The sequence below is a fragment of the Conyzicola nivalis genome, from assembly GCF_040548875.1.
GTDB classification, from domain to species: Bacteria; Actinomycetota; Actinomycetes; order Actinomycetales; family Microbacteriaceae; genus Conyzicola; species Conyzicola nivalis_A.
In genome coordinates this window covers 54,800-167,010 of record NZ_JBEPSJ010000005.1, presented here as the reverse complement: position 1 = coordinate 167,010, position 112,211 = coordinate 54,800, and the positions used below count along the sequence as shown (strand labels likewise).

Here is a 112,211-nt window from a genome sequence, read left to right as displayed (position 1 = left end):
TCACCTCGAACCCGGTGAGGTGCTGGCCGGAGGGTGCTGCGGGCGCGGTCGGGGTGGATCCGTTCGCGACGGGCGCGGGCGCTGCGGTGGACCCGCTGAAGAACCAGGTGACGGATGCGCCCGTGGCACCGGCGGGATAGGCCACGGGGGCGAGGAAGCCGCCGAACGCCACGTCTGCGGTGAAGAAGCCGGTGTCGCCGACGGTGAGGCTGGAGAGCGGCCCGTTGGAGTCGTTCTTGCCGGTGATCAGCGCGCGGGCGTCGGTGCCGGCCGGGATGCGTGCCGGGGTGATGGTCTTGCCCGCGGTCACGTCGACGGTGAGTCCGGCGATCGCGTACGGGGCGCTCGCGTCGCGGGACACCGGCGCCTGCGCCGGCACGACGACGGTCGCCGCGACCTGGTTGGTGGCGGTGGTGCCGAGGGCGAGGGTGGCGCCGGTCTCGCGGTGTGCCGAGCGCTGGGCGACCGTGAGCTGCACCGCGCCCGCCGTGCCGTTCTCGGTGATGGTGGCGTCGCCGGCCGAGTCGGTGAACGAGAAGCGCAGGCCGGCCACGTCGGCGGCCGCGACTCCGCCGGGCAGGCCGATCCCCGCGATGGTCGACGGGGTTCCCGCCACCCAGTTCCATGCCGAGCCGGAGAAGACGTACGCGTCGACGGTGACGCGGTCTGCGCCCTGCGGCGCGGTCACGGACCCGAACGAGACGAAGTCGACGATCGAGAACGGGTTGGAGGCCGCGAGGGCCGCGGCCGCGGCATCCGCGATCTTCGGGTCCTGCAGGGTGAGCGACTCGGCGGGCACGTTCGACGTGTTGCGCAGCGACAGCGCGACCGTGCTCTGCACGCCGGGAGAGAACTGCTGGGTCGCGGGCGTCCAGGTCTTGGCGGGGGCGACGTCGACGGTCACCGGGATGGCGATCGTTACGGTGGCGCCGTCGTTCACGGTGGGGGCGGTGGAGGAGGTGACCACGGCGGTGTTCGGCACGGCCGCGCCGTTGAACTCCCACGAGGGGCTGAGGGTGAGCGGTGCGCGCAGGCGCACCGTGAGGATGTGGGTGTCGCCGGCGCGGATGCCCGTCGTGACGGTGTCGAGCACGGTGTCGAAGTCGACGACGACTGAGCAGGAGGCGGTGACGACGGTCGAGCAGCCCTGCAGCGTCGTGGTGGTCGGCTGGGTCGGCGGGGTGACCGACGTGGAGAGGATCGGGAATCCGACGAACGCCGCCGGCAGCTCGTCGACGAGCTGCGCGCCCACGCAGTCGGCGTCGTCGCAGCCGACCGTGATGGCGTAGGTGAACTCGTCACCCGGGTCGACGGTGGCCGACTCGAGGCCGTCGACGGTCTTCGACACGGTCAACGCCGCGTCGGCGGCGTAGGCGGCGGGGGCCGAGAGCATTCCGAGGCCGAGAGCGAGCGTCAGCACGGCTGCTGTGCGGGCGAACCAACGGGCCGAGGCGGTGGAGCGGCGGGCGGGCGTGACAGTGCTCAAGAGACGGTGCTTTCCGATTGCGGGCACGACGAAGAGCACCTCGCGGGCGGGCCGCCTCTACGCCGCGGCGGGCGTCGAGCGGAACCGGATCGGGTGCGGTCGCGGGGATCCGCAGGAGCGAATCACTTCGTCCATGCTGGGTGTCCGGCGGCGGCGACCGTCGCGAAAGCGCCGTTTTTCACCCTCGGTTTCACCCTCGCACCTCCCGTTGGGGGGTGGGTTTCGGGGGCGGCCGAGCCGAGGGGCAAGGTTTCGACCTCCAGGGCGGGCGGGAACGTCGAAAGTTTGCCCCTCGGTTCTAGAAGGACACGTGCTGCGTGACCCAGGCGTGCATCGCGACGGCGGCCGCGGCCGAGGCGTTGAGGCTGCGGGTCGAGCCGAACTGGCTGATCTCCACCTGCACGTCCGATGCGGCGAGCGCCTCGTCGGTGAGCCCTGGGCCCTCCTGCCCGAACAGCAGCACGCACCTCTCGGGGAAGTCGAAGGTCTCGATCAGCACGGCGCCCGGCATGTTGTCGATGGCGACGATCGGGAGGCCGGCGTCGCGCGTCCACTCGACGAACGACGCGACATCCGGATGATTCATAACGTGCTGATAGCGGTCGGTGACCATCGCGCCGCGTTTGTTCCAGCGGCGGCGGCCGATGATGTGCACGGTGTCGGCGGCGAACGCGTTGGCGCTGCGCACGATCGACCCGATGTTCATGTCGTGCTGCCAGTTCTCGATCGCGACGTGGAAGCCGTGCCGGTGCTGGTCGAGGTCGGCGACGATGGCGGCCATCGTCCAGTAGCGGTAGCGGTCGATCACGTTGCGCGAGTCGCCGCGTTCGAGCAGCTCGCGGTCCCAGTGGTCGCCCTCTGGCAGCTCGCCGCGCCAGGGCCCGACTCCGTGGGTCGTCAGCTCGACAGTGGGGTTCGGGGTCTGGTCGCTCACTCTCCCGAGGCTAGCCGCTCCCCCACCTGTTAACCTTCGAGGGTGACCGAACCGCTGTGGAGCCCCGACGGCGAGAACCTCGTCATCCACGGCGACAACGTGGCCGCCCTCTCCCGGCTGCCCGACGCTTCGTTCCAGCTGATCTACATCGACCCGCCGTTCAACACCGGGCGGGTGCAGGCGCGGCAGACGATGACCACGGTGCGCACCGCGGGCGGCGCCCGGAAGGGATTCCAGGGCCGCAGCTACGAGACGGTCAAGGGGCTGCTCTACAGCTACGACGACTCGTTCGCCGACTACTGGGAGTTTCTCGAGCCGCGGCTCGAGGAGGCCTGGCGGCTGCTCGACGACACCGGCACCCTGTACCTGCACCTCGACTTCCGCGAGGTGCATTACGCCAAGGTCGTGCTCGACGCTCTCTTCGGCCGCGAGCACTTCCTCAACGAGATCATCTGGGCCTACGACTACGGCGCCCGCGCGAAGAACAAGTGGCCGGCGAAGCACGACACCATCCTCGTCTACGTGAAGAACCCGAAGACCTACTTCTTCGACAACGCCGAGGTCGACCGCGAGCCGTACATGGCGCCCGGCCTCGTCACTCCCGAGAAGGTCGCGCTCGGAAAACTGCCGACCGACGTGTGGTGGCACACGATCGTCTCGCCGACCGGCAAGGAGAAGACCGGGTACGCCACGCAGAAGCCGGAGGGGATCCTGCGCCGCATCATCCACGCCTCCAGCGCACCCGGCGACTGGGTGCTCGACTTCTTCGCAGGCAGCGGCACGACGGGAGCCGTCGCCCACAAGCTCGGCCGCCGTTTTGTCCTCATGGAGCAGAACTCGCAGGCGCTCGAGATCATCCGCGCCCGAGTGCCGGGGGCCACGCACATCGAGTAGCGCCCGCTCGGTACTATGGCCCCATGAAGAACCGCGGCGAAATCGAGTGCTGGCTCACCGACATGGACGGCGTGCTGGTGCACGAGAACCACCCGGTTCCGGGCGCGGCCGAGCTGCTTCAGCAGTGGCGCGACGAGGGCAAGCCCTACCTCGTGCTCACGAACAACTCGATCTTCACCCCGCGCGACCTCAGCGCCCGTCTCAAGGCCTCGGGTCTCGACGTTCCCGAGGAGCGCATCTGGACGAGCGCCCTCGCGACCGCCGACTTCCTCAAGGGCCAGATGCCGGGCGGCAGCGCCTTCATCATCGGCGAGGCCGGGCTCACGACCGCCATGCACGAGGCGGGGTTCATCATCTCCGAGTCGAGCCCCGACTATGTCGTCGTCGGCGAGACCCGCAACTACTCGTTCGAGGCGATCACCAAGGCGATCCGCCTCATCGGCGCCGGTTCGCGCTTTATCGTGACGAACCCGGATGCCACGGGGCCGAGTGCCGACGGACCCCTCCCGGCGACGGGCGCGGTCGCGGCCCTCATCACCAAGGCCACCGGCAAGGAGCCCTACGTCGTCGGCAAGCCGAACCCGATGATGTTCCGTTCGGCGATGAACAAGATCGGTGCGCACTCCGAGAACACCGGCATGATCGGCGACCGCATGGACACCGACATCGTCGCCGGCATCGAGGCGGGGCTGCACACCATCCTCGTGCTCACCGGCATCAGCGACGAGGCGGAGATCGCGAAGTACCCGTTCCGTCCCGACGAGATCCTCGGCAGCGTGGCCGACCTCGTCAACCCCGAGCCCGTCGAGTCCGACGAGCTGTAGCCCCACGAGGTGACATCGACCCCGCCGCAGCCGCTGAGCTCCTGGCGGGAGCGTGCCCGCGTGCTCTACGACCGTCTGCCGACCAAGTGGCTCATCACGGGCATCAGCGCCGTGCTGCTCGGCCTCTCCGCCGTGCTCGGCGGCCTCGACGACGTTGCGCCGACGCCGATTCCGCAGGTCGAGGCGGGGCAGCCGTTTGCGGGCGAGCGGCTCACGGTCACCGCCGAGCGGGCGGCCCTCATCGACGGCTTCCCCGAGCAGGGGGTGATGCCGGCCGACGGCAACCGCCTGCTGGTAGTGGTCGCGACCGTCGAGAACACGTCGAACGATCCGCTGCGCCTCGCGACGCTGACAGGGGACGCCGACACGATGCTGCCCGTCGACGTCGACCTCGCGGCCGAGTCGAGCGCACCGACCGCGGTCCTCGTCTTCGACGACGGCAGCACCGTCTCCACCGTGCAGCCCGGGGTGCCAGTCGAGGTCGCATTCGTCTGGGAGGTGGCGGCGGACGAGCTCTCCGGCGGCGACGAGCTGCGGGTCGACCTGCTCGACCGCACCTACCAGGGCGAGGCCACCGTCTACTTCGGCGACAGGTTCTCCGACGATTTCGTCGCCGGATACCTCGACTTCACGATCGACGACCTGGGAGCGGGGAGCGACGGATGACCCGGACGACGATGAACTGGCGCCACGTCGCCAACGGGGCGGGTCTCGTGGTGATCCTCGTGATCGCGGGCTTCGTCGCGCACTCCACCCCGAGCATCGCCGATAAGCAGGCCCCGATCGCGGTACGCGGCGAGCTCGGCGAACCCGTCGCGGGCCGAAACATCCTCGCCACGGTCGACGCGGTACGCGTGGCCCGCTCCGTCGAGGCATCGAACGGCTGGGCGGGCGGCACCGCGGGAGTGTGGGTCGTGGTCGACGCGAGCGTCGAGGCGCGGGTCGACGGGCTCGACCCGACACTCGGGTACGCGCGGTTGCGTGTGGGAGAGACGACCTTCAGCGCATCCACCCGGCCCGGCGACGGCTCGATCGCCGAGCGAGGCATGACCGTCGGCATCGCCTGGACCGGGCCGCTCATGTTCGAGCTGCCGCTCGACGTGGTCTCGAGCCCGGCCGCCGCGAACGCCGAACTGCAGCTGGCCCTCGACCCCGACCCGCGCGTCGACTCGCTGCTCGTGATCCCCGTCGACCTGAGGGCGCTCGACGTCGACGAGGTTGTCGAGACCGACCGTCCCGTCTGGGGTGCGCGATGAAGGCGTGGCTGCGCAGCAACCGGGTCGGCCTCGTCGCCGTCGCGATCCTGCTGCCCGCCACGGTGGGGATCACCTTCGCGAACGAGTGGACGGCCTATTTCGGACAGCGGCCGAGCATTCCCGTCGACGTCGCGCCCGGAGACGAGGGAGCTTTCGCTGCGACGGGCTGGGCGGTCGAGAAGACCGAGCGCATCCCGGCGACCAGCACGGAGGGCGATGAGATCGGACTGCCCGCGGGCAGCGAGCTCGTCGTCGTGTCCGTGCGCGTGACCCCCGGCGAGCTCGACTCGAACGGCGAGTCGCCCCGCTGCCTGCTCGACCTCGAGGAGCTCGACGGCGGCACGGTGACCCGCGGCTGGGGCGACGCCCTGTCTGAGCCGATCTCGTTCGACACCGCCGACGGGGCCGAGAGCATCTGCACGGCGTCGAACACCGAGCCGTACCTGCTCGAGACGATTTTCGTCGTGCCGGCCGACGCCGGCGACGAGCTGGCGCTCGCGGTCACGGTCGTCGGCGAGCTGCCCGAGTACCTGAGGCTCAGGCTGTAGCGGTCTCGTCGGCGACCACCGCGGCAGCCGACTCGCGCCGCTCCTCGAGTTTGCGCAGGCAGAAGTCGTACCCGGCGGCGATGAGGCAGATGCGCAGCGGCTCGATCAGCGCGTCGATGCCGAAGCCGAGCACCTTGTCGACGTTCATCCACCAGGACTGCAGGTCGTGGGCGCCGATGAGCTGCACGGCGGCGATGAAGCCCCAGTCGGTGGCTGCCTCGAGCAGCGTGTAGGCCAGCACGAAGACGCCCATCGGCACGACGCCGGCGCGCCAGATCAGCACGAGGGCGTTGCCGAGCGGCCGGAACCGCCCCAGGAAGTCGCTGCCGATGTCGGTGAAGCGCCGGGTCACCGCAGTGGGCAGAGCGGCGTAACGCGACCGCGCGGAGTCGTAGTAGCGCCCGCGCGGTCGTAGCGCCACCGGTTCGGCGGCGAGCGCGCGACCGTAGACGATGCCGGCGAGCGCGAGCCAGGCAAGCGGCAGCAGCAGCAGGCCGCCCGCCTCGGCGACGATCCACTCGATGCCGCTCCAGGCCCAGCCGATCGGGGCCACCGCCGAGGCGATGTCCGCCCGCAGGCCGGAGTACCACTCGACGGCGGCACGCGACGAGATCCAGCCCTCGACCTCGGCGCGCGAGCTGCTGATGAGGAACACGGTGAGGTAGACCCACACGGCCTCGAGGTACACGGCGACGATCGGCGCCCACTTCGGCAGTCGCGCCTGGTATTTCTTGATCAGATACCGGCCGGTGAAGGCGAGCACGATGACGGTGCCGGAGACCCAGTCGAATCGTAGGTCGAAGACCGCCCCTCCCGGCTCGTAGTCCTCCGCGAAGGGGTTGATCTTGCCGAGCGCCGACGTCGCGTAGGCGATCGTGTCCTGCCCGAGAAACTGCCAGGCGGCGTAGAAGGCGAAGAAAGGGAGGATGCTGACGAGGAAGATGTCGTACACGCGCGACGCCCGGCCGCGCGGGTCTGTCGTGCGGTCGACGTCGTCGAGACCGCGTTCCTTCAGGTCGCTGAACGAGGGCATCGCGCTGCGCAGCACGAGGAACATACCGATGAAGCTCGCGAGCCGCGCCAGCACGGCGAGCGGCATGATCAGAAGGCCGACGAGGGCGTTGGTCGCGCCGAAGGTCGCGGCCACCTCGATCAGCAGGTAACGCCCGAGCCAGCCGGCCAGATACCACGCCAGAAGCACCGGCCAGCGGGCGGCGACGAGCCGCAGGGTCTGGGTGACGATGGAGAACACTGCGGCCCGCCTTCTACGGCTCGGGGGCTGGGACGACGGGGATCACGACGGGCGCCCTGGCGGGCATCGCGACGCTCACCGTGAGGGGTTCGCCGGACGACCGGCTGACGAAGCAGTAGTAGTTGCGGTTCCCGCTCTTCCAGTCGTCTTCGGTGCCGGCGTAGCTCGCCGCGATCTGGATGTCGGCGAACTGGCTGGCGGCGGCATAGTCGATGTTCTCCTGGCTGGCGCAGAGCAGGTTCATGCGGGCCTGCAGCGCCTCGACGCCGGGAAACGGGTCGAGGGCGGAGTCGTCGAACCGGCCGCGGTAGGCCAGCTGTCCGCCGTGCGGCGAGAGACAGTCGACGACCGTGTACTCCTTCTCCCACGCAGACACGTAGGGGTCGACGCACTCGGTGCCGAGCAGGTCCTTCCACTCGTAGACGCCGGGGGCGACGGGGCCGATCGCGACGACCGGCGCGACCGGCGCCTCCGGGGTCGCCGTCGGGGTCGTCGTGGGCGTCGGAGTGACGACCGCGGCGGGCATGGAGTCGCCGATGCGGGTGCCGACGAAGAACAGTCCGGCGAGGGCGAGGGCGGCGACCAGGCCGCCGGCGACCCACATCAGGACCTTCTGGCTCTTCGGCAGCGGACCACGGGGCGGTGTGTCACCGCTCGCCGCGTCTGGGCCGGGCACGGGAAACAGCTCGCGCGACACGAACGGCACGAGCGCCGACGCCGCGACCGGCTGGTACTCCTGGAACTTCTCGTCGCCGAACAGGCTGTCGATGGCCGAGGTCGGCGCCGACTCGTCGGCCGGGCTCTCGAGGCCGACGAACTCGGCTCCGAGCGCCTCCGTCGCACCGTCGAGGGAGGCGTCGACCGCGGGCGGCTGCTCCCACGGCAGCGCGCGGCCCTCGTGGTAGACGGGCGCCTGGATGGGGTCGACCGGGGGCGGGGGTGGCGCCCGGAAGTCGAAGGCGGCCGTCGGCTCCCCTTCGTCGTCGAAGGAGGAGGCGGATGCCTCGGCGGCAGGCGTCGGCTCGGCGGGAGGTGCCTGCTCGGCGGGAGCGGTCTGCTCGGTGGCCGCCGCGATCATCTCGTCCTGGTTGAGCGCGAGGAAGTGCCCGAGGTCGAGGGGCGGCTTCGGCTGGTCGCCCTCGGCCGGCTGCGACTCCGCCGGTTCCGGCTCGGCGGGGGTCTTCGGCTCCTCCGGCTCTCCGCCGGGGGTCAGCCCCCAGGTGAAACCGCCACCCGGAGGGGTCTTGTCGTCGCTCATTCGAGTCCGAGGTCGCCGAGGCCGATGGCGTAGAAGTACGGGTATCCGGCGGCCTCGATGATCTCGCGCGCGCCGGTGTTGCGGTCGACGACCACTGCCACGCCGGCGATGATCGCGCCGACCTTCAGCAGTGCCTCGATCGCCTTGAGCGGCGAGCCGCCCGTAGTGGAGGTGTCTTCGAGCACGACGACGCGCTTGCCCTCGAGGTCCGGACCCTCGACCTGGCGGCCGCGGCCGTGGTCCTTCGGCTCCTTGCGCACCACGAAGGAGTCATAGCTGTGCCCCATGGCGATTCCCTGGTGCATGACGGCGGATGCGATGGGGTCGGCTCCCATGGTGAGGCCCCCGACGGCCGAGACATCCGGAATCTCTGAAATCAAGTCGACCATCACCTGGCCGATGAGCGGAGCGACGCGGTGGTCGAGGCTCACGCGCCGCATGTCGACGTAGTACGTCGCCTTCTTGCCGCTGGTGAGCGTGAAGTCGCCGTGGAAAACGGCGTCGGCCTTGATGAACTCGATCAGTTGGGTACGCGCGTCAGTCACACGGTAAAGACTACTGAGCCTGTCGGCCGCGGGCGAACGGTAGCGTTGAAGCATGCGCGTAGCCACCTGGAATGTGAACTCGATCCGTGCCCGCGTCGACCGGACGGTCGACTGGCTCGTCCGCGAAGACGTCGACGTGCTGGCGATGCAGGAGATCAAGTGCAAGCCCGAGCAGTTTCCGTACGAGAAGTTCGCCGAGGCCGGCTACGACGTGCAGCTCACCGGACTCAGTCAGTGGAACGGAGTGGCCTTCGCGTCGCGGCTGCCGATGACCGACGTAGCCACCCACTTCGACGGTCAGCCCGGCTTCCTCAAGGGCGCCGAGGGGCCGGACCAGCCGATCGAGGCGCGGGCGATCGGCGTGACGGTGGCGGGTATGCGCCTGTGGAGCCTCTACGTGCCGAACGGACGCTCGCTCGACGACCCCCACCTCGTCTACAAGCTCGACTGGCTGGCCCGTCTGCGCGACGAGACGCAGCGCTGGATCGCGGCCAATGACGGCGCTCCGATCGCGCTGATGGGAGACTTCAACATCATCCCGACCGACGAGGACAACGGCGACCCGACCATCGTCGTCGGGGTGTCGACGCACGTCTCCCCCGAGGAGCGAGCGGCCTTCGCGGCGTTCGGCGACATCGGGCTCGTCGACACCGTGCGTCCGTTCGTTCCGACGGGCTACACCTACTGGGACTACAAGCAGCTGCGCTTCCCGCGCAACGAGGGCCTGCGCATCGACTTCATCCTCGGGTCGCAGTCGTTCGCAGACCTTGTGACCGCGGCGAGCATCCACCGCGACGAGCGCAAGGGCGAGGCGCCGAGCGACCACGTGCCGGTGCTCGTCGAGCTCGACGACGTCGACGGCGAGGACGACGACCGCCCGATGATCTTCTGACGCCCCCCTACTCGAGCAGCAGGTGCTCGTACCGGTAGGCGAGCAGCTCCCGCAGCACGATCGACGTCGCCGTGCGGTTGATCCCCCGGCAGCCCTTGATGCGCTTGGTGATGTCGTAGACATGGTCGGCGTCGCGCGCGACGATCTGGATCATGAGGTCGTTCTCCCCCGCCAGCCCGACACACTCCACCACCTCGGCGATCCCCGCCATGTCGGTCATCATCTCCTCGAACTGGTCCTGGTCGACCTCGGCGGTCACGAAGGCGCGCATCGGGTAGCCGAGGGACGGCGCCGAGAGGCGGATCGAGTTCTTCCGCATCACTTCGTCGCGCGCCATCCGCTCCAGTCGGGCGTGCACCGTGCCGCGCGCCAAGCCGAGGCGCAGGGCGAGCAGCTGCACGGTCGCCCTCGGGTCGTCGTCGAGGGCGAGGAGTATGCGTCGATCGGTCGCGTCGAGAGCGGTCATGCTGGTCAGTGTATGCCGGTAAACGCGCCCGGAGTTGATCGATTTGACCAGTATTTCTCACTGTTGTTGTCATCGAGCGCGTCGGGTGGTGCAATTGCTCCCATCACGGCCTTTCGCCCTGCACAGAAACGGTACAACGATGACCGCAGTACTCCCCGTCCGAACCCTGTCAGAAGGCGCGCTCGCGTTCGACCACGAGAAGGTGATCGCGGCCACGGGAGAGCGCTCCGGTCTCTCCATCATCGTCGCCGTGCACAGCACGATCCTCGGCCCGGCCCTCGGCGGCTGCCGCCTCTGGTCGTACCCGACCTGGGCCGACGGTCTCGCCGACGCCCTGCGCCTCTCCCGCGGCATGACGAGCAAGAACGCTCTCGCCGGGCTCGACGCGGGCGGCGGCAAGGCGGTCATCATGTTGCCGGAGGGCACCGTGCTCGACGGGCAGGCCCGCCGCGACGCCTTCCTCGACCTCGGTGACATCGTCGAGTCGCTCGGCGGCAGCTACCGCACGGCCGAGGACGTCGCCACGAACTCCCTCGACATGGCCGTCATCGCCGAGCGCACGGCGCACGTCGTCGGCCTGCCGACAGAGGCGGGCGGCCAGGGCGACCCCGCCGAGTACACGGCGCGCGGCGTCTACGCGGGGCTGCGCGAGACCCTGCGGCGCTCGACCGGCAGCGCGCAGGTCTCCGGCCGCCGCATCACAGTCGCCGGGCTCGGTCAGGTCGGGTCTCGCCTCGCCGCGCGGCTGGCCGACGAGGGCGCGGTTCTCACCGTCACCGACTTCAACCCGGCCAAGGCGCAGTTCGCGGCCGAGCTCGGCGCGACGTGGGTCGCCCCCGACGAGGCGCACCGGGTCGCGGCAGACGTCTTTATGCCAGCCGGCGTCGGCGGCATGCTCTCCGACGACGTGATCGCGGAGCTCGCGGCGGTCGCCATCTGCGGACCCGCCAACAACCAGCTCGCCGAGCAGGGCGCCGAGATGCGGTTGCGCGCCCGAGGCATCCTCTACGCCCCCGACTATCTGGTGAACGCGGGCGGCGTCATCCGTCTCGGCGACGAGGAGTCGGGCGACGAGGCGGTGCTCGCCCGTATCGACGCTATCGAGCAGACGCTCGCTCTCGTCTTCGACGAGGCGGAGGCCAGCGGCGTCACGACCGTCGAGGCCGCCGACCGGCTCGTGGCCGAGCGTCTCCGCTCGGCCTGACCCGCCCCCGCCTCGCCCCCGCCCCGCCCCAGCCCCAACCCCAGCCCCAGCCCAGCCCGAGCCCGAGCCGAGGGGCAAGCTTTCGACGTTCAGCCGCGCGTTCAACGTCGATTCTTTGCCCCTTGGCCGCTGGCGCGCACGCCCGTCGGCCCAAGGGGCGAACTTCTGCTGCTCAAGCGGCCGCTCAAGGTCGAAAGCTTGCCCCTCTTCACCTGCCCCATCTTCTCTCGCCCGGCGGAGCAGCGGCGATACTGGGAGGATGACCACTCCCCCGTTCTCCCCGCTCATCACGCTCTCCGACGGCAACGAGATCCAGCAGCTGGGCCTCGGCGTGTACAAGGTCGACGACGTGACGGCGGCCGGGCTCGTCGAGGGCGCAATCGCGGCGGGCTACCGTCGCGTCGACACGGCGAAGCTGTACTACAACGAGGCGGGCGTCGGCGCGGGTGTTCGGGCGTCCGGCATCCCGCGAGAAGAGATCTTCGTGACCACGAAGGTCTGGAACGACGACCAGGGCTACGACGAGACCCTGCGTGCGTTCGACACGAGCCTCGGACTGCTGGGCATGGACTACGTCGACCTGTATCTGATCCACTGGCCGGCACCCGCGCAAGACCGGTACCGCGATACCTGGCGGGCCCTGGAGGCGCTGCACAGCGACGGCAGGGTGCGCTCCATCGGCGTCAGCAACTTCACCGAGGCCCACCTCGAGCGCCTCCTCGACTCGGCGACCGAGACGCCCGTCGTCAACCAGGTGGAGGTTCAGCCCTGGTTGCAGCAGGACGCCCTCATCGCTTTCAACGCGGCCAACGGCATCCAGACCGAGGCGTGGTCGCCCCTCGGCCGCGGGCGGGTGCTCGACGACCCCACGATCGCTCGGATCGCCGCCAAGCACGAGCGGTCGAGCGCCCAGATCGTGCTCCGCTGGCATGTGCAGCGCGGCCTCCTGGTCATCCCCAAGTCGAACTCGCTCGAGCGCATCCGCGAGAACTCGCGGGTCTTCGACTTCGAGCTGGATGCGGCCGACCTCTCCGAGATCGCCGGTCTCGAGACCGGCGAGCGAACCGGATCCCACCCCGACGCCGTCGGCTGACGCGTCGCGTAGCCTACGCGCCGCCCACGGTCATCGCGATCGCCACCGCGACGAGCACCGCGAAGGCACCGACGGCGAGCACCTGCACGCCGACGAATATCGGCGCGACACGTCGAGACGCGAACGCGTCGGGATGCACCTCGACCGGAGGGGCCTCCCTCGTGACGATCGTCTCGTGCACGTGCCCCACCACCCGTTCCACGCGCTCGAGCGCCTCGGCCGGCAGGAAGCCGTCGGCACGCACGTAGATGAACATCCATTCGTCCACGATCTCGACGTCTGACGCCGGGGCAGAGTCGAGGAAGAGCTGCATCATGGCCGGGGTGAACACGGCGAGCGCCTGGGCGTCGTGGCCGAGTGGGCAGTAGAGCGTGAACGCCCGGTCGAAGTCGCCCTCGAGCGACAGCATCTGACGGCTGCCCATGCCGATCTGCGCCTCGCGCAGCGCGCCCCGTCGGGCGTTGACGAGCACGATGCTCGGCATCGACCGGGCGAGCGGGATCGCCACGAACGCCGTCGTCACCTCGACGCCCGCCGCGCCGTAGCGGCCGCTGACGCTGCCGGCGAGGTAGGGACTCGAGGAGTTCGAGGCGTCGATCACCGCGTTCACGGTGACGCCCTCGCCCTCGCGGAACATCAGCCCGGAGAAGAACGTCGGCGCGCATTCGTTCCAGAACGAGTATCCGCGCCCGAGAGCGACCGACCGCCACTCCGCGAGCCGCTCGGTCATCGGCGGGGCCTCGGGCGGTCGGCCGACCGCGGGAATCTCGGAGGTGGTCATTTCTGAACACTATCCTCTTTGTCACCCGAATGGGGGGCATCGACCCGCGAGGGAAGACCTTCCGCGCCTAGGCGGTGGAGCAGCGAGCGGGCCTAGAGGGTCGGCAGCAGGTCGGTGATGAACCACCAGCCGGCTGCGCCTACGACGATCCCGCCGATGGCGACCGACACGAGCCGGCCGATCTCGCGGTTGCGGGCGTCGAGGCTGCGGCGGCCGGTGGCGATGGCTCCCGCCCTCGCCTCGCGTTCCTCGCGTGCTGCCAGCAGTGCGGCGGTGTCGAGCTCGACCGCGGTCGGCTCCGACGGCGCGACGGGCGCGCTCACGGGGCTGGTCGGCTCGATGTAGGCAAGCACGTTAGCCTTCACGTGCTTGGTGATGCGCTCGATGCCGTCGAGAGCCTCTTCGGAGCCGTAGCGGCCCGCGCGACTGTAGACGAACATCCACGAGTCGATGAGCTCGACGTCGGCGCCGTCGGTCGTCTCGGTGAGCAGGCTGAGGAACTCGGGCGTGAAGATCTCGAGCGCCTCGCGCTCGGAGCCGCCGTGGCTGTGTAGCGTGAAGGGGCCGTCGAAGTGGTCGTCGGCGTGCAGCTTCTGGCGCGGCTGCAGCACGATGCCGGCGTTGCGCAGAACGTTGACCCCGTCGCCGAGCAGTGCCACGTTGGGCACCTTGCGGGCGAGGGGGATCGCGAGGAACGACGCTGCGACGCTCAGCGGGTCGCCGCCGTCGGTCGGGTAGCGGCCGTTGACGCTGCCCGCGAAGAAGGGGGTGCGCGCCTGGAGTGCGCTGACGAGCGACGTCGCGACGACGCTGTCACCGGTGCGGAACAGAAGTCCACGCAGCAGGGGACCGCGGATGTGCGACTGGTACGAGTAGCCTCGGGCGACGGCGGCGGCCTTCCAGGCCGCTAGCTCTTCCGTCGCGCTAGTCGCCACGCGTCGCCTGCACTACTGGGGGACGAGAGTTTTCAGACACATCGCAACTTTAGCTAAGACTCGGGCCGTTTCTCGCGCATACCGGGGTACAGATGGCGAAAAATCCTTGAAAAACGTCCATGAGACGCGTCGTCACCCGAGAAACTGCCGGTCAGAGGGTGGATGCCTCGCTGCCGCCATAGTCTGCGTCGCGCGAAAAGGGCACGACTTCCGTGGGCCGGGCGGCCCCGGCACCGGCGCGGCTTCGCTCAGGCCAGCAGGGCCGCCACCGCCACGAGCACGGGAACGGAGCCCACGGTGGTGATCAGCACCGTGTCGCGGGCCAGCGAAACACCCCGCTCGTAGCGCTGCGCGAAGACGAAGACGTTCTGCGCGGTGGGCAGTCCCGCCAGCACGACGACGGCGAACAGGTGCTCCTGGTCGAGGCCGAACACGAATCGGCCGAACACCCAGGCGATCACCGGCATGACGGCGAGCTTGATCGCGCTCGCCGCCACGATGCCGCGGCGGTCGGAACCCGGCGCGAGCAGACGGTCGCCGTGCAGCGACATCCCGAACGCGATGAGCACGAGCGGCACCGCCGCGGCTCCGACGATGCGGAAGGGCTCCATCACCGCCATCGGGATCTCGAGCTCGGTGACCGAGACGACCACGCCGAGCGCCGAGGCGATGATGAGCGGGTTGCGGATCGGCTGCATGAGGACCCGGCCGATCGAGACGGACCCGCTCGTCGAGATGTCGAGGATCGTGAGCGAGATCGGCGCGAGGACGAGCAGCTGCAGCAGGATGACCGGGGCCGAGTACGCGGTGTTGCCGAGCACGTAGACGGCGACCGGGATGCCGATGTTGTTCGCATTCACGTAGCCCGCCGATATCGACCCGATGACCGTCTCGGGGACGCCGCGCCGGAAGACCAGCAGGGCGATCCCGGCGAAGAGCAGGCACGACAGTACGGCGGCGATCGCCGACACGGCGAGCATCGACGAGAACAGGGTGTGCACGTCGGCGTCGGCGAGCACGGTGAACAGCAGCGCGGGGGAGAGCACGAAGAAGACCAGCCGGCTCATGACCTTCGGGGCGTGTTCGCCGAGCACGCCGACCCGACCGACGACGTATCCGATCAGGATCACGACGCCGATGATGGCGAACCCGATCAACACCCCCGACACCTGTCAAGTATCGCGCACGGAACTCGACTGGCTCGATCAGGAGGTCAGAGCGAGCGGTAGTACACCCGCTCCGAGTTCTCGAAGTGCTCCGTCGCATAGTTCAGGGTCACCCGCGACATCACCTTCGCGTGGGTGGTGATGAACTCGACCAGCAGATCGCGGTCCACTCTCTTGCCGACCTCGCGGAGCATCCACCCCACGGCCTTCTGGATCAGGTCGTGCTGGTCGGGCAGCAGGATCTCGGCGACCTCGAGTGTCGTGGAGGCGTCGCCGCGCTTGATGAACGCGAAGGTCGCGATGATGGCGATGCGGCGCTGCCAGATCACGCCGCTCTTCGCGAGCCGGGGAAGCTGGTCGCGCGGCTTGTCGAAGAGGTACTCCCCGAGGATGTACTCGGCCGACGAGTCGACGAGGTCCCAGTTGTTGATGCGTCCACGGCGCATGGCCGAGAGATAGAACTGCACGAGTCGCTCGCGCTCCCCCTCGTCGCCCGCCTTGCTGGCGGCCGCGAACTGGCCGACCATGATGGCCAGGGCGGCGAACCGGTGCTCGTGCACAGAGCTGTCGAGCAGGTCGTTGAGGTCGGCCGGCGAGAGATCGGCGAAGCCCTGCGCGATGCGCCGGATCTCGGGCACCTTCACGCCGATGAACACGTCGCCGGCCCCGTACTGCCCCTTGCCGGTCTTGAAGAACCGCTGCAGATCGCGGGCGTCGTCGCGGTTCGCCACCGCGGCGAGCGCGTCCTGTACTTCTCGCGCCGTAGACATGCTTGAAGTGTAGGCGCGCCACCCGCTCGCGCAGAACGGCGGTTTCGTGCGTCTGGCGCGCCCGGGAGCGCAACTTTCCCGCGTCGGACACAACCAACCGCGAATGCGTGCTGGATAGGCTGGATCCGGGCGCCGAATCCGTGCGCCCCGGCACACTCACGCGGATCGGAGGTTCACCCATGTCCCACACCATGATGCCCACATCCATCGTCGGAGAACCCGAGGTCGTGGAGGACGACCGGCTCGCCGAGAACCCCGCCTGGACGAGCATCCGTGACGCGGCATCCGCGATCCAGCCCTTGCAGCTGCAGGACGGCAGCATCCCCGACGAGGCGCACCACGCGGAGGCGCGCGAGCTCGTCGCCGCCATCGCCCGCGGGGTTCTGAGCTTCCGCACGGTGCTGCCGCACGACGCGGCCTACCTCGAGGCGGTCGCCGTCGACTTCGAGCGGTGGGCGGCCGACGGGTTCGGGGTGCCCGACTTCCTCGACTCGCTGCAGGCGTTCCAACCACAGCTCGACCGGATCGACGGGCTGCAGCACCTCGTCGTGTTCCCCATGTACACACAGAACGGCTCGACGAGCCGACTGGTCGAGGCCGTGCTGATCGAGGTGATCTGGCCCGAGTTCGTGTCGGAGCTCGAGGCGGGGGAGTACTCCAACAAGCTGTTCGTGCCGGTGCGTTTTCTCGACTTCACACCCGGCTACGACACCAACTCGGCTGTGCTGTTTCCCGAGAGCGTCGCGATGCGCGAGGTGCCCACCTTCACCTGGGGCGCGATTTTCGCCGACCGGGAGGCCGCGCGCTTCCGCCGGGTCGTGGAGGCCGCATCCGAGATCACGAAGCTCGAGCTGCCCGCCGACGCCCAGCGCCTGCTCGACGACCAGCAGCTGACCGAGCAGACCTTCGTGATGTGGGACCTCATCCACGACCGCACCCACATGCGGGGCGACCTGCCGTTCGATCCGTTCATGATCAAGCAGCGCATGCCGTTCTTCCTCTACTCGCTCGAGGAGCTGCGCTGCGACCTGACGGCCTACCGCGAGGCGGTGCGCATCTCGCGTTCGGACGACGCCACCGACACCGCGCGGGACCGCGCCCGGCTCGTGCAGTACGCGGTGATCTTCGATCGCATCTTCCGATTCGCGATCACCGGCAGCCGCGTGCGCAACTACGACGGGCTGGGCGGGCAGCTGCTGTTCGCGTGGATGCACCAGCACCACGTGCTGCACTGGACGGACACCGCGCTCACCATCGACTGGGACGACGTGCCCGAGGTCGTGATCGCCCTCTCCGACGCGATCAACGACCTGTACTGGAAGTCGATCGACCGCCCGAAGGCCGCGCACTGGCTCGCGGCATACGACCTGGTCGCCTCGACGCTCACGCCACACCCCGCCTCCCGCTGGGCGGTTCGCGACCTGCCGCTCGACGGTCCGCCGCGTGGGCTCACCGACGCCGTGCTCGACGACGAGTTCCCTCTCTCGATGTTCTACGAGGCGCTGTCGAAGAAGATGACGGGCGTCATCGAGTCGACGGCGGGCATCACCGCCTGAGCACCGCTCAGTAGTGCGCGCCGCACCTCCGGGCAGCGAGCACCACCAGCGAGCGCGTCACCGCGAGCAGCTCGGCGATGTCGACCTGCTCGCGGGGCGCGTGCGCGAACCGCACGTCTCCGGGACCGTAGTGCAGCGCCGGGATGCCTCCGAGCCCCGAGTACAGCCTGAGGTCGCTGCCGTACGGGGCGGCGCTCAGGCGCGGGGCGGCGCCGGCAGACAGGTCGGTCACCGATGCGCTGACCTCGGCGATGAGCGGATGGCCGTCTCGGATGCGTCCGCTGGCGAACTGACCTCCGGGCCAGCTCACGGTGGCGGGGTTGTCGCGCAGCCACGGGTCGGCGGCGCAGGCCTCTGCGACGGCCCGCTCGAGTGCGGCGCGCGCCGCCTCCGGCTCCTCGCCGAGCTGCACGCCCAGGCGTCCCTCGGCGGTGAGCAGGTCGGGAACGCTCGACGCCCAGTCGCCGGCCGTGACGCGCCCGACGGAGATCGGGTACGGCAGCGCCGTGTCGAGGAAGAGCGGTACGCGCTCGGCGTTGCGTTCCCGCTCGAGCTCGTGGAGGCTCGCATAGACGGGCAGGAAGGCGTCGAGCGCACTGACCCCCTCCAGCCTGGTCGACCCGTGCGCCGCCCGTCCCGGCACCGAGATGCAGAAGGTGAGCGCGCCGGCGTTCGCGACCATGATGCGCCCGCTCGTCGGCTCGGTGAGAACCGCGGCGTCGGCCGTGTGCCCGCGCAGCATCGTGGCGAACGCGCCGAGCCCGCCGTCCTCCTCGCTCACGACGGAGTGCACGCCGAACGCGCGCTCGAGCGTGACGCCCGAGGCGGCCAGGGTGCGGGCGACCGCGAGATTGGCAGCCAGGCCCGCTTTCATGTCGCATGCGCCACGCCCGTGCAGCGCGCCGTCGACGATGGAGCCGCTGAAGGGATCCCGGTCGACCCACTTGCCGAGATCGCCGACCGGCACGACGTCGACGTGCGCCTGGAGCACGAGCGCGGGCGTGCCCTCACCCAGCGTCGCGACGAGACCGTAGCCCTCCTCGCGCGGCGCCTCCTCGCCCGGATGGTCCGGGTGGGCGCGGAGCCCGTCGAGGTCGAACATCCACGAGTCGACGTCGAAGCCGAGCTGACCGAGGGCGTCCGCCTGATCGTGCTGCAGCTGCGACTCCGCCGCGGTTCCCGTGATGCTCGGTACCTGGACGAGGGCGACGAGACTGTCGACGAGGGTCTGCTCGTCGAGGGAATCGAGGATTCTCGATTCGAGATCGGAAATGGGCATGGCTGAGTCTAGTGACGCCGATTCACGCCTGCCGAGACCGGCTCCGTCGTGCGACGGATGTCGGAGGCGCACCCTCTCGGTAGCGTTGACCCCATGACCGACGACTGGCTGCGGCCCCGACCCGGCCGCGAGGGCTATCGCCGCGACGCCATCGGCGCTGCACTGCTCGCCGTCGGCGCCACGGTGAGCGCGATGCTCTACACGCGCGTGGGCTATTTCCTCGACCTCGACGCCGAGCCGACGCTGCACCCCGCGCCCGCCTGGGTCAGCGCCATCATGATCATCGCGATCGCCGCGCCGCTCGCGTGGCGTCGCCGGTACCCCGAGGTCGTCGCGGTCGTCGTGTCGGTCGCCTTCTTCCTGACGCCCACGCTGCGCGTCCCGGAGGCGCTCTTCGGCAGCATCAGCCTGTTCATCGCCATCTACTCGGTCGGCGCCTGGAGCCGCAACCGCCTCGCCGCCACCGTCACCGTCACCCGCATCCTGATCATCATCGGCATGTTCGTCTGGATAGGCGTGCAGCTGGTGCTCACCGTCGACGATCCGAACAGTATGCCCGGCTACTCCCGGTCGGGCGTCTTCAGCGCCTTCGCGTCGTTCGCCGTGATCAACGTGCTCACCAACCTGCTCTACTTCGGCGGCGCCTACTACTTCGGGTCGACCGCCTACCGCAGTGCCCGCGAGCGCGCCGAGCTCGAGGACCGCACGGCCGAGCTCGCCGCCGAACGCGAGCGCAGCGCCCAGCAGGCCGTCGCCCTCGACCGCGTACGCATCGCCCGGGAGCTGCACGACGTCGTCGCCCACCACGTCTCGGTCATGGGCGTCCAGGCGGGCGCTGCACGGCGGGTCATCCAGACCGACCCGGCCCAGGCATCCGCCTCTCTCTCGACCATCGAGGAGAGCGCCCGCACCGCCGTCGACGAACTGCACCGCCTTCTGACCACGCTTCGCGACAGCGATTCGGATGACGCGTCGACCAGCTCCTCGACGCGCGGCCTCGACCAGCTGGACGACCTCGTCGAGGAGAGCACCGCCGCCGGCGTCCCGGCGACCCTGCAGATCGTCGGCGAGCCGCGACCGGTGACCGCCCTCGTCGGCTTCACCGTCTACCGCGTCACGCAGGAGGCCCTCACCAACGTGCGCAAGCACGCGGGCGCGCGGGCCACCGTCGACGTGCGGCTGCGCTACCTCCCCGACGGCATCGAGCTCGAGGTCGCCGACACCGGCGTGGGCCGCGGCCTGAACCTCGCGGGCACCGGCCACGGACACGTCGGCATGCGCGAGCGGCTCGCGGCGGTCGGCGGCAAGCTCGAGGTCGGGCCCCAGCAGCGCGGCGGCTACCTCGTTCGCGCGCGGATCGTGCAGGAGACACTGTGACCACGGTGCTGCTCGTCGACGACCAGGAGCTCGTGCGGGCGGGGTTCCGCATCATCCTGAACAGCGAGCCGGGAATCGAGGTGGTGGGCGAGGCGGCGAACGGGGCAGACGGCGTACGTCTCGCTCGTGAGCTTAACCCCGACGTCGTCTGCATGGACGTGCAGATGCCCGGCATGGACGGCCTCCAGGCCACTCGCGTGATCGCCGCGGACGATGCCGTCGCCAGCCAGGTGCTCATCCTCACCACGTTCGACCGCGACGACTACCTGTTCGAAGCGTTGAGCGCGGGAGCGAGCGGCTTCCTGCTCAAGACCGCCTCGCCGGAGAACCTGGTCGAGGCGGTGCAGATCCTCGCCCGCGGAGACGCGCTGCTCTCCCCGGCAGTCACCCGCCGGGTCATCGAGCGCTTCGGCCGCACGGCGGCACCGCCAGCGGCTCCCGCGCGGGCGACGCTGCCCGAGTTGACCGACCGCGAGACCGAGGTGCTCGCGCAGATCGCCCTGGGCCGGTCGAACGCCGAGATCGCGATCGAGCTCTACGTGGGGGAGGCGACGGTGAAGACCCACGTCTCGAACGTGCTCACCAAGCTGGGCGTGCGCGACCGCATCCAGGCCGTCGTCTTCGCCTACGAGAACGGTTTCGCCGTTCGCGGAGGCACGGTTCCCCCGAGCGGATGAGGCGCTAAACCCGTCGGCAGACGGATACCTCGGCGGAGTCCCGCCCGTAACGTGAGTTATGAACAAGGAGGTACACATGCTCGAACTGCACTCGATCAACCGGTCGTTCGGCGAGCGCCGCGTACTGCGCGACGTGTCATTCACCGTGGCCGGCGGCCGCATGACCGGCTTCGTCGGCGGCAACGGCGCGGGCAAGACGACGACCATGCGCGTCATTCTCGGTGTGCTCGCCGCGGATTCCGGATCGGTGACGCTCGACGGCGCACCCGTCACCGCCGACCAGCGCACCCGGTTCGGGTACATGCCCGAAGAACGCGGTCTCTACCCCAAGATGAAGATCGCCGAGCAGATCGTCTACCTCGGACGCCTGCACGGCATGAGCCAGACGCAAGCCAAGCGCAACACCGAGAGCCTGCTCGAACGTCTCGGCCTCGGCGAGCGCATGGACGACACTGTCGAGACCCTCTCGCTTGGCAACCAGCAGCGCGCGCAGATCGCCGCCGCCCTCGTGCACGACCCCGAGGTGCTCGTGCTCGACGAGCCGTTCTCGGGCCTCGACCCGATCGCGGTCGAGGTGGTGCTGAACGTGCTCAAGGACTTCGCCGCCACCGGTGCGCCCGTGATCTTCTCGTCCCACCAGCTCGACATCGTCGAGCGGCTCTGCGACGACCTCGTCGTCATCGCCGACGGCGAGATCCGGGCGAGCGGGTCGCGTGAGGGCCTCCGGGCCCAGCACACCCTGCCGCGGTTCGAACTGCAGGTCGGCGGCGACGTCGGCTGGTTGCGCGACGAGCCCGGTGTCACCGTGCTCGACTTCGTCGGCGGCTACGCGGTGTTCGACGTCGACTCCGAGGCGACCGCGCAGCGCGTGCTGCAGCACGCCGTCGCCACCTCCACCGTGGAACGCTTCGCCCCCCAGGTTCCCTCGCTCTCCCAGATCTTCAAGGAGGTCATCCAGTGACCAGATACACCACCCCGACGCTGCTGCCGGCCACCTGGCTGGTGGCGGAGCGCGAGATCCGGATGCGGCTGCGCAGCAAGTCGTTCCTGGTCTCCACCGGCATCCTGCTCCTGCTCGTCGTCGGCTCGATCGTGGCCATGAGCATCTTCGGCGCCAACCAGTCCCTGCCGAAGATCGCGGCCGTCGGCTCGGCCGTCACCGCGGTGGAGGCGACCGACGCGTTCGATGTGACCGAGGCCGCCACCGTCGAGGAGGCGGAGGAGCTGGTGCGCGACGAGTCGGTCGAGGCGGCGGTCGTCCCCTCCGAGGGTGCGGTGGGCCTGACCGTGATCGGGCTCGACGAGGAGCCGAGCTCGGTGGTCTCGCTCCTCAGCGTCGCCCCGCAGATCGAGATCCTCGAGCCCTCCGACCAGAATCCCGGCATCGTCTACCTGGTCGCCATCGCGTTCGGAGCGCTGTTCCTCTCGTCCGCCCTCACCTTCGGGATGATGATCGCCCAGAGCGTCGTCGAGGAGAAGCAGACCCGCATCGTCGAGATCCTCATGGCCACCATCCCCGTGCGCGCGCTGCTCGCCGGCAAGATCGTGGGCAGCAGCCTCCTCGCCTTCGGCCAGATCGTGCTGATCGCCCTGTTCGCCGGCATCGGGCTGCTCGCCACGGGCCAGAACATCCTGCTCGGCGAGATCGGACCGTCGATCGTCTGGTTCATCGTGTTCTTCGCGGCGGGGTTCGTGATGCTGGCGGCGATGTTCGCGGCCGCGGGGGCGCTCGTCTCCCGGCAGGAGGACATGAACGTCACCATCACCCCGATCACCACGCTGCTGATGGTGCCGTACTTCCTGGTGATCTTCTTCTACGACAACCCGCTCGTGCTCGCGATCATGTCGTACGTGCCGTTCTCCGCACCGGTCGGCATGCCGCTGCGGGTGTTCCTCGGGCTCGCCGAGTGGTGGGAGCCGCTGCTCTCGCTCGTGATCCTGCTCGCGTCGACCGTCGCGATCATCCTCGTCGGCTCGCGCATCTACGAGAACGGGCTGCTGCGCATGGGTGCGCCCGTGAAGCTGAAGGACGCGCTGAAGGCATAGCCACCGCCGGTCGAGCTTGTCGAGAACTGGATCTCGGCAAGCTCGATCGCCGTTTCGGTACTGCGACAATGGAACCGTGACCCAACTCCACGACACGTCCTCCCGCGGCTTCGCTTCCGACAACTACGCGGGGGTGCATCCCGAGGTTCTCGCGGCAATCGCCGACGCGAACGGCGGCCATCAGATCGCCTACGGCGAAGACGTCTACACCGCCCGGCTGCAGGAGGTCATGAAGTCCCACTTCGGCGACCAGGCCGAGGCGTTCCCCGTCTTCAACGGCACCGGCGCCAACGTGATCGCCCTCACCTCGATGCTGCCGCGCTGGGGCGCCGTCGTCTCGGCCAAGACCGCGCACATCAACACCGACGAGGGCGGGGCGCCCGAACGGGTGAGCGGCCTCAAACTGCTGTCTGTGGATGCACCGGAGGGAAAACTCACCCCGGAGCTCATCGACCTCGAGGCCTGGGGCTGGGGCGACGAGCACCGCGCCCAGCCGCTCGCGGTGAGCATCACGAACACCACCGAGCTCGGCACGCTCTACTCGGTCGACGAGATCCGCGCGATCACCGATCACGCGCACTCCCTCGGCATGAAGGTGCACCTCGACGGCGCGCGTATCTCCAACGCGGCCGCCGCGCTCGGGGTTCCGCTGCGCGAGTTCACGACCGACGCAGGCGTCGACATCCTGAGCTTCGGTGGAACCAAGAACGGACTGCTCTACGGCGAAGCCGTGGTGGTGCTCGACCCCGAGGCATCCGACGGTCTCGTCTATCTGCGCAAGCTGTCGATGCAGCTAGCGTCGAAGATGCGCTTCGTGTCGGCGCAGCTGATAGCGCTGCTCGACGACGACCTGTACCTGCGGTCGGCCGGGCACGCCAACGCCATGGCGGCGCGTTTGCGCGCCTCGCTCGAGGCGTCGATCGCGGCTGGGACCATCAGCGGCCTGTCGTTCAGCCAGCCGACCGACGCCAACGCGGTGTTCGCGGTGCTGCCCGACGGCGTGGCCGACACGCTGCGGGAGTCCTTCCGGTTCTACGACTGGGACGCGGCCGCGAACGAGGTGCGCTGGATGGCGTCGTTCGACACCACCGAAGACGACATCGACGCGTTCGTCGCGGCGATCACGGCCGAGCTGTCAGCGTAGTCGCGTCTCCGCTACATCCCGGTACACGCGCGCCATCTCGACGTGGCGCGCGCGTACCAAACTGGCGCGCAACCCGCCGGCGTCGCACGAGGGCTACAGTTCGGGCGCACGGCTACTGCGCGCGCTGTAGCCGGACGCCCGAACTGGCGCCGTCCCGAGCCGGGCGCCCGAACTGGCGCCGTCCAGGACTCCGAACTGGCGCCGTCCAGGACGACCGCAGCCCGGGCCAGAGCGCTACTGCCCGAGCCGCGCCGCTACTGCTCGACCTTCGAGACCGCCAGGCCGTCGCCGCCCGCGGCGACCTCGACCAGCACGGTGTCGCCGTCGCGGATCTCTCCGCCGAGCAGCGCCCGCGCCAGCTGGTCGTCGATCTGATGCTGCATCAGGCGGCGCAGCGGGCGCGCGCCGTAGATCGGGTCGTAGCCGCGCTCCGCGAGCCACAGCCGCGCGCCGGGGGTGACCGCGAGCTCGAGGCGGCGGTCGGCGAGACGGTTGCCGAGGCGGTCGACGTAGAGCTCGACGATCTGGCCGAGGTCGAGCTCCGACAGCGGCGAGAAGATCACGATGTCGTCGAGCCGGTTGAGGAACTCGGGCTTGAACGACTGCCGCACGAGCGCCTGCACGGCAGCCTCCTTGGCGTCCCAGTCGAGCGTCTGGTCGACGAGGTACTGGCTGCCGAGGTTGCTCGTCAGGATCAGGATCACGTTGCGGAAGTCGACCGTGCGGCCCTGGCCGTCGGTCAGCCGGCCGTCGTCGAGCACCTGCAGGAGCAGGTCGAAGACCTCGGGGTGCGCCTTCTCGACCTCGTCGAGCAGGATCACCGAGTACGGGCGGCGGCGCACGGCCTCCGTCAGCTGCCCGCCCTGCTCGTAGCCGATGTAGCCGGGAGGGGCGCCGACGAGCCGGGACACGGAGAACTTCTCGCCGTACTCGCTCATGTCGATGCGCACGAGCGCCTTCTCGTCGTCGAACAGGTAGGCGGCGAGGGCCTTGGCGAGCTCGGTCTTGCCGACGCCCGTCGGGCCGAGGAACATGAACGTGCCGGTCGGACGGTCGGGGTCAGAGACGCCCGCGCGCGTGCGCCGCACGGCCTCGCTGACCGCTCGCACGGCGTCCTTCTGCCCGATCAGGCGCTTGCCGAGCTCGCCCTCGAGCCCCAGCAGCCGCTCGGTCTCGCCCTGCAGCAGCTTGCCGACGGGCACGCCCGTCCAGGCGGCGATGACCTCGGCGATGTCCTCCGCCGTGACCTGCTCGCTCACCATGCGGGGGCCGCCCTCGTCGGCGCGTTCCGCCTCTTCGAGCGCGCGCTTGACCTCGGGGATCTCGCCGTAGAGCAGCCGTGACGCGCGCTCGAGGTTGCCCTCGCGCTGTGCCCGGTCGGACTCCGTCTCGAGGTTGTCGAGGCGCTTCTTCAGCTCGCCGACGCGGTTGATCGACGCGCGCTCGGTCTCCCAGCGCGCCTGCAGCCCCTTGAGCGTGCCCTCGCGTTCGCGCAGGTCGGTGCGCAGCTTCTCGAGGCGGGCTTTGGATGCATCGTCCTTCTCACGCTTCAGCGCGAGCTCCTCGAGCTTCAGCCGGTCGACGTTGCGACGCAGCTCGTCGATCTCGACGGGGGAGGAGTCGATCTCCATGCGCAGCCGCGACGCCGCCTCGTCGATGAGGTCGATGGCCTTGTCGGGCAGTTTGCGCCCCGAGATGTAGCGGTTCGAGAGCGCGGCGGCGGCGACGAGCGCGCCGTCCTCGATGGTGATCTGGTGGTGCGCCTCGTAGCGCCCGCGCAGTCCGCGCAGGATCGCGATGGTGTCTTCGACGCTCGGCTCGCCGACGAACACCTGCTGGAAGCGGCGCTCGAGCGCGGCGTCCTTCTCGATGTACTGGCGGTACTCGTCGAGCGTGGTCGCGCCGATGAGGCGCAGCTCTCCGCGGGCGAGCATGGGCTTGAGCATGTTCGATGCCGCGACCGATCCCTCGCCGCCGCCCGCGCCCATCAGCGTGTGCAGCTCGTCGATGAAGGTGATGATCTCGCCGTCGGCCTGGTTGATCTCGGTGAGCACGGCCTTGAGGCGTTCCTCGAACTCGCCGCGGTACTTCGCGCCGGCGATGAGGGCAGCGAGGTCGAGCGTGACCAGCCGCTTGCCCTTGAGCGAGTCGGCCACGTCACCGGCGACGATGCGCTGCGCGAGCCCCTCGACGACGGCGGTCTTTCCGACGCCGGGCTCGCCGATGAGCACGGGGTTGTTCTTCGTGCGGCGGGTGAGCACCTGGCTGACGCGGCGGATCTCCGCGTCGCGCCCGATCACGGGGTCGAGCTTGCCGCTGCGTGCGATCGCGGTGAGGTCGACGCCGTAGCGCTCGAGGGCGGTCTTCTGGTCTTCGTCGGTGCCGGGTGCACCTTGGAGGTTTGCCATGAGTCCTGCACTTTCATTCAGGTAGTGGCGAGCGGCTTCTCGGCTAGGGTCACCGTGAACTTGTCGTTGCGGCTGATCGGGGTGGTCGGCCCGACCATGCGGCCCATCTCCGCGCGGTAGGCGAGGTGTGTGTTGTAGACGGCCCAGAGCTGGCCGCCGGGCTTGAGAACGCGGGAGACGTCGGCGAGCAGATTGATCGCGGCACCGGCGTGCACGGCGCCCCCGATGTGGAACGGAGGGTTCACCACGATCACGTCGACGCTCTCGTCGGGCTGGCTCGACAGTCCGTCGTCGCGAACCACGGTCACCTGGTCTTGAAGACCGTTGGCCTTCATGGTGGCGGTAGCGGATGCCACGGCCGCGGCCGACTGGTCCGTCGCGATCACGCGCAGGCCGGGTCGTTTTTTCGCGAGGGCCGCGGCGAGGATGCCGGTGCCCGCGCCCAGGTCGATCGCGGTCTCGGCGGAGGGGTCGACCTGGTCGAGCACGGCCAGCAGAGCGCGCGTGCCGATGTCGACCTTGGTTCCGGCGAAGACGGATCCGGTCGCCACCACGTGCAGTCCGAGGTCGGCGTGGTACTGGGTTCGGGGGGCCGGCGGCGAGGTGACGGCGCGTGGCCCGCGGGCGATGAGCCCGCGCGACTTCTGCTGCGCGCGGGTGACGTCGACAGTCTCGAAGTACTTGGCCAGCACCTCGTTCATGCTGAGCGACATGTGCTTGATGCGCCCGGCAGAGTAGACGACGACCGAGGGGTCGGCGTAGCGGGCGATGGCGCCGGCGATGTCGTCAAGCTCCTCGAGCGAGCGGGGGAGCTGCAGCAGCACGACGGTCGTCCCGGCGAGCAGTGCCTCGTCGAGCGCGCCGTTGGAGTAGACGTCGCCGAGGTTCTCTGCCCGCGCGTTGAAGCCGAGGGCGAGCTCGCCCGACAGCGCATCCTGATGCACCCGGATACCGGTGAGCCCGTGGGCGTGCGCCGCACCGAGGGTGAGGGCGCCGTAGTCGTCGCCGATGACCGTGACCTGTCCGGGAGCGGTCGCCGCGAGCGCCTCTGCTGCCTCGGCGAGGATCAGCTTGTCGCTCGGGTCGAACGCGAAGAGATTGGGCGCCTCGACGTCGGGGTACCGACGGAGGTCGTCGAAGTTGAATTCCGCGGTCACGGTCGCCATACCACCAGTTCGTTTGCGCGATGGGTGCGCGTGCCGGGCCTGAGCGACACGACGTCACCCGCCGAGCCGGCCGCGAAGACGCGCCGGCCCGAGCGATTGAGCAGTTCTTCCGCGAGCGCGTGCTCGAGTTCCTGCACGCGACTCGACAGGGCCACCACCTGGTTCTCCAGTTCGAGAATTCTCCGGATGCCCTCGAGGTTGAGCCCCTCGGCACTCAGCGCCGCGATCTCGCGCAGCTGCACGACATCCCTCATCGAGTAGCGGCGGGACTTACCCGCCGTGCGCCGGGGACTCACGAGCCCGAGGCGGTCGTACTGTCGGAGCGTCTGCGGATGCATCGCGGCCAGTTCGGCCGCGACGGCGATCGCGAAGACGGGAGAATTCTCGTCCATCATCAGCCCTTGGCCTTTTCCAGGAGCTCGGTGCGCGGGTTCTCGGCCGGCATCGCCTTGGCGAATGCCTCGAGGGCGTCGCGCGCGTCTGAGGTGAGATGGCTCGGCACCGCGACCTGGATGGTCGCGAGCAGGTCGCCGCTGCCCTTCGGCGTGGTGACTCCCCGGCCCTTGACGCGCAGCACTCGGCCGCTCGGCGTGCCGGGGGCGACCTTCAGCCGCACCGGGTCGCCGCCCAGTGTCGGAACCTCGATCGTCGCGCCGAGTGTCGCCTCCACGAAGGTGACGGGCACGTCGACGCGCAGGTTGAGGCCGTCGCGTTCGAACACGGGGTGGGTGCGCACCGTCACGGTGAGCACGAGGTCGCCGGGAGCTCCGCCGTCGGGGCTGGGCTCGCCCTTTCCCTTGAGCCGGATCTTCTGGCCGTCGCTGACGCCCGCGGGCACCTTGACGTTGATCGGCGAGCCGTTCGCCGGCTGCAGCTTGATCGTCTCGCCGCGGATCGCGGTGAGGAAGTCGAGCGTCGTCGTCGCGCTGAAGTCGCGGCCGCGGGTCGGGCCGCCGGCGCCGCGGAAGCCGCCCGTCGACGAGCCGAACCCCGTGTCGGCGCCACCGAACATGCCGCCGAGCAGGTCTTCGAAGCTCGTGCCCTGCGTGCTCGAGCGGCGACCGCCCTGCTGCTGGCCGAACATGCCGCCGAAGACGTCTTCGAAGCCGCCGTTCGCGCCGGGCTGGCGGGGCGCCGTGAAGCGCGCCCCGCCACCCATGGCACGGATCTGGTCGTACTCCTTGCGTGTCTCGGGATCGGAGAGGACCGAGTTGGCCTCGCTGATCTCCTTGAACTTCGCCTCTGCCTTGGCATCGCCCGGATTGGAGTCCGGATGATACTGACGGGCCAGCTTGCGATAGTGCTTCTTCAGATCGGCTTCGGAGATGTCTTTCGACACCCCGAGCACTTTGTAGAAGTCCTTATCGAACCAGTCCTGACTTGCCACGTGGTCCGCCTACTCTGGGACGGATACCGCGACCTTGGCGGCGCGGATGAGGCGCTCGCCCAGGGCATAGCCGGGATCGATGACGTCGGCGACGGTCTGCTCGGTGGCACCCGGTGTCGGCAGCTGGACGACGGCCTCGTGGAAGTGCGGGTCGAAGACCTCGCCCTTCTCGCCGACCGAACGCAGTCCGTAGCGCTCGAACGTCGAGCGGATCTTCGCGGCCACGAGCTCGAGGGGGCTGCCCTCGAGGTCGCCGTGCTTCTCGGCCCGCGTCAGGTCGTCGATCGCCGGGAGCAGCGAACGGATGACCTCGGCGATGACCGACTCGCGGTTGGCGACGCGGTCGCGCTCCACCCGGGTGCGGAAGTTCACGAGCTCGGCCTGGGCGCGCAGCATGTCGCTGCGCATCTCGGCGACGAGGTCGACGGCGGCGAGATCGAGCAGGGCGGCGTCTTCTTCGCTCAGGGTCTCGGTCTCGACGGCGACGTCGTCGATGTCGGGCTCGGGCGTGGCCTCGATGGTCTCGTCCGTGGCATCCGCGGTCTCTGTGGACTGCTCAGCCGACTCCGGGGAGCCGGAGGCCTCGGTGGCCTCCGGCTTCTCGTCGTCGCGGTCTCGTCCTGAGCCCGTCGAAGGGTTCTTCTTGTCGGAAGACATAGGCCGTCTTACTTCTTGGTCTCGGGCTCGTCTTCGACAACCTCAGCGTCGACGATGTCCTCGTCGTTGTTGGGGGTCGAAGCGGGCTCGTCCTGGGCGTCGTCTGCGGCGCCGGGCGTCGCGTTCGCCGTCTCGCTCTGCGCGTAGAGGGCCTCGCCGATCTTGGTCTGGCTCTCGGCGAGCGTGTCGAACGCGGTCTTCACGGCTGCCTCGTCGTCTCCGGCGAGCGCCGTCTTGAGCGCGTCGACGTCTGCCTGAACGCTCGACTTGACGTCGTCGGGCAGCTTGTCGGCGTTGTCGACGAGCAGCTTGTCGGTCGAGTAGGCGAGCTGCTCGGCAGTGTTGCGGATCTCGGCTGCCTCGCGGCGGGCCTTGTCCTCTGCCGCGTGCTCTTCACCCTCGCGCACCATGCGCTCGATGTCGTCCTTCGAGAGCGACGAGCCACCGGTGATGGTGATCGACTGCTCCTTGCCGGTTCCCTTGTCCTTCGCGTGTACCTGCACGATGCCGTTGGCGTCGATGTCGAAGGTGACCTCGACCTGGGGGATTCCGCGCGGCGCGGGCGCAATGCCCTGCAGCTCGAAGGTTCCGAGGTTCTTGTTGTCGCGCGTGAAATCACGCTCGCCCTGGAAGACCTGGATCGCGACGGACGGCTGGTTGTCGTCGGCCGTCGTGAACGTCTCGCTGCGCTTGGTCGGGATGGCCGTGTTGCGCTCGATGAGCTTCGTCATGATGCCGCCCTTGGTCTCGATGCCGAGGCTCAGGGGGGTGACGTCGATGAGGAGGACGTCCTTGCGCTCGCCCTTCAGCACGCCGGCCTGGAGTGCGGCGCCGACGGCGACGACCTCGTCAGGGTTGACGCCCTTGTTGGGCTCCTTGCCGCCGGTCAGGCTCTTCACGAGGTCGACCACCGCGGGCATACGCGTCGATCCACCGACGAGCACGACGTGCGAGACGTCGGCGACCGAGACACCGGCCTCCTTGATGACGTCCTGGAACGGCTTGCGCGTGCGCTCGAGAAGGTCCTTGGTGAGCTCTTCGAACTTGGCGCGCGTGAGCGACTCGTCGAGGTTGGCTGGACCGTTCTCGGTGAGCGACAGGTATGGCAGCTGGATCGACGTGCTGGTCGAGGAGGAGAGTTCCTTCTTGGCCTGCTCGGCGGCCTCCTTGAGACGCTGCTTGGCGATCTTGTCGTTGGAGACGTCGACGCCAGTGGTCTCCTTGAACTTGGTGATCAGGTAGTCGACGACGCGCTGGTCCCAGTCGTCGCCGCCGAGGCGGTTGTCGCCGGCGGTCGAGCGAACCTGGATGGTCGAGAAGTCGTCGTCCTTGCCCACTTCGAGGAGCGAGACGTCGAAGGTTCCGCCACCGAGGTCGAAGACCAGGATGAGCTCGTCTTCCTTGCCCTTGTCGAGTCCGTAGGCGAGGGCGGCCGCGGTGGGCTCGTTGATGATGCGCAGCACGTTGAGGCCGGCGATCTCGCCGGCGTCCTTGGTGGCCTGGCGCTCGGCGTCGTTGAAGTAGGCGGGAACGGTGACGACGGCGTCGGTCACGGGCTCTCCGAGGTACTGCTCGGCGTCGCGCTTGAGCTTGGCGAGGATACGGGCCGAGATCTCCTGCGGCGTGTACTTCTTGCCGTCGATGTCGACGGTCCAGGTGGTGCCCATGTGGCGCTTGACGCTGGAGATGGTGCGGTCGACGTTGGTGACGTTCTGGCGCTTGGCGGTCTCGCCGACCAGCACGTCGTTGTCCTTCGTGAACGCCACGACCGACGGGGTGGTGCGGAAGCCTTCCGCGTTGGCGATGACGGTGGGTTCTCCACCTTCGAGAACGGCGACGACGGAGTTCGTCGTTCCGAGGTCAATTCCTACTGCTCGAGCCATGTGCTCTATCTCCTCAAAGTAAAAAGTACTTACGCTTACTGCCCAGTCCAGAGTTGAGCCGCGCAGTGTCAAGTTTGTGAGAGCCGGAAAACTTTGTCAAGTTCGTTTGCGCGAACTTGAGTCACTCTGGCTCAACTCTCAGGTAATACAACGCGACACCGGATGTTTCATTCCGGGCGTTACGCTCTGAGCATGAACGCGCAGACCCCGGATGAACCGCCCGCCAGCACCAAGTCGGTCCCGACCATGGCCAACACCGGCGCCATCGCGGCCGTGGGGCTGGATCTGCAGGAGGGCAAGGTCATCCCGCGCAAGCAGGTGTGGTCGTGGGCCCTGTGGGACTGGTCGAACCAGCCCTACAACACGGTCATCCTGACCTTCATCTTCACCGCGCTCTATCTGCTCTCCGACGCGTTCCTCCCCGCCGACGTCGCGGCGCTGGCCGACGACGACCCGGTCAAAGAACGTGCGCTGGGCGTTCTCTCGAGCGGCCTCGGCTACGCCATCGGAGCGGCGGGCCTCATCATCGCCCTGGTGGCCCCCGTCATCGGGCAACGCAGCGACACCTCCGGCAACCGCAAGGGATGGCTCGCCGCGGCGACGCTCGTCGTCGCGCTCTCGATGCTCGCGCTGTTCTTCGTCGAGGCCGACCCCCGCTTCTTCCTGCTCGGCATCTCCCTGGTCGCGATCGGCAGCGTGTTCAGCGAGTTCGGCGGGGTCAACTACAACGCCATGCTCGTGCAGATCTCCACGCCGAAGACCGTCGGCAAGATCAGCGGCCTCGGGTGGGGCCTCGGCTATATCGGCGGCATCCTCGCTCTCGTCATCGTCGTCGTGGCGTACTCGCTCGACTGGTTCGGAATACCGACCGAGGACGGTCTGCCCTTCCGGCTCGTCGCGGTCGGCTGCGCGATCTGGTCGATCGTGTTCGCCATCCCGATCTTCGTCAATGTGCCCTCCGTGCCTCCGACCGCCGCCCGCGAGAAGGTCAACTTCTTCCGCAGCTACGTGGTGCTGGTCCAGGACATCCGCCGGCTCTTCCGCGACTCGCGCGACACGTTCTGGTTCCTGATCGCGAGCGCGGTGTACCGCGACGGCCTCGCCGGGGTCTTCGCCTTCGGCGCTGCGATCGCCGCGGTCACTTTCGGGTTCGGGTTTCTCGAGGTGGTCGCATTCGGAATCGCCGCGAACCTGATCGCCGGAGTGAGCACGATCATCTCGGGCCGCTTCGACGACCGCTTCGGCCCCCGGTCCGTCATCCTCACCGCCCTCGTCGGCCTCGTCGTCTCGGGTACGGCTGTGTTCCTGCTGCACGACGCCGGGAAGGTCGTCTTCTGGATCGGCGGGCTTCTGCTGTGCGCGTTCGTCGGGCCGGCCCAGTCGGCCAGCCGCTCCCTCCTCGCCCGGGTCACTCCGGCCGGCCGAGAGGGCGAGATCTTCGGCCTCTACGCCACCACCGGTCGTGCGGCGAGCTTCATCTCGCCATTGCTCTGGGGCGTCTTCATCTCGATCTTCGGCTTCCAGTACTGGGGCATCCTGGGCATAGTCCTCGTGCTCGCAGTCGGCCTCGTGCTCATGCTGTTCGTGAAGGTCGCTCCCAAGGCGGACTGACGGTCGAAGTCCGTAATCCGCGCGACTTTGTCGGCTCGACACGGTTTGCTGGAGTCATGACTACAACGACCGCCGCCAAGGCAGAACTCCTCGACTCCCTGCACGTGCCGGGCACCCCGCTCATCGTCACCAACGTGTGGGACGCCGTGACCGCTCGCATCGTCGCCGCCGCCCCCGGGGTGAAGGCGCTGGCCACCGCGAGCCACGCCGTCTCCTTCGCCCAGGGCGTGCCCGACGGGGAGGGCCTCACTCTCGACCAGGCACTCGCCGCCGCCCGCACCATCACCGGCGCCGTCGACCTGCCGGTGTCCGTCGACTTCGAACGCGGATACGCGGCGGATGCCACGGAGCTCGAAGCCAACATCGCCCGTCTGATCGAGGCGGGAGCCGCCGGCCTCAACCTCGAAGACAGCACGGGGCCGGACGCCGGGCAGCTGCGCTCGGTCGAGACCGCCACCGAGCGCGTGGCGGCCGTGCGTCGCGCCGCAGACGCCGCCGGCGTGCCGCTCGTGATCAACGCCCGCGTCGACGCGTTGGCCCGCGGCGGGTCGTTCGACGACGCCGTCGCCCGGGCGAACTCCTACCTCGCCGCCGGTGCCGACGTCGCGTTCGTTCTGGGTCTGGGCACCGAGGAGCTCGTGCGTCGGGCCGTCGCCGAGATCGACGGGCGGGTCTCGGTGATCGCGAACCCGACATCCGTACCCCTCACGAGGCTCGCCGACCTCGGCGTCTCACGCGTCTCGTTCGGACCGGGACCGCTGGGTCTCGTGCTCGCCCACCTGCAGGCCGCCGCGACGCAGCTCACGGCGCTGGGGGAGTACCCCGAGGAGCTCGGCTTCAAGTACTAGCCACGGTCGCGGCCCGCGGCGTAGGGTCTGGGGCATGACCGACACGCGTCCGATAGGTTTCTGGCTCAAACTCGTCGACCGGCTGATCGACGAGCAGTTCGCCCGCACACTCGAGGAGCACGGGGTCACCCGTCGGCAGTGGCAGCTGATGAACGTGCTGGCGAACGGCCCGGCGAGCGTCGAACAGCTCGACGCGGACCTAGCGCCCTTCCTACAGGCCGCGACGGATGACTCGCCGGCCGAGACATCCGTCGAACACCTCACCGAGCTCATCGAGAGCGCGTGGGTCGACGCCACCCCGACCGGCTACGAACTCACGGAGCGGGGAAGGTCGTCGTTCGCTCGGCTCGAGGCCGTCGTGGCCGAGCAGCGCACGGTGATCACGACGGGTGTGAGCGAAGACGAGTACGGCGCCACCGTGCGTGTGCTCGAGCGCATGGCCCAGAACCTCGGCTACACCGGGTGAGGTCGCCGCTGGCCGGCATGCTACTCGGGTCGATCGTAGGCGGCGTGCTGGGGTGGGTGCTCCCGATCGCCATCGCGCCCCTGGTCGTATTCGGCAGGCCGGTGTTCCTGCCGTATCTGATCGTCGTCATCCCCGCCGCGGTCGTGTTCGGCGCGGTGCTCTTCGGCGGCTACAGAGCGGGCGGCGCGGCGGCACTGCGGGCGGGAGCGGAGAGCCGCACCGTCGAGGTCGTCGGACTGCTGAGTGCGACGGCCGTCGCCGCCGTCGCGGCCCTGGCGGCCGCGGCGGCGCCCCCGCTGCTCACCGTTCCGGTGCTGCTCTGGCTGACGCTGGGCACCGCCGCGGGCTCCATCGCAGGAGGCGCGTGGGCGCTCGGGCGGCCCTCGAAGCCGGTCGCGCCGGTTCTGCCTCTCGAAACCGACTGATCACCGGCCCGGCTCTTGCCACTTCGGCAACGAATCTTGTCGATCCGGCCGCGCGCGCCGCACCATGGGGTCATGACTGAAGACAACTTTGACGTAGTAATCGTCGGTGGCGGACCGGCCGGGCTCAGCGCGGCCGTCGCCCTCGGGCGCGCCCGGCGCACCGTGGCCGTGATCGACTCGGGCGAGCCGCGCAACGCTCCGGCGCACGCCGTGCACAACTTCCTGACTCGCGACGGCACGAGCCCCGCCGAGATGCTGCGCCTCGGTCGGGCGGAGGCTCTCTCCTACGGGGCGACCGTCATCGACGCCCGCGCGGAGAACGCGGTGAAGACGGATGACGGCTTCGCCGTGACTCTCACCGACGGAAAGGTCGTCGCCGGGCGCCGCCTGCTCGTGACCACGGGCCTCGTCGACGAGCTGCCGGCGATTGCGGGGCTGCGGGAGCGGTGGGGAGTCGACGTGCTTCACTGCCCGTACTGCCACGGCTGGGAGGTGCGCGACCGCGCCATCGCGATCCTGGCGGTAGGACCGACCGCGATGCATCAGGCACAGCTGTTCCGGCAGTGGAGCGCCGACGTGACACTGTTGCTCAACGATCAGGCAGAGCCGGCCGACGAGCAGCTCGAACTGCTCGCGGCCCGGGGGATCGCCGTCGTGCGCGGCAGGGTCGAGTCTCTCGTTGTGCGGGACGACGCCCTGACGGGAGTCGCGATGTCAGACGGCCGGGTGCACGCCGCGGAGGCCCTCGTGGTCGCGCCGACGTTCACGGCGCGGGCCGGGCTGCTCGTCGGCCTCGGACTCGAGCTGACGCAGCATCCGATGGGCGTCGGCACGTTCGTCGCCGTCGACGCGACGGGCGCGACCTCGCTGCCCGGCGTCTGGGCCGCGGGCAACGTGTCGAACCTGACCGGGCAGGTCATCACCTCGGCCGCCGAGGGACTGTGGGCGGGCGCGCAGATCAACGCGAACCTCCTCGGCGACGACGAGCGGGCCGCGCTGGAGGCCTACCGCGCCGTGCGCTCTACGCCGTGAGGAACGCGTAGGCGATGAGCAGCATCGTCACGAAGAACCCCGTGACGAAGTTGAGGCCGAGAAACTTCTTCCAGCCGCGATTGGCGGTCTCGGCCGCGGCGTCTGTGATCGACCAGAACGGCGCGCACACCGCGGCGTATGGCAGGGCGAGGATCGCGGCGAGCGGTCCTGGCCACTCGGTGAACAGCAGCAGCACGCCGGCGAGCAGGTAGGCGACGATGGCCAGCCGCACGGTGGCGCGCGCGCCGATCACCGTGGCGATCGACGAGATGTCGGCCTCCCGGTCGGCGATGACGTCCTGCACCGCTCCGAAGGCGTGCGAGGCGATCCCCCACAGGAAGAACGCTGCGAGAACCATCCACAGTTGCGGGGTGAAGACCGCCCCGGCGAGCACGAGTCCGTAGATTGCGGGGGAGACGAAGTGGGTGCTCGAGGTCACCGAGTCGACGAACGGGCGCTCCTTGAAACGCAGGCCGGGTGCCGAGTAGGCGATCACGGCGAACACGCTGACCGCGAGCACTAACCAGGAGAGGGGGTTACCTACGGCGACCAGGTACACGAGAAAAGGAACATTGGTCGCGGCGGCCGCGATGAGCGTCGGCCGGTGCATGCCGCGGTCGAGAAGGGCCCCCTCGACGCCGCCCTTGCGCGGGTTGCGCAGGTCGCTCTCGTAGTCGAACACGTCGTTGATGCCGTACATGGCCAGGTTGTACGGGATCAGGAAGTAGATGGTGCCCAGCACGAACACCAGGTCGATCTCGCGCACGGTCATGAAGTACGCCGCCGCGAACGGGAACGCCGTGTTGACCCAGCTGAGCGGGCGCGACGAGACGAAGAGCGCCCTAAGCACGGGGGCCTCCCGCGGTCCCTGAGTCCGTCGACGCGCGCGGGACCCCCGCGGTCCCAGAGCCTATCGAACGGCCCGTGCCTGTCGAAGGGCCCGAGCCTGTCGAAGGGCCCGTGCCTGTCGAAGGGCCCGTCCCCCGCGCCGGCAGGAGGTACCAGAGCGACGGCAGCAGCACGACGGCGGCGATCGCGTACGCGAAGTCCTCGAGCGGCGCGATGCCGACGAAGGCGCCGCTGATCAGGTCGGGGTTGTAGGCGACGAGTCCGATGCCGATCATCACGTTGTCGAAGACCGCGGTCGTGATCAGCAGGGCGATCGCGGAGAGTCCGACGGCGCTCCAGCGCAGGCCGTTGTCGGAGCGACGCGGGTCGGCGGCCGTGCGAGCGGAGCGGGCCTTCACCACCGCGGCGAGCGCCACGAGTGCGACCGCGGCGAGGAAGAACGCGTTGAGAGTCCAGTAGGTCATGCGCCGACCCCGCGCTTCGACACGGCCGGCACGAGCAGGCGGCCGAACGCGCCGTAGAGGTTCATCGTCACGTAGACGAGAAGGGCGAGAAAGAACAGCTCCTCCAGGGGCAGCTCCGGTGCGACCTGCAGCCCGGTCATAAACGCGGTCTCGCCGCGGAAGAAGATGCCGAGCCCGATGCCGAACAGATCCCAGACGACGAAGAAGACGACGCCGACCACGCTGACGACCGCGGCGCGCCGGGCGTCCGCCCAGAAGTACAGCCGGAATCGACGGTCGAGCACCACCATGCCGGTGAGCGACACCAGCAGCGCCGCGAGGTAGATCAGCCCCATCAGACGGTCGCCGTGAGCGGTTCGGGGAGCGCCTCGGTGGAGGTGTCGCCGCGCAGCCGCTTGACCAGGATCTCGGCGCTGATCAGGCACATCGGCAGCCCGATGCCCGGGATGGTCGACCCGCCGGCGTAGTACAGGCCGCGCACCTTCTTGCTCTTGTTGCCCTCGCGGAAGAACGCACTCTGCTTGAGGATATGGGCGGGGCCCAGGGCCGTGCCCCTCCAGGCGTTGAGGTCGGCGGCGAAGTCGCCGGGTCCGACCGCGCGCTTCACGACGATGCGCGAGGCGAGGTCGGGGATCCCGGTCCACTCGGCGATCTGCGCGATGATCACGTCGGAGAGCTCCTCGATGCGGGGGTCGCCGCCGCGTCCGATCGTGGGATCCGCCGGGATTGGCACGAGCACGAACACGTTCTCGAAGCCCTCCGGCGCCACGTTCGGGTCGACGCCGCTCGGCTTGCAGACGTAGATCGACGCCGGGTCGGGCACCGAGCTGGGGGTGCCGAAGATGGCGGTGAAGCCCTTCTTCCACTTGTGGGTGAAGAGCAGCGTGTGGTGCTCGAGCTCGGGCAGCTCGCCCTTCACGCCGAGGTAGAGCAGCAGCGCGCTCGGACCGGGCACCCGCGACTCCCAGTGCTTCGCGGGGTAGCTCTGGTCGTGCCCCTCGAGCAGTTGCGTCTCGGTGTGGTGCAGGTCGGCGGCCGACACCACGATGTCGGCGTCGAGAGTGACGGTCTGCCCCGAGGCATCCGTATATTCGACGCCCCTGGCGACGCCCTTCTCGACGACGATGCGAGAGACGGATGCGCCCGTGACGATCTCGACCCCTTCGCCGCGCGCGAGGTCGACGATGCTCTCGATCACGCGAGTGAATCCGCCCAGCGGGTAGAGCACGCCGTCGGAGAGGTCGAGGTGGCTCATCAGGTGGTACAGGCTGGGGGTGATGTACGGCGACGAGCCGAGCAGCACCGCCGGGAAGCCGAGGATCTGCCGCAGGCGCAGGTCGCGCACGGTGCGGGCGACGAGGCGCGAGAGCGGCTGGGTCAGCATGACGCCGAGCTTGCCGGTGCGCGACAGCACGTCCTTCGTGACGAGCGGACGCAGGTCGGCGAAGGTCGTGTAGAGAAACTTCTTCTTCGCCATGTCGTAGGTGTCGAGCGCCGAGTCGAGGTAGGCGTCGAGCTTCTTGCCCGCGCCCTTCTCGATCGACTCGAAGATCTCGATGTTCTCCTCGCGGCTGGCCGAGATGTCGATCGGCTCCTCGACGCCCTCGAAGTACACCCGGTAACCGGGATCGAGGGTTACCAGCTTGAGCTGCTCGTCGCTCGAGGTGCCGAGCAGCTTGTAGAAGTGGTCGAAGACCTCGGGCATGAGGTACCAGGAGGGGCCGGTGTCGAAGCGGAAGCCCTCGGTCTCCCAGAGTCCGGCGCGGCCGCCGAGCTCGTCGCGCTGTTCGAGCAGGGTGACGGTGTGTCCGTCGCGGGCGAGCAGGGCCGCGGAGGCGAGGCCGCTGATGCCTCCGCCGATGACGACGACGCGGCTCATGCCTTCGCCTTCGCGCCGAGCATGGCTCCCGCGGCGATGCGCAGCTTCACCGGGTTAGGCACGCGGATGCGCACCCGCCGCAGCTCGTCGGCGGGGGTGGCCCGCAGGCGCACCGCGAGCTCGGCGAAGAGGCCCTGAGCGAGGGCGACCGCCTTGCGGCTGGAGGAGGGGAGGTCGGGGATCACTGTGGCCGACAACCTCAGGTCGTCGTCGATGTCGTCGAGCAAGCGGATCTTGTCCTCTTCCGTGAATGAGTCGACGCTGACGCCGGGGAAATAGCTGCGGCCCAGTGTCTCGAAGTCGGCTGCGAGATCGCGCAGAAAGTTGACCTTCTGGAAGGCGGCGCCGAGAGCGCGGGCGCCCGTGACGAAGCGGTCGTTCTCGGCCTCGGTGAGCGTCACCCCCTGCAGGAAGGCGCGCAGGCACATGAGGCCGACGACCTCGGCCGAGCCGTAGACGTAGGCGTCGAAGCTCTCGCGGTCGTGCTCGGTCGCAGTGAGGTCGGTGCGCATCGACTCGAAGAACGGCGCGGTGTACTCGGTGCCGAACCCGGTCTCCCGCGCGGTGAGGGCGAACGCGTGCACGACGAGGTTCGAGCTGAACCCGTCGGCGACGGCGGCGTCTGTCTCGCGCTCCAGCTCGTTCAGCTGGCGTGCGGCGCCCACGGTGTCGAGGCCCGACTCCACCGCGGCGCCGTCGACGATCTCGTCGGCGACGCGCACGAGGGCGTAGATGTTCTCGACGTGCTGGCGCACGCCGGGGCCGAGCAGCTTCGCGGCCAGCCCGAACGACGTGGAGTAGCGGCGGATGACGACACTCGCGGTCTCCTCGGCGACGCGGTCGTACAGTCCCCGGCGGCTCACTTGACCCTGCCGAGCACCGCATCGACCACGGGGTGCAGCTCGATGCGCAGTGCGGGCGGAATGTGCGGCTCGGCCAGCCGGGCGAGCGCGCGGTTGGCGTAGTAGCGGGCGAGTCCCTCGGCGAACGACCGCGCGCCGCACTGGGTGAGCACGTCGCGCACGCGTTCGGCCTCCTCGTGGGTGAGGTCGTGCTTGCCGATGAGCGGCTCGATCGAGGCCCACTCGGCGGTGCTGGTGGCGTAGGCGATCATGACGGTGCGCTTGCCCTCGCGCAGGTCGCCGATCGTGGTCTTGCCGGTCTCGGCCTCCTGGCCGAACACACCGAGCAGGTCGTCGACGAGCTGGTAGGCGATGCCGATCTCGCGGCCGAAGTCGCCGAGGGTGAGCACGACCTCTTCCGACGCGCCGGCGAGGATCGCCCCGGCCTGAAGCGGGCATTCGAACGAGTAGACCGCGGTCTTGAGGCGTTCCATGGTGAGGATGTCGTCGACGCGGGGAACCTCGGCCGCGATGGAGAAGTCCACGTCGATCAGCTCGCCGGCCGCAGACGCGAACAACGCGTCATCCATCACCTCGAGCAGTCGAGAACGCACCACGTCGGAGACGCCGCTGCGGTCGATGAGGCGGTAGGAGTTGAAGAGCGCCAGGTCGCCGGCGATGACCGCGGCCGAGATGCCGCTGTGCTCGGCCACCTGCTCCGAGCTGCCGCGGGCGAGCGCCTGGTCGCGGTAGCTGCCGGAGATGTTGGATACGCCGCGGCGCACGAAGTCGTGGTCGATCACGTCGTCGTGCACGATCAGCGCAGTGTGCAGCAGCTCGAATGCGGCGCCGACGTAGGCTGCGGCCTCGAGGTCGGTTCCTCCGAGCGACTGGTAGGCCGCCATGACCATGCGCGGCCGGAAGCGTTTGCCGCCGATCGTGTTGCTCTCGAGGGTCTCCCACAGCGTGACGTACTGCGGACCAAAGGCAACCGCGCGGTTCTTGGCTAGGCTGAAGAAGCGTTCGAGCACGACGTCGACCTGCGCCTGCCTCGCGAGCGAGACGGAAACCAGGTCGGGACCAATCACCTGAGCAGAATACCGCGACCATGAGCCAGACCGAACAGGTAGTCCTGCTATCTGACGACGGCTACCCTGTCGGCACCGCCGACAAAATAGCCGTTCACACCAGCGACACCGCCCTGCACCTCGCCTTCTCCTGCCATGTGATGAACGAGGCCGGAGAGGTGCTGGTCACCCGGCGCGCACTGACCAAGCTCACCTGGCCCGGCGTCTGGACGAACTCGTTCTGCGGGCATCCCGGCCCGGGCGAGTCGATGCACGACGCCATCGCGCGACGCGCCGAGCGCGAACTCGGAATCACGATCAGCCGGCTCGAGGTCGTCCTGCCCGATTTCCGCTATCGAGCGGTCGACGCCTCGGGGATCGTCGAGAACGAGGTGTGCCCCGTCTACCGCGCATACACGACGGATGCCATAGCGCCGCGGGCAGACGAGGTCGCCGAATTCGAATGGGTCGCCCCCGAATCCCTCCGCGAGGCCGCGGCAGCCGCACCCTTCGCGTTCAGCCCCTGGCTCGTCTGGCAGCTCGACGAGCTCTCCGCTTCACCCACCCAACTCTGAGGACCCCATGACTTCGATCGCCAGCATCATCGACCACACACTGCTCAAGCCGGAGGCCACGGCCGCCGACGTCGACGCCCTCATCGCGGAGGCCGTCGAGCTGGGCACCTTCTCCGTCTGCGTATCGCCGTCGATGCTGCCGGTCACCGTGCCCGCCGGCTCCGGGCTCAAGGTCGCCGTGGTCTGCGGCTTCCCCTCCGGCAAGCACACCACCGCGATCAAGACCGCCGAGGCGGCGGAGTCGATCGCCCTCGGCGCCGACGAGATCGACATGGTCATCGATGTCGGTGCCGCCAAGGCCGGCCGCTTCGACCTCGTCGAGGCCGACATCGCCTCGGTGCGCGGCGCCATCCCCGCGCCCGGGATCCTCAAGGTCATCATCGAGTCTGCCGCGCTCACCGACGACGAGATCGTCGCCGTGTGCAAGGCTGCCGTCTCGGCCGGTGCCGACTTCGTGAAGACCTCCACGGGATTCCACCCCACGGGCGGCGCGACCGTCGAGGCCGTGGCGCTGATGTCGAAGACCGTCGACGGTCGCGCGGGCGTCAAGGCGAGCGGCGGCATCCGCTCGTTCGAGACCGCGGCGGCGATGGTCGCCGCCGGGGCGACCCGCCTCGGCGTCTCCGGCTCGCGGCAGGTGCTCGCCGAGGAGGCCGGCGCGGCCGCCGCGACCCCGGTAGCCGGCTCCTACTAGCCGCTACCGCCGCCGCCCGTACCGAAAACGAAGGACTTCGCGCGCTGGCTGCGCCCAAAACGCTGCTTCGCACCCGGTAGCGGCGCGAAGTCCTTCGTTTTCAGGCTGGCGGCGCGGCGCGCTACTCGCCGGGGCGTCCGGCCTCGGTGTCGGAGACGTCGGTGTGCACGAAGTTCTGGAACGACCGGCTCGCCGTCGGGCCGCGCTGTCCCTGGTAGCGCGAGCCGTACACGCCCGAGCCGTAGGGGCTCTCGGCCGGGCTGGTCAGGCGCATGAAGCAGAGCTGGCCGATCTTCATGCCGGGCCAGAGCTTGATCGGCAGGGTCGCCACGTTCGAGAGCTCGAGCGTGACGTGGCCGCTGAACCCGGGGTCGACGAAGCCGGCCGTGGAGTGCGTCAGCAGGCCGAGGCGCCCGAGCGAGCTCTTGCCCTCGAGGCGCGCGGCGATGTCGTCGGGCAGGGTGACCTGCTCGTAGGTCGAGCCGAGCACGAACTCGCCCGGGTGCAGGATGAACGGCTGGTCCGCCTCCACCTCGACGAGGTGAGTCAGGTCGGGCTGGTCCTCGGCCGGATCGATAAACGGGTACTTGTGGTTGTCGAACAGCCGGAAGAACCGGTCGAGCCGAACGTCGACGCTCGAGGGCTGCACCATGCCGAGTTCGAGCGGCTTGAGGCCGATGCGTCCGTCGGCGAGCTCGGCCTTGATATCCCTGTCAGAAAGCAGCATGGCCACAGTCTATTTAAGAGAGACGGATGCCACGGCCACGGTCAGCCCTTACAATTGCTGTCGAGCCGCGGTTTGTCAGCGGCCCACGCGAATGTAGTTCAATGGTAGAACTTCAGCTTCCCAAGCTGATAGCGCGGGTTCGATTCCCGTCATTCGCTCCATAGCGGTGGGAGGCGGAGCATGGGCACCGATACTCGGGGCAGAACCATTGTGCGGGACGGCCCGTGGGGCTTCGTCTTCCTCCTCGCCTACATCGGCGCCGCCATCTACTTCGTCTCCGTCTCCGACGGCTCTTTCTGGGGCGTGGTGGTCGGCCTGCTGCAGGCGATCGTGTGGCCTGTGTACGTCATCTACTACGTGCTGCTGGGCCTCGGCGCCTGACCCGCGCTACCGCGCCATCAGCACGTCGAGCCCGACCGCCATCGCCGCGGCGAGCCGGAAGTCGAGACGCTGGTCGGGGACGTCGACGGTGTAGCGGTCGCGCAGCGTGAACTGGCGTTCGCTCGTGAGCACGACCGCGCCGGTGGCCTTGTCGGTGAACGTGAAGTGGAACGAGAACGGGAAGTCGATGAACCGGCGGAGGATGCCGACCACCTGGTTGCGCTCCTGCCCGTAGGCGTCGATGCCCGGGCCGCCCAGGTGGAAGCTCGACCGCAGAAGGCTCGCCTGGAAGTCCTTCTGGAACGTTCCGAGCGGTCGGCCCGCGCCATCCATCACGTCGTAGACGGCGGCGAAGTCGAGGGCCTGACGGGCCTTGAAGGAGAAGACCGCCTGGGTTCGGGCCTCGTCGGCGTAGAAGGTGACCTGCTCCTTGAAGGCGAGGCGCTTCTGCTGCGCCACCGCGATGACGGCGCCCTCGGTTCCGTCGAGCTTCGCCTCGCGGATCTCGTAACGGTTCACCATCATCGTGATGCGCTGCTTGACGAAGAAGCGGGCGAGGTGCTGGGGCGCTGGGCTCTGGGGGAGGTCGGTCACCCGCCTGAGCCTATCGGCGCGGCGAACCCGCCGACGCGCGGGCACGTCGTCTCCTCCCATCGGAACGGCGCCGGTAGTCTCGACTCCAGTACCGAAGGGGGAAGTCGATGGCCGAGCTGGTTCCGATACCCTCGCCCGGCGCGCCGCTGTACTACGGGCTTCCCGGCTCGCCCCTCGTCATCGTCTCGCCCGACTGGTACGGCCGCCTGCCGTGGCTCGACCCGTATGCCGACGCCCTCTCGAGCCAGGGCTACCGCGTCGTAGTGCCCGACTTCTACGACGGCGTGTGCACCACCGACGCCGAGACCGCCGCGGGGCTCCGCGACGCACTCGACCCGGGGCGCGTGCTCGGCATCCTCGACGACATCGTCGTCGAGGCCAGGGAGGAGGGTTCGGCGAAGGTAGGCCTGATCGGCTTCTCGATGGGCGGATGGCTCGCCCTCCTGCACGCCCAGGGGGGAGACGCGGATGCCGTGGTCGCCTACTACGCGACCCTCGGTGTCGAAGAGCACGGCATCATCCCCTGTCCCGTCCTGCTGCACCTCGCCGAGAACGACGAGTGGTCGCCCGGCGCCGAGCCCGACTCGTTCGTCGCCCGGCTCGAAGACCACGGCACGCCGGTCTCGCAGTTCACCTACCTGGGCACCGAGCACTCGTTCGCCAACGCGAGCATCCCCGGGTCGATCGACTCACGCGCGGCCGCGCTCGCCTTCGCCCGCACGGCCTCGTTTCTCGACAAGCACCTGGGCGAGTAGCCGGCCGCGCTACTCGGTCGGCGCCCCGCGGCGCAGCGTCTCGCCGCGGAAGAACGCCGGGTTGGCGGCGCGCATGACGAACATGAGCACGACGCCGGCGAGCAGCAGGAAGACGCCGAGGATGAAGACCAGGCCGACGCCGCCGATCTCGGAGCCGCTGCCGTAGTCGGGGTTCATCGAGTCGACCAGCGTCGTGGCGAAGATCACGGCGAGGATGACGCCGCCGATGAGCGGCGCGAGGAACTTGAGCAGGAACGACCTGACCGAGGAGAAGGCGACGCGGCGGAAGTACCAGACGCAGGCGAGCGCGGTGACGCCGTAGTAGAAGCAGATCATCATGCCGAGGGTCAGGATCGTGTCGGTCAGCACGTCGGTGCTCAGCACCCGCATGACCGCGTAGAAGCCCCACGCGACGGCCGCCGCGACCAGGGTGGCGAAGCTCGGGCTCTTGAAGCGCGGGCTGATGCGGGCGAAGCGGGCGGGGAACGCCTTGTAGTGCCCCATGGCGAGCATCGTGCGTGCGGGGCCGACGAACGTCGACTGGAGCGACGCCGCCGAGCTGGAGAGCACGGCGAGCGACATCAGGATCGCGAACGGCCCCATGACCGGTCCGGCGAGGGCGGCGAAGACGTTGCCCTGGATGTCTTCGTTGCCGAGGCCCAGCGCGCCGGTGCCGGTGCCGGCGAACATCAGGCTGGCCACCGCCACGAGGATGTAGAGCACGAAGATGATCGCGACGGTGAGGGTGGCCGCGCGGCCCGGCGTCGTCTTCGGGTTCTTGGTCTCCTCGTTCATCGTCAGCGTCACATCCCAGCCCCAGAAGATGAAGATCGACAACGAGACCCCCGCGGCGAACGCGGAGAACGACGACAGGGCGAAGGGGTTGAACCACTCCCAGCTGAAGGCGAGCGCGTCGAACGCCGTGCCCCCGGCGACCTGCGCCAGGGCGGCGACGCTGAACCAGACAAGCACGACGAGCTGGAAGGCGACGAGCACGTACTGCACCGCCTTCGTGGTCTCCATGCCCCGATAGGAGATGTAGCAGGCGGCCGCCATGAACACGAGACACGTGCCGATGTTCACCCACGTGTTTGCGGCGAGGTCGGCTATCGACGGGTCGCCGACGATCTGCGCGAGCGCCAGATAGAGGAAGTCGACGGCGATCCCGGCCAGGTTCGACAGCACGACGACCGTCGCGACGATCAGGCCCCAACCGCCCAGCCAGCCGATCCACGGGCCGAACGCCCGAGTGGCCCAGGTGAACGACGTGCCGTTGTCGGGCATGGCGTTGTTCAGCTCGCGGTAGCCGAGCGCCACCAGCAGCATCGGCAGGAAGCCGACGAGGAAGATGCCGGGCATCTGCGTGCCCACCGCCGCGACGGTCGGGCCGAGCGACGCGGTGAGGGTGTAGGCCGGAGCGATACAGGAGATGCCGATCACGGTCGCGCCGAGAAGACCGATCGAGCCGGCGGAGAGACCCTTGGTCGACAGGCCGGTCGCGGAATCCGTGCCGCCCGGGGTGGCGGGCGGAGGTGAGCTGGTGCGTGTCATGGGTGCGGCCTCTCGGTGCGAGCGGGGACGGGAGCTGAGACGGGGTCAGGCGGGTCAGGCGGGGACGACGATGAGCGGTACGGGGAGGGTGCGCAGCATGCGGTTCGCCGTGCTGCCGAGGAAGAGCCGGCTCGGGCTGGCCAGCCGACTGGATCCGACGAACACGATCTCGTCGCCGCGCCAGTCCATGCCCTCCACCGCGTCCTCGATGTCGTCGCCTTCTCCGACGGCAGTCGTCAGCGGTCCGCTGAAGTCGGCACGTTCGCGGAAGTAGTCGAGAACCCCGGCGAGGTGGGCGGCCGCGTCGACGGCGGCGGCGTCGTGCGCCGCGTCGACGCGCACGAGCGTGACGAAGCGCAGTTCGACGTCGAGCCCCTCGGAGATGGAGACCATCGAGTCGAGGAGCGACTCCCAGCCGGGCCGTGTTCCGATGGCGCAGCTGATGCGGCTGAGCCCCCGGGGCGCGCGATAGCCCCGAGGTGCGAGAGCGACGGGGACCGGCGAGGCGTGCAGCAGGGCGCTGGCCACGGTGCCGATCGAGAACCGGCCGAGCAGCCCCGCGCGGGCCGCGCCCACCACGATCCGGTCGCTCTCGAAGCGCTCGGCGGCCTGGAGCAGGCCCTCCGACGTCGACTCTGCCTGCAGGGCGTGCGTGGTGGCCGTGACGTCGGCGGGTATCCTCCCGGCGGCGTCGTCGAGCCACTCCTGCGCCTGCTCGAGCAGGAGGCTCTGGTACTCGGCATCTCCGGCTGCCACCTTCGAGGGCACGGTCGCCGGACGAGGCAGCACGATGCAGATGCGCAGCTCGGCCCCGGTGAGCCGGGCGAGCGCGATACCGAGCTGGAGCGCCTCCCGCCCGCGGTCGGTGGCCTCGTAGGCGACGACGTAGTTGGCTGTGCGGGTCACTGTTGGCTCCTTCGTCTCCGAGCGACGACCACGCTCCGTCGCGTGTGTGTAGACGGAGCATAGCGCGCATGCCGACAGCGGCAACAGACGGAACACGCACTCAAACCGACGATCGCCGACGAATTCCGCACAATCCGCCTGATTTCCCGTAGCGTGTCAGCATGGAGAAGTTGGATCGTGACGTGGTCATTGTCGGAGCCGGCGCCACAGGGCTCACCGCCGCCGCGCGTCTGCGCGAGGCCGGCTGGTCGGTCGTGGTGGTCGAGGCTCGGGACCGCGTGGGGGGCCGCCTGCTCACCGACGAGATCGACGGTCAGATGTTCGAGGTCGGCGGGCAGTGGGTGTCGCCCGACCAGACGGCGCTCCTCGAGACGCTCGACGAGCTCGGCCTGCGCACCTACCCCCGGTACCGCGGCGGCGAGAGCGTGTACGTCGGGCGCGACGGCGACGCGCGCCGCTTCACCGGCGACATCTTCCCCGCGAGCGAGCGCACCCAGGGTGAGATCGAGCGCTTGATCGGAATCCTCGACCCGCTCGTCGCGCAGATCGACGTCGCGGCGCCGTGGGATCACCCCTCCGCCACCCAGTTCGACCACGTGTCCTTCGACGCCTGGCTCCGTGAGCAGAGCGACGACGCGGAGGCGCGCGACAACATCGCACTCTTCATCGCCGACGCGATGCTCACCAAGCCCGCGCACGCGTTCTCGCTGCTCCAGGCGCTGCTGATGGCGGCGAGCGCGGGAAGTTTCAGCAACCTGGTCGACGCCGACTTCATCCTCGACCGCAGGGTCGTCGGGGGTCTGCAGCAGGTTCCGCTGCTGCTCGCCGAATCGCTCGACCCCGGCGACCTCCGCCTGTCGCAGCCGGTGCGCACGATCGAGTGGAGCGACACGGGGGCCACGGTGCACACCGACACCCTCAGCGTCTCCGCCCGGCACGTCATCGTCGCCGTGCCGCCGAACCTGTATTCGCGCATCGACTACTCGCCGCCCCTGCCGCGGCTGCGCCAGCAGATGCAGCAGCACCAGTCGCTCGGCCTGGTCATCAAGGTGCATGCGACCTACGCCACGCCCTTCTGGCGTGCCGCCGGTCTCTCGGGCACGGCATTCAGCCCGTACCAGGTCGTGCACGAGGCGTACGACAACTCCAATTACGGAGAAGAGCGCGGCACGCTGGTCGGCTTCGTCTCCGATGAGAAGGCGGATGCCCTCTTCCGTCTGCCTGCCGCGGAGCGCAAGGCCGCGATCCTCGCGTCCCTCGCCTCCTACTACGGCCCCGAGGCGCTCGAGCCGGCCGTGTACTACGAGAGCGACTGGGCCGCCGAGGAGTGGACGCAGGGCGCGTATGCCGCCAGTTTCGACCTGGGCGGGCTGACGCGGTACGGGGCGCTGCAACTGCAGCCGGTCGGCGCCATGCGGTTCGGCTCGAGCGACCTCGCCGCCGAGGGCTATCAACACGTTGACGGCGCCATCCGCGTCGGTCGTAGGCTGGCGGCCGAGGTGATCGACGCCTCGACCTCCTCCTGACATCCCCGCACGACACACGAAGGAGCATTTGATGAGCGACTACGCAGTAACCAACCCGGCGACCGGCGAGACGCTGAGCACCTATCCGTCGATCTCCGACGACGAGCTGACGCGGGCGATCGCCGACGCGTCGGACGCCTACACCGGCTGGTCCCGCAGGGTCGGCGTCGACGAGCGCGCCGCCCTCATCGGCAGGGTAGCCCAGCTGCACCTCGACCGCCGCGACGAGCTCGCCGAGATCATCGTGCGCGAGATGGGCAAGCCGTTGGAGCAGGCGCTCGGCGAGGTCGACTTCGCCGCCGCCATCTACCAGTACTACGCCGACAACGGCCCCGGCTTTCTCGCCGACGAGCCCATCGAGCTGGCCGAGGAGTCGGGCTCCGGCTCGGCGTTCATCCGCCGCACCGGCCTTGGCGTGCTGCTCGGGATCATGCCGTGGAACTTCCCGTACTACCAGGTGGCGCGGTTCGCCGGTCCGAACATCGTCGTCGGCAACACCATCCTGCTGAAGCACGCGCCGCAGTGCCCCGAGTCCGCGGCCGCCATCGCCGATATCTTCGCCCACGCGGCATCCGAGGTCTCGGCCCCCGTCGGCATCTACCGCAACATCTACGCGAGTAACGAGCAGATCGCCACGGTCATCGCCGACCCGCGGGTGCAGGGCATCTCGATCACCGGTTCCGAGCGGGCCGGCTCGGCCGTCGCCGAGCTGGCGGGCAGGCACCTCAAGAAGGTCGTGCTCGAGCTCGGCGGCTCCGACCCGTTCATCCTGCTCTCGACCGACGACATCGACGCCGCGGTAGGCGACGCGGTGAGCGCCCGGCTCGATAACAACGGCCAGTCGTGCAACGCGGCCAAGCGCTTCATCGTGCTCGACGAGCTGTACGACGAGTTCGCCGAGCGTTTCACCGCGGCGTTCACGGCCGCGCAGCCCGCCGACCCCTTCGCCGAGGGCACGCTGCTCGGGCCGCTCTCGTCGCTCGCCGCCGCCGAGCGGCTCGAAGAGCAGCTCGACCGCGCGGTGGCGCAGGGGGCGACGGTGGTGGCCAGCGGCCAGCGCGACGGCAGCTACTTCCCGCCCGCCGTGCTCGCCGACGTCTCCAGGCAGATGGACGCCTACACCGAGGAGTTTTTCGGCCCCGTCGCTGCGCTGTACCGCGTGCGGTCGGAGGAGGAGGCGATCGAGGTCGCGAACGACACGCCCTTCGGCCTCGGCTCCTACGTGTACACCACCGACCCGGAGCAGGCGCTGCGCGTGGCCGACGGCATCGAGGCCGGGATGGTGTGGATCAACCTGGTGCTCGGTGACGCGGCCGAGCTGCCCTTCGGCGGCGTGAAGCGCTCCGGCTCCGGCCGCGAGATGGGGCGCTACGCGATGGAGGAGTTCGTCAACAAGAAGATGATCCGCGTCTCAGCCTGAGCCGGCTAGCTCGCCGGGTCGTAGCCGAACTCGCGCACTTCCTGCGCGCAGCGGCAGGCCGCGGCGATCCTCCGCGCCCACTCGACCGCGTCGTCGCGGGTCGGCAGCTCGAGCACGAGGAACCCGCCGGTCAGGCGCGAGCCCGGGTACAGCTCGTCGCTCACCGAGCCGTCGGAGGAGACCCGCACCGGATCGACGCTCTCGTCGATCCCGCCGCCGAACACGTAGACGCCGGCCGCCTTCGCCTGCTCGATAACCTCGTGCGAATCGGCGGAGACGCTCGGCATCTCCTCCTCGGAGACGACCATGGCTTCACTGGGAAATGAGATGAGATATTTGGTCATGACCAGATGATCCACCGATCATCGAGCGTCGGCAACGGGTTGAACGAGACTCTCGCGCCCCCTTTACCGGCTACCGTAGATTTCGTGCCCATCTTCGAACCCTCCGTCGTCTCCGCCGTGCTCGACCACATGAACAACGACCACCCGGAAGACAACCTGCTCATCGTTCGCGCCTTCGCCACGAAAGACGCCTCGGCCGCCACCATGACCGACCTCGACCACCTCGGGGGAACCTGGACGTACGAGGCGGGCGACGCCACCGCCGAGCTCACCGTCCCCTGGACGCGCCCGATCAGCGAGCGCGCGGAGATCCGCCGCGAGGTCGTCGTCGTCTACGACACCGCCTGCGAGCGGCTCGGCGTCGAGCCGCGTCCGCACTGATCGTCCGGCGTCCCGCCGTGTCGCAGTCGCCGAACCGTCTCGTCGCCGTCATCGTCGGCGGCTTCTACGTCGCCCTGGGCCTGGTCGGGTTCACCGCCACCGCCGGGGTGGACGTCGTCTCCACCACGGGAGGCTTCCTGTTCGGTGTCTTCGGGGTCAACGTGCTGCAGAACATCCTGCACGTCGTGATCGGGGCGGCACTACTGGCCGCGGGATTCTCCGGGGTGCGCCTCGCCAGGGCTACCAACGCGGCCGTCGGCGCCCTGTTCCTCGCGCTCGGGCTCGCCGGTCTCTTCGTTGTCGGAACCGACTCGAACATCCTCGCCCTCAACGGCGCGGACAACGTGTTGCATTTCGGCAGCTCGATCGTGCTGCTCGCGGTCGCCCTCGGTGCCGACAAGCCCGCAGCCGTCACCGCACCCACGGGCACGAAGCCGGCAGGATCTCCTCGGGGCTGATCGCATAGACAAACTGCGATCGGCACTCGCTAGTATTAGGGTCACCTAACCGACCCCCTGGAGTGCCACCGTGTCAGTCGTCCTTCCCTTCTCACAGGCCCTTCGCGAGCGCACCCGCAGCGGCCACAGCGCCAGCGAGGGCGCCAACTTCATGGACAACCTCATGACGGGCAAGGGATCGCGCGACGACTACATCTCTCTCGTGGCGCAGCACTTCTTCATCTACGAGGCGCTCGAGGCTGCCGCGGAGACCATGAAAGACGACGCGGATGCCGCGGCCTTCATCACCCCGCAGCTGATCCGCCTGCCCGCTCTCGAGGCAGACCTGCAGTTTCTGCTCGGCGATGACTGGCGCTCGCTCATCGCCCCGCTGCCGACGACCGCACGCTACGTCGCGCGCATCCAGACCGTGGCGGCGACGGGGTGGAGCGGCGGCTTCATCGCACACCACTACACGCGCTACCTCGGCGACCTGTCGGGCGGACAGATCATCCGCACCCTCATGCAGCGGCAGTTCGGATTCGAGACCAACGGCGTCGGCTTCTACCTCTTCGACCAGATCGCCAAGCCGAAGGAGTTCAAGGACGTGTACCGCGCCCAGCTCGACGCCGTCGACTGGAGCGAGGAAGAGCGCGAGCGCGTGATCGACGAGGTCATGGTCGCCTACCGGTTCAACACCGAGCTGTTCGTCGACCTGGCCGACGCGAAGGCCGTCGCCGCCGCCTGAGCCGCCGCCCCTTTCCCGGCTCGGCGCCAGTCTGGGCGCGCTACGCCTGGATGCCGGGCACCGCCGTCGCGCGAAGGGCAGACGGCAGACGGCAGACGGCAGAGAGCAGAGGGGCAGACTTTCGACCTTCAGAGCTCACCTGAACATCGAAACCTTGCCCCTCAGCACTCGCCCCCTAGCGGAGGGGCAAGCTTTCGACCCTGAGCGCCCGATTAGACATCGAAACCTTGCCCCTCAGCACTCGCCCCCTAGCGGAGGGGCAAGCTTTCGACCCTGAGCGCCCGATTGGACAGCAGAACCTTGCCCCTCGGCTCTGCGGACAGGCGGGCACAGGCCGGTCGGAGGCGCCCGCGACGAGTCGGAGAGGCGCGCTACGCCTGGATGCCGGGCACCGCCGTCGCGCGCTCCATAAAGCGCTGCACGTTCTCGTCGACGATGATGTCGCTGGGGCGCAGGGCGCGGCTCAAATAGAGCCCCTCGAGCGCAGTGATGCGGCTGAGCGCCACGTAGGTCTGACCAGGCGCAAACGAGCGCTGCCCGAGGTCGACGACCGCGCGGTCGTAGGTCTTGCCCTGCGACTTGTGGATGGTGACGGCCCAGGCCAGCCGCAGCGGAAACTGCGTGAACTCGGCCACGATGTCCTTCTTGAGCGCCTTGGTGACCGCCGAGTAGGAGTACTTGTACTTCTCCCACACTGCGGGCTGCACCTGGTGCTCCTCGCCGTCGATCTCGACGTGCACGAACTGGTCGATCTTCGTCACGAGACCGACCGAGCCGTTCACCCAGCGCTGGTCGGCGTCGTTGCGCAGAAACATCACCTGTGCGCCGATCTTCAGCTGCAGCGCCTCGTCGGCGGGGAACGCCCGGCCGCCGAACTCGCCGGAGACCTCGGCGTTCGCGGTGAGGATCTTGCCCGGCAGGCGCGCGAGCTCGGTCGCGTTGATGCGGTTCACCGCGGCGTTGGTTGTGGCCAGCGTGATGACCCCGTCGGTGGGCGCGTCGCGCGCGCCGGTCGAGTTGAGCCGCTCGGCGATCTCGGCCGTCACCCGGCCGTGCCGCACCGCGTTGAGCATGTACTTGAACTCGCCCTCGTGCTGGCGGTGGATCGTGGTGAGCTCGTAGATCTTGAGGTCTGCCTCGTCCCACACCTTGGCGTCGAAGAACCACATCGACCGGTACTGGTCGGCGAAGTAGGCGCGCTCGTCGGCGTCGCCGGGCACGGGGGCCAGCTGGTACGGGTCGCCGAACAGGATGACCTGCACACCGCCGAACGGCTCCCGCTTGCGCTGCCTCGCCTGGCGCAGGCTGCGGTCGAGGGCGTCGAGCAGATCGGCGTTGACCATCGACACCTCGTCGATCACGAGCGTGTCGATCGTGTTGAGCAGCTTGCGCACCTCGGCGGTGTGCTCGATCTCGTGGTCGGCGATCACTCCGATCGGCAGCCGGAAGAGCGAGTGGATGGTCTGCCCGCCCACGTTCAGCGCGGCGACGCCGGTCGGCGCGCAGATCACCACCTGCTTCGAGGTGTTCCACGAGAGGTGGTTGAGCAGCGTCGACTTGCCGGTGCCCGCGCGGCCGGTGACGAAGATGTTCTCCTGCGTCGTCTCGATGGCCGCGAAGACAGCGGCCTGCTCGGGAGAAAGCTCGGGTGCGGTCACACCCCCCAATCTACCCGCTCGCCCCCGCCGCTCAGCCGCCTGTGCACAGGGTTGCCTAGGATGTGAGGATGCGCCGAACCCTCATCACCTGGTCGGCGGCCTTCGTGCTGCTCGTCGCCGGCTTCGCCGCATCCGTCGTCGCCCTCAACGCCGACCTGTACAGCGCCCACGGATTCGTCAGCCGCTACCTGGAGGCGCTCGAGCGCCGCGACAGCTCGGCCGCACTCGCGCTGCCCGGCGTGGGCACCGGCAACGACGCGGCGTCCGTGCTGCTCACCGACGACGCGATGGGCGCCCTGAGCGACGTCACCATCGTGAGCGACACCGCGGGGGACGAGGGCAGGCACACCGTCGTCGCCCGGTACGAGATCGCGCCGCCACCGACGAAGGCGCAGCCAGACCCGCCCTCGACGACCGCCACGAGCGAGTTCGTCGTCGTGCGCGACGGCACCAGCTTCGGTCTCTTCCCGAAGTGGCGCTTCGTCGCGAGCCCGATCAGCTCGATCTCGGTGACGGTGCTGCACGCGCAGGACTTCGAGGTGAACGGCCTTCCCGTCACGTCGAAGGCGCAGCCCGACGCGCCGGCCACCTACCAGGTCTTCGCCCCCGGCTTCTATCTGGTCGACCACGAGTCGACCTACACCGCCGCGAAGGCGGTCGGGGCCGCCGTCACCGCCAACGACGAGATAGCGGATGTCACGGTCGATGTGCAGGCGAACGAGGAGTTCGTCGCCGAGGTGCAGAAGCACGTCACCGCGTACCTGGCCGAGTGCGCGACGCAGGAGCTGATGATGCCCACCGGCTGCCCGTTCGGCCAGTCGCTGTCGAACCGCGTCGTCTCAGCGCCGAAGTGGTCGATGCTCGCCGACCCGGTGGTCACCATCGTTCCCGGCGCGGTCTCCGGTACCTGGACTGTGCCGAAGACGGCGGCAACCGCTCATCTCGTGGTCGATGTGAAGTCGCTGCGCGACGGAACCGTGTCCACGTTCGACGAAGACGTTCCCTTCGACGTGCAGTACGCGCTCACCTTCGAGCCGGGCAACAAGCTGCTGATCACTGCCGTCTACGAGTAGTCGCCCGCGCGGCGAGCATGTCGTTGTACGCCTCGAGCTCGGCGTCGCCGTCGCGGTCTGCCTTGCGGTCGTAGCGCTTCGAGTCGCGCTCGTCGCTGCGCGACCACATGATGGCGACGGCGATGGCGAGCGCCACGGTCGGGATCTCCCCGACGCTCCAGGCGATGCCTCCGCCCGCCTGCTGGTCGTCGATCGCGCTGATGCCCCAGCCCACGGCCCCGTACCAGTCGGCGAGCAGCAGCCCGGTGCCGGTCATCAGAGACAGGCCGAAGAAGGCGTGGAACGCCATGGTGGCGAGCAGCACGAGCAGCCGCAGCGGGTAGGGGGCCTTGTGCGGCGACGGGTCGACGCCGATGAGCGACTGCACGAAGAGATAGCCGCTCAGGAGGAAGTGGATAATCATCCACTGGTGACCGAGATGGTCGGTCGTCGCCCAGCGGAACAGGGGCGAGTAGTAGAAGATCCAGAGCGAGACGACGAAGATCGCGGCGGCGACCAGCGGCCGGGAGAGCACGTCGAAGTACTTCGAGTGGGTCGCAAGCAGGATCCACTCGCGGGCGCCGCGGCTGCCGTCGTCGCGCTTGCGGATGGTGCGCAGGGCGAGGGTGATGGGCGCGCCGGGCACCAGCAGCACGGGCACCATCATGCCGAGCGTCATGTGGGCGAGCATGTGCGCGCTGAAGAGGTAGGCCTCGTACACGTTGACGCCGCCGTTGGTGATGTAGAACAGCAGCGCCATGCCGGCGACCCAGAGCACGGTGCGCAGCACCGGCCACGAGTCGCCGCGCTTCTTCAGCCGCCACACGCCGGCGAGGTAGAAGAAGACGCCGAACGCGCAGAACAGCACCCAGATCAGGTCGAAGTTCCACAGCGTGAACAGGTTCGTGAACGAGATGGGCGGCGGCAACGGCGAACCGGTGAGGATCTCGGCCGGGGTCGCGCCCGTGCTCGCCGTGGCCGGCACCTCGGGCTTCGGCGTCGCCGTGCGGCCGAGGGCGGCGGCGACACCGGAGGCGAGGCCCATAAACGCGATCTCGGCGGTGACCAGCCACCAGAAGTACTTGCGCGCGCCGGTCGCCGTCATGCGTCCGATGAGGTAGCGGCGCTGCATCACGCCGAAGACCCCGAGCACGCCGAGGGCGCCGACCTTGATCAAAACGAGGATGCCGTACGGAGTGAGCAGGTTGCCGAGGGTGCCGACGCGGATCTCGGCGCTGACGTAGCCGGACGCCGCGACGACCACGAAGCTCAGCAGCGCCAGGGTCGAGTAGCGCGTGAGCAGCGGCACGATACGACCCTTGTCGAGCGTGCGCGAGCTGATGACCAGGGTGAGCAGCCCGCCGAGCCAGATCGCGGCGAAGACGATGTGCAGCCAGATCGCGCTGGTCGCGGCGTCGTGGCTGGCCGTGCCGCCCGCGTGCCCCTGCAGCGCCATCGGGATCAGGCCGGCGATCGATCCGGCCGCCATGAACGCCACGAGCGTCTGGTTGCGCACCGCGAAGCACAGCACGGTGAGGGCGGCGGCGATGAGGGTCGTGTACAGCCACGACTGTCCGAGCTCCTGCTCGGTGAGGAACTGGGCGAGCAGGTCGCCGAACCGGTCGTCGATCGAGATGGGCTGCAGGTAGATCGTCATGAAGCTGAAGAAGCCGGCGGCGGCGGATGCCACGGCCCAGACCCCGGCGGAGGCGGCGGCGATATCGAGCGCGAGTCCGAACTCGCGCTTGTCGCGGCTCATCGCGAAGCTGGCCAGCACGAGAGCGCCGATCGTTCCGGCGGCGCCGATGTTGACGATGAGCTTCGCCAGTGGGAGGCCGTAGCGCACCACGGGGCCCGGGTCCGCGATGGGCTCCGGCGTGGCTGCCCCGCCGAACTGCAGGGCGGCGACGGCGCTCGCGAGTGCCACAAGGAGCAGGAGCGCTGGCCCCACTATCCGTACGACTCGTGGCATCAGATCAGTTTATCCGCGTCATCCTGAATGCTTCGCCGCGTCAAACAAAAAGGGCGCCGACCTCACGGTCGACGCCCTTAACGCTTTAGAAGACTACTTGGAGTCCTTTGCAGCGGCCTTCAGCTTCGAGCCGGCGCTCAGCTTGACGCCGTAGCTTGCCTTGATCTCGATTGCCTCGCCCGTCTGCGGGTTACGACCGGCGCGAGCTGCACGGTGAGTGCGCTCCACTGCCAGCCATCCCGGGATGGATACCTTCACGCCGTCGGCCACCGAGGTGGACAGAACGGAGAAGAGTGCGTCGACGACGCCGTTGACGGCGGCCTGGCTCTGGCCAGACGATGCGGCTACTGCCGCGACGAGCTCGGTACGGTTTAGTGACTTGTCAGCCATGAATGTCCTCCTCGGACCTTGTGCAGTTGGTTGGTCAATCAGCTAAAAGCTGGTGAACCGGGAAAAATCTACCAGCTTGACTTGGTAATACCGGGCAATTCGCCCCGGTGCGCCATGTCGCGGAAGCGAACTCGGCTGACACCGAACTGCGCGAGGTAGCCGCGGGGGCGTCCGTCGATGGCGTCGCGACCGCGAACGCGCACCGGAGAGGCGTTGCGAGGAAGCTTCTGCAGGCCGACACGGGCCTCTTCACGCGACTCGTCGGTTCCGGCCGGGTCGACGAGGGCCTTCTTCAGCTCGAGGCGCTTCGTCGCGTAACGCGCGACGATGACCTTACGCTGCTCGTTCTTGGCGATCTTGCTCTTCTTAGCCATGTTTAGCGCTCCTCGCGGAATTCGACGTGCTTGCGCACTACAGGGTCGTACTTCTTGAGTACGAGGCGGTCGGGGTCGTTGCGACGGTTCTTCTTGGTCACGTAGGTGTAACCGGTGCCCGCCGTCGAGCGGAGCTTGATGATCGGACGTACGTCTTGTGCCTTAGCCATTAGATCTTCACCCCACGAGCGAGAATGTCCTTCACGACAGACTCGATGCCACGGGCGTCAATAACCTTGATGCCCTTTGCGGAAAGCTGCAACGTGACGTTGCGGCGCAGAGACGGTACGTAGTACGTCTTCTTCTGGACGTTCGGGTCGAAGCGACGCTTGGTACGTCGGTGCGAGTGCGAAATGTTGTGTCCGAAGCCGGGAACGGCTCCGGTCACCTGGCAAGTTGCTGCCATGATGGTCTTCTCCTTAGATACCGTAGGACGAGGTGCCCTACCCAAGATTTCTTGTCGGCACGCGCAGAACACCCTGATTTCTCGCGAGAGAAGGGGAGTTGGCGTACAAATTGACCGGAATACTCCCGGCCAAGGGTCCACCTTACGGGGTTTCACGCGGATCCGCCAAACGTGAACCGCACGCGACAGGCTGATGGAGGCCGCAATGCGACTGGGATACGCCGTCGGCTACTGGAAGCAGGGCCCGCCGCCCGGCGCCCTCGAGGCCATCCTCGAGGCGGAGCGCCTCGGCTTCGAGTCGGTGTGGACCGCCGAGGCCTACGGGTCGGACGCGTTCACACCGCTCGCCTGGTGGGGTTCCCGCACGCAGAGCGTCAGGCTCGGCACCGGGATCGCCCAGATGTCGGCCAGAACCCCCGCCGCGACAGCGATGGCCGCCCTCACTCTCGACCACCTCTCCGGCGGCCGCGCCATCCTGGGCCTCGGCGTCTCGGGCCCGCAGGTCGTCGAGGGCTGGTACGGCCAGCCGTACCCGAAGCCGCTCGCCCGCACGAGGGAGTACTTCGCGATCGTGCGCGACGTGCTCGCCCGCAACGGCCCGGTCACGGCGCCCGGGCCGCACTACCCGCTGCCGCTCTCGGGGCCGTCGGCCACAGGCCTGGGCAAGCCGCTGCAGTCGACCGTGCATCCGCTTCGCCCCCGCCTGCCCGTGTACCTCGCCGCCGAGGGTCCGAAGAATGTCGCCCTCGCCGCGGAGATCGCCGACGGATGGCTGCCGTTCCTCTTCTCACCGAAGGCGAACGCGGATGCCGCGGCTCAGCTCGAGGCGGGGTTCGCGTTGCGCGATCCCGGCCTCCCCCCGCGATCCGGGTTCGAGGTCGCGGTGCAGCTCGCGGTCGTGCCGCACGCCGACGTCGAGGCGGCGGCCGACACGCTGCGCCCCATGGTGGCGCTGTACGTCGGCGGGATGGGTGCCCGGGAGGCGAACTTCCACCGCAACGTGATCGACCGGCTCGGCTACTCCGACGACTGCGACCGTATCCAGGGCCTGTTTCTCGCGGGACGCACGGAGGAGGCGGTCGCCGCCGTGCCGACGCGGCTCGTCGAGGAGATCGCGCTGATCGGCCCGCCGGAGAAGATCCGCGACGAGCTGGCGGCGTGGGAGGAGTCGGTGGTCACGACCCTGCTCGTACAGGGCCGTGCCGACTCTCTGCGGCTGATCGCCGAGCTGCTCGGTTAGCGCCTCTGTGAGATGCGCCGGTTTCGGCGCTTCACGGCGAGGCCGGCGAGTCCGAGCAGCACCATGACCGCGGCCACGAGGAGCGGGCCTGCCGTCTCGGCGCCGGTGTACGCCAGCACGCCGACGGGGGTCTGCGCGGCCGTCGGGGCCGCCGGCTCTGTCGGGACGACCGGGTCTGCCGTATCGACGGGGACGACCGGGTCGACCGGGTCGATGGGATCGACGGGGTCTTCCACGATGTTCGTGACCACGATGCGGGCGACGGTGTTCTCGACGATCGTCACCGACGCCGGCGCGATCTGCGGTGCTGCCCAGTGGTACTGGGGGAAGCCGGGCAGCGGTGGCACGAGGATGGGGTCCTCCGTCAGGGTGCAGGTCGTCCCGGCGGGGAGCCCGGTGGCGAGCCGCACCGGCGCCGCGCCCGCGCGTTCGGCCCAGGTTCCCGGGGGCGGGGTGAGATCCGCCCCGAGGTAGCTGCAGGCGAACGTGCCGGTGTACACGCGGGACAGGTCGACGACGTCGTACGGGTCGTCGAGCACCTTGATCATCTCCAGGTCGCCGACCGCCCGGCTGACCGTGTTGAGCACGGTGACCGCAACCGGCGTGCCGGCCCGGACGACGGCGGCTGCGGGGCTGATCGCGGCGGGCTGCCACCGGTACGAGGCATCCGTCGCCGACGGCGGAGCCGGCGTGTTCTCGGTGACGACGCAGCTGCTGCCCTGCGGCATGCTCGGGGTCACGAACGTCTGCCCGACCGACAGCGACCAGGTGCCGGACTGCACGGTCGAGCCGGAGGCGTCGACGCAGGTGTAGCCGCCGGTGAACATCCGGCCGGCCGGCACGACGGCGTCGCGGTCGTCGAGGGTCTTCGAGATCGACACCGAACCGACCGCCGCGAACCCGCAGGAGGTCTCGCGGAAGGGGTAGCTGTGGAACTCGAGCCCCGCGAGCGGCGAACCGCTCATGACCACGTCGCCGGCCGCGTAGAAGCGGCCGTTGGTGCTGGTCTTGACGGTGGTCGTGCTCGTCGGCTGGGGGATGAGGATCGAGCCGAGCAGCTGGTCTTCGTCGCCGAGCGTGACGTCGACGGCCGTCGGGAAGTTCCACAGCAGCGACTGGGTGAAGTTCGAGAAGAGCGGGTCGACCGGCAGCGCGGGGTTGACGGGGTTCACGGGGTTGATCGGCTGCCCGTCGAAGACGAAGGAGTTGGCGCCGATCACGGCGGTCGGGCCGGTGACGTTCACGATCACGATGGTGCCGGCCGGGATGTTGTCGAAGACCATGGTCTTCGTGGCCCCGAGAGCCCCGAGGTCGGTGCCGGCAACGGTGAAGACCTGGCGGTTCGCTGTGCCGTCGCCGCGGAAGGTGACGTCCCAGCCGGTGCTGGTCACCGTGCCGCCGGCGTTCGGGCTCATCGCCGAGTAGGTCGTCGAGAGATCACGGTAGCCCTGCAGCGTTGCGGCGTACGGGAGGAGCGGGTCTGCGGCGTTCTCGGTGATGGTGCCGCCGCTGGTCTCGATGCTGGCGCGCGGGCCCACGACGCCGCCGCTGACGATGTCGCCCCCGATCAACGATCCGACGTCGAGCATGCCCGAGGCGACGGTGACGTCTCCACCGGTGACGAGCATGTCGCTGCCGGGGGGAGGGGCGACCCGGGAGCCGACTCCGGCGACACCCACGCTGTAGTGCTTCGTCGTGTCGAAGGTGGCCGAACCGCCCACGAGCACGACTCCCTCGGCCTCGGCAGCGCCGACCCGCGCCGCGAAGTCGCCGCCGATCATCACGTTGACCGCTGAGTCGTACTGCAGCGCCTCGTCGTCGAGGTTCGGGTAGACGAGACCCGGCGCCACCGCGCACAGGGCCGGACCGGCCGCGGAAGCGGGCATGGCCGGCGCGACGGAGAGGGCGGGTGCGGCGACGGCCGCGATGGACATCAAGCCGAGGGCGGCGGTCAGCGCCGCCAGGCGCGGGTAAGTGCGAATGGTCGTAGCTCTCTATCGGGTCAGAGCGTGCGGGAGATCGCGCATCGAACTCTGGCCTCGGGAAAGAACCACGATCGGAGACGCGTGTAACTAGGGTGCGCTCACCGTATCGGCTCCGCGAGGAAACGTCAAAGCAAAACTACAGTGTGTCGTCTTTCGAGCAGTTCGCGCAGAGGCCGAACACGTCGACGATGTGGTTCGGCTGGGTAAACCCGTGCTCCGCAGCGACGTTCTTCGCCCAGAGTTCCACGGCATCCGCCTCGATCTCCACCGTGAGCCCGCAGTTGCGGCAGATCAGGTGGTGGTGGTGGCTGCCCGGGGTGCATGCGCGGTAGAGGCTCTCGCCCTCCTGCTGCAGCGAGTCGGCCTCGCCCTCGACGGCCAGGTCGGACAGCGCGCGGTAGACGGTGGCGAGCCCGATGGGCGAGCCGGTCTCGCGCAGGTTCGAGTGAAGTGCCTGGGCGCTGACGAAGCCCTCGGACGAACCGAGCGCCTCTCGAACGGCCTCGCGCTGCCAGGTGTTTCTCTTCATAGCCGGATTCTACCTCGCGGCAACGAGAGGACGTCGGGCGGATGCGCGGCCGCCGGCGGCCTTCCGGGCCCCGATGATGCGGCAGACGACGTAGATGGCGAACGAGATGGTGGTGATGTACGGACTGATCGGCAGCGCGCCGCCGAGGGCGAGCAGGATGCCCCCCACCGCCGAGACGAAGCCGAACAGCATACTCAGCAACGGCACGAGCAGCGGCGACGACGAGACGCGCAGTGCGGCGGCGGCAGGAGTCACCAGCAGGGCGAGCACGAGCAGCGACCCGATGATCTGCACGGAGACCGCGACGGTGAGCCCGAGCAGCACCATGAAGCCGAGCGACAGGGCGCGCGAGGGCACGCCGCGCGCGGCGGCGACGTCGGCGTCGAGGCTGTCGAAGCTGAGCGGGCGCCAGACGAGCAGCAGCGCGACGAGCACCACGACGGAGAGGGTGATGAGCAGGCCAAGCTGCGGGATGTCGACCGAGATGATCTGGCCGGTGAGCAGGCCGAACTTGTTGGCGCTGCGGCCGGGGTAGAGCGCGAGGAAGAGGATGCCCAGGCCCAGACCGAACGGCATCAGCACGCCGATGATGGAGTTGCGGTCGCGCGCCTTCGCGCCGAGCAGGCCGATCAGCACGGCGGCGATGAGCGAGCCGACCAGGGATCCGGCGACGACGTTGACGCCGAGCAGCAGCGCACCCGCGGCCCCGGCGAACGAGAGCTCGCTGATGCCGTGAACGGCGAAGGCCATGTCGCGCTGCATCACGAAGACGCCGATGAGCCCGCCGACGATGCCGAGCACGGCGGCGGCGATGATGGAGTTCTGCACGAGGGCGAGCAGCTCGCCGTAGTTGGCGAAGTTGAACAGCCGGCCCCAGATGTCGTCGCCGGTCATTCCGCCACCTCGTCGTGGTGGTCGTGATGGTCGTGACCGTCGGGGACGCCGACCACGATGACACGGCCGTGGGAGCGTATGACGTCGACCGGTGTTCCGTACAGGTCGCTGAGCACGTCGGAGCGCAGCACCTCGCTCGGGGTGCCCTGGCGGAACTGGCCGCCCGCGAGGTAGAGGATGCGGTCGACGACGTCGAGCACGGGGTTCACGTCGTGCGTGACGAAGACGACCGCGGTGTCGTGGGTGCGGCGTCGACGGTCGATGAGCTCGGAGACCGCGCGCTGGTGGTGCAGGTCGAGACTCAGCAGGGGCTCGTCGCAGAGCAGCAGCACCGGGTCGCCGGCCAGGGCCTGCCCGACGCGCAGCCGCTGCTGCTCGCCGCCGGAGAGCGTCCCCACCGGCTGGTTCGCGTAGGACGTGGCGCCGACGTCGTCGAGCAGCTCGTCGACGCGCTCCCGATCGGAGCGACGGGGGATGGGCGGCCCGAAGCGGTGGCCGTTGACGCCGAGCGTGACGAGGTCGCGCCCGCGCAGCGGGGTGCCCGGCGGGACGAGCTTCTGCTGCGGGATGTACCCGACGCTGCGGTCGCCGCGGCGGATCTCGTGGCCCGCGAGGCGCACGGTGCCCGAGTCGAGCCGCTGCTGGCCGAGGATCGTCTTCAGCAGGCTCGTCTTGCCCGAGCCGTTCGGTCCGAGCACGGCGAGGAACTCTCCCGGCCGCACGGCGAGGTCGAGCCCGCTCCACAGCGACCGGCCGCCGAAGCCGAGCGCGCCGTTCTCGAACTCGAGAACGGGGGCGGCTAGCGCGGGTGGTGCCACTGTCACTTCACTGCGGCGGAGATCGCGCTCAGGTTGTCGGTCATCCACGTCACATAGTCTGCGCCATCCGGCATGGTCTCGGTGAATTCGACCACCGCGACGTCGTTCTGCTCGGCGGCGGCGCGCACCTGCTCGGTCTCGGAGCTCGCGGTCTGCGAGTTGTAGGCGAGCAGCGACACCGAGTCGTCGGCGAAGAGGGCGAGCGTCTGCTGCAGGACGGCGGGCGCGACATCCGTGCCCTCCTCGATCGCCTCGGAGAAGGCGGCAGGCGTCTGGTTCGTGAACCCGGCTGCCTCGAGCAGGTAGAGCGGGACCGGCTCGGTGATGGCGACGCCGAGGCCCTCGGTGCTGGAGTGCAGCGCCTCGGCGCCGGCCTCGAGCTCCTCGATCTGGGCGGCGAACGCCTCGTAGTTCTTCTCGTAGGTGGCGGCGTTGTCGGCGTCGATCTCGGAGAGCTGGTGGGCGATCTCCTCGGCGACGTGCTCGACGCCGTGGAAGCTGTACCAGACGTGCTCGTTGAAGCCCTCGACGTGGTCGTGGCCGTCGTCTTCGGAGTGCTCCTCCTCGGTCGCCTCCCCGGTCGCTGAGCCTGTCGAAGCGTCGTCGTGCGCGTGCTCGTCTCCCTCGAGCAGACCGGACGCCTCGCTCGCATTCACGACGGGGGCGTCGTTCGAGCCCGCGGCGAGGAGCGTGTCGATGAACGGGTCGTATCCGCCGCCGTTCTCGATCACGAGGTCGGCCTTGGAGAGCGCGAGCTGGTCTTGGGCCGACGCCTCGAAGCTGTGCGGGTCCTGCGCCGCGCTCGTGATGATGCTGGTGACGTTGACGAGGTCGCCGCCGATCGCCTCGGCGATGCTGCCGTAGACGTTGGTGGATGCGACCACCGAGAGCGTGCCGTCCGAGTCGTCGGCGGCGGGTGTCGCGGCGCAGCCGGTGAGCGCGAGGGCGGCGACGGCGAGGCCGCCGAGGAAGACGTGGCGGGGGGCGTTGAGGCGCATGGTGTCTCTTCTAACCTGATAAGCGTAATGAGATTCGTTATCAGCAGTATGCCACACAAAAACCCCGAGTCCGCCGAGGAGGCGTCCGGCCTGCGCCTAGTCGAGCAGCAGCGCGGGCTCCTCGAGCACGCTCGCGACGTCGGCGATGAAGCGGCTCACCACGTCGCCGTCGACGACCCGGTGGTCGAAGCTGCCGGCGAGCGTGGTCACGAAACGCGGACGTACTTCGCCGTCGACGACCCAGGGCTTCTGCTTGATGGTTCCGAGGGCCACGATGCCGACCTCGCCCGGGTTGAGGATCGGCGTGCCCGTGTCCATGCCGAACGAGCCGAGGTTCGTGATCGTGATGGTTCCGTCCGACATGTCGGCGGTCGACGTCTTGCCGTCGCGCGCAGTGATCGTCAGCTGTTCGAGGGCGACGGCGAGCTCGCGCAGCGACAGCTCGTTGGCGTCCTTCACGTTCGGCACGACGAGACCCCGCGGGGTGGCCGCCGCGATACCGAGGTTCACGTAGTGGTGCACCGTGATCTCGGCGGGTGTGAACGTGCTGTTGACCATCGGGTTGCGACGCACCGCCCAGATGACCGCCTTCGCCGCGATGAGAAGCGGCGACACCCGGATTCCGGCGAAGTCGGGGGAGTTCTTGAGGCGCTTGACGAACTCCATGGTGCGGCTCGCGTCGATGTCGACGAAGACGCTCACGTGCGGAGCAGTGAACGCGCTCTGGGTCATGGCCGCGGCGATGGCCTTGCGCACGCCCTTCACGGGGATGCGCTCCTCGCGCTCGTCGCTCCACTCGGGGGTCTGGATGTTGCGGAAGACGCTGGCCTGGCTCGCGCTGCGGATGACGTCGTCGCGGGTGATCTCTCCGGCGAGACCGGTGGCGACCACGTCGGCGAGCACCACGCCGAGGTCCTTCGCGAGCTTGCGGATCGGGGGCTTGGCGATGATCGCCGACGCCGCCGCGGCGGGCACCGACGACGGCCGCGCCGAGGGGACGACGTCGGGGGCGGCGGATGCTGCGGGGGCGGCGGGCGCGATGCCGGAGCGGCGGCGGCGCGAGTTCGCACCGCCCTTGATGCCGTAGCCGACGAGAACGGCGCCGGGCTTCTCGGCCTCTGTCGAGATGCTGCCGGCGGTGTCGGCGACCGCGCCGAGCGCGTCGTCGTCCGCCGGGGTCGCGGCCGGGGCATCCGCCATCGCACTGTCGGAGGCACGGATGATCACGGTTCCGACGTCGACCGTCTGGCCGGGCTGCGCGAGCACCTCGGTCACGGTGCCGGCAAAGGGAGACGGCAGCTCGACGAGCGACTTGGCGGTCTCGATCTCGACGAGGATCTGGTTGACCTCGACGACGTCGCCGGGCTTCACCTTCCACTCGACGATCTCTGCTTCGGTGAGGCCTTCGCCCGCGTCGGGGAGGAGGAATTCGTAGGTGCTCATGAGCCTGGTTTCTTAGTAAGCCATTGCGCGATCGACCGCTTCGAGAACGCGGTCGGCGTCGGGCAGGTACACGGTCTCGAGCTTGGCCGGAGGGAAGGGCGCGTCGAAACCGGCGACCCTCAGCACGGGCGCCTCGAGCGAGTAGAAGGCGCGCTCGGTCACCGTCGCGGCGATCTCGGAGCTGATCGAGACGAAGCCCGGCGCCTCCGCGGCAACGACGAGCCGTCCGGTCTTGCGCACGCTCTCGACGATCGGGTCGTAGTCGATGGGGGAGAGCGAGCGCAGGTCGACGACCTCGACGCTCGTGCCCTCCTCGGCGGCGAGCTCTGCGGCGGCGAGCAGCACGCTCATCATGGCGCCGTGGCCGACGAGAGTGACCTCGGTGCCCTCGCGCACGACCCGGCTCGAGTGCAGTGGCGCGACATTGGCGGAGAGGTCGACGGCTCCCTTCGGCCAGTAGCGGCTCTTCGGCTCGAAGAACATCACCGGGTCGTTGCTCGCGATGGCCTCCTGGATCATCCAGTACGCGTCGTGCGGCGTGCTCGGGCTGACGACACGCAGTCCGGGGGTGTGCGCGAAGTAGGCTTCCGGGCTCTCCTGGTGGTGCTCGACGGCGCCGATGTGCCCGCCGTAGGGCACCCGGATCACGAGCGGCATCGTCACCTGGCCCTCGTGGCGGTTGGTCATCTTGGCCAGCTGCGAGACGATCTGGTCGAAGCCGGGGAAGATGAACCCGTCGAACTGGATCTCGACGACCGGGCGGTAGCCGCCCATGGCGAGGCCGATCGCGGTGCCGATGATCCCCGACTCGGCGAGCGGGGTGTCCATCACGCGGTTGCCGCCGAACTCGGCGTGCAGCCCCTCGGTGATGCGGAAGACCCCGCCGAGCGGGCCGATGTCCTCGCCCATCAGGAGCACCTTGGGGTCGTCCTGGAGCGCCTTGCGCAGACCGGCGTTGAGGGCCTTCGCCATCGGCATGGTCATGGTCGTGGTCTCTGTTGCGATGCTCATGCTTCGCTCCCAAATGATGCGTCGTAGTCGGCCAGCCACTGCTTCTGCGCCGCGAGGGGAGCGTGTGGCTCGGAGTAGACGAAGTCGAACATCTTGCCGATGGGGGGCGCCTCGAGCGCCAGGGTGCGCTTGCGGATGTCGGCGGCGAAGTCCTCGGCCTCTGTAGCGACGTCGGCGAAGAAGTCCTCGCCCTCGCCGCGCGAACGCAGCCAGGTCTCGAAGCGGGCTATCGGGTCGCGGGCTTCCCAGTACTCGACCTCGCTGTCGAGGCGGTACTTGGTCGGGTCGTCGCTCGACGTGTGCGCGCCCATGCGGTAGGTGAGCGCCTCGATGAGGCTCGGTCCCTCCCCGTTTCGCGCGGCATCCAGATTCTTCTTCGTCACCGCGAAGCTGGCGAGCACGTCGTTGCCGTCGATCTGGATTCCCGGGATGCCGAAGCCGCTCGGGCGGAGGTAGAGCGGGGTTCGCGACTGGGTCGCTACGGGCACCGAGATCGCCCAGTGGTTGTTCTGCAGGAAGAACACGACGGGTGCCTGGTAGCTCGCGGCGAAGACGAGTGCCTCGCTGACGTCGCCCTGGCTGGACGCCCCGTCGCCGAAGTAGGAGATGACGGCGGCGTCGGTCTCGGGGTCGCCGGTGCCCGTGGCGCCGTCGAGGGTCATCGCCATCGCACGTCCCGTGGCGTGCAGGGTGTGCGAGCCGAGCACGAGCGTGTACAGGTGGAAGTTGGTGTCGGCGGGGTTCCATCCGCCGTGCGTCGTGCCGCGCAGCAGCCCCATGATGCCGATGACGTCGACGCCGCGGATCCGGGCGACCGCGTGTTCGCGGTACGACGGGAAGATGTGGTCCTGGGGGCGTGAAGCGAAGGCCGAACCGACCTGGGCGGCCTCCTGGCCGAGGCTCGGGACCCAGAGTCCGAGCTCGCCCTGACGCTGCAGGTTGGCGGCTTCCTGGTCGAATCGACGGATCACGACCATCTGGCGGTGGAACTCCCGCAGCTGGTCGTCGCTGAGCGCTTCGATGTAGGGAAGGTACTCGGCGGATGCATCGCTCTCGACGAGTGTGCCCTCCGGGGAAAGCAACTGGACCGTCGCGGCGGTGTAAGACATTTGACTAATCTAACGTGGCTTCGGCCGCCGGGGTTCGTAGCTTGCGCACAACCTCTGCCGAAGCCTTTAGGAGTTTCTCGACAGATTCGTGCTCGCCGATGCTGACTCGCAGCCCGTCCGTGCCGAGTGCGCGCACCACGATCCCGTGCGATTCGAAGACCCCAGCGGCCCACGCGGTGTGCTCTCCCGTGGCCAGCCAGACGAAGTTTCCGTGCGGGCGGGGCACGTGCCAGCCCTGCTCGACGAGCGACGCCCAGATCTCGTCGCGCAGCACCGCCAGGCTTGCGACGCGCTCGAGCAGCTCGGCCTCGTGCTCGATGGAGGCGACGGCGGCGCGCTGCGCCGGCTCGATGACCGACAGCGGGATGGCCGAGGCCCGGGCGGCATCCAGAACGTACTCGGCGCCCAGGGCGTAGCCGACACGCAGTCCGGCCAGGCCGTAGGCCTTCGAGAAGGTGCGCAGCACGACGAGGTTCGGGTAGCCGGCGAGCAGTTCCGGACCGCGCACCGCGGCAGGGTCGGTGACGAACTCGATGTAGGCCTCGTCGAGCAGCACGAGCACCGTCTCGGGGATGAGGGCCATGAACGCGGTGAACTCGTCGCGGGTGACGATGGCGCCCGTGGGGTTGTTGGGGCTGCAGACGATCACGACGCGGGTGCGCTCGGTGACGGCGGCGGCCATCGCCGGGAGGTCGTGGCGGTGTTCGGCCGTGTTCGGCACCGTGACGCTGGTGGCGCCGGCGACGGCGACGAAGCCCGGGTAGGCCTCGAAGCTGCGCCAGGAGTAGACGACCTCGTCGCCCGGGCCGGCGGCTGCGGTGATCAGCTGGCTGAGGATCGACGCCGAGCCCGCACCCACGTGCACGTTCTCGGGCGTGAGGGAGAAGCGGTTCGCGAGCGCGGTGCGCAGCCGGATCGCGCTGCCGTCGGGGTAGCGGTTCACGCTCGACGCCGCGATAGCGGCGAGCACGGCGGGGATCGGCTCGAAGGGGTTCTCGTTTGACGACAGCTTGAAGGCGTCGTCGGCCGCGGCCTTGCCCTGGCGATAGGGCTGGATCTTCTCGATCTCCGGACGAAGTCGTACTCGGGGTGCGTTCACGAGCCCAGCCTAATTGTGACTGCGCGAACGGGCAGTGCATAGTGGTCACCATGCAACGTTTCCTCGTACGGCTGGTCGTCAATGCCGTGGCCCTGTGGCTCACAACACTCGTCGTCGCAGGGATCAGAGTCGTCGCGTTCCCTCCGGGCGAGGCGATCGAGACTGTTCTGACCTACCTGCTCGTCGCCTTCATCTTCGGCGTGGTCAACGCCGTCGTCGGCAACACGATCCGCATCGTCGCCTTCCCCCTCTACGTGCTGACCCTCGGCCTGCTTGCCCTCGTCGTCAACGCGCTTCTGCTGCTCATCGTGCAGTGGATCAGCTCGCTCATCGGATTCGGCCTCGTGGTCGACAGCTTCTGGTGGGGCGTGCTCGCGGCCATCGTCCTCGGGTTCATCGGCTGGGTGCTCGGTCTGGCCACCCGGCCGCTCATGGGCTCCGGCCGCAGCCGCCGCTAACGCGCACCGTGCACCCGCTCGGCCACGTAGGTGGTCGAGCTGATCGGTGTCGTGCCGCTCGTGAAGCCGGCGAGGGCCTCGCGCGCGGCCACGAGCCGGGGACTCATCGCCTGATCCGCGAGTTCGGCGGTGCGCCGATACTCGCCGCGGTCGTGGGAGGGCACGGCCACCGCCGGCGGGGTCTCCCGGTCGGCGAAGGCCTCACGCTCGACGAGCACGGTGTCGTGGCCCGAGCGCATGCCGGCCATGGCCGGCACGATGTCGTCTGTGTGCTCGATCGCGATAACCGGAAAGTCGTCTCCCACCTCGACGTGAGCCGTGGGCGATCCCACCGCGACCACGCCCTGCGTGTTGTAGTCGCCCGAGGCGGCGAGCGTGACGGCGATGAGCCCGCCCTGTGAGTACCCGGTGAACTGCACGGGGGACTCGGCGGTGATCCCCTCCTGCGCCATCGCCTGCTCCACGGCGCGCACCGCACCCGCGGGCAGCTCGGCGATGGTTCCGACGTCGCTGGTGAGGTCGAACGGGTCGGCGCCCGACCGCGGCGAGAAGTCGGCGGTGCCGGTGATGTACACCTCGAAGCGGTCGGGCCGTCCGGGTGCGCCGTAGCGTTCGATCCTGATGTGCTGGCCCGCCGGCTCTCCCTTCTCGTCGTGCACGCGCTGGGGAATACGGTCGATCCGCCCGGCCAGGCCGCTCGGCGGCGCGCTCAGGTCGCGTTGCACGGCGGCGCGGGTGGCGACCGCGGTCTCGGTGAGCAGCCCGACCCGCGAACCGAGGAGCGTGAACAGCCCCGCGGATGCACCGATCCCGACGACCCCGGCCCCCTCGTCGCCGAGCGCGCGCACCACGGCCGGAGGCAGCCCGAGGGCGCCGCCGATCACGTCGTCGACGCTCATGACCCCGGCCCGCAGCAGGGCGACCGTCAGTGGATTGGTGAGCAGCCGGTTGTTCTCGGCCAGCCACCCGCCCACGGCCCCCGGGATGGCGGCCGGTCCGCCGGGCACCAGCACGCTCGCCACCAGCAGCCCCGCGAGCGCCGTCGGCAGTGCGGGCGCCATCAACGCCGCGAACAGCGGCAGGAACATGCCGATCGAGAGTCCGACGCTCGCCGCGAGACCCTGCACTGCCCGCTGCGCCGCCGCGTCGGCGACGCCGTATCCCTCCGCCGACGCGCGCAACACGAAGGCGATCGCGCCGGCCCGGTCGCCCGCCGCCGCCACGAGCTGCTGCCCCCGGTCCAGCTCGCGTTCCGCATCCAGAGCGCTGAGCGGCGCGTCGGCCCGCCGCAGCAGGTTCTCGCTCACCCGGCGGTCGATGCGCTGGAGCGCCGCGGCGGCCCCGCGCATCTCGCTCCGCACCAGCTCGAGCGACTGCACGTCGGCGAACAGCGCGTCGCTCGCAACCGCGAAGGAGCCCCCGCCAGACACGACCAGCCCGGCGCCGGCCGAGCCGCCGCCGCCGTCAGCCACGGGCGGCCAAAGTCGACACGGCGTGACGGGTGCTGCGTCGCGCCGACCGAACGCTGTCGATTGCCTCGTCGAGCCGGGAGGCGAGCTCGCGCACGCTCGAGCGGTACAGCGACTGGGCCGCCCCGCGCCATTCGAAACTCGGTTCGGCCACGGGCACCAGCGCGCGGGCACGTTCGAGCCGCACCAGGGCGGCCGAGAGCGCGGCCTGCTGGTCGACCAGGGCGGCGCGGGGCTCGGCGAGGGCGGGGCCTGGAAGCAGCGGCACAGCGAGTTCGTGGGTCACGAGGCAATGCTCGCGCCGCGCTGCCCCCGGCGGAGCGCGCGGCGCACTGCCGTGGCATCCGCTGTTCTTATGGCGGCTGTGGGGGAATGGAATCTGCGCGACAATGGGCCAATGAGTTTCGAGCGCATCTTCGACGAGTCGGCGCTCTTCAGACTCTGCTTCGTCTGCACCGGCAATATCTGCCGCTCGCCGATGGCCGAGGTCGTCTTCACCGACCTGATCAAGAGGTCGGGACTCGAGGGCCGCATCGGCGTCACCTCGGCGGGCACGGGCGACTGGCACGTGGGGGAGCGCTCAGACGAACGCACCCTCGACGCGCTCGCCCAGCGCGGCTACGACGGCTCCCGCCACCGGGCCAAGCAGTTCGACCCGGACTGGTTCGGCGAGCTCGACCTCGTCGTGGTCTTCGACCACACCCAGGAGCGCATTCTCAAGGCGTGGGCGACGACAGACCACGACCGCTCGAAGGTGCAGCTGCTGCTCACCTTCGACAAAGACCAGTCGAGCCAGCTCGACGTGCCCGACCCGTACTACTCCGACGCGGCGTTCTTCGACCAGAGCCTTCTTATGATCGAGCACGCCAGTTCGGCACTTTTCGACCAGATCAAACCAGGAATCCAGGGTGTCAAATGAGTCCACTGCCAGAACAGCCCCTCAGCCCGCTCGACGGCCGCTACAAGGCCTCGGTGACCGGGCTCGGTGAGTTTCTCTCCGAGGCGGGTCTCAACCGTGCCCGCGTGCACGTCGAGGTGGAGTGGCTGCTGTATCTCACCGACCACGAGCTCTTCGGCTCGTCGCGCCTCAGCCACGAGCAGGCCCACGCGCTGCGCGCCCTCGCCGCCGACTTCGGCCAGTCCGAGATCGACGAGCTCGCGACCCTCGAGGCGACGACCCGCCACGACGTGAAGGCCGTCGAGTACCTGGTGCGCCACAAGCTCTCCGACCTCGGACTCAACGACATCGCCGAGCTCACCCACTTCGCCTGCACGAGCGAGGACATCAACAACCTCTCCTACGCGCTCACGATCGGCTCCGCAGTACGCGAGGTCTGGATGCCGCGGCTCGCCGGGATCATCGAGAAGTTGCGTGAGCTGTCGGTCGAGCACCGCGACGTGCCGATGCTCGCCCACACGCACGGCCAGCCGGCGACCCCGACGACCGTCGGCAAGGAGTTCGCCGTCTTCGTCTACCGGCTCGAGCGCATCTTCGCCCAGATCGAGGGCACCGAGTACCTCGGCAAGTTCAGCGGCGCGACCGGCACCTTCGCCGCGCACGTCGCCGCCGACGCGAGCCAGGACTGGCCGGTCATCTCGCGCGAGTTCGTGACGGGCCTCGGGCTCGACTGGAACCCGCTCACCACCCAGATCGAGTCGCACGACTGGCAGGCCGAGCTCTATCAGCGCATGAGCCACGCCAACAGGGTTCTCCACAACCTGTGCACAGACATCTGGACCTACATCTCGATGGGCTACTTCACCCAGATCCCGCAGGCCGGGGCCACCGGGTCATCCACGATGCCCCACAAGATCAACCCGATCCGCTTCGAGAACGCCGAGGCGAATCTCGAGCTGTCGAGCGCTCTGCTCGAGTCGCTGTCGCAGACCCTCGTCACCTCGCGCCTGCAGCGCGACCTCACCGACTCCACGACGCAGCGCAACGTCGGCGTCGCGGTCGGCCACTCCATGCTCGCGATGGACAACCTCGGCCGCGGCCTGAGCGAGTTCAGCATCGACACGCAGACTCTCGCCGCCGACCTCGACGGCAACTGGGAGATCCTCGGCGAGGCGATCCAGACGGTGATCCGCGCCGAGATCACCGCGGGCCGCAGCTCGATCAGCGACCCGTACGCGATGCTCAAGGAGCTCACGCGCGGCCGCCGCATCGGCCAGAAGGAGCTCGTCGAGTTCATCGACGCCCTCGACATCGGCCAGGAGGCGAAGGACCGCCTGCGCACCCTCACCCCGGCAGGCTACGCCGGCCTGGCGAGCGACCTGGTCGACTTCATCGCCAAGTAGGGCCTCCGCCCGGTTCGCCCCGGCTCGGTGGGGCTACTTCCTGGGCGTCGGGCTGCAGCGCGCGCTGCAGCCCGACGCCCGAACTGTAGCCGTTCGGGGTCGTGGAGGCCGGGCTCAGTGACCCTCGGGGTGGTTCTGCTCGTCGAGGTCGGTGAGCTCCTCGCCGTCGGGGCGCACGGCCAGCACGAGCATCGCCAGGATCACGAGCACCACGATGAACGCGATGCCGAGGAAGATCAGCGACAGCACGATGTCGCGCGTCGACATCAGCACGATGAGCCCGGTGAAGACGGCCATCACGCCCGACAAGACGAGGAGCTCGACCGGCCTGGTGCGGTCTTTCCTACTGGGTTTTGCCACGTTAACTGCCGCTTTCCGCGGCTGGAGCCGCCACCGTCCGGTTGGCCCATTTGAGGCTCAGCCCGGCTATTACGAGATAGACCCCGAGAATGGCGCCGTAGGCACCGAGGAGTCCGACGAGAACAATGGATGCCGTCAGCGCGCGTTCGACCTCGTCCGGTCCGGTGAACGGCTGCGAGTAGTCGGCGGGCACGAGCAGCACTGCGACCGCGAACAGCACGGTGAGGCCGCCGGCGAACAGCCAGTCGCGGGCCGAGTCGAGGCGCCCCCGGCTGCGGAGGCCGCTGTACAGCTCGAGGAAACCGGTGAGCGCCGCGTAGCCGCTGAGCAGGAAGATCAGGAATCCGATGCCCGCGCCCGAGAAGGCGAGCCCCACGATGCCCGCGACGACTCCGATCGCGCCCTGGGCGAGGAAGCACCAGCGCACCACGCCTGCCTCCAGCGCGAGGACCGCCCCGAGCGCAACGACGATACCGCTGGCGAGGGCGAGCACTCCGAACATGATGAATCCGAGCACCGTGGAGTGGTCGGCGCTGAAGGTGATGAACACCGCGACGGCTGCGGCGGGCAGCGCGCGCAGCAGCACCCACGGCCAGTAGCGCGCGGCGTGAAGGGTGTGATCGTCAGGGGAAGACACGGGAGCGACCTCTTTCCGACGGGCTCGTCTCAACTTTACGCCACCCGGCAGGAGGCCGCCTGTGCGCCCGCGTGGTCGGACGCCGCACTCGCACTAATCGTCGGTCGGGCGCTGCCGCCGCTGCTTCGTCGCCGACCGCAGCTGTTTCGCGGCGAGGTGACGCCTCGCCGAGCCCCGCGTCGGGCGGGTGGCCCGGCGTGCGGCCGCGGGCGGGGCGAGCGCTGCGCGTACGAGGGCGGCGAGGTTGTCGAGGGCGACCTCGCGGTTGCGCAGCTGTGACCGCTGTTCTGACACGGTCACGGTGATCGCCCCCGCGACCAGACGGCGCCCCAGCCCGGCGGTGATCGCCGCCCGCTCTTCCTCGGTCAGCGCCAGCGACTCCGCCGGGCTCCAGGTCAGCTGAACGCGGCTGTCCGAGGTGTTGACGTGCTGTCCGCCCGGTCCCGACGAGCGCGAGAACCTCCACCGGAGCTCTGCCGCGGGGATGGTGAGGCCGGGCGCCACCTCGAGATCCATGCAGCAAGAGTCGCACGTCGAGCCGCCAGCCGCACACGGCCCGCGTGCCTATGCCGGTTCGGCGGTCCTACGCCCCCGGCGGCAGGTCGACGAAGCGCGAGAAGTGGCCGTGGAAGCCGATGGTGAGCGTGTCGGTGGGGCCGTTGCGGTGCTTGGCGATGATGAGGTCTGCCTCGCCGGCGCGGGCGCTGTCTTTCTCGTAGGCGCTCTCGCGGTGCAGCAGGATCACCATGTCGGCGTCCTGCTCGAGCGACCCGGACTCGCGGAGGTCGGAGAGCGCCGGCTTCTTGTCGGCACGCTGCTCGGGCCCACGGTTCAGTTGGCTGATGGCGATGACCGGCACGCCGATCTCCTTCGCGAGCAGCTTCAGGGCACGGGAGAACTCCGACACCTCCTGCTGGCGCGACTCGACCTTCTTGCCGCTGGTCATGAGCTGCAGGTAGTCGATGATGACCATCTTGAGGCCGACGCGCTGCTTGAGCCGACGGCACTTCGCCCGGATCTCGACGAGCGTCATGTTGGGGGAGTCGTCGATGTAGAGCGGCGCGTCGTTGATGCGGCCGCGGGTCTGCGCGATCGTCGTCCAGTCCTGCGAGTGCACGGTGCCCTTGCGCATGGACTGGAGGGGGACGGATGCCTCGGCGGACAGCAGTCGCATGGCGATCTCGCTGCGCCCCATCTCGAGCGAGAAGACGACGACAGGCATGTCGTGGTGGATCGCAGCGGCACGCGCGAAGTCGAGGGCGAGCGTCGACTTACCGATGGCGGGGCGGGCAGCCAGGATGATCATCTGGCCGGGGTGCAGGCCGTTGGTGAGGGCGTCGAGCTGGGCGAAACCGGTGGGCACGCCGATCATCTGTCCGTCGCGGCCCTTGGCGGCCTCGATCTCGTCGACGGCCGCTGTCACCGCGTCGGAGAGCGGTACGTAGTCTTCGCTCTCGACGCCGCCGTTGACGGCATAGATCTCGGCCTGGGCGTTGTTGACGAGGTCGACGACCTCGCCCTCGCTGGCGTAACCCATCTGCACGATGCGTGTTCCGGCCTCGACGAGACGGCGCAGCACCGCCTTCTCGGTGACGATGAGCGAGTAGAAGCCGGCGTTGGCGGCGGTGGGTACGAGGCCCGTGAGCGTGTGCAGGTACTCGGCGCCGCCCGCGCGCTGGAGCTCGCCGGTCTTGGTCAGCTCGTCGGTGACGGCGATCACGTCGGTGGGTTCGCCGTGGGAGTACAGGGAGAGGATCGCGTCGAAGATGATCTCGTGCTTGGGAATGTAGAAGTCGACGCCGCGCACCACCTCGACCACGTCGGCCACGGCGTCTTTGCTCAGCAGCATGCCGCCCAGCGCGCTCTGCTCGGCAAGGAGGTCGTGCGGGGGAACGCGGTCACGGTCGCCGCCCCGGCTTTCAGTGCGGGCCTGATCGCCAGCGAGTCCGAGGTGTGCAATAGACACGTGACTTCTCCCATTCGTGTTGTTGCTTCAAGTTGTAACGCAGGCAGACGACACTCCGGCCGCACCAGCCGGCGCGGCTCCGTTGTGAGTCCCAGCCCCTTGTCGTCGGCGCTGGCCGACGAGAACTCCACCCGGCGACTCACGATATGGACGTGCGCGGAGGGCCGCCAACTCCCCCTGTGGACAAGCCTGTGGAATATACGGGTGAAACGCCGGGAGTTGTGTGGGCAACCTGTGGACTGGTCTGTTAGTAACTTATGACTTTGGTACCGTAAAACCTATCCGACCAGCACTTTTACTTTTCACATGGCGTGTGTAGAAACATGTATGGAGTAGACGTTGAAGGTTGAGGATTTTTGTCGGTGCCTGTGTACAAAGGTCTTGACTTTGAGCGCAAAAAGGGTGGCAGCGGCGCACCTTCCGGTGCGCTGCTACCACCCGATTGAGCGAACTACTTAGCGGAGACCACCGAGAGGGTGATCGTCGCGACGAGGTCGTCACGAAGACGAACAGTCGCCTCGTGCGTGCCGGTCACCTTGATGGGTGCAGACAGCTCGATCTTGCGCTTGTCGACGCCGCCGAGACCGGCAGCCGCCACCGCCTCAGCGATGTCGGACGTCTTGACGGAACCGAACAGGCGGCCACCGTCTCCGGTCTTGACCTTGAGGGTGACGCTCGTGGCCTGAAGGCGTGCCTTCAGGTCGAGTGCCTCTTCGAGGGTGGCGTGCTCGCGAGCGGAGCGCGCGGCCTTGATCGACTCGATCTGCTTTTCGCCACCGCGGGTCCACGCCACGGCGAAGCCCTGGGGGATGAGGTAGTTACGAGCGAAGCCGTTCTTGACGTCGACGACGTCTCCGGGAGCACCGAGGCCGGTGACCTCGTGCGTGAGGATCAACTTAGACATATCAATGCTCCTTAACGGCCTGAGCCGGCGTAGGGAAGCAGTGCCATCTCGCGTGCGTTCTTGACGGCACGGGCGATGAGACGCTGCTCCTGGACGGAGACACCGGTGATACGACGAGCGCGGATCTTTCCGCGGTCGGAGATGAACTTGCGAAGCGTTGCGACATCCTTGTAGTCGATGACGCCGACGCGGATCGACTTGGCAGGAGCGGCGTTCTTGCCGTCCTTGCCCTTGCGGATCGGCTTGCGGCGGTCGCCGCTGCTCTTTCCAGCCATGGGTTTTCTTCTTTCCTAAAAGTTACGTGAGCGCCTAGAAGGGCGTTTCGTCTGTGTAGTTGCCCGGCGTGTTCCACACGTCGCCTGCTGCATCGGCTGCGGGCGCGCTTGCGGCCCACGGCTCTTCGGCAACCTGGCTCTGCTGTGACCCACCACGTGCTCCGCCGCCGCCTTCGCGGGAAGAAGCTGCACGAGTCACCTGGGCTGTGGCGTAGCGCAACGACGGGCCGATTTCATCGACCTCGAGCTCGATGCTCGTGCGCTTCTCGCCTTCCTTGGTTTCATACGAACGCTGCTTCAGGCGACCGGTAGCGATGACGCGCGAACCCTTGGTGAGGGATCCCGCGACGTGCTCGGCGAACTCACGCCACACGCTTGCGCGCAGGAAGAGAGCATCTCCGTCTTTCCAGTCGTTGGTCGCGCGATCGAAATTGCGCGGAGTAGAAGCGATCGTGAAGTTGGCAACCGCGAGTCCGGTCTGCGTGTAACGCAGCTCGGGGTCTCCGGTGAGGTTGCCAACAACCGTGATTATGGTTTCGCCGGCCATGATTACTCGGCGGTGGCTTCTGCTGCTGCGGGAGCAGCGGCGGGCTTGGCGTCGCTGGCGACGGCCTTCGCCTCGGGAGCGGCCTTGGCCTCAGGAGCGGCCTTCGACGGCGCGGCTGCCTTGCGGGCTGCCTTCTCGTCGGATGCCTTCTTGGCGGCAGCGACCTGGGCGAAGCCCTCTTCGGCACGCAGCACCTTGGTGCGCATTACGGCTTCGCTGAGCGACAGCTGGCGGTCGAGCTCGACCGTCGCTGCGGGCGACGCCGTGAAGTTGACGACGGCGTAGATGCCTTCGGCCTTCTTGTTGATCTCGTAAGCGAGACGACGACGGCCCCAGACATCAACCTTGTCGATGGATCCACCATCGTTGCGGATGACGTTGAGGAACTTGTCGAGACTGGGAGCCACGGTGCGCTCGTCGATCTCTGGATCGAGGATGACCATGAGTTCGTACTGATTCGTCACTAACCCACCTCCTTCGGACTTTACGGCCACAGACGATCTGTGGCAGGAGGGTGTTGACGTGTGCCCTGGCCAAATGAACCGGGGCAACCTGCCTAGTGTAGTCAGTACGGGCACCATCTCTCAAGGAGCACTACAGCACATGACCATCCGGATCGCGATCGCCGGCGTCGGCAACTGCGCCAATGCACTCATCCAGGGCGTGACCTTCTACGCCTCCGCCGACGACTCCTCCGTCGTGCCGGGACTCATGCACACGCGTTTCGGGCCGCATTCCATTCGCGACATGAGCTTCGTCGCAGCGTTCGACGTCGACGCGGCGAAGGTCGGGGTGGATCTCTCCGAGGCCATGTGGGCGAGCGAGAACGACACCTACCGCTTCGCCGAGGTCGCGGCCACCGGTGTCACGGTGCAGCGCGGCCCCACCCTCGACGGACTCGGCGTCTACTACCGAGAGGTCGTCGAGGAGTCGGATGCGCCCGCGGTCGACGTCGCCCAGGCACTTCGCGACAGCGGAGCCGACGTGCTCGTCTGCTACCTCCCGGTCGGCTCGGACGAGGCGGCGAAATTCTACGCGCAGGCCGCGATCGACGCGGGAGTCGCCTTCGTCAACGCCCTCCCCGTGTTCATCGCGAGCGACCCCGAGTGGGCGGCCAGGTTCACCGCGGCCGGAGTGCCCATCGTCGGCGACGACATCAAGAGCCAGCTCGGAGCGACGATCACGCACCGGGTGCTCGCCCGCCTGTTCGAGGAGCGCGGGCTGGTTCTCGACCGCACGTACCAGCTCAACGTCGGCGGCAACATGGACTTCAAGAACATGCTCGAACGCTCACGCCTCGAGTCGAAGAAGATCTCGAAGACGCAGGCGGTGACGAGCAACATCGCCGCCCACCTGCCCGCCGACGACGTGCACATCGGTCCGAGCGACCACGTGCCGTGGCTCACCGACCGCAAGTTCGCCTACGTGCGCCTCGAGGGGCACGGCTTCGGCAACGCGCCGACGAGCCTCGAGTACAAGCTCGAGGTGTGGGACTCGCCCAACTCCGCGGGAGTCGTCATCGACGCCATCCGTGCCGCGAAGATCGCACTCGACGCAGGGCTCGGCGGCCCGGTCGAGGCGGCGTCCGCCTACTTCATGAAGAGCCCGGCGGTGCAGTACCCCGATCCGGTGGCGCGTGAGCTGCTGGAGCGGTTCATCACCGACGCGGCCTGACGCCCGGCCGCTGAGCCTGCCGGAGCGCGGGAACGTCCCTCCGACGGGCTCCCTTCGACAAGGTCAGGGGCCGACGTGTCGAGCAGCGTGCCATTCACGCAGGCGCTGCTCCGCGACATCCCGCCCCAGCGGCCCCTCGTCGAGCCGCAGTTCGAGCAGGTAGCGGTAGGCCTCACCGACCTCGCGTCCGGGGGAGAGGCCCAGCAGCGCCATGATCTGCTCTCCGTCGAGATCGGGGCGCACGGCCGCGATGCCCTCCGCCTCGGCGATCTCGGCGATGCGCGTCTCCAGATCGTCGTAGGCGAACGAGAGCCGGTCCGACTTGCGCACGTTGCGGGTCGTGACGTCGGCGCGGGTGAGGATGTGCAGGCGTTCGAGCAGCGGTCCGGCGTCGCGCACGTAGCGGCGCACCGCGGAGTCGGTCCAGACGCCCTCCGAGTAGCCGAAGAACCGCAGGTGCAGCTCGATGAGCTTCGCGACCGAGCCGATCGTCTCCTTGTCGAACCGCAGGTGCTTGAGCCGCTTGGTGGCGAGCTTCGCCCCGACCACGTCGTGGTGGTGGAACGTGACGACGCCGCCGCCCTCGATGCGGCGGGTCTGCGGCTTTCCGATGTCGTGCAGCAGGGCGGCGAGGCGCAGGATCAGGTCGGGGCCCTCGATGCCGGGGCGCGACTTCTCCAGCCCGATGGCCTGGGTGAGCACCGTGAGGCTGTGCTCGTAGACGTCTTTGTGATGGGCGTGCTCGTCGACCTCGAGACGCAGCGCGGGAAGTTCCGGCAGCACGACCTCGGCGAGGCCCGTGTCGACCAGCAGGCGCAGGCCGGGCACCGGGTCGTCGGTGAGGAGCAGCTTCGACAGCTCGTCGCTCATGCGCTCCACGCTGACGATCGGCAGGCGGTCGGCGAGGGCGACCATCGCGGCGGTGGTCGGCTCGTCGACCGTGAAGCCGAGCTGCGACGTGAACCGTGCGGCACGCAGCATCCGCAGCGGGTCGTCTCCGAACGAGACCTCGGGCGCTCCCGGGGTCGTCAGGCGACGTGCCATGAGGTCCTCGACGCCGCCGGACGGGTCGACGAGCACCAGCTGCGGCAGCCGTAGCGCCATGGCGTTCACGGTGAAGTCGCGTCGCACGAGGTCTCCCTCGAGCGAGTCGCCGAACTCGACCACCGGTTTACGGGTCTCGCCGTCGTATGCGTCGGTGCGATAGGTGGTGATCTCCACCGTGTCACCGGCGAAACGGGCGCCGATCGTTCCGAACGCCCGCCCGATGTCCCAGTGGGCGTCGGCGATCGGCGCGACGATCGCGAGGATCTCGTCGGGGGTCGCACTAGTCGTGAAGTCGAAGTCGTTGACGGGCCGGCCGAGAAACGCATCGCGAACCGGTCCGCCGACGAGCGCGAGCTCGTGTCCGGCCGCGGCGAAAGCCTTCGCGAGTCGGGAAATATGCCGGGTTTCTGCGAGTTCGCCCAGTCTGTGTAGTGCCGTAGCGACGCTCTCCATAGCCAAGAGAATAGACTCTCCCCATGATGGCCAAGCGATCCTCAGGAGTTCGCCCGTGCCGCTAAGACCCCTCACAGCGGTCATTGCGACCGTTACGGCGCTGCTCGCCGCCACCCTCGCCTCCCCGGCCGCGGTGGCAGCCCCGGGCGACCCGGCCGGTGTCGCCCGCGTCTCGGCGATCTACGCGCTCACCGCGCCCGAGTCCCGCACCGGCCTCATCGACGCGAACGCCCTCTCCCTCTACACGTCGCCCACCGGCGCCCTCACCCGCGACCTCGACGCGGTCATCGACACCGCGGTCGCGATCGGCATCGACCCGATGATCCTCGCCTCCATCCGGGTGCTCGGCACCGAGGCCCCGCAGACGGCCATCGACTGGCTCGAACGGCTCGAGGGCGCGACGAACCAGACCTTCGCCCTCGGCTACGCCGACGCAGACATCACCGTCGCCACGCAGGCCGGGTCTCCCACGGTGTTGACGCCCACCTCGTTCGACTACGCGATCGACCCGGCCCGGTTCGCGACCGTCGCCACGGACGGCGACGCTGACACCGCGACGCCGAGCCCGACGCCCAGCCCCAGCGCCAGCGCTGCCCCGCAACTGCCCACGGCCGAGAGCCTGGTGGCCTGGGACTACACGGTCCCGACGATCGCCTGGCCCGTCGCCGGCACGGTGATGGCGAGCGACCTCGCCGTCATCGGCGCGAGCGGCTTCACGACGACGATCCTCAGCTCCGGCAACCTCGAGCGCTCGGAGCGCGGACAGGCCACCGCCACGGTGGCCGAGTCGTCGACGGTGGTGACGGATGACCCGCTGTCGACGCTGTTCAACGAAGCGGTCGAGGCGCCCACGACCGAGGGTTGGCAGTCGACGGTCGGGCTGCTGCAGGCCGCGCTCGACGCCAGCGCGCTCGAGGGTGGCCCGGCCGGTGCGACCACCGTGCTCGCGCTCGACCGGGGCAGCCTGGGCAGCGCGACGAAGCTCCGCATAACGCTCGACGCCATCGAGGCGCTGCCGAGCACAGACCTCACCCCGTTCAGCGCGACGCTCGCCGTTCCCCCGAGCCCCGCCACGATCGTCGAGCGTCCGCAGACCCCCGCCCGCGTCGCATCCGCCGCGTCGCTGCTGGCCACCGAGGCATCCGACGCCAGCTTCGCCACCGTCGCCCAGAATCCCGCCCTCATCACGGGGGAGCGTCGGCTACGCCTGCTCGCCACCATGTCGACCAGCTGGAACACCTATCCCGGCGGCTGGGGCTCGGCCATCGACCTCTACAACGCCGAATCGGTCGAGCTGCACAATGCGGTGCGCGTGGTGAAGAGCAGCGACATCAACCTGTTCGCCGACCGGGCGTCGCTGCCGGTGCCGGTGAAGAACTCGTTGAACCAGCCGGTCACCGTGAATGTCCTCGTCACCGCTCCGACTCCGCTGCTCGAGATCGAGCAGCCCTCGGTCGCGGTCACGATCGAGCCGGACTCGCAGAAGCGGGTGCAGATCCCGGTGCAGTCGATCTCGAACGGAACCGCGCAGATCTCCGTGGCCGTCACGAGCGGCACCGGAGTTCCGATCGGCACACCGACCTCGGTCAAGATCAACGTCTACGCCGGCTGGGAGACGCCCATCACGGTCGCCCTCGGCTTCCTGGTCTTCGCCGTGTTCGCCTTCGGCATCGCCCGCCTCGTGGTGCGCCGCAGCCGGGCGCGCAAGGTGCGGCTCGCGGCGGAGCACACCGCGGTGGACACGCCAGAGGATGCGGCGGAGTGACGACGACGGATGCCGGTGGCGGGCTCGGCAGGGCCTCCGCCCTTCTCGCGTCGGGCACGGTCGTGTCCCGGGTGCTGGGTTTCGCCAGTGCGGCGATCCTCGCCCAGGCGATCGGCACCAAGGGAGCCGGCGCCGACACCTTCGCGCTCGCCAACCAGCTGCCCAACAACATCTACGCGATCATCGCCGGCGGCCTGCTGAGCGCCGTCCTGGTTCCCCAGATCGTAAGGGCGAGCCTGCACGACGACGGCGGGCAGCGGTTCATCAACCGCCTCGTCACCCTCGGGCTCACGGTGTTCGTGCTCGCCGCGGTGGCAGGCACGGTCGCGGCCCCCTGGCTCGTCAGCCTGTACGCCCTGCAGTCTCCCGACGGGGCCAACGGATTCACGCCCGACGAGATGGCGCTCGCGACCGCGTTCGCCTACTGGTGCCTGCCGCAGGTGCTCTTCTACGCCATCTACAGCCTGCTGGGAGAGGTGCTCAACGCGCGGAAGATCTTCGGCCCGTTCACCTGGACCCCCGTTCTCAACAACCTCGTCGCGATCGCGGGAATGCTCGTCTTCATCGCCGCCTTCGGGGGAGACCCGGCGCATCGCGACGCCTCCACCTGGACCGGTCCGATGATCACCCTGCTGGCCGGCTCCGCGACCGTGGGCATCGCCGTGCAGGGGCTCGCCCTGTTCTTCTTCTGGCGCCGTGCCGGGCTCACCTACCGGCCCGACTTCCGCTGGCGCGGTGTCGGCCTCGGCGCCACCGGCAAGGCCGCGGCGTGGGTGTTCGGCATGATCCTCGTCACCCAGCTCGCCGGGCTCGTGCAGAGCATCGTCGCCACGAGCGCCGGCGGCAGCGACGACGCGTCAGTGGCCGTGCTGCGACTCTCCTGGCTCATCTTCATGCTGCCGCACTCGATCGTCGCCGTCTCGATCGCAACCGCGTACTTCACGCGCATGAGCGGGCATGCCCACGACGGAAACCTCGGCGGAGTTCGCGACGACTTCTCCTCGTCGCTGCGTTCGATCGGGCTCGTCATGGTCTTCGCGGCCATCGGGCTCGTGGTGCTTGCCTATCCCTTCAGCGCTGTGTTCGCCCGCAATTTCGCCGACGTCCAAGACATGGCGGTCGTCGTGATGGCATACCTGGTCGGACTCGTCCCGTTCAGCATCCTGTTCGTCATCCAGCGCACGTTCTACTCGCTCGGCGACACCCGCACCCCGTTCTTCCTGCAGGTCTTCCAGTCCGTCCTGTTCGTGATCGGCGCGCTCATCGTGGGGCTCAACTGGGACAAGTCATGGATCGCCGTCGGCGTCGCCCTTGTAACCTCCATAGCCGGTTCCGCCCAGGCCGTCCTCGCCGCGGCTGTGCTGCGACGGCGCCTGGGCGCGATCGACGCGACCCGCATCCTCCGGCGCTATGCGGTATTCCTGCTTGCCTCCGTGCCGGCGGCGGGAGTGGGTGTGGCGCTCCTGTTCGCACTGGGTGGAACCACCGAAGGTGGTTACGCGGTCTCTAATCCGTTCACCGCGTTCGTCTCGATGGCGCTGATCGGCTCGGTCATGGCCGCCGTCTACTTCGGGGTTCTCGTTCTGGCGCGCAACCCGGAACTCGGTGCCGTCGTGCGACCCGTCGTGCAGCGCCTGCGTCGTCGGGGATAGCCTTCCCTGACGGATTCTTGGAGCTTGCCGGGTCGCGACGGCGCCGCGCGTCGGCCGGAATAGGCTGCACCTAGGATTTGTTATACCGGCTATCGCAAGCCCACAAGGAGATTCCGTGCGTCAAGTAATCATCATCGGCTCCGGCCCCGCCGGATACACCGCGGCCATCTACGCGGCTCGAGCCAACCTGGCCCCCCTGCTTATCGCGAGCTCGGTCGAGGCCGGCGGCGAGCTTATGAAGACCACCGAGGTCGACAACTTCCCCGGGTTCCCCGAGGGGATCCAGGGGCCCGACCTGATGGTCGCCATGCAGGCCCAGGCCGAGCGGTTCGGCACCGAGGTGATCCTCGACGACGTCGTGTCGCTCGACCTGACGAGTCAAATCAAGTCGGTGACGCTCGGCAACGGCGACACGCACGAGGCTCTCGCGGTCATCTTCGCGACCGGCTCCGCGTACCGCAAGCTGGGTCTCGAAGACGAAGAGCGTCTCAGCGGCCAGGGCGTGTCGTGGTGTGCCACCTGCGACGGGTTCTTCTTCCGCAAGAAGACGATCGCGGTCGTCGGCGGCGGCGACTCGGCGATGGAAGAGGCCACGTTCCTCACCCGTTTCGCCGACAAGGTCTACGTGATCCACCGCAAGGACGAGCTGCGAGCATCCAAGGTCATGCAGGACCGCGCGTTCGCCGACCCGAAGATCGAGTTCCTCTGGAACAAAGAGGTCGCGCACATCTACGGCGACGGCCTCGTGAACGGCGTCGGCCTCGTCGACACGGTCGACGGTTCGGAGACGACGGTCAACCTCGGCGGCCTGTTCATCGCGATCGGCGCCGACCCCCGCACGCACCTCGTGCACGGTCAGCTCGACCTGACCACCGAGGGCACGATCGCCGTGCAGGGCCGTACCTCGCGTACGAACCTCACCGGTGTCTTCGCCGCCGGAGACGTCGTCGACCCCACGTACCGCCAGGCGGTCACTGCGGCCGCCTCCGGCACCGTCGCGGCCCTCGACGCCGAGCACTATCTGGCCTCGCTCCCGAAAGACCTGGTTGGGTCGGCTGTCCAGGCCGCCAACGCAACCGAAACCGTCGTAGAGGCCGTAGCCGTCTAACCGGCAGCCCCTGCACACCACGAAAGAAGGAAAGCTATGTCCACTGCTGTAGACGTCACCGACGCCACGTTCACCGACCAGGTCCTCAACTCGGAAGACACCATCATGGTGGACTTCTGGGCCGAGTGGTGCGGCCCGTGTCGCGCGGTTTCCCCGATCCTCGACCAGATCGCCTCGGAGCACTCCTCCAAGATCAAGATCGTCAAGCTCAACGTCGACGACAACCCCGAGATCGCCATGAAATACCAGATCACCTCCATCCCCGCGATGAAGGTCTTCAAGGGCGGCGAGGTCGTCAAGACCATCATCGGCGCCAAGCCCAAGCCGGCCATCGAGGCCGACCTGGCGGAGTTCCTCGCGTAGTCACCACTACAGCGCAGAAGCCCCGCCCGAGACTGACTCGGGCGGGGCTTTTCTGTATCTACGTGGCATCGCGTGGCGAGCCCATATCCTTGAACAACGATCGAACGGGAATTCTTCATGACTACACAGGGCCCGACACCGGGAACAAACACGGGAAACAACCTTGACCCGTGGTACGGACACTACGCCGACCGCACGGCCGGCCTGAGCGCCTCCGAAGTACGAGCCCTGTTCGCCGTCGCCTCCAGACCCGAGGTCGTCTCCCTGGCCGGCGGCATGCCCTACGTCTCGGCGCTGCCCCCCGAGCTCGTCAGCTCCGCCCTGGAGCGCGTTATGCGTGACAACGGCCCCGAGGCGCTCCAGTACGGATCCGGACAGGGCACCCCGGCCATCCGCGAACAGATCCTCGAGGTCATGGCGCTCGAGGGCATCCGTGCGAGCGTCGACGACGTCGTCGTGACCACCGGATCCCAGCAGGCCCTCGACCTCGTCACCAAGCTGTTCATCGACAAAGGCGACGTGATCCTCGCCGAGAGCCCCAGCTACGTCGGCGCTATCGGAGTCTTCCGCTCGTACCAGGCCGACGTCGTGCACGTCGCGACCGACAACGACGGAATGGTTCCCGAGTCGCTTCGCGAGACGATCACGCGCACGCGCGCCGCTGGCAAGACCATCAAGTTGCTCTACCTGATCCCGAACTTCCACAATCCCGCCGGTGTCACCCTGAGCTGGGAGCGCCGGCTCGAGATCATCGAGATCGCCCGCTCGAACAACATCCTCATCCTCGAGGACAACCCATACGGGCTGCTCTATTTCGACGGCCCGCCGCCCCAGGCGATGCGGTCGGTAGACACCGACGGCATCATCTACCTCGGCACGTTCTCGAAGACCTTCGCACCCGGCCTGCGCGTCGGCTGGGCCGTGGCCCCCCACGCGATCCGCGAGAAGCTCATCCTGGCCAACGAGTCCGCGGTGCTCTCGCCGAGCGCGTTCACCCAGAACGTCATCACCTCGTACTTCTCCGGAGCCGACTGGCGTGGCCAGATCGACACGTTCCGCGGGATCTATCGCGAGCGTAAAGAGGCGCTGGTCAGCTCTTTGTCTGAACACCTGCCCGACCTCACCTGGACCAATCCGACCGGCGGCTTCTACGTCTGGCTCACCCTGCCGCAGCATCTCGACTCGAAGGCGATGCTTCCGCGCGCCGTCAAGGAGCTCGTCGCGTACACGCCGGGCACCGCGTTCTTCGCCGACGGCGACGGTCGCCACAACATCCGCCTGTCGTTCTGCTACCCCACGCCCGACGCGATCCGGCTCGGCGTGCGCCGGCTCACCAAGGTCATCAACGGCGAGACAGAGCTGCTCGAGACCTTCGCCGGCACCGGGCAGCTCGACACCGTCACCTCCTCCGACCGGGTCACCAGCCCGCCGCCGAACATCGATTAGGGCACAGACAGCATGAGTGACTCCACCCCCCGCACGATCGTCGTCCTCGCCGGAGGCCTCTCCCACGAGCGCGACGTCTCGCTCCGCTCCGGACGCCGCGTCTCCGACAGCCTGGCCCAGCACGGCATCGAGGTCGTGATGCGCGACCCCGACGCGTCACTGCTCGGCTACCTCAAGTCGGCGCGTCCCGATGTGATCTGGCCGGCTCTGCACGGCGCCAGCGGCGAAGACGGGGCACTCCGCGGCCTCATCGACTTCCTCGGCATTCCGTTCGTGGGCTCGCACGCCGACGCCTCTCGCCTCGCCTGGGACAAGCCGACCGCCAAGGTCGTGGTGAGCCGCGCGGGTGTGCCGACACCGCCCTCGATCACCCTGCCGCGTGACACGTTCCGTGAGCTCGGCGCCAGCGCCGTCCTCGACATCATCTCGGCGGAACTCCCCGTGCCCGTCGTCGTCAAGCCCGCGCAGGGCGGCTCAGCCCAGGGCGTCAGCATCGTCGACACCATCGACGAGCTGCCCCGCGCCATGGTCAACGCGTACACCTACTCCGACGTCGCGCTCATCGAGCAGAAGATCGTCGGCGTGGAGATCGCCGTGAGCATCATCGACACCGGCGACGGCCCGGTCGCTCTCCCCGCCATCGAGATCGAGCCCGTCTCCGGCGTCTACACGTTCGAGGCTCGTTACACGGCGGGGGAGACCCGGTACTACGCGCCGGCGCGGATCAGCGACGAGGTCGCCGCGCGCGCGGCCGAGGTGGCCATCACGGCACACCTCGCTCTCGGGCTCAGGCATATCTCGCGCATCGACCTCATCGTCGACGGAGCGGGAACCCCGTGGTTCCTGGAGGCAAGCACCCTGCCCGGGCTCACCGAGACCTCTCTCTTCCCGCTCGCTCTCGAGGCCGCCGGACACGACGTCGGCTGGGTCTACTCGGCTCTCGCCGAGGCGGCCATTCGTGAGGCGAGCGCCTGACGTTTCACGTGAAACATGGGGCGTATGCTTCGTATTAATGCCCGATCAGGGGCATATTGTTCCGTGGGCAACGGTCTTCTTGGCGCCGCCGGAGTTCGTGAAAGCGGCGACTCCACGCTGATCGGATTGGGCGAGATGCGTCCCCAGAGAGCGACGATTGTGCCTAGCGGTCATAGCTCGGGCACCTACTTCGGCCGGCGTCTCGAGCCCGCTCGACCAGTCGACGCCATCCGTCTGTGAATTTGCGGGCTGGGGCCGTTGGAAGCGGGCGCAATACCCCGCCCGCCGTCTGCGGCGCCCCTGCACCCCGTGCATCCCGTGCACCCCGTGCACCCCGTGCATCCACAACACCCTTTCCACGCGGTGTCGGGGCAAGGCGCGCGCAGCACCGCTCGATGCGTGCGAATCCCGCGGTGTATCCGCAGCGCCCGAGATCACCCAGGCGGCGTGTGGTGCACCGGGGGCGGTCGACCCGCTGGCCACACGGGGGAGTGGGCAGCACCCATGCGAGCGACCGAAGTGACGAGCGGACCGCCCCGAGACCGGACTATCCGGAATGTCCGGGCCCAGACTGTGCGCTCAAGAATGTTTCACGTGAAACGCGCCTCCTGCGCTCTTGGACGCGATCGCCTTCACCGGGCCCACCCCGTCGTACCTGTGAATTCCGACCGCCACACGCCGGGCAACCCCGCCGACCCGACCTCGAGCGCACGATGGCGCCCTGTCCCGCAGAGAGGAAGAGCGCCTACACGAGCGGAGCGCACGGGAACTTCGGGCCCTCAACGCGCGAAACCCTACGCGGCGACCGATAAGCGACGGACCGAGCACCGCAGCAGAGAGCGCCAACGAGGACGGCAGGCTGCAGACGGCAGATCGTAGCCGGCAGAGAACGCGCGGCGCAACTTCGCGCGGTGCGCTTCACGCGGTGCGCGGTGCGCGGTGCGCTTCACGCGGTTCGCTTCACGCGGTTCGCTTCACGCGGTGCGTGGTTCGCTTCACGCGGTGCGTGGTGCGCTTCACGCGGTGCGTGGTGCGCTTCACGCGGCGCGCGGTGCACGGTGCACCGTGCGCGGCACACGTCACATCGAGCCTTACACACGGCACCGCGCACCCGGGGCCCGGCACGCGCACCCGGCACCCGTCACCCCGCACCGCGCACCCCGCACCGCGCACCCGCGTCTCGGGACTCGGGACTCGGGACTCAGGACTCGGCCCTCGGCCCTCGGCCCTCGGCTCAGGGCCCTCGGCCCTCGGCCCTCGGCTCATGTTTCACGTGAAACACCCCTGTCAGAAGCGAATCTGCGCTCACGCCCGCCCGGACCGCCGCGCCAGACGGGGGAGTGGGCGCCCCCAGATGCTTCCTGTGGCCTTAAATGGCGCAATCCCGGCCACCAGAAGGCGACCGGGACTGCGTTTACGAGGCTCTAGCGGCGGAAACCGTCCTGACCGAGCTCCCCGAGAATGCGGTTGAGATCTCCAACGGTCGCAAAGTCGATCACGATCGTGCCCTTGCTTGCCCCGAGGCTCACCTTGACCCGGGTGTTGAGGCGGTCGCCGAGGCTCTCCGCGATCTCGTTCAACTGGCCCTGACGACGACCGGCTTCCGGCTTCGCCTGCTTGGGCTTGGGAGCGGCCTGGCCCGCGGCGGCCTCGGCGGCACGCACCGACAGCTCCTCGTTGACGATCTTCGCCGCGAGGCGTTCCATGGCGGCGGGCTCCACGACCGACAGAATCGCCCGAGCGTGGCCGGCGCTGAGCACGCCAGACGCCACCTGACGTTGAATCGGCTCCGGAAGGCGCAGGAGACGCAGAGTATTGGTGATCTGCGGGCGCGAACGACCGATCCGGTCACCGAGCTGCTCCTGTGTGATGCCGAAGTCGGCCAGAAGCTGCTGGTAGGCGGATGCCTCTTCCAGCGGATTGAGGTTCGCCCGGTGCAGGTTCTCGAGAAGAGCATCCCGGAGCATGTCTTCATCGGCGGTGTTCTTGATGACGGCCGGAATGCTGGTGAGCCCGAGCTGTTTCGTCGCGCGGAGGCGACGTTCGCCCATGATGAGCTCGTACTGAGGGCCCCCGTCGACGGCGCCGGCGAGCGGTCGCACCACGATGGGCTGCAGCACGCCGATCTCACGGATCGAGACGACGAGCTCGGCGAGCTCCTCGTCTCGGAACTCCGTGCGCGGCTGCACAGCGTTGGGAACGATGTCTGCCGGACTGAGGTTGGCGAGGCGGGCTCCCGGCACCGACAGCAGACCCTGCTTCTCTGCCGTCGTGGCGGGGAAGAACACGTCGACGGGGCGCTGAGCCTCGGTGTCTTCACTGACGGGAATGAGAGCGCCGATTCCGCGGCCTAGTCCGGTTCTCTTTGGGCTTGCCATCAGGCGGGTGCTCCTCGTCGTGCGATCTCCGCGGCCGCCTCCAGGTAGGAGAGCGATCCGGGGGAACTGGGGTCGTAGCTGATCACGCTCTGTCCATAGCTCGGCGCCTCGGAAATGCGCACCGAGCGGGGGATCAGAGTCTTGAGTACTTCCTTGGGGAAGTGGTTGCGCACGTCATCGGCAACCTGATTGGCCAGGTTGGTGCGCGAGTCGTACATCGTGAGAAGGATCGTCGAGACCGTGAGCACGGGGTTGAGGTGCCTTTCGATCAGCTTGATGTTGTTGAGCAACTGGCTGAGGCCCTCGAGTGCATAGTACTCGCACTGGATCGGGATGAGAACCTCGCGAGCGGCAACGAACGCGTTGATAGTGAGCAGTCCCAGAGACGGAGGACAGTCGATGAACACGTAGTGGAACGGCTCCGGCGTCTCCGCGAGGAACTTGTCCAGTGACGTGCGCAGTCTCTGCTCGCGAGCTACGAGGGAGACCAGCTCGATCTCGGCGCCTGCGAGGTGGATCGTCGCGGGAAGGCAGTAGAGCGCCTCGAACTCCGGGCTCTTCTGGATGACGTTCGCGATCGGCTCGTCATTGATGATCACGTCGTAGACACTGATCGTGTCGGAACGATGCTCGACACCGAGAGCTGTGGATGCATTGCCCTGGGGGTCAAGGTCGATGACGAGTACGCGGGCGCCGTTGCGAGCGAGCGCCGCAGCCAGATTGACCGTGGTGGTCGTCTTGCCCACGCCGCCCTTCTGGTTGGCGACCGTGAAGACGCGGGGCGACGATGGCAGAGGGAGGTTCTCGACGGCCAGGGCCTGGCGGCGGCGCGTGATGTCGGCCAACTCCCGCGCGAGCGGGGTCGAATCGTCGAACTTCGGCGTCGCCGCGGCCGGGGGAGTGGTCGAAACGGGCGGTTTCGGGGCCACAGGAGCCGTTTCTAGCGAACCGGTGACGCTCTGTCCCGGCTCTACGAGCGGATGCAGGGTCTCAGGAACGCTCCGAGAGCCCGAGGAACGGATTAACCCGCCCATCGAAGGGGTCGAATTCACCGATCAACCCCCACGAGGGTAGTTTCCGTGGCGCTCTGGCCTTCGGGATGTTTCACGTGAAACCTTCTTAGCTGGGGCCTGCGGCCGGGAGATGCTGCACTCGATGGTCGGCACATTAAATGTTCGCCCATCCGAGCCGGGTCTTACCGCTGCACACGCCTCAATGCCTTACCGAGAGTGATACACGATCAATCAACTGTAGCCCGAAAGACCCGGGTGACCTCTGGCACGACGCCCTCACCGAGCACGAGCACCTCGACGTTGGTCAGGCGCGCCTTGCGGATGGCCTTTGCGGCAGCGAGAACCTCGTCGTCGACGCGCGCACCTTTCATAAAGATCATCTCGCCGCCAGCCTTGACCAACGGCGCGGTGAGCGGAATGAGTGTGGAAAGCGCGCTCACGGCGCGGGCGGTGACCTGGTCGAGCGGCCAATCGAGCTTCGTCTCTTCGGCGCGAGCACGAATCACCCTGACGTTCTCGAGCCCGAGGTCCGCGGACTCACGGGTCAGCCAGTCGACGCGTCGCTCCATCGGCTCGATGAGTACGAACGAGACATCGGGACGCGCGATCGCGAGGACGATACCGGGGAGCCCTGCTCCGCTGCCGATGTCGCCGACCACACCGGGGGAGAGGAGCGGTGCGACGAGGACGGAGTTCAGGATGTGCCGTGTCCACAGGCGGGGGAGTTCTAGCGGACCGATCAGCCCGAGCTCCTCGCCGCGGCGCGCCAGGTCGGCCGTGAAAGTGCGGGCCAGTTCGATCCGGTCGCCGAACAGCTCGGCTGCCTGGGCTGGCTCGGTCTCTAGTGCGATGTCGTTCAATGTTTCACGTGAAACTAGGCGCGTGTGATGACGGTGTGGCGGTCGCGACCTTCGCCCTCGGACTGCGAGGTGAAGCCACGCTCTGCCACGACATCGTGGACGAGCTTGCGCTCGTACGAGGACATCGCCGGGAGGGCGGCGGACTCCGCGCCGGCTTCGATGCGTTCGACCGCCTTGTCGACGAGTATGGTCAGCTCGGCGACGCGCGCCTCACGTGATCCGCCGACGTCGAGGATAAGGCGGGAGAACGATCCGGTCTTGGTCTGCACGGCGATGCGCGTGAGCTCCTGAAGAGCGGCGACAGTATCTGGGCGGGAGAGCAGACGCAGGTTGGTGTCCTCGCTGGAGTTCACCGAGACATAGGCGCGTCCGCTGCGGGTGTCGATCTCGATGTCACCGTCGAGATCGGTGATGTCGAGCAGCTCTTCGATGTAGTCGGCGGCGATCTCGCCTTCCTCTTCGAGCTGACCCGTGGTCGGGACATCCGTCGCCTCGATCGGCGCGTCGGTGTCTTCGGGGGCGATGGGCGTTTCGGTCTCGGTCACGTCGCTCACTTTTTGTTTCCAGTCTGCTTCTTGGCGCGGTTCTTACTGACGGGCTGCACACGCTGCTGCGGCTTCTTCACTTCTTCGACTGCGGGAGTCGCTTCCATCTCGGTCACCGTGATGCCGCGGCGCTGGCGCTTCTTGGCCATGCGGCTCTCGCGGGCGAATGCCGCCTCGCTGCCGGGTGTGGGCATGTTCCGGATGACGATGAACTGCTGAACCATGGTCCAGATGTTGGATGTCAGCCAGTAGAACATCACGCCGATGGGGAAGGCGAAGCCGGAGAATGCGAACACCAGCGGAAGGATGTAGAGAAGAACGCGCTGCTGCTTGTACGTCGGGCTCGCCTTCATCTCGGGCGACTGGTTCTTCGACATGATCTGCAGCTGCGTGATGAACTGCGAGGCGGTCATGATGATCACCATCACGACGGCGATGACGATGACCACGACGTTCACGGGGTTGTCAGCAGCGGCGCTCTGAATGCTGTCGTGCAGGGGAGCGATGCCGAACAGCGACGCCTCGCCGAAGTTCTCTGAGAGCTCCTTGGAGAGAAGCCCGACACCCTGCTGGCCCTTGTTGGCCTCCTGAAGAACGGAGAACAGGCTGAAGAAGATCGGCATCTGGATGAGCAGCGGGAGACAGGAGGCGAGCGGGTTGGTGCCCGTCTTCTTGTAGAGCTCCATCGTCTCGCGGGACATCGCCTCGCGTGAGAACTGGTCTTTCTTCCCCTTGTACTTGTCCTGGATCTTCTTGAGCTGCGGCGCTACCTCGAGCATCCGCCGCTGGCTCTTGATCTGACGAACGAAGATGGGGATCAGGGCCGCGCGAACCACGAGCACGAGGCCCACGATCGACAGCACCCAGGTCAATCCGGCGGAAGGGTCGAGACCCAGCGTGGTCAGCACTGTGTGGAACGCGACGAGGATCGCCTCGATGACCCACTTGATGGGCCACAGTACTGTTCCGATGAGATCTGGCATTGGTGGGGTCAGCCCTTTCCATGGCTATGTGCGACGACAAAACCGAAGTCTGTTACCGAGTACCGCTCGGTCGGTCGCGCTGGAATGTCGTCTACTCCGCCGGCGGCCCAGGGGTGGCAGCGCGCGATGCGCAATGAGCCGAGCCACACGCCGCGCACGACGCCGTGATGCTGAATCGCCTGAAGAGTGTACGAGGAACACGAGGGATAGTAGCGACATACGTCGCCGTACAGGGGTGAGATGACGGCTCGATACGCGCGCAGAACGAGCACACACAGGTTGCGTGGGAGGAGCCAGAGGAATGACAGCGTTCGAGTCATCTCCCTCTCACACTCCCATTCACCGCGTCGTAAATCTCCGAGTGAAGGGTATCCCAAGCGAGTTGTTCAACGCCTGGCAATGCGCGGATCACCAGATCGCGACCGGTCGAGTGGTCGACGAGCAGCTCACGTCCGATAGAACGGAGTCTGCGGCGAACCAGATTGCGCGTGACGGCGCCTCCGACGTTCTTGCCCACGATGAATCCGAACCGCGTCGGTTGCGCCGCGTCGCGGTTGGTCACGTATAGAACGGCGTGCCCGGTGTTCACTCGTCGGCCCCGGCGAACCGACGACTTGAAGTCGGCGGCGCTGAGAACACGGTTCGCTTTAGAGAGCACGAGGCTCACCGAAACGACGAACGGGTGCACAACCACCACATGCCTGTCGACTGCCCGTCACGGGGACGGAAGTCAGACAGGCACGGGTCACGGCGAACTGCTGTGGGAGTTCTACGCGGAAAGCTCGGTACGACCCTTGCGGCGACGCGCGCCGAGGATCGCGCGGCCGGCGCGGGTGCGCATGCGCAGACGGAAGCCGTGCACCTTGGAACGCTTGCGTACGTTCGGCTGGAAAGTTCTCTTGCTCATAGTGGTATCTCCAAAGCCCAGCTCTGAAGGCCGGAAAGACGAGGTTTGGCCCGAAGGCAGAAGTCAACCTATTAAAAGTACGGCGTTAAAGGCCTGCGGTCAAACTTAGGTGGTTGTCACAAGGTTATCCACATCGGGATAACTGGGGGTTGGTGAGTGCACAGGGGTACGAACTAAGGTGAAGCCTCAGCCATTCTTCGGCCCAGAACCGGTAAATAACCGACGCACGGCAGTTATCCCCTCGGTGGATAACGTTGTGAATAACTTTTTGATTGTAGGAACATAAATCGCATGGCGGAAATAGCTGACTCGACCCCAGAGATTTGGAAATCGGTTCTCACGAGGCTCACGTCTGACGAACGGATCACTCCACAGCTCCTCGGTTTTATCAGTCTCGTCGAGCCCAAGGGTGTGATGGCCGGCACTCTCTACCTCGAGGTACCGAACGAACTAACTCGCGGAATGCTCGAGCAGCGCATCCGACTCCCCCTGCTGAACGCCATCGCCGGCCTCAGCGAGGATCAGGAAGTCATCAACTTCGCGATCGTCGTCAACCCCGACATCCAGCACGACTCCCTCGAGCAGGACGCACCGTTGGGGGAGCAGGCCGCGTACATCGAGCCGACCCTGGTGCCGTCGCCCGCTGACTCCTCGCCCGGCCGACGATCCGACTCCCGACTGAACCCCAAGTACAACTTCGACAACTTCGTCATCGGCGGATCCAACCGATTCGCCCACGCGGCGGCCGTGGCCGTGGCCGAGGCGCCCGCGAAGGCATACAACCCGCTGTTCATCTACGGCGACTCGGGTCTGGGCAAGACCCACCTCCTGCACGCCATCGGCCACTATGCAGAGAGCCTGTACCCGGGAATCCGCGTGCGCTACGTCAGCAGCGAGGAGTTCACCAACGACTTCATCAACTCGATCGCGAACAACCGGGCATCGGTCTTCCAGTCCCGCTACCGCGACATCGACATCCTGCTGATCGACGACATCCAGTTCCTGCAGGGAAAGGACTCCACCCAGGAGGCCTTCTTCCACACCTTCAACACCCTCCACGACCACAACAAGCAGGTGGTCATCACCAGCGACCTGCCACCGAAGGCGCTCACCGGGTTCGAAGACCGCATGCGTTCGCGCTTCGAGTGGGGCCTCATCACCGATGTGCAGGCGCCCGACCTCGAGACGCGCATCGCCATCCTGCGCAAGAAGGCGCAGAGCGAGAAGCTCCAGGTCGGCAACGAGATCCTCGAGTACATGGCGTCGAAGGTGTCGTCGAACATCCGCGAGCTCGAGGGAACCCTCATCCGGGTGACCGCTTTCGCCAGCCTCAACCGCCAGCCGGTCGACCTGGCCCTGGTGCAGACGGTCCTGAAAGACCTGATCACCCTCGACGACGACAACGTGATCGCGCCGGTCGACATCATCAACCACACCGCCGAGTACTTCAAGCTCACGGTCGACGACCTGTACGGGTCGTCGAGGTCGCAGGCCGTAGCCACCGCCCGGCAGATCGCCATGTACCTGTGCCGGGAGATGACGAACCTGTCTCTGCCCAAGATCGGCCAGCTGTTCGGCAACCGCGACCACACGACGGTGATGTACGCCAACAAGAAGATCACCGAGCTCATGAAGGAACGCCGGTCGATCTACAACCAGGTGACCGAGCTGACGAGCCGCATCAAGCAGAACCACCGCTTCGGCAAGAACTGAGCAAACAGCCGAGACGCGAGTTTTCACACAGTATGAAATGCCTGTGGATAACTAGGGGAACTCGCCGGAAAAGGTGTTGGCGAATTACAAGGTTCTGTGGAAACGAGTTGTGAGCGCCTCGGCGGTAGTTACAAAACTTGTCGTGAGATTCCACACGCCGTCAACAACTCACAAGGTTGTAGTTTCCAGTCGCCCCGCGGAATTCTTGTAGTTACTAACAGTTCGCACAGCGGTTAACACTGTTGTTCTTTTAAATCCTTATTGGTTAGCGAGAGATAACCTTGCACTCTGCGCCTCTTCGGCACTATCGGCCTGTGCCAGTATTAACCGGCCAGACCACCATCCATCAGTGACAGGGGTTACTCCGTGAAGTTCCAGGTAAATCGCGACGTCTTCAGCGAGGCAGTCTCGTTCGCCGTGAAGTTGCTTCCTCAGCGCACCACTCTGCCAATCCTGAGTGGAATCCTGATCGAAGCGACCGACGCCGGCCTGACCCTGTCGTCATTCGACTACGAGGTATCGGCTCAGACCGAGATCTCCGCGGAGGTCTCCGAGCCGGGCAAGGTGCTCGTCTCCGGACGCCTTCTCGCAGACATCGCGAGCAGACTCCCCAACGCCCCCGTCACCTTCGCCACCGACGAGGGCCGCATCTCGGTCTCCTGCGGATCCGCGCACTTCACACTGCTGAGCATGCCCGTCGAGGAGTACCCGACGCTGCCGCAGGTCTCGGCACAGTCCGGGTTCCTGCCCGCCGAGCTCTTCGCGAACGCCGTGTCCCAGGTCGCCGTCGCCGCGTCACGCGACGACGTCACCCCCGTGATCACGGGCGTGCAGCTCGAGATCACCGACAACAAGCTGTCGCTGATCGCGACCGACCGCTACCGAGTAGCCGTTCGCGAAATCGAGTGGACGGCAGACGAGTCGGTCACCGACGTGATCACCGCGCTCGTGCCGGCGCGCACGCTGATGGAGATCGGTAAGACCTTCGGTCACAGCGGATCGATCTCCGTGGCGATCACCTCGAGCGACGAACGCGAGCTGATCGCGTTCCAGGCCGACAAGAAGACGGTCACCTCGCTGCTGATCAAGGGAAATTTCCCCCCGGTCAAGCGTCTCTTCCCCGACGTGGTCGACAACTACGCCGTGATCAACACCGCCGAGCTCGTCGAGGCCGTGCGCCGCGTCTCGCTCGTGCTCGAGCGTGAAGCGGCCCTGCGTTTCTCCTTCTCGGTCGACGGCCTCACCCTCGAGGCCATCGGATCCGAGCAGGCACAGGCGTCCGAGACGATCGACGCATTCCTCACCGGAGTCGACACCGTCGTCTCGCTCAAGCCGGCCTTCCTGCTCGACGGCCTCGGCGCCGTGCACTCGGAGTTCGTGCGCATCTCGTTCACGAAGACCGACAACCCCAACAAGCCTGGACCCGTGCTCATCACCAGCCAGTCCTCGAAGGATCAGGCAGGGGCTGACAACTACAAGTACCTCCTGCAGCCCAACCTGCTCCTGCGCTAACCCACCACCGAAGTACGAAGGATATTTTCTATGCATATTGGGCTCATTGGACTCGGCAAGATGGGCAACAACATGCGCGCTCGCCTGAGAAAGGGCGAGATCGAGGTCACGGGTTACGACCCGAACCCCGCAGTGTCGGATGTTGCGAACCTCACTGAGCTCGCGGCCGCCCTGCCTGCGCCACGCATCGTCTGGGTCATGGTTCCGTCGGGAAAGATCACGACCGACGTGATCACCGAGCTCGCGGGAGTGCTGTCTGAGGGCGACCTCGTGATCGAGGGCGGCAACTCCCGGTTCACCGAGGACTTCAAGCACTCGGCACTCCTCGCCGAGAAGGGCATCAACTACGTCGACGCCGGAGTCTCGGGCGGCGTCTGGGGCCTCGAGAACGGCTACGGCCTGATGGTCGGCGGTAACGCGGCCGACGTCGAGCGCGCAATGCCGATCTTCGACGCGCTCCGTCCCGAGGGACCGCGGGCCGAGGGCTTCGTGCACACCGGTGAGATCGGCGCCGGCCATTACGCGAAGATGGTGCACAACGGCATCGAGTACGCACTCATGCAGGCGTGGGCCGAGGGATACGAGCTCCTCGACACCCGCAAGGACATCATCAAGGACGTCACCGGAACCTTCGAAGCCTGGCAGCGCGGCACCGTCGTGCGCTCCTGGCTGCTCGAGCTGCTCGTCAAGGCGCTCAAGGAAGATCCCGAATTCAAGGAGATCGAGGGCTACGTCGAGGATTCCGGCGAGGGTCGCTGGACCGTCGAAGAGGCGCTCAACAACGCCGTTCCGGTTCCCACGATCAGCGCCGCGATCTTCGCACGCTTCGTCTCGCGCCAGGGTGACTCGCCGTCGATGAAGGCCGTCGCGGCGTTGCGCAACCAGTTCGGCGGACACTCCGTCCGCAAGGCGGAATAGCACTACCTCGCTCGTGATCGTCACCCATCTGAACCTCACCGACTTTCGTAACTACGAAACCGTTGACCTCGGACTGGTGACGGGCGCGAACGTCTTCGTGGGCAGCAACGGCCAGGGCAAGACCAACCTGGTCGAAGCACTCGGCTTCCTGAGCACGCTCGGATCCCATCGCGTCTCCACCGATCACGCGATGGTCCGGGCGGGCCAGGATGCCGCCATCGTGCGGGCCCGACTCGAGCACAGCGACCGCCAGATCCTGGCCGAGGTGCAGATCAACCGCAGTGGCGCCAATCGCGCACAGATCAACCGTTCGGCGATCAAGACCCGCGACCTGCCGCGGTACTTCTCGAGCATCCTCTTCGCTCCGGAAGACCTGGCGCTCGTGCGCGGTGAGCCGTCGGGGCGGCGTCGCTTTATGGACGAACTGCTCGTGCAGCGATTCCCCCGTCTCAGCGGCGTCATGGTCGACTACGAGCGTGTGCTCAAACAGCGCAACTCGCTGCTGAAGTCGGCGCGAGCCTCCGGGTTGCGCGAGAACTCGCTCTCCACACTCGAGATCTGGGACGAGCGACTCGTAGAGTTCGGATCCGAGCTCATCCAGGCTCGCAGCGCGCTCATCGCCGAACTGCTGCCCGAGGTCACGGCCGCGTACGCCGCGATCGCCGGCGCCGACCACCACGCGTCGCTCGCCAGCTACCTCAGTATCCTCGCGAGCGATTCGAGCGAAGAGGCCACGATCGAGCAGGGCGCGGTGCGTGCGGGCGCGCTGGACCTCGACGAGATCCAGAAAAATTTTCGCGCGGCGCTCGCGCGCCTTCGGCGCGCAGAGGTCGAGCGGGGCATCACTCTCGCGGGACCGCATCGCGACGATCTCGTGCTCGGGCTCAACGACCTGCCGGCGCGCGGTTATGCGAGCCACGGTGAGTCGTGGTCGTTCGCGCTGTCGCTCAAACTCGGGGCCGCCGCCGTACTTCGTCGCGAGTCGTCGACGGGCGATCCGGTGTTGATCCTCGACGACGTCTTCGCCGAACTCGACGAATCGCGGCGCGGCAGGCTCGCCGCGGCCATCCGGGATTTCGAGCAGGTGCTGATCACGGCCGCGGTGCTCGACGACGTGCCGGCCGAGCTGTCGGGACACATCGTACGCATCCGCTCAGGACGAATCGTCGAGGGGGAGCAGCCATGACCCCGGAACCCCGCGAGAACGACGAGGCCCGCGCGGTGTACCTGCGCTTCCGCCGCCTTTTCGGAACCGGGACCTTCAAGTCGAACGACCAGAAGAAGCGGGAGAAGCGGGTCGACGGGGCAAGCGTCCCGTTCGGAGCAGGACGCGACCCGCTCGGACTCTCAGACGTCATCGACGGTCTCACCAGCAACATGGGCTGGACCTCGCCGCTCGCGCAGTCCGACCTCGTGGCCTCGTGGGTGCAGATCGCCGGCGAGGAGACCGCCGAACACTCCACTCCGGTCGGAATCGAAGACGGCGTGCTCACCATCCAGTGCGACTCGACGGCGTGGGCGACGCAGTTGCGGCTGATGAAAACTCAAATCGTCACCCATATCGCTCTCACCTACCCGGACGCCAAAATCCAGTCGGTTCGCTTCGAAGGGCCGAACGCTCCTTCGTGGAAACGGGGTCCCAGATCAATTCCAGGCCGGGGCCCGCGCGATACTTACGGCTAGGTGGACAAATCTGGTCACCCCTCCACAGAAATCGCCCGAGAGGGCCGTATAGACCACGGCGCGAGTCGCGATTTGGTAGACTGGGCGAGCCGTCGAGTGCGTCCCATTGTGGGACCACAGTCTCGAATGGCGTGATCGATCTACGCGGCAGGAGCACAATTTCAGATGGCGACAATTCCCACCGAGGATCTGCAAGACGACAGCTACGGCGCAGACCAGATTCAGATTCTCGAGGGGCTCGAAGCCGTTCGCAAGCGTCCCGGTATGTACATCGGTTCGACCGGCCCCCGCGGACTCCATCACCTCGTCTACGAGGTTGTGGATAACTCTGTGGATGAGGCCCTCGCCGGTCACTGCGACCTGATCCAGATCGCAATGCGCAAAGACGGCTCGATCCGTGTGCGCGACAACGGCCGCGGCATCCCCGTAGACATCAACAAGCAGGAGCAGAAGTCGACCGTCGAGGTCGTCATGACGATCCTGCACGCCGGCGGCAAGTTCGGCGGTGGCGGCTACTCGGTCTCCGGCGGACTCCACGGTGTCGGAATCTCCGTTGTGAACGCGCTGTCGAGCCGGGTCGAGACCGAGGTCCGTCGCCAGGGCCACGTATGGCGGATGAGCTTCGCAGACGGCGTGCCGACCGCCCCGCTCGAAAAGGGCGAGGCGACCGACGAGACCGGAACGCAGCAGACCTTCTGGCCGAGCGCCGAGACGTTCGAGAGCGTCGATTTCGACTACGAGACGCTGCGGGCGCGCTTCCAGCAGATGGCGTTCCTCAACAAGGGCCTCCGCATCACGCTCACCGACGAGCGCGGCGAAGAAGACGTCGTCGAGAGCTACATGTACGAGAAAGGCCTCGTCGACTACGTCGAGTACCTCAACAAGGCCAAGAAGGCCGAGCTTATCCACCCCGACATCATCGCGTTCGAGTCGGAGGACACCGACCGCAAGATCTCGCTCGAGGTCGCGATGCAGTGGACCAACGCCTACACCGAGAGCGTGCACACGTACGCGAACACCATCAACACCCACGAGGGCGGCACCCACGAAGAGGGCTTCCGCGCCGCGCTGACCACGCTCGTCAACAAGTACGCACGCGAGAAGAACATCATCAAGGAGAAGGACGAGAACCTCTCCGGAGACGATGTTCGCGAGGGCCTGACCGCCGTCATCTCCGTCAAGCTGGCGGAGCCGCAGTTCGAGGGCCAGACCAAGACCAAGCTCGGCAACACCGAGGCCAAGGCGTTCGTGCAGCGTGTCGCCGGCCAGCAGCTGGGCGACTGGTTCGACCGCAACCCGACGCAGGCGCGCGACGTCATCCGCAAGGCGATCCAGGCCTCCCAGGCGCGGCTCGCCGCCCGCAAGGCGCGCGAGCAGACCCGCCGCAAGGGACTCCTCGAGTCGGGCGGAATGCCCGGAAAGCTGCGCGACTGCTCATCGAAGGACCCGTCGCTCTCCGAGATCTACATCGTGGAGGGCGACTCGGCAGGCGGCTCCGCCGTTCAAGGACGCGACCCGCAGTTCCAGGCGATCCTGCCGCTGCGAGGCAAGATCCTCAACGTCGAGAAGGCCCGTCTCGACCGCGCTCTGGGAAATGCCGAGGTGCAGGCCATGATCACCGCGTTCGGCGCCGGCATAGGCGAGGACTTCGACCCCGAGAAGGTCCGGTACCACAAGATCGTGCTGATGGCCGATGCCGACGTCGACGGCCAGCACATCACCACCCTGCTGCTCACCCTGCTGTTCCGCTACATGCGACCGCTGATCGACCACGGCTACGTGTACCTGGCCCAGCCGCCGCTGTACCGCCTCAAGTGGACCAACGCCGAGCACCAGTTCGTGTACAGCGACAAGGAGCGCGACGGAATGCTCGAGCTCGGCCTCGCGGCAGGCAAGCGCATCCCCAAGGAGAACGGCATCCAGCGCTACAAGGGTCTGGGCGAGATGGACTACAGCGAGCTGTGGGAGACCACCATGGACCCCGCGACCCGCACGCTGCTGCAGGTGACTCTGGATGACGCGGCCGCGGCCGACGAGATCTTCTCCACTCTCATGGGCGAAGACGTCGAGTCGCGACGCAACTTCATCCAGCGCAACGCGAAAGACGTGCGCTTCCTCGACATCTAATTCTCCATCGGTCCCCGACCTTGTCGAGGGGGCCGACGCCGAACATCCAGGCCCCTCGACAAGCTCGGGGACCGAGTAAAGGACATCCAGCATGGCTGACGAAACAACCCCCACCGAGGGCACCGACGCTCCCGAACCCACATTCGAGAAGGCCGTGATCGACACGCGTCACGACAAGGTCGACCAGGTCGACCTGCAGCTCGAGATGCAGCGCTCCTACCTCGACTACGCGATGAGCGTCATCGTGGGCCGCGCGCTGCCCGAGGTGCGTGACGGACTCAAGCCCGTGCACCGACGTGTGATCTACGCGATGTACGACGGCGGCTACCGCCCCGACAAGGGCTTCAACAAGTGCACCCGCGTCGTCGGCGAGGTCATGGGCCAGTTCCACCCGCACGGCGACTCCTCGATCTACGACGCACTCGTGCGACTAGTCCAGCCGTGGAGCCTGCGCTACCCGCTCGCGCTCGGGCAGGGCAACTTCGGCTCGGCCGGCAACGACGGCGCGGCCGCCCCCCGGTACACCGAGACCAAGATGGCGCCGCTCGCCATGGAGATGGTGCGGGACATCGACGAGGAGACCGTCGACTTCATCCCCAACTACGACGGCAAGACGATGGAACCGCTCATCCTGCCGGCGCGCTTCCCGAACCTGCTCGTCAACGGCTCGGTCGGCATCGCCGTGGGTATGGCGACCAACATCCCTCCACACAACCTCCGGGAAGTGGCATCCGGAGCCCTCTGGGCGCTCGAGAACCCCGAGGCGCCGCGTGAGGAGCTGCTCGAAGCGCTCATCCAGCGCATCAAGGGACCCGACTTTCCGACCGGCGCCCAGATCCTCGGCGTCAAGGGTATCCAGGACGCCTACCGCACGGGCCGCGGCTCGATCACGATGCGCGCGGTCGTCAGCGTCGAGGAGCTTCAGGGCCGCACGTGCCTCGTCGTCACCGAGCTGCCGTATCAGGTAAACCCCGACAACCTCGCGCTCAAGATCGCGGAGCTCGTCAAGGACGGAAAGATCGGCGGCATCGCCGACATCCGCGACGAGACGTCCGGCCGCACCGGCCAGCGACTCGTCATCGTGCTCAAGCGCGACGCGGTCGCCAAGGTCGTTCTCAACAACCTATACAAGCACACGCAGCTGCAGGACAACTTCGGCGCGAACATGCTCGCGATCGTCGACGGGATCCCGCGCACCCTCCCTCTCGACGGGTTCATCACGCACTGGATCGATCACCAGATCGAAGTGATCGTGCGTCGCACCACCTTCCGCCTGAAGAAGGCCGAAGAGCGCATGCACATCCTGCGTGCCTACCTCAAGGCGCTCGACGCGCTCGACGAGGTCATCGCGCTCATCCGCCGCAGCGCCGACACCGAGACGGCTCGCGACGGCCTGATGGAACTGCTCACGATCGACGAGCTCCAGGCACGCGCCATCCTCGACATGCAGCTTCGCCGCCTGGCGGCCCTCGAACGACAGAAGATCGTCGACGAGGCAGCGGAGTGGGAGGCGAAGATCGCCGAATACCAGCACATCCTCGCCACCCCGACGCGCCAGCGGGAGATCGTGAGCGAAGAGCTCACCGAGCTCGTCGAGCGTTTCGGCGACGACCGCCGCACCGAGATCATGTTCGGCTTCGACGGCGACATGAGCATGGAAGACCTCATCCCCGAAGAGGAGATGGTGATCACCGTCACGCGCGGCGGCTACATCAAGCGCACCCGCAGCGACAACTACCGCAGCCAGCACCGCGGCGGCAAGGGCGTCAAGGGCGCCCAGCTGCGCGCAGACGACGTGGTCGAGCACTTCTTCGTCACCACGACGCACCACTGGCTGCTCTTCTTCACCAACACCGGACGCGTCTACCGCGCGAAGGCGTACGAGCTGCAAGAGGCCGGACGCGACGCCAAGGGCCAGCACGTGGCGAACCTGCTCGCGCTGCAGCCGGGCGAGGAGATCGCCCAGATCCTCGACATCCCCGACTACCAGGCGGCGAAGTATCTCGTGCTCGCCACCCGTCGCGGCCTGGTGAAGAAGACGGCGCTCACCGAGTACGACACGAACCGCACCGGTGGGATCATCGCGATCAACCTGCGCGAGGAAGACGAGCTCGTCTCTGCGATGCTCGTAGAAGAGACGCAGGACGTCCTGCTCGTCTCCCACAAGGGCATGTCGATCCGGTTCACCGCCTCTGACTCGGCGATGCGCCCCATGGGCCGCTCGACGTCGGGCGTGAAGGGTATGGACTTCCGCGAGGGAGACGAGCTTCTCTCCGCATCCGTCGTCACCGACGCCGGATTCGTGTTCGTCGTCACCGAGGGCGGCTTCGCCAAGCGCACCTCGACCGACGAGTACCGGGTTCAGGGCCGCGGCGGCCTCGGCATCAAGGTGGCGAAGCTGCAGGAGGCCAGAGGCGACCTCGCAGGAGCCCTTATCGTCTCGGACGACGACGAAGTGCTTGTGGTTCTTGCCAGCGGCAAGGTGGTACGCTCCTCCGTGGCCGAGGTTCCCGCCAAGGGCAGGGACACGATGGGCGTCGTTTTCGCCCGTTTCGCCGAGGATGACAGAATCATCGCGCTCGCGAAGAACAGCGAGCGCAACCTAGTTAATCAGGATGGCGAGCCCCTAGTCGGAGAAATCCCGGCAGTGACCGCTGTCGCTGGAGAGGACGAGTCAGTAGATGAGTAGCGTCGCCGAAAAGCTGCAGCGAAAGACGCAGCGACCAGTCGCCACCAAGCAGGTGCGGCTCAAGCTCGTGTACGTCGACTTCTGGTCGACCGTCAAGCTCTCGTTCCTCGTCGCGGTGTCTCTCGGCATCGTGCTCGTGGTCGCGACGATCATGATCTACCTCGTGCTGCAGTCGACCAGCATCTTCACCACCCTCGACAAGACCCTCGTCGAGATCCTCGGCGACGAGAACTTCAGCATCACCGACAGTTTCTCGCTCGCACAGGTGTCGCTGTTCGCAGTGATCGTGGCGATCCTCAACATCGTCGTGGGCACCGCTCTGGGCGCGATCACGAGCGTCCTGTACAACTTCAGCGTGAGAATCACCGGCGGACTGCTCGTCGGCTTCACGAACAACTAACCCGACTCGAGCGAGCCATCGCTCGATTGGGATTCCCGGCGCAGGTGCGGTACTCTCGAATCTGCCCGCGGGGGTATAGCTCAGTTGGTTAGAGCGCTTCACTGATAATGAAGAGGTCCCAGGTTCAAATCCCGGTACCCCCACTGCAACTCGTCCATGGCGAGTTGATCCCTTCGGGGCCTTAGCTCAATTGGTAGAGCGCCTGCTTTGCAAGCAGGAGGTCAGGAGTTCGATTCTCCTAGGCTCCACAGTTCGTTTCCTCTCGGTGTCGGTTCTCGACCCACCTCTCAGCGCGCCGCGTGATGCATCCGGCGGCACCGCCCGGCGGCACTACCGGCATGCGCGCCCTTCTCAGCCGCTTAACTGACGAAGGCCCGCCGTAGCGGGCCTTCGAACAGTGCGGGCGCCTAGTTGGCGCCTACCGCGTCTGCCTCGAGGGTGTCGGGGCCAGAGTCGATGTCGTCGTCGATCCAGAGATCGTCGTCGGCACGCAGCGTCTGCCAGATCGCGTAGGCGACGCCGGCCGCGGCCACCGCGGCGAGCCCGATCAGAATGTACTTGCCGGGTCCGCTGCTCTTCGGCTTCTCGACGACGCCGACCTTGCGGCCGATCTCGATGGCGTTCTTCGAGACGTTCTTGCCGAACTTGTCGGCGCTCTTGGAGACCTTCTTGGTCACCTGCTCGGTACCGGAGGAGACGCGACGGATGGCGTCGCGCACCTGCGGGCTCTTCGCCGCGTCGAGAACGGCGAGTGCCGAGGCGATGGCGGATGCCACTGCGGGCAGCACCTCGTGCTCGATCTTGTCCTTGGCGGTCGAGGCCACCGTCTGCGTCGCCGTGATGCCGGTGGCGACCACGGGCTTCAGGTTCGACTCATAGGCGTCCTTGACGCGGGGGGTTACTTCTTCGCGGGCGTAGTTCGCGGCCTGGTGGCGCGCCTCTCGAACTACTCCGCCGGCGTGCTCGAGCACGTCCTTCTGGCTCTGCAGGAGTTCTTCGGTCTGCTTCTTCAGACGCGTGAACTCGCGCTGCCGCTTCCGTGACAGTCCCATAGAAAAACCTCCGTCGGTGTTGTGCAGCGAACTTTTCAATCTTGTCACGCCACTCTACCCAGCGAAACGCCTAGGCCTGAGAGGCGTCTGTGCGCTATCGGGGAAACGAGAGATGGGCTATGCAAGAATTGTGCCTATGTCTTTGCATACAGCGGTAGCGACCATCACCACCAATCTCGGCGTCATCAAGGTCAACCTCCTCGGTAACCACGCCCCCAAGACCGTCGACAACTTCGTCGGCCTCGCGACGGGAACCAAGGAGTGGACTCACCCGGCGACGGGCAAGGTCTCGACCGACAAGCTGTACGACGGCATCATCTTCCACCGCATCATCAAGCAGTTCATGCTGCAGGGCGGCGACCCGCTGGGCCAGGGCATCGGCGGCCCCGGCTACGAGTTCGACGACGAGATCCACCCCGAGCTCAACTTCAACGAGCCTTACGTGCTCGCCATGGCCAACGCCGGCAAGCGCGCGGGCAAGGGAACCAACGGCTCGCAGTTCTTCATCACGACCGTGCCCACCCAGTGGCTGCAGGGCAAGCACACCATCTTCGGCGTCGTCGCCGACGAGGAGTCGAAGCGCGTCGTCGACGCGATCGAGGCCGTCCCCACGAACGCCAGCGACAAGCCGCTCAATGACGTCGTCATCGAGAGCGTCACTGTCGAGCAGGTCTAGAACCACCGCGCGTGACGGATTCCGAACGCAATCCGGACAACTTCTGCTACCGGCATCCTGACCGGCAGAGCTTCATCATCTGCCAGCGGTGCGGTCGCACCGTGTGCTCGGAATGCCAGACGCAGGCCGCCGTCGGCGTGCACTGTCCGGAGTGCGTTCGCGAGGCGAGGCAGAGCGCACCGCGCGTCAAGCCCGTCGCCGTGACGCGCATCCGCTCGTCGATGCGGTCGACGAGCGGAGTGCCCGTCGTGACGTACTCGCTCATCGGCATCAACCTCGCGCTCTACCTCGCCACCTGGGTGTCGGGCGGGGCGCTCTACCAAGCGCTCGCCTACTGGCCGCCGCTCACGGCCTCCGAGCCGTGGCGCATGATCACCTCGGCCTTTATGCACTCGCCATCGTCGATCCTGCACATCCTGTTCAACATGTTCTCGCTGTTCATCTTCGGACCGATCATCGAGAACCTGGTGGGCCGGGGGCGCTTCATCGCCCTCTACCTGCTGGCTGCGCTCGGCGGCTCGGTCGGGGTGCTGCTGCTCTCGCCGGGATCCGTCGTCGTCGGGGCATCCGGTGCGATCTTCGGCCTGCTCGGCGCGTTCTTCGTCATCCAGCGCCGTCTCGGCGGAAACAGCATGCAGCTGCTCGTCGTCGTCGGCCTGAACCTGGTTCTCGGGTTCATCGTTCCCGGAGTCGCGTGGCAGGCGCACCTCGGCGGCCTGATCGTGGGAGCCGGAGTCGCCGCCATCTACACGGCGACCCGGCGCAGACAGCAGCGGACCGTTCAGGCGGTCGCCGTCGCGGGCGTGGCGGTGGCCCTCGTCGTTATGACGATCGTGGCCGTCGCCGTCTAGCCTGGCGAGCCGGGAAGTTATCCACAGGGTTGTTCACAGTGGGGATAATTACACCGGTGTAGTTAGCCCTTAAAACAGGCGGAAGTCGCTGTTTCTAGCGCCAGCGTGTCGTCATCAGGAAGCCGACGAACATGATGCCGAAGCCCACGAGGATGTTGCCGGACCCGAGCGAGGGGATGGGCAGCTGAGTGCTGCCGCTCACGTAGAAGACGATGATCCAGATCAGCCCGATCAACATAAAGCCGAACATGATGGGCTTGAACCACACCGCGTTGGGAGCCTGCTCGCCTGAGCGTGCCTCGACGGGGCGGTCGGTCTTCGTGCGTTCGCTGCGGGCCATGGCAAAAATCTTATCGTGAAACGGCCGGGCCCCGTTGTAGGGCCCCTGCTGGCAGGCGAATACAGAGAACCCGGGCCGTAGACTCAAGGGATGTCCGAGCTCGAGCCCCTTCGCGAGGAGGCCGCGCCGCGCCGTCCGCGCCGCGCGAAGCTGTCGCTCGTGGGAGTGCTCGGCGAGCTCCTCGTCACCGCCGGGGTGCTGGTGCTGCTGTTCCTCGGTTGGCAGGTCTGGCTCAACGACATCATCGTCGGCGCAGAGCAGACCTCCGCGGCGAACGAGCTCGCCGAGAAGTGGGACGACGCCCCCGCGACGTCGACGCCCGACGTCGCCGCGACCCCCGACCCGACCGCCACGGCGGAGGCGCCAGCGGCCCCCGTCGACCCCGGCGAGCCCGTGATCGCGGCGAGGCCCGCGACGGCGGAGTCGTTCGCGAACCTCATCGTGCCCCGCCTCGGCGCGGACTACCGCCGGCCCATCGCCGAGGGTGTGGGCTTCAACGTGCTGAACAACCGCAAGACGGGTGTCGGCCACTACCCGCAGACGCAGATGCCGGGCGAGGTGGGCAATTTCGCCATCGCCGCCCACCGCACCACCTACGGCGCACCCTTCCACGACATCAACACCCTCCTCGTCGGAGACAGCATCTACGTCGAGACCGAAGACGGCTGGTACCAGTACGTGTACCGCGGCACGGAGTATGTGCGACCGACCGGCGTCGGCGTGCTCGAGCCCGTTCCCCAGGTCGCCGGAATGGCCGCGACCGACAGGGTGATCACTCTCACCAGCTGTCATCCGTATTTCTCATCGGCGGAACGCGTGATCGCGTACGGCGTCTTCGAGACCTGGTTCCCACGCGCCGGCGGGCCGCCCGCCGAGATTGCTACGCTCGTAGAGGCAGGAGGCAACTGATGTACGCAGCCCTGTGGCGACTTCTGCCCGGACCCCTGTGGGTGCGGATCATCACCGCGACGGTCGTGGTCGCGGCGGTGCTCGCGGCCCTGGTCGTCTGGGTGTTCCCGCTCGTGAACGAACTCTTTGTACCCCCGGAAGTGACGGTAGGCGAATGACCCGAGTACTCGTTGTCGACAACTACGACAGCTTTGTCTACACGCTCAACGGCTATCTGCTGCAGCTGGGCGCCGAGACCACCGTGGTGAGAAACGATTCCTTCGGGGCGGATGACGCGGCGTCCTACATTGCGGACTTCGACGCCGTGCTGCTTTCTCCCGGTCCCGGCACACCCGCTGCGGCGGGTGTCTCTATCCCGATCGTGAAGGCCGCCATGCGGTCGGGACAGCCGCTGTTCGGCGTCTGCCTCGGCCATCAGGCGATCGCGGAGGCGATGGGCGCCACCGTGACCCACGCCGACGAGCTCATGCACGGCAAGACGTCGCTCATCGAGCACGACGACAGCGGCTTCTACTCGGGAGTTCCCCAGCCGTTCCGTGCGACCCGGTACCACTCGCTGGCCATCGTCGACGGCACGGTACCGAGCGAGCTCGAGGTGACGTCGCGCACCGACGGCGGCGTGATCATGGGCGTCAAGCACGTCGAACTGCCGATCTACGGCGTGCAGTTCCACCCGGAGTCGGTGCTCACCGAAGGCGGCTACCGCATGGTGGGCAACTGGCTCGCGGTCGCCGGGCTGCCGGAGGCCGCAGAGACGGCCAAGGGCCTCTCTCCGCTCGTCACGATCGACTGACCGTTCCGCGGGCCGTTACGGCTTCGCGCAGTACTTGATGGTGACGGCGGACTTCTGCGGAGCGTCGCCCTTGAGCGACTGGGCCGAGACCTTGCCGCCGGAACACGCGCGGTCGGGGTCGGTGCTGACCGTCAACTGCATGGCGGTGAGAGCGGTCGTCGCGGCACCGACGTCCTGCCCCGCGACATCCGGAATCTGCACGAGGCCGTTGGAGACCGTCAAAGCGACGGCGGTCCCCTGCGGGACGGACTCGCCGGGGGCCGGGACCGACGACACGACGATGCCCGCCTTGAGACTGGCCGAGTAGGCGGGCGTCGGCTCGCCGGCGGTGAGGCCGGCGGCGACGAGGTCTGCCGCCGCTGCCGCCTGGTCTTTGTTGACGATCTGCGGGACCTTGACGGTCTCCGCGCCGCTCGACACGTAGACGGTGATCTCCTGGTCGGGGCTGACGGTGACGCCGGCCTCCGGCTTGGTGCGCACGATGACGCCGGCCGGGAACTCGGCGCTCGCTTCGTCGACACGCACAGAGACGAGCTTGTCGTCGGTGATGGCGGCCGAGCCCTCTTCCCACGTCGTGCCGACGACGGTAGGAACGGGGATGGCGACGTTCTGCGTGTACGACGTCGACTGCTCGGTGAGGCTGAGGGTCCACAGCACGACCGCGACGATCATCGCGATCATGACGACGACTCCGCCCCAGATCCAGGCCACGGGGGGCCGGTTCTGCGTGCGGGGGATGCGGTCGTTCTGGTCGACATTGAGCTGACGGAAAGTGGCCTCGGTGCCGACGACGGCATTCGGGTTGACGCCGAAGAGGGTGGCGTTGAAGTCGGCCGGCTTGGTCGACTTGCGGGCCGGGATCGCGCCCTGGGCCGCGGTCTCCGCGTCGATGCGGAACTCTCCCGCGGTCTGGAAGCGCTCGAAACGGTCTTTCGCCATGGCGCGCAGCACGACGGCGTCGAGGGCTGGCGAGACGCGCGGGTTCGCGGCGCTCGGCGGCAGCGCCTGCTGGTTGACGTGCTGGTACGCGACGGCGACCGGGTTGTCTCCCGTGAAGGGGGCGCGACCGGTGAGCATC

The 112,211-nt window shown here is 67.9% G+C and carries 117 protein-coding genes, 3 tRNA genes and 1 pseudogene (2 of these 121 running past the window's edge); 56 read left to right on the top strand and 65 right to left on the bottom strand.

What is annotated here, in order from left to right:
- Positions 1–1,486, bottom strand: the beginning of a protein-coding gene (locus ABIE21_RS17090) for a DUF5979 domain-containing protein (RefSeq protein WP_354026055.1). 5,672 nt of this gene lie to the left of the window's left edge; 1,486 of the gene's 7,158 nt are visible here — the first part of the coding sequence; its start codon is at positions 1,484–1,486; the stop codon falls past the left edge of the window.
- Positions 1,487–1,784: 298 nt separating this feature from the next.
- Positions 1,785–2,420 (bottom strand): TrmH family RNA methyltransferase, encoded by a 636-nt coding sequence (locus ABIE21_RS17085; protein WP_354026054.1) that lies wholly within the window; start codon positions 2,418–2,420, stop codon positions 1,785–1,787.
- A 42-nt stretch (positions 2,421–2,462) separates the two neighbouring features.
- On the opposite strand from ABIE21_RS17085, the gene ABIE21_RS17080 reads away from it, so the two are divergent.
- From ABIE21_RS17080 to ABIE21_RS17060, 5 genes are read left to right on the top strand one after another with little or no spacing between them, the layout of a single operon-like run.
- Complete coding sequence (locus ABIE21_RS17080) at positions 2,463–3,314, top strand: DNA-methyltransferase (protein WP_354026053.1); 852 nt, start codon at positions 2,463–2,465, stop codon at positions 3,312–3,314.
- Positions 3,315–3,337: 23 nt separating this feature from the next.
- The gene (locus tag ABIE21_RS17075) at positions 3,338–4,138 is read left to right on the top strand and encodes an HAD-IIA family hydrolase (protein WP_354026052.1); all 801 of its coding nucleotides are present in this window, start codon (positions 3,338–3,340) and stop codon (positions 4,136–4,138) included.
- Between the two features lie 9 nt (positions 4,139–4,147).
- A complete protein-coding gene (locus ABIE21_RS17070; protein WP_354026051.1) occupies positions 4,148–4,804 on the top strand; it encodes a hypothetical protein in 657 nt (218 codons plus the stop codon).
- Positions 4,801–5,394, top strand: coding sequence for a hypothetical protein (locus ABIE21_RS17065; RefSeq protein WP_354026050.1), 594 nt, complete (start codon positions 4,801–4,803; stop codon positions 5,392–5,394). Before ABIE21_RS17070 ends, ABIE21_RS17065 begins: the two co-directional genes overlap by 4 nt.
- The gene (locus ABIE21_RS17060) at positions 5,391–5,942 is read left to right on the top strand and encodes a hypothetical protein (protein WP_354026049.1); all 552 of its coding nucleotides are present in this window, start codon (positions 5,391–5,393) and stop codon (positions 5,940–5,942) included. The genes ABIE21_RS17065 and ABIE21_RS17060 overlap by 4 nt, the downstream gene beginning before the upstream one ends.
- Here ABIE21_RS17060 and ABIE21_RS17055 read toward each other — a convergent pair.
- From ABIE21_RS17055 to pyrE, 3 genes are read right to left on the bottom strand one after another with little or no spacing between them, the layout of a single operon-like run.
- Entirely contained in the window at positions 5,932–7,194 is a 1,263-nt protein-coding gene (locus ABIE21_RS17055; protein ID WP_354026048.1) for a hypothetical protein, read from the bottom strand. The genes ABIE21_RS17060 and ABIE21_RS17055 overlap by 11 nt on opposite strands.
- A 13-nt stretch (positions 7,195–7,207) precedes the next feature.
- The gene (locus ABIE21_RS17050; RefSeq protein ID WP_354026047.1) at positions 7,208–8,452 is read right to left on the bottom strand and encodes a hypothetical protein; all 1,245 of its coding nucleotides are present in this window, start codon (positions 8,450–8,452) and stop codon (positions 7,208–7,210) included.
- Positions 8,449–8,997 carry an orotate phosphoribosyltransferase gene (gene pyrE / locus ABIE21_RS17045; RefSeq protein WP_354026046.1) on the bottom strand — a complete coding sequence of 183 codons (549 nt, stop codon included), beginning with the start codon at positions 8,995–8,997 and terminating at the stop codon, positions 8,449–8,451. The genes ABIE21_RS17050 and pyrE overlap by 4 nt, the downstream gene beginning before the upstream one ends.
- A 52-nt stretch (positions 8,998–9,049) precedes the next feature.
- Here pyrE and ABIE21_RS17040 point away from each other — a divergent pair, with 52 nt between their 5' ends.
- The gene (locus ABIE21_RS17040; RefSeq protein WP_354026045.1) at positions 9,050–9,889 is read left to right on the top strand and encodes an exodeoxyribonuclease III; all 840 of its coding nucleotides are present in this window, start codon (positions 9,050–9,052) and stop codon (positions 9,887–9,889) included.
- Between the two features lie 7 nt (positions 9,890–9,896).
- On the opposite strand, the gene ABIE21_RS17035 is transcribed toward ABIE21_RS17040, so the two are convergent.
- Positions 9,897–10,355 (bottom strand): Lrp/AsnC family transcriptional regulator, encoded by a 459-nt coding sequence (locus ABIE21_RS17035; RefSeq protein WP_354026044.1) that lies wholly within the window; start codon positions 10,353–10,355, stop codon positions 9,897–9,899.
- Positions 10,356–10,494: 139 nt separating this feature from the next.
- Here ABIE21_RS17035 and ABIE21_RS17030 point away from each other — a divergent pair, with 139 nt between their 5' ends.
- Both ABIE21_RS17030 and ABIE21_RS17025 read left to right on the top strand, forming a co-directional pair.
- A complete protein-coding gene (locus tag ABIE21_RS17030; RefSeq protein WP_354026043.1) occupies positions 10,495–11,559 on the top strand; it encodes a Glu/Leu/Phe/Val dehydrogenase family protein in 1,065 nt (354 codons plus the stop codon).
- Positions 11,560–11,818: 259 nt separating this feature from the next.
- Complete coding sequence (locus tag ABIE21_RS17025) at positions 11,819–12,652, top strand: aldo/keto reductase (RefSeq protein WP_354026042.1); 834 nt, start codon at positions 11,819–11,821, stop codon at positions 12,650–12,652.
- Positions 12,653–12,665: 13 nt separating this feature from the next.
- Here ABIE21_RS17025 and ABIE21_RS17020 read toward each other — a convergent pair whose 3' ends face one another.
- The 4 genes from ABIE21_RS17020 to ABIE21_RS17005 form a co-directional block, all read right to left on the bottom strand.
- Positions 12,666–13,433, bottom strand: a complete 768-nt coding sequence (locus ABIE21_RS17020) for a hypothetical protein (RefSeq protein ID WP_354026041.1) — start codon at positions 13,431–13,433, stop codon at positions 12,666–12,668.
- Positions 13,434–13,525: 92 nt separating this feature from the next.
- Positions 13,526–14,368, bottom strand: a complete 843-nt coding sequence (locus tag ABIE21_RS17015) for a hypothetical protein (protein WP_354026040.1) — start codon at positions 14,366–14,368, stop codon at positions 13,526–13,528.
- A 248-nt stretch (positions 14,369–14,616) separates the two neighbouring features.
- Entirely contained in the window at positions 14,617–15,537 is a 921-nt protein-coding gene (locus ABIE21_RS17010; RefSeq protein WP_354026039.1) for an AEC family transporter, read from the bottom strand.
- Between the two features lie 44 nt (positions 15,538–15,581).
- Positions 15,582–16,304, bottom strand: coding sequence for a DNA alkylation repair protein (locus ABIE21_RS17005; protein ID WP_354026038.1), 723 nt, complete (start codon positions 16,302–16,304; stop codon positions 15,582–15,584).
- Positions 16,305–16,483: 179 nt separating this feature from the next.
- On the opposite strand from ABIE21_RS17005, the gene ABIE21_RS17000 reads away from it, so the two are divergent.
- Positions 16,484–17,860 carry a DUF6421 family protein gene (locus ABIE21_RS17000; protein WP_436232359.1) on the top strand — a complete coding sequence of 459 codons (1,377 nt, stop codon included), beginning with the start codon at positions 16,484–16,486 and terminating at the stop codon, positions 17,858–17,860.
- 7 nt (positions 17,861–17,867) lie between these two features.
- Here ABIE21_RS17000 and ABIE21_RS16995 read toward each other — a convergent pair whose 3' ends face one another.
- Entirely contained in the window at positions 17,868–19,139 is a 1,272-nt protein-coding gene (locus tag ABIE21_RS16995) for an ArgE/DapE family deacylase (protein WP_354026037.1), read from the bottom strand.
- 93 nt (positions 19,140–19,232) lie between these two features.
- Between ABIE21_RS16995 and ABIE21_RS16990 the strand changes: the two genes are divergently transcribed.
- The 5 genes from ABIE21_RS16990 (at position 19,233) to ABIE21_RS16970 (ending at position 24,383) form a co-directional block, all read left to right on the top strand.
- A complete protein-coding gene (locus tag ABIE21_RS16990; RefSeq protein ID WP_354026036.1) occupies positions 19,233–20,516 on the top strand; it encodes a sensor histidine kinase in 1,284 nt (427 codons plus the stop codon).
- A complete protein-coding gene (locus ABIE21_RS16985; RefSeq protein WP_354026035.1) occupies positions 20,513–21,193 on the top strand; it encodes a response regulator transcription factor in 681 nt (226 codons plus the stop codon). Before ABIE21_RS16990 ends, ABIE21_RS16985 begins: the two co-directional genes overlap by 4 nt.
- A 76-nt stretch (positions 21,194–21,269) precedes the next feature.
- Positions 21,270–22,154, top strand: a complete 885-nt coding sequence (locus ABIE21_RS16980) for an ABC transporter ATP-binding protein (protein ID WP_354026034.1) — start codon at positions 21,270–21,272, stop codon at positions 22,152–22,154.
- Positions 22,151–23,239, top strand: a complete 1,089-nt coding sequence (locus ABIE21_RS16975; RefSeq protein WP_354026033.1) for an ABC transporter permease — start codon at positions 22,151–22,153, stop codon at positions 23,237–23,239. The genes ABIE21_RS16980 and ABIE21_RS16975 overlap by 4 nt, the downstream gene beginning before the upstream one ends.
- 76 nt (positions 23,240–23,315) lie before the next feature.
- A complete protein-coding gene (locus ABIE21_RS16970; RefSeq protein WP_354026032.1) occupies positions 23,316–24,383 on the top strand; it encodes a threonine aldolase family protein in 1,068 nt (355 codons plus the stop codon).
- Positions 24,384–24,637: 254 nt separating this feature from the next.
- Here the strand turns inward: ABIE21_RS16970 and ABIE21_RS16965 are convergent, their stop codons facing one another.
- The 6 genes from ABIE21_RS16965 to dnaK are packed head-to-tail and all read right to left on the bottom strand — an operon-like array spanning position 24,638 to position 31,884.
- A complete protein-coding gene (locus ABIE21_RS16965) occupies positions 24,638–26,791 on the bottom strand; it encodes an ATP-dependent Clp protease ATP-binding subunit (RefSeq protein WP_354026031.1) in 2,154 nt (717 codons plus the stop codon).
- A 17-nt stretch (positions 26,792–26,808) separates the two neighbouring features.
- The gene (locus ABIE21_RS16960) at positions 26,809–27,957 is read right to left on the bottom strand and encodes a class I SAM-dependent methyltransferase (protein WP_354026030.1); all 1,149 of its coding nucleotides are present in this window, start codon (positions 27,955–27,957) and stop codon (positions 26,809–26,811) included.
- On the bottom strand, positions 27,945–28,349 hold the full coding sequence (locus ABIE21_RS16955) for a heat shock protein transcriptional repressor HspR (RefSeq protein ID WP_354026202.1): 405 nt from the start codon (positions 28,347–28,349) through the stop codon (positions 27,945–27,947). The genes ABIE21_RS16960 and ABIE21_RS16955 overlap by 13 nt, the downstream gene beginning before the upstream one ends.
- Before the next feature lie 2 nt (positions 28,350–28,351).
- On the bottom strand, positions 28,352–29,344 hold the full coding sequence (locus tag ABIE21_RS16950; protein ID WP_354026029.1) for a DnaJ C-terminal domain-containing protein: 993 nt from the start codon (positions 29,342–29,344) through the stop codon (positions 28,352–28,354).
- A gap of 9 nt (positions 29,345–29,353) precedes the next feature.
- Positions 29,354–30,001, bottom strand: coding sequence for a nucleotide exchange factor GrpE (locus ABIE21_RS16945; protein WP_354026028.1), 648 nt, complete (start codon positions 29,999–30,001; stop codon positions 29,354–29,356).
- Positions 30,002–30,009: 8 nt separating this feature from the next.
- Positions 30,010–31,884, bottom strand: coding sequence for a molecular chaperone DnaK (gene dnaK, locus ABIE21_RS16940; RefSeq protein WP_354026027.1), 1,875 nt, complete (start codon positions 31,882–31,884; stop codon positions 30,010–30,012).
- Between the two features lie 192 nt (positions 31,885–32,076).
- Here dnaK and ABIE21_RS16935 point away from each other — a divergent pair, with 192 nt between their 5' ends.
- From ABIE21_RS16935 to ABIE21_RS16915, 5 genes are all read left to right on the top strand, one after another.
- Positions 32,077–33,495: an MFS transporter gene (locus ABIE21_RS16935; protein ID WP_354026026.1), complete on the top strand. Its 1,419-nt coding sequence runs from the start codon at positions 32,077–32,079 to the stop codon at positions 33,493–33,495.
- A 56-nt stretch (positions 33,496–33,551) separates the two neighbouring features.
- Positions 33,552–34,343 (top strand): isocitrate lyase/PEP mutase family protein, encoded by a 792-nt coding sequence (locus ABIE21_RS16930; protein WP_354026025.1) that lies wholly within the window; start codon positions 33,552–33,554, stop codon positions 34,341–34,343.
- A gap of 34 nt (positions 34,344–34,377) precedes the next feature.
- Positions 34,378–34,809 carry a MarR family winged helix-turn-helix transcriptional regulator gene (locus tag ABIE21_RS16925; RefSeq protein WP_354026024.1) on the top strand — a complete coding sequence of 144 codons (432 nt, stop codon included), beginning with the start codon at positions 34,378–34,380 and terminating at the stop codon, positions 34,807–34,809.
- A 44-nt stretch (positions 34,810–34,853) separates the two neighbouring features.
- Complete coding sequence (locus tag ABIE21_RS16920) at positions 34,854–35,234, top strand: hypothetical protein (RefSeq protein WP_354026023.1); 381 nt, start codon at positions 34,854–34,856, stop codon at positions 35,232–35,234.
- Positions 35,235–35,306: 72 nt separating this feature from the next.
- Complete coding sequence (locus ABIE21_RS16915) at positions 35,307–36,266, top strand: NAD(P)/FAD-dependent oxidoreductase (RefSeq protein ID WP_354026022.1); 960 nt, start codon at positions 35,307–35,309, stop codon at positions 36,264–36,266.
- Here ABIE21_RS16915 and ABIE21_RS16910 read toward each other — a convergent pair.
- Genes ABIE21_RS16910 through ABIE21_RS16885 form a run of 6 tightly spaced genes read right to left on the bottom strand, consistent with a single transcriptional unit; the run spans position 36,256 to position 41,388 of the window.
- Positions 36,256–37,116 carry a prenyltransferase gene (locus ABIE21_RS16910; RefSeq protein ID WP_354026021.1) on the bottom strand — a complete coding sequence of 287 codons (861 nt, stop codon included), beginning with the start codon at positions 37,114–37,116 and terminating at the stop codon, positions 36,256–36,258. The two genes, ABIE21_RS16915 and ABIE21_RS16910, sit on opposite strands and share 11 nt — an antisense overlap.
- The gene (locus ABIE21_RS16905; RefSeq protein WP_354026020.1) at positions 37,109–37,579 is read right to left on the bottom strand and encodes a lycopene cyclase domain-containing protein; all 471 of its coding nucleotides are present in this window, start codon (positions 37,577–37,579) and stop codon (positions 37,109–37,111) included. Before ABIE21_RS16905 ends, ABIE21_RS16910 begins: the two co-directional genes overlap by 8 nt.
- A complete protein-coding gene (locus ABIE21_RS16900) occupies positions 37,576–37,914 on the bottom strand; it encodes a lycopene cyclase domain-containing protein (protein WP_354026019.1) in 339 nt (112 codons plus the stop codon). The genes ABIE21_RS16905 and ABIE21_RS16900 overlap by 4 nt, the downstream gene beginning before the upstream one ends.
- On the bottom strand, positions 37,914–39,458 hold the full coding sequence (crtI, locus tag ABIE21_RS16895; protein ID WP_354026018.1) for a phytoene desaturase family protein: 1,545 nt from the start codon (positions 39,456–39,458) through the stop codon (positions 37,914–37,916). Before crtI ends, ABIE21_RS16900 begins: the two co-directional genes overlap by 1 nt.
- Positions 39,455–40,321, bottom strand: a complete 867-nt coding sequence (locus ABIE21_RS16890; RefSeq protein WP_354026017.1) for a phytoene/squalene synthase family protein — start codon at positions 40,319–40,321, stop codon at positions 39,455–39,457. Before ABIE21_RS16890 ends, crtI begins: the two co-directional genes overlap by 4 nt.
- Positions 40,318–41,388 (bottom strand): polyprenyl synthetase family protein, encoded by a 1,071-nt coding sequence (locus tag ABIE21_RS16885; protein ID WP_354026016.1) that lies wholly within the window; start codon positions 41,386–41,388, stop codon positions 40,318–40,320. Before ABIE21_RS16885 ends, ABIE21_RS16890 begins: the two co-directional genes overlap by 4 nt.
- A 20-nt stretch (positions 41,389–41,408) precedes the next feature.
- On the opposite strand from ABIE21_RS16885, the gene idi reads away from it, so the two are divergent.
- Positions 41,409–41,942, top strand: a complete 534-nt coding sequence (idi, locus tag ABIE21_RS16880) for an isopentenyl-diphosphate Delta-isomerase (RefSeq protein ID WP_354026015.1) — start codon at positions 41,409–41,411, stop codon at positions 41,940–41,942.
- Between the two features lie 7 nt (positions 41,943–41,949).
- On the top strand, positions 41,950–42,636 hold the full coding sequence (gene deoC / locus ABIE21_RS16875; protein ID WP_354026014.1) for a deoxyribose-phosphate aldolase: 687 nt from the start codon (positions 41,950–41,952) through the stop codon (positions 42,634–42,636).
- Positions 42,637–42,757: 121 nt separating this feature from the next.
- On the opposite strand, the gene dcd is transcribed toward deoC, so the two are convergent.
- Positions 42,758–43,363 (bottom strand): dCTP deaminase, encoded by a 606-nt coding sequence (dcd, locus tag ABIE21_RS16870; RefSeq protein WP_354026013.1) that lies wholly within the window; start codon positions 43,361–43,363, stop codon positions 42,758–42,760.
- A gap of 87 nt (positions 43,364–43,450) precedes the next feature.
- On the opposite strand from dcd, the gene ABIE21_RS16865 reads away from it, so the two are divergent.
- Both ABIE21_RS16865 and ABIE21_RS16860 read left to right on the top strand, forming a co-directional pair.
- Positions 43,451–43,524, top strand: a tRNA-Gly gene (locus ABIE21_RS16865).
- Between the two features lie 19 nt (positions 43,525–43,543).
- Positions 43,544–43,744, top strand: coding sequence for a hypothetical protein (locus tag ABIE21_RS16860; protein WP_354026012.1), 201 nt, complete (start codon positions 43,544–43,546; stop codon positions 43,742–43,744).
- 6 nt (positions 43,745–43,750) lie between these two features.
- Here ABIE21_RS16860 and ABIE21_RS16855 read toward each other — a convergent pair whose 3' ends face one another.
- The gene (locus ABIE21_RS16855) at positions 43,751–44,338 is read right to left on the bottom strand and encodes a hypothetical protein (RefSeq protein ID WP_354026011.1); all 588 of its coding nucleotides are present in this window, start codon (positions 44,336–44,338) and stop codon (positions 43,751–43,753) included.
- A 107-nt stretch (positions 44,339–44,445) separates the two neighbouring features.
- On the opposite strand from ABIE21_RS16855, the gene ABIE21_RS16850 reads away from it, so the two are divergent.
- Positions 44,446–45,093: a dienelactone hydrolase family protein gene (locus tag ABIE21_RS16850; protein ID WP_354026010.1), complete on the top strand. Its 648-nt coding sequence runs from the start codon at positions 44,446–44,448 to the stop codon at positions 45,091–45,093.
- A 9-nt stretch (positions 45,094–45,102) separates the two neighbouring features.
- Here the strand turns inward: ABIE21_RS16850 and ABIE21_RS16845 are convergent, their stop codons facing one another.
- On the bottom strand, positions 45,103–46,644 hold the full coding sequence (locus ABIE21_RS16845; protein WP_354026009.1) for an APC family permease: 1,542 nt from the start codon (positions 46,642–46,644) through the stop codon (positions 45,103–45,105).
- A gap of 54 nt (positions 46,645–46,698) precedes the next feature.
- On the bottom strand, positions 46,699–47,550 hold the full coding sequence (locus tag ABIE21_RS16840; protein WP_354026008.1) for a universal stress protein: 852 nt from the start codon (positions 47,548–47,550) through the stop codon (positions 46,699–46,701).
- A gap of 161 nt (positions 47,551–47,711) precedes the next feature.
- Here ABIE21_RS16840 and ABIE21_RS16835 point away from each other — a divergent pair, with 161 nt between their 5' ends.
- Both ABIE21_RS16835 and ABIE21_RS16830 read left to right on the top strand, forming a co-directional pair.
- On the top strand, positions 47,712–49,076 hold the full coding sequence (locus tag ABIE21_RS16835; RefSeq protein WP_354026007.1) for a flavin monoamine oxidase family protein: 1,365 nt from the start codon (positions 47,712–47,714) through the stop codon (positions 49,074–49,076).
- 31 nt (positions 49,077–49,107) lie between these two features.
- Positions 49,108–50,496 carry an NAD-dependent succinate-semialdehyde dehydrogenase gene (locus ABIE21_RS16830; RefSeq protein ID WP_354026006.1) on the top strand — a complete coding sequence of 463 codons (1,389 nt, stop codon included), beginning with the start codon at positions 49,108–49,110 and terminating at the stop codon, positions 50,494–50,496.
- Between the two features lie 5 nt (positions 50,497–50,501).
- Here the strand turns inward: ABIE21_RS16830 and ABIE21_RS16825 are convergent, their stop codons facing one another.
- A complete protein-coding gene (locus ABIE21_RS16825; protein WP_354026005.1) occupies positions 50,502–50,840 on the bottom strand; it encodes a YciI family protein in 339 nt (112 codons plus the stop codon).
- 84 nt (positions 50,841–50,924) lie between these two features.
- On the opposite strand from ABIE21_RS16825, the gene ABIE21_RS16820 reads away from it, so the two are divergent.
- The 3 genes from ABIE21_RS16820 to ABIE21_RS16810 all read left to right on the top strand — a co-directional run bounded on the left by ABIE21_RS16820 (position 50,925) and on the right by ABIE21_RS16810 (position 52,406).
- A complete protein-coding gene (locus tag ABIE21_RS16820; RefSeq protein ID WP_354026004.1) occupies positions 50,925–51,221 on the top strand; it encodes a DUF2470 domain-containing protein in 297 nt (98 codons plus the stop codon).
- Between the two features lie 17 nt (positions 51,222–51,238).
- A complete protein-coding gene (locus ABIE21_RS16815; RefSeq protein ID WP_354026003.1) occupies positions 51,239–51,679 on the top strand; it encodes a DUF4383 domain-containing protein in 441 nt (146 codons plus the stop codon).
- A gap of 70 nt (positions 51,680–51,749) precedes the next feature.
- Complete coding sequence (locus ABIE21_RS16810) at positions 51,750–52,406, top strand: heme oxygenase (biliverdin-producing) (protein WP_354026002.1); 657 nt, start codon at positions 51,750–51,752, stop codon at positions 52,404–52,406.
- Positions 52,407–52,777: 371 nt separating this feature from the next.
- On the opposite strand, the gene ABIE21_RS16805 is transcribed toward ABIE21_RS16810, so the two are convergent.
- The gene (locus tag ABIE21_RS16805) at positions 52,778–54,064 is read right to left on the bottom strand and encodes an ATP-dependent DNA helicase (RefSeq protein WP_354026001.1); all 1,287 of its coding nucleotides are present in this window, start codon (positions 54,062–54,064) and stop codon (positions 52,778–52,780) included.
- Positions 54,065–54,132: 68 nt separating this feature from the next.
- Here ABIE21_RS16805 and ABIE21_RS16800 point away from each other — a divergent pair, with 68 nt between their 5' ends.
- On the top strand, positions 54,133–55,137 hold the full coding sequence (locus ABIE21_RS16800) for a hypothetical protein (protein WP_354026000.1): 1,005 nt from the start codon (positions 54,133–54,135) through the stop codon (positions 55,135–55,137).
- Here the strand turns inward: ABIE21_RS16800 and ABIE21_RS16795 are convergent.
- From ABIE21_RS16795 to rpmB, 5 genes are all read right to left on the bottom strand, one after another.
- A complete protein-coding gene (locus ABIE21_RS16795; RefSeq protein WP_354025999.1) occupies positions 55,118–57,088 on the bottom strand; it encodes a cytochrome c oxidase assembly protein in 1,971 nt (656 codons plus the stop codon). The genes ABIE21_RS16800 and ABIE21_RS16795 overlap by 20 nt on opposite strands.
- A gap of 93 nt (positions 57,089–57,181) precedes the next feature.
- Positions 57,182–57,478: an HU family DNA-binding protein gene (locus ABIE21_RS16790; protein ID WP_354025998.1), complete on the bottom strand. Its 297-nt coding sequence runs from the start codon at positions 57,476–57,478 to the stop codon at positions 57,182–57,184.
- A 68-nt stretch (positions 57,479–57,546) separates the two neighbouring features.
- Positions 57,547–57,852 (bottom strand): 30S ribosomal protein S14, encoded by a 306-nt coding sequence (rpsN, locus tag ABIE21_RS16785; protein ID WP_354025997.1) that lies wholly within the window; start codon positions 57,850–57,852, stop codon positions 57,547–57,549.
- A gap of 2 nt (positions 57,853–57,854) precedes the next feature.
- A complete protein-coding gene (gene rpmG, locus ABIE21_RS16780) occupies positions 57,855–58,022 on the bottom strand; it encodes a 50S ribosomal protein L33 (protein ID WP_184239703.1) in 168 nt (55 codons plus the stop codon).
- Positions 58,022–58,258: a 50S ribosomal protein L28 gene (gene rpmB, locus ABIE21_RS16775; RefSeq protein WP_184239701.1), complete on the bottom strand. Its 237-nt coding sequence runs from the start codon at positions 58,256–58,258 to the stop codon at positions 58,022–58,024. The genes rpmG and rpmB overlap by 1 nt, the downstream gene beginning before the upstream one ends.
- Before the next feature lie 205 nt (positions 58,259–58,463).
- Here rpmB and ABIE21_RS16770 point away from each other — a divergent pair, with 205 nt between their 5' ends.
- Positions 58,464–59,498 (top strand): LLM class F420-dependent oxidoreductase, encoded by a 1,035-nt coding sequence (locus tag ABIE21_RS16770; RefSeq protein WP_354025996.1) that lies wholly within the window; start codon positions 58,464–58,466, stop codon positions 59,496–59,498.
- Here ABIE21_RS16770 and ABIE21_RS16765 read toward each other — a convergent pair.
- The 9 genes from ABIE21_RS16765 to ABIE21_RS16725 form a co-directional block, all read right to left on the bottom strand.
- Positions 59,495–61,432, bottom strand: a complete 1,938-nt coding sequence (locus ABIE21_RS16765) for a choice-of-anchor A family protein (RefSeq protein ID WP_354025995.1) — start codon at positions 61,430–61,432, stop codon at positions 59,495–59,497. The two genes, ABIE21_RS16770 and ABIE21_RS16765, sit on opposite strands and share 4 nt — an antisense overlap.
- Before the next feature lie 187 nt (positions 61,433–61,619).
- Positions 61,620–62,012 carry a Fur family transcriptional regulator gene (locus ABIE21_RS16760; RefSeq protein WP_354025994.1) on the bottom strand — a complete coding sequence of 131 codons (393 nt, stop codon included), beginning with the start codon at positions 62,010–62,012 and terminating at the stop codon, positions 61,620–61,622.
- Between the two features lie 9 nt (positions 62,013–62,021).
- Positions 62,022–62,906 carry a metal ABC transporter permease gene (locus ABIE21_RS16755; protein WP_354025993.1) on the bottom strand — a complete coding sequence of 295 codons (885 nt, stop codon included), beginning with the start codon at positions 62,904–62,906 and terminating at the stop codon, positions 62,022–62,024.
- A complete protein-coding gene (locus tag ABIE21_RS16750) occupies positions 62,903–63,724 on the bottom strand; it encodes a metal ABC transporter ATP-binding protein (protein WP_354025992.1) in 822 nt (273 codons plus the stop codon). The genes ABIE21_RS16755 and ABIE21_RS16750 overlap by 4 nt, the downstream gene beginning before the upstream one ends.
- A 2-nt stretch (positions 63,725–63,726) precedes the next feature.
- Positions 63,727–64,722, bottom strand: coding sequence for a metal ABC transporter solute-binding protein, Zn/Mn family (locus ABIE21_RS16745; protein ID WP_354025991.1), 996 nt, complete (start codon positions 64,720–64,722; stop codon positions 63,727–63,729).
- A 96-nt stretch (positions 64,723–64,818) separates the two neighbouring features.
- The gene (locus ABIE21_RS16740; RefSeq protein ID WP_354025990.1) at positions 64,819–66,165 is read right to left on the bottom strand and encodes a dihydrolipoamide acetyltransferase family protein; all 1,347 of its coding nucleotides are present in this window, start codon (positions 66,163–66,165) and stop codon (positions 64,819–64,821) included.
- Between the two features lie 12 nt (positions 66,166–66,177).
- A complete protein-coding gene (locus ABIE21_RS16735) occupies positions 66,178–67,176 on the bottom strand; it encodes an alpha-ketoacid dehydrogenase subunit beta (RefSeq protein ID WP_354025989.1) in 999 nt (332 codons plus the stop codon).
- Positions 67,173–68,285 (bottom strand): thiamine pyrophosphate-dependent dehydrogenase E1 component subunit alpha, encoded by a 1,113-nt coding sequence (locus tag ABIE21_RS16730; protein WP_354025988.1) that lies wholly within the window; start codon positions 68,283–68,285, stop codon positions 67,173–67,175. The genes ABIE21_RS16735 and ABIE21_RS16730 overlap by 4 nt, the downstream gene beginning before the upstream one ends.
- Before the next feature lie 4 nt (positions 68,286–68,289).
- Complete coding sequence (locus ABIE21_RS16725) at positions 68,290–69,384, bottom strand: histidinol-phosphate transaminase (protein ID WP_354025987.1); 1,095 nt, start codon at positions 69,382–69,384, stop codon at positions 68,290–68,292.
- Positions 69,385–69,434: 50 nt separating this feature from the next.
- Between ABIE21_RS16725 and ABIE21_RS16720 the strand changes: the two genes are divergently transcribed.
- Entirely contained in the window at positions 69,435–69,842 is a 408-nt protein-coding gene (locus ABIE21_RS16720; RefSeq protein WP_354025986.1) for a phage holin family protein, read from the top strand.
- On the opposite strand, the gene ABIE21_RS16715 is transcribed toward ABIE21_RS16720, so the two are convergent.
- Positions 69,839–71,314, bottom strand: a complete 1,476-nt coding sequence (locus tag ABIE21_RS16715; RefSeq protein WP_354025985.1) for a hypothetical protein — start codon at positions 71,312–71,314, stop codon at positions 69,839–69,841. The two genes, ABIE21_RS16720 and ABIE21_RS16715, sit on opposite strands and share 4 nt — an antisense overlap.
- On the bottom strand, positions 71,307–71,597 hold the full coding sequence (locus tag ABIE21_RS16710) for a hypothetical protein (RefSeq protein ID WP_354025984.1): 291 nt from the start codon (positions 71,595–71,597) through the stop codon (positions 71,307–71,309). The genes ABIE21_RS16715 and ABIE21_RS16710 overlap by 8 nt, the downstream gene beginning before the upstream one ends.
- A 111-nt stretch (positions 71,598–71,708) precedes the next feature.
- Between ABIE21_RS16710 and ABIE21_RS16705 the strand changes: the two genes are divergently transcribed.
- Both ABIE21_RS16705 and purB read left to right on the top strand, forming a co-directional pair.
- Positions 71,709–72,230, top strand: a complete 522-nt coding sequence (locus tag ABIE21_RS16705) for a low molecular weight protein-tyrosine-phosphatase (RefSeq protein WP_354025983.1) — start codon at positions 71,709–71,711, stop codon at positions 72,228–72,230.
- The gene (gene purB / locus ABIE21_RS16700) at positions 72,227–73,612 is read left to right on the top strand and encodes an adenylosuccinate lyase (RefSeq protein ID WP_354025982.1); all 1,386 of its coding nucleotides are present in this window, start codon (positions 72,227–72,229) and stop codon (positions 73,610–73,612) included. Before ABIE21_RS16705 ends, purB begins: the two co-directional genes overlap by 4 nt.
- Positions 73,613–73,726: 114 nt before the next feature.
- Here purB and ABIE21_RS16695 read toward each other — a convergent pair whose 3' ends face one another.
- The 8 genes and pseudogenes from ABIE21_RS16695 to rpsF form a co-directional block, all read right to left on the bottom strand.
- Positions 73,727–73,972, bottom strand: coding sequence for a hypothetical protein (locus ABIE21_RS16695; protein ID WP_354025981.1), 246 nt, complete (start codon positions 73,970–73,972; stop codon positions 73,727–73,729).
- A gap of 1 nt (position 73,973) precedes the next feature.
- The gene (locus tag ABIE21_RS16690; RefSeq protein WP_354025980.1) at positions 73,974–74,609 is read right to left on the bottom strand and encodes a hypothetical protein; all 636 of its coding nucleotides are present in this window, start codon (positions 74,607–74,609) and stop codon (positions 73,974–73,976) included.
- A gap of 93 nt (positions 74,610–74,702) precedes the next feature.
- Positions 74,703–75,125, bottom strand: coding sequence for an alternative ribosome rescue aminoacyl-tRNA hydrolase ArfB (gene arfB / locus ABIE21_RS16685; protein WP_354025979.1), 423 nt, complete (start codon positions 75,123–75,125; stop codon positions 74,703–74,705).
- Positions 75,126–75,192: 67 nt separating this feature from the next.
- A complete protein-coding gene (dnaB, locus tag ABIE21_RS16680) occupies positions 75,193–76,575 on the bottom strand; it encodes a replicative DNA helicase (protein ID WP_354025978.1) in 1,383 nt (460 codons plus the stop codon).
- A gap of 451 nt (positions 76,576–77,026) precedes the next feature.
- Positions 77,027–77,479, bottom strand: a complete 453-nt coding sequence (gene rplI, locus ABIE21_RS16675; RefSeq protein ID WP_354025977.1) for a 50S ribosomal protein L9 — start codon at positions 77,477–77,479, stop codon at positions 77,027–77,029.
- 11 nt (positions 77,480–77,490) lie between these two features.
- Entirely contained in the window at positions 77,491–77,754 is a 264-nt protein-coding gene (rpsR, locus tag ABIE21_RS16670; protein WP_184239658.1) for a 30S ribosomal protein S18, read from the bottom strand.
- A 34-nt stretch (positions 77,755–77,788) separates the two neighbouring features.
- Positions 77,789–78,301, bottom strand: coding sequence for a single-stranded DNA-binding protein (locus ABIE21_RS16665; RefSeq protein ID WP_354025976.1), 513 nt, complete (start codon positions 78,299–78,301; stop codon positions 77,789–77,791).
- Between the two features lie 98 nt (positions 78,302–78,399).
- Positions 78,400–78,765 (bottom strand): annotated as a pseudogene (gene rpsF, locus ABIE21_RS16660) (30S ribosomal protein S6); the annotation flags it as partial.
- Positions 78,766–78,904: 139 nt separating this feature from the next.
- Here rpsF and ABIE21_RS16655 point away from each other — a divergent pair.
- Positions 78,905–79,975: an inositol-3-phosphate synthase gene (locus ABIE21_RS16655; RefSeq protein WP_354025975.1), complete on the top strand. Its 1,071-nt coding sequence runs from the start codon at positions 78,905–78,907 to the stop codon at positions 79,973–79,975.
- A gap of 63 nt (positions 79,976–80,038) precedes the next feature.
- On the opposite strand, the gene ABIE21_RS16650 is transcribed toward ABIE21_RS16655, so the two are convergent.
- A complete protein-coding gene (locus ABIE21_RS16650; RefSeq protein WP_354025974.1) occupies positions 80,039–81,475 on the bottom strand; it encodes a CCA tRNA nucleotidyltransferase in 1,437 nt (478 codons plus the stop codon).
- A 55-nt stretch (positions 81,476–81,530) separates the two neighbouring features.
- Here ABIE21_RS16650 and ABIE21_RS16645 point away from each other — a divergent pair, with 55 nt between their 5' ends.
- The 6 genes from ABIE21_RS16645 to ABIE21_RS16620 all read left to right on the top strand — a co-directional run bounded on the left by ABIE21_RS16645 (position 81,531) and on the right by ABIE21_RS16620 (position 88,784).
- On the top strand, positions 81,531–83,240 hold the full coding sequence (locus ABIE21_RS16645) for a DUF6049 family protein (RefSeq protein WP_354025973.1): 1,710 nt from the start codon (positions 81,531–81,533) through the stop codon (positions 83,238–83,240).
- A complete protein-coding gene (gene murJ / locus ABIE21_RS16640; protein ID WP_354025972.1) occupies positions 83,237–84,892 on the top strand; it encodes a murein biosynthesis integral membrane protein MurJ in 1,656 nt (551 codons plus the stop codon). The genes ABIE21_RS16645 and murJ overlap by 4 nt, the downstream gene beginning before the upstream one ends.
- Positions 84,893–85,007: 115 nt before the next feature.
- Positions 85,008–86,000 carry a thioredoxin-disulfide reductase gene (gene trxB, locus ABIE21_RS16635; RefSeq protein WP_354025971.1) on the top strand — a complete coding sequence of 331 codons (993 nt, stop codon included), beginning with the start codon at positions 85,008–85,010 and terminating at the stop codon, positions 85,998–86,000.
- A gap of 36 nt (positions 86,001–86,036) precedes the next feature.
- The gene (gene trxA, locus ABIE21_RS16630; protein WP_354025970.1) at positions 86,037–86,363 is read left to right on the top strand and encodes a thioredoxin; all 327 of its coding nucleotides are present in this window, start codon (positions 86,037–86,039) and stop codon (positions 86,361–86,363) included.
- Positions 86,364–86,480: 117 nt separating this feature from the next.
- On the top strand, positions 86,481–87,809 hold the full coding sequence (locus tag ABIE21_RS16625) for a PLP-dependent aminotransferase family protein (protein ID WP_354025969.1): 1,329 nt from the start codon (positions 86,481–86,483) through the stop codon (positions 87,807–87,809).
- 12 nt (positions 87,810–87,821) lie between these two features.
- Positions 87,822–88,784, top strand: coding sequence for a D-alanine--D-alanine ligase family protein (locus tag ABIE21_RS16620; protein WP_354025968.1), 963 nt, complete (start codon positions 87,822–87,824; stop codon positions 88,782–88,784).
- A gap of 1,424 nt (positions 88,785–90,208) precedes the next feature.
- Here ABIE21_RS16620 and ABIE21_RS16615 read toward each other — a convergent pair.
- The 8 genes from ABIE21_RS16615 to rpmH form a co-directional block, all read right to left on the bottom strand.
- The gene (locus ABIE21_RS16615; RefSeq protein WP_354025967.1) at positions 90,209–91,162 is read right to left on the bottom strand and encodes a ParB/RepB/Spo0J family partition protein; all 954 of its coding nucleotides are present in this window, start codon (positions 91,160–91,162) and stop codon (positions 90,209–90,211) included.
- Positions 91,162–92,091 (bottom strand): ParA family protein, encoded by a 930-nt coding sequence (locus ABIE21_RS16610; RefSeq protein WP_354025966.1) that lies wholly within the window; start codon positions 92,089–92,091, stop codon positions 91,162–91,164. Before ABIE21_RS16610 ends, ABIE21_RS16615 begins: the two co-directional genes overlap by 1 nt.
- A gap of 311 nt (positions 92,092–92,402) precedes the next feature.
- On the bottom strand, positions 92,403–93,035 hold the full coding sequence (gene rsmG / locus ABIE21_RS16605) for a 16S rRNA (guanine(527)-N(7))-methyltransferase RsmG (protein ID WP_354025965.1): 633 nt from the start codon (positions 93,033–93,035) through the stop codon (positions 92,403–92,405).
- 14 nt (positions 93,036–93,049) lie between these two features.
- Complete coding sequence (locus tag ABIE21_RS16600; RefSeq protein ID WP_354026201.1) at positions 93,050–93,532, bottom strand: protein jag; 483 nt, start codon at positions 93,530–93,532, stop codon at positions 93,050–93,052.
- Positions 93,533–93,585: 53 nt separating this feature from the next.
- Positions 93,586–94,563 carry a membrane protein insertase YidC gene (yidC, locus tag ABIE21_RS16595; RefSeq protein WP_354025964.1) on the bottom strand — a complete coding sequence of 326 codons (978 nt, stop codon included), beginning with the start codon at positions 94,561–94,563 and terminating at the stop codon, positions 93,586–93,588.
- 8 nt (positions 94,564–94,571) lie between these two features.
- On the bottom strand, positions 94,572–94,883 hold the full coding sequence (yidD, locus tag ABIE21_RS16590) for a membrane protein insertion efficiency factor YidD (RefSeq protein ID WP_354025963.1): 312 nt from the start codon (positions 94,881–94,883) through the stop codon (positions 94,572–94,574).
- Positions 94,880–95,230 carry a ribonuclease P protein component gene (gene rnpA / locus ABIE21_RS16585; protein ID WP_354025962.1) on the bottom strand — a complete coding sequence of 117 codons (351 nt, stop codon included), beginning with the start codon at positions 95,228–95,230 and terminating at the stop codon, positions 94,880–94,882. Before rnpA ends, yidD begins: the two co-directional genes overlap by 4 nt.
- 102 nt (positions 95,231–95,332) lie before the next feature.
- Positions 95,333–95,470, bottom strand: a complete 138-nt coding sequence (gene rpmH, locus ABIE21_RS16580; RefSeq protein ID WP_354025961.1) for a 50S ribosomal protein L34 — start codon at positions 95,468–95,470, stop codon at positions 95,333–95,335.
- 291 nt (positions 95,471–95,761) lie between these two features.
- Between rpmH and dnaA the strand changes: the two genes are divergently transcribed.
- From dnaA to ABIE21_RS16530, 10 genes are all read left to right on the top strand, one after another.
- Positions 95,762–97,183: a chromosomal replication initiator protein DnaA gene (gene dnaA, locus ABIE21_RS16575; RefSeq protein ID WP_354025960.1), complete on the top strand. Its 1,422-nt coding sequence runs from the start codon at positions 95,762–95,764 to the stop codon at positions 97,181–97,183.
- 366 nt (positions 97,184–97,549) lie between these two features.
- Positions 97,550–98,695, top strand: coding sequence for a DNA polymerase III subunit beta (gene dnaN / locus ABIE21_RS16570; RefSeq protein WP_354025959.1), 1,146 nt, complete (start codon positions 97,550–97,552; stop codon positions 98,693–98,695).
- Positions 98,696–98,716: 21 nt separating this feature from the next.
- Positions 98,717–99,613, top strand: coding sequence for a phosphogluconate dehydrogenase (NAD(+)-dependent, decarboxylating) (gene gnd / locus ABIE21_RS16565; protein WP_354026200.1), 897 nt, complete (start codon positions 98,717–98,719; stop codon positions 99,611–99,613).
- Positions 99,614–99,626: 13 nt separating this feature from the next.
- A complete protein-coding gene (gene recF, locus ABIE21_RS16560) occupies positions 99,627–100,799 on the top strand; it encodes a DNA replication/repair protein RecF (RefSeq protein WP_354025958.1) in 1,173 nt (390 codons plus the stop codon).
- Entirely contained in the window at positions 100,796–101,296 is a 501-nt protein-coding gene (locus ABIE21_RS16555; protein WP_354025957.1) for a DUF721 domain-containing protein, read from the top strand. Before recF ends, ABIE21_RS16555 begins: the two co-directional genes overlap by 4 nt.
- A gap of 165 nt (positions 101,297–101,461) precedes the next feature.
- Entirely contained in the window at positions 101,462–103,423 is a 1,962-nt protein-coding gene (gene gyrB / locus ABIE21_RS16550) for a DNA topoisomerase (ATP-hydrolyzing) subunit B (protein ID WP_354025956.1), read from the top strand.
- 91 nt (positions 103,424–103,514) lie between these two features.
- Positions 103,515–106,112 (top strand): DNA gyrase subunit A, encoded by a 2,598-nt coding sequence (gene gyrA / locus ABIE21_RS16545; protein ID WP_354025955.1) that lies wholly within the window; start codon positions 103,515–103,517, stop codon positions 106,110–106,112.
- Positions 106,105–106,512 carry a DUF3566 domain-containing protein gene (locus ABIE21_RS16540; protein WP_354025954.1) on the top strand — a complete coding sequence of 136 codons (408 nt, stop codon included), beginning with the start codon at positions 106,105–106,107 and terminating at the stop codon, positions 106,510–106,512. The genes gyrA and ABIE21_RS16540 overlap by 8 nt, the downstream gene beginning before the upstream one ends.
- Positions 106,513–106,581: 69 nt before the next feature.
- Positions 106,582–106,655, top strand: a tRNA-Ile gene (locus ABIE21_RS16535).
- A 32-nt stretch (positions 106,656–106,687) separates the two neighbouring features.
- Positions 106,688–106,760 (top strand) — tRNA-Ala (locus tag ABIE21_RS16530).
- 159 nt (positions 106,761–106,919) lie between these two features.
- Here the strand turns inward: ABIE21_RS16530 and ABIE21_RS16525 are convergent.
- Positions 106,920–107,564, bottom strand: a complete 645-nt coding sequence (locus ABIE21_RS16525) for a hypothetical protein (RefSeq protein WP_354025953.1) — start codon at positions 107,562–107,564, stop codon at positions 106,920–106,922.
- 136 nt (positions 107,565–107,700) lie between these two features.
- Here ABIE21_RS16525 and ABIE21_RS16520 point away from each other — a divergent pair, with 136 nt between their 5' ends.
- Positions 107,701–108,240 (top strand): peptidylprolyl isomerase, encoded by a 540-nt coding sequence (locus ABIE21_RS16520; RefSeq protein WP_354025952.1) that lies wholly within the window; start codon positions 107,701–107,703, stop codon positions 108,238–108,240.
- A gap of 11 nt (positions 108,241–108,251) precedes the next feature.
- Entirely contained in the window at positions 108,252–109,091 is an 840-nt protein-coding gene (locus ABIE21_RS16515; RefSeq protein WP_354025951.1) for a rhomboid family intramembrane serine protease, read from the top strand.
- 94 nt (positions 109,092–109,185) lie between these two features.
- On the opposite strand, the gene ABIE21_RS16510 is transcribed toward ABIE21_RS16515, so the two are convergent.
- Positions 109,186–109,431: a cell division protein CrgA gene (locus ABIE21_RS16510; protein ID WP_354025950.1), complete on the bottom strand. Its 246-nt coding sequence runs from the start codon at positions 109,429–109,431 to the stop codon at positions 109,186–109,188.
- Between the two features lie 90 nt (positions 109,432–109,521).
- Between ABIE21_RS16510 and ABIE21_RS16505 the strand changes: the two genes are divergently transcribed.
- The 3 genes from ABIE21_RS16505 to ABIE21_RS16495 are packed head-to-tail and all read left to right on the top strand — an operon-like array spanning position 109,522 to position 111,133.
- The gene (locus ABIE21_RS16505) at positions 109,522–110,340 is read left to right on the top strand and encodes a class E sortase (protein ID WP_354025949.1); all 819 of its coding nucleotides are present in this window, start codon (positions 109,522–109,524) and stop codon (positions 110,338–110,340) included.
- On the top strand, positions 110,340–110,498 hold the full coding sequence (locus ABIE21_RS16500) for a hypothetical protein (protein WP_354025948.1): 159 nt from the start codon (positions 110,340–110,342) through the stop codon (positions 110,496–110,498). Before ABIE21_RS16505 ends, ABIE21_RS16500 begins: the two co-directional genes overlap by 1 nt.
- Positions 110,495–111,133, top strand: a complete 639-nt coding sequence (locus tag ABIE21_RS16495) for an anthranilate synthase component II (protein ID WP_354025947.1) — start codon at positions 110,495–110,497, stop codon at positions 111,131–111,133. Before ABIE21_RS16500 ends, ABIE21_RS16495 begins: the two co-directional genes overlap by 4 nt.
- Before the next feature lie 15 nt (positions 111,134–111,148).
- Here ABIE21_RS16495 and pknB read toward each other — a convergent pair whose 3' ends face one another.
- Positions 111,149–112,211 carry the 3' portion of a Stk1 family PASTA domain-containing Ser/Thr kinase gene (gene pknB, locus ABIE21_RS16490; protein WP_354025946.1) on the bottom strand. 650 nt of this gene lie beyond the right edge of the window, so 1,063 of the gene's 1,713 nt are visible here — the last part of the coding sequence; the start codon falls outside the window, past its right edge; its stop codon occupies positions 111,149–111,151.

Coding starts and splice junctions, on each gene's coding strand:
- trxA (WP_354025970.1), top strand. CDS start 86,037: ATGTCCACTGCTGTAGACGTCACCGACGCCACGTTCACCGACCAGGTC.
- ABIE21_RS16495 (WP_354025947.1), top strand. CDS start 110,495: ATGACCCGAGTACTCGTTGTCGACAACTACGACAGCTTTGTCTACACG.
- rpsN (WP_354025997.1), bottom strand. CDS start 57,852: ATGGCTAAGAAGAGCAAGATCGCCAAGAACGAGCAGCGTAAGGTCATC.
- idi (WP_354026015.1), top strand. CDS start 41,409: ATGAGCCAGACCGAACAGGTAGTCCTGCTATCTGACGACGGCTACCCT.
- ABIE21_RS16650 (WP_354025974.1), bottom strand. CDS start 81,475: ATGGAGAGCGTCGCTACGGCACTACACAGACTGGGCGAACTCGCAGAA.
- ABIE21_RS16760 (WP_354025994.1), bottom strand. CDS start 62,012: ATGAAGAGAAACACCTGGCAGCGCGAGGCCGTTCGAGAGGCGCTCGGT.
- purB (WP_354025982.1), top strand. CDS start 72,227: ATGAGTCCACTGCCAGAACAGCCCCTCAGCCCGCTCGACGGCCGCTAC.
- ABIE21_RS16930 (WP_354026025.1), top strand. CDS start 33,552: ATGACTACAACGACCGCCGCCAAGGCAGAACTCCTCGACTCCCTGCAC.
- ABIE21_RS17035 (WP_354026044.1), bottom strand. CDS start 10,355: ATGACCGCTCTCGACGCGACCGATCGACGCATACTCCTCGCCCTCGAC.
- ABIE21_RS16790 (WP_354025998.1), bottom strand. CDS start 57,478: ATGGCTGACAAGTCACTAAACCGTACCGAGCTCGTCGCGGCAGTAGCC.
- ABIE21_RS16730 (WP_354025988.1), bottom strand. CDS start 68,285: ATGTCTTACACCGCCGCGACGGTCCAGTTGCTTTCCCCGGAGGGCACA.
- ABIE21_RS16900 (WP_354026019.1), bottom strand. CDS start 37,914: ATGGGGCTGATCTACCTCGCGGCGCTGCTGGTGTCGCTCACCGGCATG.
- ABIE21_RS17060 (WP_354026049.1), top strand. CDS start 5,391: ATGAAGGCGTGGCTGCGCAGCAACCGGGTCGGCCTCGTCGCCGTCGCG.
- ABIE21_RS16980 (WP_354026034.1), top strand. CDS start 21,270: ATGCTCGAACTGCACTCGATCAACCGGTCGTTCGGCGAGCGCCGCGTA.
- ABIE21_RS16510 (WP_354025950.1), bottom strand. CDS start 109,431: ATGGCCCGCAGCGAACGCACGAAGACCGACCGCCCCGTCGAGGCACGC.
- rpmH (WP_354025961.1), bottom strand. CDS start 95,470: ATGAGCAAGAGAACTTTCCAGCCGAACGTACGCAAGCGTTCCAAGGTG.
- dnaK (WP_354026027.1), bottom strand. CDS start 31,884: ATGGCTCGAGCAGTAGGAATTGACCTCGGAACGACGAACTCCGTCGTC.
- ABIE21_RS16860 (WP_354026012.1), top strand. CDS start 43,544: ATGGGCACCGATACTCGGGGCAGAACCATTGTGCGGGACGGCCCGTGG.
- ABIE21_RS16825 (WP_354026005.1), bottom strand. CDS start 50,840: ATGACCAAATATCTCATCTCATTTCCCAGTGAAGCCATGGTCGTCTCC.
- ABIE21_RS17025 (WP_354026042.1), top strand. CDS start 11,819: ATGACCACTCCCCCGTTCTCCCCGCTCATCACGCTCTCCGACGGCAAC.
- yidC (WP_354025964.1), bottom strand. CDS start 94,563: ATGCCAGATCTCATCGGAACAGTACTGTGGCCCATCAAGTGGGTCATC.
- ABIE21_RS16615 (WP_354025967.1), bottom strand. CDS start 91,162: ATGGCAAGCCCAAAGAGAACCGGACTAGGCCGCGGAATCGGCGCTCTC.
- ABIE21_RS16960 (WP_354026030.1), bottom strand. CDS start 27,957: ATGGCGACCGTGACCGCGGAATTCAACTTCGACGACCTCCGTCGGTAC.
- arfB (WP_354025979.1), bottom strand. CDS start 75,125: ATGGATCTCGAGGTGGCGCCCGGCCTCACCATCCCCGCGGCAGAGCTC.
- ABIE21_RS16795 (WP_354025999.1), bottom strand. CDS start 57,088: ATGCCACGAGTCGTACGGATAGTGGGGCCAGCGCTCCTGCTCCTTGTG.
- gyrB (WP_354025956.1), top strand. CDS start 101,462: ATGGCGACAATTCCCACCGAGGATCTGCAAGACGACAGCTACGGCGCA.
- ABIE21_RS16745 (WP_354025991.1), bottom strand. CDS start 64,722: ATGCGCCTCAACGCCCCCCGCCACGTCTTCCTCGGCGGCCTCGCCGTC.
- rpsR (WP_184239658.1), bottom strand. CDS start 77,754: ATGGCTGGAAAGAGCAGCGGCGACCGCCGCAAGCCGATCCGCAAGGGC.
- ABIE21_RS16905 (WP_354026020.1), bottom strand. CDS start 37,579: ATGACCTACTGGACTCTCAACGCGTTCTTCCTCGCCGCGGTCGCACTC.
- ABIE21_RS16500 (WP_354025948.1), top strand. CDS start 110,340: ATGTACGCAGCCCTGTGGCGACTTCTGCCCGGACCCCTGTGGGTGCGG.
- ABIE21_RS16525 (WP_354025953.1), bottom strand. CDS start 107,564: ATGGGACTGTCACGGAAGCGGCAGCGCGAGTTCACGCGTCTGAAGAAG.
- ABIE21_RS16955 (WP_354026202.1), bottom strand. CDS start 28,349: ATGGACGAGAATTCTCCCGTCTTCGCGATCGCCGTCGCGGCCGAACTG.
- ABIE21_RS16800 (WP_354026000.1), top strand. CDS start 54,133: ATGCGCCGAACCCTCATCACCTGGTCGGCGGCCTTCGTGCTGCTCGTC.
- gyrA (WP_354025955.1), top strand. CDS start 103,515: ATGGCTGACGAAACAACCCCCACCGAGGGCACCGACGCTCCCGAACCC.
- ABIE21_RS16935 (WP_354026026.1), top strand. CDS start 32,077: ATGAACGCGCAGACCCCGGATGAACCGCCCGCCAGCACCAAGTCGGTC.
- ABIE21_RS16850 (WP_354026010.1), top strand. CDS start 44,446: ATGGCCGAGCTGGTTCCGATACCCTCGCCCGGCGCGCCGCTGTACTAC.
- ABIE21_RS16520 (WP_354025952.1), top strand. CDS start 107,701: ATGTCTTTGCATACAGCGGTAGCGACCATCACCACCAATCTCGGCGTC.
- ABIE21_RS16540 (WP_354025954.1), top strand. CDS start 106,105: ATGAGTAGCGTCGCCGAAAAGCTGCAGCGAAAGACGCAGCGACCAGTC.
- ABIE21_RS16740 (WP_354025990.1), bottom strand. CDS start 66,165: ATGAGCACCTACGAATTCCTCCTCCCCGACGCGGGCGAAGGCCTCACC.
- crtI (WP_354026018.1), bottom strand. CDS start 39,458: ATGAGCCGCGTCGTCGTCATCGGCGGAGGCATCAGCGGCCTCGCCTCC.
- rpmG (WP_184239703.1), bottom strand. CDS start 58,022: ATGGCTAAGGCACAAGACGTACGTCCGATCATCAAGCTCCGCTCGACG.
- deoC (WP_354026014.1), top strand. CDS start 41,950: ATGACTTCGATCGCCAGCATCATCGACCACACACTGCTCAAGCCGGAG.
- ABIE21_RS17050 (WP_354026047.1), bottom strand. CDS start 8,452: ATGAGCGACGACAAGACCCCTCCGGGTGGCGGTTTCACCTGGGGGCTG.
- ABIE21_RS16835 (WP_354026007.1), top strand. CDS start 47,712: ATGGAGAAGTTGGATCGTGACGTGGTCATTGTCGGAGCCGGCGCCACA.
- ABIE21_RS16830 (WP_354026006.1), top strand. CDS start 49,108: ATGAGCGACTACGCAGTAACCAACCCGGCGACCGGCGAGACGCTGAGC.
- ABIE21_RS17075 (WP_354026052.1), top strand. CDS start 3,338: ATGAAGAACCGCGGCGAAATCGAGTGCTGGCTCACCGACATGGACGGC.
- ABIE21_RS16995 (WP_354026037.1), bottom strand. CDS start 19,139: ATGCCCATTTCCGATCTCGAATCGAGAATCCTCGATTCCCTCGACGAG.
- dnaA (WP_354025960.1), top strand. CDS start 95,762: ATGGCGGAAATAGCTGACTCGACCCCAGAGATTTGGAAATCGGTTCTC.
- ABIE21_RS16915 (WP_354026022.1), top strand. CDS start 35,307: ATGACTGAAGACAACTTTGACGTAGTAATCGTCGGTGGCGGACCGGCC.
- ABIE21_RS16655 (WP_354025975.1), top strand. CDS start 78,905: ATGACCATCCGGATCGCGATCGCCGGCGTCGGCAACTGCGCCAATGCA.
- ABIE21_RS16925 (WP_354026024.1), top strand. CDS start 34,378: ATGACCGACACGCGTCCGATAGGTTTCTGGCTCAAACTCGTCGACCGG.
- ABIE21_RS17065 (WP_354026050.1), top strand. CDS start 4,801: ATGACCCGGACGACGATGAACTGGCGCCACGTCGCCAACGGGGCGGGT.
- yidD (WP_354025963.1), bottom strand. CDS start 94,883: ATGACTCGAACGCTGTCATTCCTCTGGCTCCTCCCACGCAACCTGTGT.
- ABIE21_RS17030 (WP_354026043.1), top strand. CDS start 10,495: ATGACCGCAGTACTCCCCGTCCGAACCCTGTCAGAAGGCGCGCTCGCG.
- ABIE21_RS16705 (WP_354025983.1), top strand. CDS start 71,709: ATGAGTTTCGAGCGCATCTTCGACGAGTCGGCGCTCTTCAGACTCTGC.
- ABIE21_RS17020 (WP_354026041.1), bottom strand. CDS start 13,433: ATGACCACCTCCGAGATTCCCGCGGTCGGCCGACCGCCCGAGGCCCCG.
- ABIE21_RS16845 (WP_354026009.1), bottom strand. CDS start 46,644: ATGACACGCACCAGCTCACCTCCGCCCGCCACCCCGGGCGGCACGGAT.
- ABIE21_RS16990 (WP_354026036.1), top strand. CDS start 19,233: ATGACCGACGACTGGCTGCGGCCCCGACCCGGCCGCGAGGGCTATCGC.
- ABIE21_RS16735 (WP_354025989.1), bottom strand. CDS start 67,176: ATGAGCATCGCAACAGAGACCACGACCATGACCATGCCGATGGCGAAG.
- ABIE21_RS16755 (WP_354025993.1), bottom strand. CDS start 62,906: ATGACCGGCGACGACATCTGGGGCCGGCTGTTCAACTTCGCCAACTAC.
- ABIE21_RS17005 (WP_354026038.1), bottom strand. CDS start 16,304: ATGTCTACGGCGCGAGAAGTACAGGACGCGCTCGCCGCGGTGGCGAAC.
- ABIE21_RS16620 (WP_354025968.1), top strand. CDS start 87,822: ATGAGTGACTCCACCCCCCGCACGATCGTCGTCCTCGCCGGAGGCCTC.
- ABIE21_RS17000 (WP_436232359.1), top strand. CDS start 16,484: ATGTCCCACACCATGATGCCCACATCCATCGTCGGAGAACCCGAGGTC.
- ABIE21_RS16965 (WP_354026031.1), bottom strand. CDS start 26,791: ATGGCAAACCTCCAAGGTGCACCCGGCACCGACGAAGACCAGAAGACC.
- ABIE21_RS16765 (WP_354025995.1), bottom strand. CDS start 61,432: ATGTCCATCGCGGCCGTCGCCGCACCCGCCCTCTCCGTCGCGCCGGCC.
- ABIE21_RS16665 (WP_354025976.1), bottom strand. CDS start 78,301: ATGGCCGGCGAAACCATAATCACGGTTGTTGGCAACCTCACCGGAGAC.
- ABIE21_RS16720 (WP_354025986.1), top strand. CDS start 69,435: ATGCAACGTTTCCTCGTACGGCTGGTCGTCAATGCCGTGGCCCTGTGG.
- ABIE21_RS17040 (WP_354026045.1), top strand. CDS start 9,050: ATGCGCGTAGCCACCTGGAATGTGAACTCGATCCGTGCCCGCGTCGAC.
- dcd (WP_354026013.1), bottom strand. CDS start 43,363: ATGCTGCTTTCTGACAGGGATATCAAGGCCGAGCTCGCCGACGGACGC.
- ABIE21_RS16555 (WP_354025957.1), top strand. CDS start 100,796: ATGACCCCGGAACCCCGCGAGAACGACGAGGCCCGCGCGGTGTACCTG.
- rpmB (WP_184239701.1), bottom strand. CDS start 58,258: ATGGCAGCAACTTGCCAGGTGACCGGAGCCGTTCCCGGCTTCGGACAC.
- rplI (WP_354025977.1), bottom strand. CDS start 77,479: ATGTCTAAGTTGATCCTCACGCACGAGGTCACCGGCCTCGGTGCTCCC.
- ABIE21_RS16945 (WP_354026028.1), bottom strand. CDS start 30,001: ATGTCTTCCGACAAGAAGAACCCTTCGACGGGCTCAGGACGAGACCGC.
- ABIE21_RS16505 (WP_354025949.1), top strand. CDS start 109,522: ATGTCCGAGCTCGAGCCCCTTCGCGAGGAGGCCGCGCCGCGCCGTCCG.
- ABIE21_RS16770 (WP_354025996.1), top strand. CDS start 58,464: ATGCGACTGGGATACGCCGTCGGCTACTGGAAGCAGGGCCCGCCGCCC.
- ABIE21_RS16625 (WP_354025969.1), top strand. CDS start 86,481: ATGACTACACAGGGCCCGACACCGGGAACAAACACGGGAAACAACCTT.